Source organism: Lysobacterales bacterium, assembly GCA_014946745.1.
Lineage (GTDB): Bacteria > Pseudomonadota > Gammaproteobacteria > Xanthomonadales > Xanthomonadaceae > Aquimonas.
This window is the reverse complement of sequence record JADCRD010000002.1, coordinates 806,297-921,639: the sequence shown is the minus strand read 5'-3', so window position 1 is coordinate 921,639 and position 115,343 is coordinate 806,297. Positions and strand designations below refer to the sequence as shown.

The 115,343-nt window shown below is 69.4% G+C and carries 86 protein-coding genes (2 of these 86 running past the window's edge); 42 read left to right on the top strand and 44 right to left on the bottom strand.

The genetic code is table 11. The features are described from left to right. A protein-coding gene (locus H4O13_15965) for an RNA-binding transcriptional accessory protein (protein MBE5316889.1) crosses the window boundary here: on the bottom strand, positions 1–77 show its start. The gene continues 2,314 nt to the left of window position 1, outside the view; 77 of the gene's 2,391 nt are visible here — the first part of the coding sequence; the start codon lies at positions 75–77; its stop codon lies beyond the left edge, outside the window. A gap of 76 nt (positions 78–153) precedes the next feature. Continuing rightward, complete coding sequence (locus tag H4O13_15960) at positions 154–906, bottom strand: ParA family protein (GenBank protein ID MBE5316888.1); 753 nt, start codon at positions 904–906, stop codon at positions 154–156. 336 nt (positions 907–1,242) lie between these two features. Between H4O13_15960 and H4O13_15955 the strand changes: the two genes are divergently transcribed. The 3 genes from H4O13_15955 to uvrD all read left to right on the top strand — a co-directional run bounded on the left by H4O13_15955 (position 1,243) and on the right by uvrD (position 5,836). Beyond that, positions 1,243–2,043: an SDR family oxidoreductase gene (locus H4O13_15955; protein ID MBE5316887.1), complete on the top strand. Its 801-nt coding sequence runs from the start codon at positions 1,243–1,245 to the stop codon at positions 2,041–2,043. Next, entirely contained in the window at positions 2,040–3,089 is a 1,050-nt protein-coding gene (locus H4O13_15950; GenBank protein ID MBE5316886.1) for a saccharopine dehydrogenase NADP-binding domain-containing protein, read from the top strand. Before H4O13_15955 ends, H4O13_15950 begins: the two co-directional genes overlap by 4 nt. Before the next feature lie 569 nt (positions 3,090–3,658). Beyond that, the gene (uvrD, locus tag H4O13_15945) at positions 3,659–5,836 is read left to right on the top strand and encodes a DNA helicase II (protein ID MBE5316885.1); all 2,178 of its coding nucleotides are present in this window, start codon (positions 3,659–3,661) and stop codon (positions 5,834–5,836) included. Between the two features lie 55 nt (positions 5,837–5,891). On the opposite strand, the gene H4O13_15940 is transcribed toward uvrD, so the two are convergent. Together H4O13_15940 and H4O13_15935 are read right to left on the bottom strand one after the other, a co-directional pair. Further along, complete coding sequence (locus H4O13_15940; protein ID MBE5316884.1) at positions 5,892–6,443, bottom strand: hypothetical protein; 552 nt, start codon at positions 6,441–6,443, stop codon at positions 5,892–5,894. Between the two features lie 296 nt (positions 6,444–6,739). Next, positions 6,740–6,976 carry a ChpI protein gene (locus tag H4O13_15935; protein ID MBE5316883.1) on the bottom strand — a complete coding sequence of 79 codons (237 nt, stop codon included), beginning with the start codon at positions 6,974–6,976 and terminating at the stop codon, positions 6,740–6,742. A gap of 589 nt (positions 6,977–7,565) precedes the next feature. Here H4O13_15935 and H4O13_15930 point away from each other — a divergent pair. Then, a complete protein-coding gene (locus H4O13_15930) occupies positions 7,566–10,442 on the top strand; it encodes a DEAD/DEAH box helicase (protein ID MBE5316882.1) in 2,877 nt (958 codons plus the stop codon). 532 nt (positions 10,443–10,974) lie between these two features. On the opposite strand, the gene H4O13_15925 is transcribed toward H4O13_15930, so the two are convergent. Next, positions 10,975–12,180 carry a magnesium transporter gene (locus H4O13_15925; GenBank protein MBE5316881.1) on the bottom strand — a complete coding sequence of 402 codons (1,206 nt, stop codon included), beginning with the start codon at positions 12,178–12,180 and terminating at the stop codon, positions 10,975–10,977. A 52-nt stretch (positions 12,181–12,232) separates the two neighbouring features. Further along, complete coding sequence (locus H4O13_15920) at positions 12,233–15,253, bottom strand: diguanylate cyclase (GenBank protein MBE5316880.1); 3,021 nt, start codon at positions 15,251–15,253, stop codon at positions 12,233–12,235. Between the two features lie 10 nt (positions 15,254–15,263). Between H4O13_15920 and H4O13_15915 the strand changes: the two genes are divergently transcribed. Then, complete coding sequence (locus H4O13_15915) at positions 15,264–16,235, top strand: alpha/beta fold hydrolase (GenBank protein ID MBE5316879.1); 972 nt, start codon at positions 15,264–15,266, stop codon at positions 16,233–16,235. Positions 16,236–16,250: 15 nt separating this feature from the next. Here the strand turns inward: H4O13_15915 and H4O13_15910 are convergent, their stop codons facing one another. Beyond that, positions 16,251–18,386 carry a PAS domain S-box protein gene (locus H4O13_15910; protein ID MBE5316878.1) on the bottom strand — a complete coding sequence of 712 codons (2,136 nt, stop codon included), beginning with the start codon at positions 18,384–18,386 and terminating at the stop codon, positions 16,251–16,253. A 186-nt stretch (positions 18,387–18,572) separates the two neighbouring features. On the opposite strand from H4O13_15910, the gene H4O13_15905 reads away from it, so the two are divergent. The 7 genes from H4O13_15905 (at position 18,573) to H4O13_15875 (ending at position 25,340) form a co-directional block, all read left to right on the top strand. After that, positions 18,573–19,757: an oxygen-independent coproporphyrinogen III oxidase-like protein gene (locus tag H4O13_15905; protein MBE5316877.1), complete on the top strand. Its 1,185-nt coding sequence runs from the start codon at positions 18,573–18,575 to the stop codon at positions 19,755–19,757. Between the two features lie 169 nt (positions 19,758–19,926). Further along, positions 19,927–20,109, top strand: a complete 183-nt coding sequence (locus H4O13_15900; GenBank protein ID MBE5316876.1) for a CPXCG motif-containing cysteine-rich protein — start codon at positions 19,927–19,929, stop codon at positions 20,107–20,109. A gap of 92 nt (positions 20,110–20,201) precedes the next feature. Continuing rightward, positions 20,202–22,262, top strand: a complete 2,061-nt coding sequence (locus tag H4O13_15895; GenBank protein MBE5316875.1) for a hypothetical protein — start codon at positions 20,202–20,204, stop codon at positions 22,260–22,262. An 81-nt stretch (positions 22,263–22,343) separates the two neighbouring features. Continuing rightward, complete coding sequence (locus tag H4O13_15890) at positions 22,344–23,639, top strand: PD40 domain-containing protein (GenBank protein ID MBE5316874.1); 1,296 nt, start codon at positions 22,344–22,346, stop codon at positions 23,637–23,639. A 75-nt stretch (positions 23,640–23,714) separates the two neighbouring features. Then, positions 23,715–24,200 carry a hypothetical protein gene (locus H4O13_15885; GenBank protein ID MBE5316873.1) on the top strand — a complete coding sequence of 162 codons (486 nt, stop codon included), beginning with the start codon at positions 23,715–23,717 and terminating at the stop codon, positions 24,198–24,200. A gap of 87 nt (positions 24,201–24,287) precedes the next feature. Beyond that, a complete protein-coding gene (locus H4O13_15880; GenBank protein MBE5316872.1) occupies positions 24,288–25,145 on the top strand; it encodes an SPFH domain-containing protein in 858 nt (285 codons plus the stop codon). Between the two features lie 6 nt (positions 25,146–25,151). Continuing rightward, entirely contained in the window at positions 25,152–25,340 is a 189-nt protein-coding gene (locus H4O13_15875; protein ID MBE5316871.1) for an Arc family DNA binding domain-containing protein, read from the top strand. Positions 25,341–25,387: 47 nt separating this feature from the next. Here H4O13_15875 and ampE read toward each other — a convergent pair whose 3' ends face one another. After that, entirely contained in the window at positions 25,388–26,332 is a 945-nt protein-coding gene (gene ampE, locus H4O13_15870; GenBank protein ID MBE5316870.1) for a regulatory signaling modulator protein AmpE, read from the bottom strand. Positions 26,333–26,541: 209 nt separating this feature from the next. Between ampE and H4O13_15865 the strand changes: the two genes are divergently transcribed. After that, positions 26,542–27,102: a hypothetical protein gene (locus H4O13_15865; protein ID MBE5316869.1), complete on the top strand. Its 561-nt coding sequence runs from the start codon at positions 26,542–26,544 to the stop codon at positions 27,100–27,102. Between the two features lie 6 nt (positions 27,103–27,108). Here the strand turns inward: H4O13_15865 and H4O13_15860 are convergent, their stop codons facing one another. From H4O13_15860 to H4O13_15850, 3 genes are all read right to left on the bottom strand, one after another. Next, positions 27,109–28,488, bottom strand: coding sequence for a TRAP transporter large permease subunit (locus H4O13_15860; protein ID MBE5316868.1), 1,380 nt, complete (start codon positions 28,486–28,488; stop codon positions 27,109–27,111). Further along, entirely contained in the window at positions 28,485–28,985 is a 501-nt protein-coding gene (locus H4O13_15855; protein ID MBE5316867.1) for a TRAP transporter small permease subunit, read from the bottom strand. The genes H4O13_15860 and H4O13_15855 overlap by 4 nt, the downstream gene beginning before the upstream one ends. 777 nt (positions 28,986–29,762) lie before the next feature. Continuing rightward, positions 29,763–30,062 carry a DUF2782 domain-containing protein gene (locus tag H4O13_15850; protein MBE5316866.1) on the bottom strand — a complete coding sequence of 100 codons (300 nt, stop codon included), beginning with the start codon at positions 30,060–30,062 and terminating at the stop codon, positions 29,763–29,765. 136 nt (positions 30,063–30,198) lie between these two features. On the opposite strand from H4O13_15850, the gene polA reads away from it, so the two are divergent. Further along, entirely contained in the window at positions 30,199–32,934 is a 2,736-nt protein-coding gene (polA, locus tag H4O13_15845; GenBank protein MBE5316865.1) for a DNA polymerase I, read from the top strand. A gap of 1,076 nt (positions 32,935–34,010) precedes the next feature. Here the strand turns inward: polA and hemF are convergent. Beyond that, on the bottom strand, positions 34,011–34,943 hold the full coding sequence (gene hemF / locus H4O13_15840; GenBank protein ID MBE5316864.1) for an oxygen-dependent coproporphyrinogen oxidase: 933 nt from the start codon (positions 34,941–34,943) through the stop codon (positions 34,011–34,013). A gap of 65 nt (positions 34,944–35,008) precedes the next feature. On the opposite strand from hemF, the gene H4O13_15835 reads away from it, so the two are divergent. The 3 genes from H4O13_15835 (at position 35,009) to H4O13_15825 (ending at position 37,104) form a co-directional block, all read left to right on the top strand. Beyond that, positions 35,009–35,779, top strand: a complete 771-nt coding sequence (locus H4O13_15835) for a pseudouridylate synthase (GenBank protein ID MBE5316863.1) — start codon at positions 35,009–35,011, stop codon at positions 35,777–35,779. A gap of 297 nt (positions 35,780–36,076) precedes the next feature. After that, the gene (gene arfB, locus H4O13_15830) at positions 36,077–36,502 is read left to right on the top strand and encodes an aminoacyl-tRNA hydrolase (GenBank protein MBE5316862.1); all 426 of its coding nucleotides are present in this window, start codon (positions 36,077–36,079) and stop codon (positions 36,500–36,502) included. Further along, positions 36,502–37,104 (top strand): lysophospholipid acyltransferase family protein, encoded by a 603-nt coding sequence (locus H4O13_15825; protein MBE5316861.1) that lies wholly within the window; start codon positions 36,502–36,504, stop codon positions 37,102–37,104. Before arfB ends, H4O13_15825 begins: the two co-directional genes overlap by 1 nt. A 401-nt stretch (positions 37,105–37,505) precedes the next feature. Here the strand turns inward: H4O13_15825 and H4O13_15820 are convergent, their stop codons facing one another. The 6 genes from H4O13_15820 to speA all read right to left on the bottom strand — a co-directional run bounded on the left by H4O13_15820 (position 37,506) and on the right by speA (position 43,683). After that, positions 37,506–37,961, bottom strand: a complete 456-nt coding sequence (locus H4O13_15820; GenBank protein ID MBE5316860.1) for a hypothetical protein — start codon at positions 37,959–37,961, stop codon at positions 37,506–37,508. A gap of 461 nt (positions 37,962–38,422) precedes the next feature. Then, complete coding sequence (locus H4O13_15815) at positions 38,423–39,448, bottom strand: helix-turn-helix transcriptional regulator (protein MBE5316859.1); 1,026 nt, start codon at positions 39,446–39,448, stop codon at positions 38,423–38,425. Between the two features lie 133 nt (positions 39,449–39,581). Beyond that, positions 39,582–40,034: a hypothetical protein gene (locus H4O13_15810; protein ID MBE5316858.1), complete on the bottom strand. Its 453-nt coding sequence runs from the start codon at positions 40,032–40,034 to the stop codon at positions 39,582–39,584. After that, positions 40,034–40,699: a TIGR02594 family protein gene (locus H4O13_15805; GenBank protein MBE5316857.1), complete on the bottom strand. Its 666-nt coding sequence runs from the start codon at positions 40,697–40,699 to the stop codon at positions 40,034–40,036. Before H4O13_15805 ends, H4O13_15810 begins: the two co-directional genes overlap by 1 nt. A gap of 229 nt (positions 40,700–40,928) precedes the next feature. Further along, complete coding sequence (locus tag H4O13_15800) at positions 40,929–41,801, bottom strand: NAD(P)-dependent oxidoreductase (GenBank protein MBE5316856.1); 873 nt, start codon at positions 41,799–41,801, stop codon at positions 40,929–40,931. After that, positions 41,794–43,683, bottom strand: coding sequence for a biosynthetic arginine decarboxylase (gene speA, locus H4O13_15795; protein MBE5316855.1), 1,890 nt, complete (start codon positions 43,681–43,683; stop codon positions 41,794–41,796). The genes H4O13_15800 and speA overlap by 8 nt, the downstream gene beginning before the upstream one ends. Before the next feature lie 148 nt (positions 43,684–43,831). Between speA and H4O13_15790 the strand changes: the two genes are divergently transcribed. The 3 genes from H4O13_15790 (at position 43,832) to H4O13_15780 (ending at position 47,095) form a co-directional block, all read left to right on the top strand. After that, positions 43,832–45,697 (top strand): M48 family metallopeptidase, encoded by a 1,866-nt coding sequence (locus H4O13_15790; protein MBE5316854.1) that lies wholly within the window; start codon positions 43,832–43,834, stop codon positions 45,695–45,697. Between the two features lie 84 nt (positions 45,698–45,781). Beyond that, complete coding sequence (gene speE / locus H4O13_15785; protein MBE5316853.1) at positions 45,782–46,636, top strand: polyamine aminopropyltransferase; 855 nt, start codon at positions 45,782–45,784, stop codon at positions 46,634–46,636. A 30-nt stretch (positions 46,637–46,666) separates the two neighbouring features. After that, a complete protein-coding gene (locus H4O13_15780) occupies positions 46,667–47,095 on the top strand; it encodes a hypothetical protein (protein ID MBE5316852.1) in 429 nt (142 codons plus the stop codon). A 494-nt stretch (positions 47,096–47,589) separates the two neighbouring features. Here the strand turns inward: H4O13_15780 and H4O13_15775 are convergent, their stop codons facing one another. The 4 genes from H4O13_15775 to H4O13_15760 all read right to left on the bottom strand — a co-directional run bounded on the left by H4O13_15775 (position 47,590) and on the right by H4O13_15760 (position 54,609). Then, a complete protein-coding gene (locus H4O13_15775; protein ID MBE5316851.1) occupies positions 47,590–48,828 on the bottom strand; it encodes a lytic murein transglycosylase in 1,239 nt (412 codons plus the stop codon). Between the two features lie 457 nt (positions 48,829–49,285). Next, on the bottom strand, positions 49,286–50,059 hold the full coding sequence (locus H4O13_15770) for an SDR family NAD(P)-dependent oxidoreductase (GenBank protein ID MBE5316850.1): 774 nt from the start codon (positions 50,057–50,059) through the stop codon (positions 49,286–49,288). Between the two features lie 68 nt (positions 50,060–50,127). Further along, the gene (locus H4O13_15765; GenBank protein MBE5316849.1) at positions 50,128–53,091 is read right to left on the bottom strand and encodes an EAL domain-containing protein; all 2,964 of its coding nucleotides are present in this window, start codon (positions 53,089–53,091) and stop codon (positions 50,128–50,130) included. 111 nt (positions 53,092–53,202) lie between these two features. Continuing rightward, complete coding sequence (locus tag H4O13_15760) at positions 53,203–54,609, bottom strand: TIGR03013 family PEP-CTERM/XrtA system glycosyltransferase (GenBank protein MBE5316848.1); 1,407 nt, start codon at positions 54,607–54,609, stop codon at positions 53,203–53,205. Between the two features lie 80 nt (positions 54,610–54,689). Between H4O13_15760 and H4O13_15755 the strand changes: the two genes are divergently transcribed. The 6 genes from H4O13_15755 (at position 54,690) to H4O13_15730 (ending at position 71,450) form a co-directional block, all read left to right on the top strand. After that, positions 54,690–55,982, top strand: a complete 1,293-nt coding sequence (locus tag H4O13_15755) for a nucleotide sugar dehydrogenase (GenBank protein MBE5316847.1) — start codon at positions 54,690–54,692, stop codon at positions 55,980–55,982. A 319-nt stretch (positions 55,983–56,301) separates the two neighbouring features. Next, positions 56,302–57,309 (top strand): NAD-dependent epimerase, encoded by a 1,008-nt coding sequence (locus H4O13_15750; GenBank protein MBE5316846.1) that lies wholly within the window; start codon positions 56,302–56,304, stop codon positions 57,307–57,309. A 25-nt stretch (positions 57,310–57,334) separates the two neighbouring features. Then, positions 57,335–68,686, top strand: a complete 11,352-nt coding sequence (locus H4O13_15745) for an amino acid adenylation domain-containing protein (protein MBE5316845.1) — start codon at positions 57,335–57,337, stop codon at positions 68,684–68,686. A gap of 11 nt (positions 68,687–68,697) precedes the next feature. Beyond that, complete coding sequence (locus tag H4O13_15740) at positions 68,698–69,486, top strand: acyltransferase (GenBank protein ID MBE5316844.1); 789 nt, start codon at positions 68,698–68,700, stop codon at positions 69,484–69,486. Between the two features lie 135 nt (positions 69,487–69,621). Beyond that, positions 69,622–69,870: an acyl carrier protein gene (locus H4O13_15735; GenBank protein ID MBE5316843.1), complete on the top strand. Its 249-nt coding sequence runs from the start codon at positions 69,622–69,624 to the stop codon at positions 69,868–69,870. A 5-nt stretch (positions 69,871–69,875) separates the two neighbouring features. Beyond that, positions 69,876–71,450, top strand: coding sequence for an AMP-binding protein (locus tag H4O13_15730; protein MBE5316842.1), 1,575 nt, complete (start codon positions 69,876–69,878; stop codon positions 71,448–71,450). Positions 71,451–71,889: 439 nt separating this feature from the next. On the opposite strand, the gene H4O13_15725 is transcribed toward H4O13_15730, so the two are convergent. Then, on the bottom strand, positions 71,890–73,923 hold the full coding sequence (locus H4O13_15725) for a tetratricopeptide repeat protein (protein MBE5316841.1): 2,034 nt from the start codon (positions 73,921–73,923) through the stop codon (positions 71,890–71,892). A gap of 258 nt (positions 73,924–74,181) precedes the next feature. Between H4O13_15725 and H4O13_15720 the strand changes: the two genes are divergently transcribed. The 3 genes from H4O13_15720 (at position 74,182) to H4O13_15710 (ending at position 78,968) form a co-directional block, all read left to right on the top strand. Then, positions 74,182–74,754: a sigma-70 family RNA polymerase sigma factor gene (locus H4O13_15720; GenBank protein MBE5316840.1), complete on the top strand. Its 573-nt coding sequence runs from the start codon at positions 74,182–74,184 to the stop codon at positions 74,752–74,754. Positions 74,755–74,843: 89 nt separating this feature from the next. After that, a complete protein-coding gene (locus tag H4O13_15715; GenBank protein MBE5316839.1) occupies positions 74,844–77,606 on the top strand; it encodes a serine/threonine protein kinase in 2,763 nt (920 codons plus the stop codon). Between the two features lie 66 nt (positions 77,607–77,672). Further along, complete coding sequence (locus tag H4O13_15710) at positions 77,673–78,968, top strand: PD40 domain-containing protein (protein ID MBE5316838.1); 1,296 nt, start codon at positions 77,673–77,675, stop codon at positions 78,966–78,968. Positions 78,969–78,987: 19 nt separating this feature from the next. Here the strand turns inward: H4O13_15710 and H4O13_15705 are convergent, their stop codons facing one another. Together H4O13_15705 and H4O13_15700 are read right to left on the bottom strand one after the other, a co-directional pair. Further along, positions 78,988–80,235 carry a pyridoxal-dependent decarboxylase, exosortase A system-associated gene (locus tag H4O13_15705; protein ID MBE5316837.1) on the bottom strand — a complete coding sequence of 416 codons (1,248 nt, stop codon included), beginning with the start codon at positions 80,233–80,235 and terminating at the stop codon, positions 78,988–78,990. 443 nt (positions 80,236–80,678) lie between these two features. Next, positions 80,679–82,277, bottom strand: a complete 1,599-nt coding sequence (locus H4O13_15700; GenBank protein MBE5316836.1) for a DUF1565 domain-containing protein — start codon at positions 82,275–82,277, stop codon at positions 80,679–80,681. 328 nt (positions 82,278–82,605) lie between these two features. Here H4O13_15700 and H4O13_15695 point away from each other — a divergent pair, with 328 nt between their 5' ends. The 3 genes from H4O13_15695 (at position 82,606) to H4O13_15685 (ending at position 85,345) form a co-directional block, all read left to right on the top strand. Further along, positions 82,606–83,763 carry a glycosyltransferase gene (locus tag H4O13_15695; protein ID MBE5316835.1) on the top strand — a complete coding sequence of 386 codons (1,158 nt, stop codon included), beginning with the start codon at positions 82,606–82,608 and terminating at the stop codon, positions 83,761–83,763. After that, positions 83,760–84,992 (top strand): glycosyltransferase family 4 protein, encoded by a 1,233-nt coding sequence (locus H4O13_15690; GenBank protein ID MBE5316834.1) that lies wholly within the window; start codon positions 83,760–83,762, stop codon positions 84,990–84,992. The genes H4O13_15695 and H4O13_15690 overlap by 4 nt, the downstream gene beginning before the upstream one ends. Positions 84,993–85,135: 143 nt before the next feature. After that, positions 85,136–85,345, top strand: a complete 210-nt coding sequence (locus H4O13_15685) for a hypothetical protein (GenBank protein MBE5316833.1) — start codon at positions 85,136–85,138, stop codon at positions 85,343–85,345. 40 nt (positions 85,346–85,385) lie between these two features. Here the strand turns inward: H4O13_15685 and H4O13_15680 are convergent, their stop codons facing one another. Both H4O13_15680 and H4O13_15675 read right to left on the bottom strand, forming a co-directional pair. Beyond that, positions 85,386–85,562 carry a hypothetical protein gene (locus tag H4O13_15680; GenBank protein MBE5316832.1) on the bottom strand — a complete coding sequence of 59 codons (177 nt, stop codon included), beginning with the start codon at positions 85,560–85,562 and terminating at the stop codon, positions 85,386–85,388. Positions 85,563–85,624: 62 nt separating this feature from the next. Next, positions 85,625–86,032, bottom strand: a complete 408-nt coding sequence (locus H4O13_15675; GenBank protein ID MBE5316831.1) for a rhodanese-like domain-containing protein — start codon at positions 86,030–86,032, stop codon at positions 85,625–85,627. 69 nt (positions 86,033–86,101) lie between these two features. Between H4O13_15675 and ftrA the strand changes: the two genes are divergently transcribed. Beyond that, positions 86,102–87,109, top strand: coding sequence for a transcriptional regulator FtrA (ftrA, locus tag H4O13_15670; protein ID MBE5316830.1), 1,008 nt, complete (start codon positions 86,102–86,104; stop codon positions 87,107–87,109). Between the two features lie 27 nt (positions 87,110–87,136). On the opposite strand, the gene H4O13_15665 is transcribed toward ftrA, so the two are convergent. The 9 genes from H4O13_15665 to H4O13_15625 form a co-directional block, all read right to left on the bottom strand. Then, positions 87,137–87,463: a hypothetical protein gene (locus H4O13_15665; GenBank protein MBE5316829.1), complete on the bottom strand. Its 327-nt coding sequence runs from the start codon at positions 87,461–87,463 to the stop codon at positions 87,137–87,139. Positions 87,464–87,673: 210 nt separating this feature from the next. Beyond that, the gene (locus H4O13_15660; GenBank protein MBE5316828.1) at positions 87,674–88,231 is read right to left on the bottom strand and encodes a hypothetical protein; all 558 of its coding nucleotides are present in this window, start codon (positions 88,229–88,231) and stop codon (positions 87,674–87,676) included. A 137-nt stretch (positions 88,232–88,368) separates the two neighbouring features. After that, positions 88,369–88,854: a hypothetical protein gene (locus tag H4O13_15655; GenBank protein MBE5316827.1), complete on the bottom strand. Its 486-nt coding sequence runs from the start codon at positions 88,852–88,854 to the stop codon at positions 88,369–88,371. Positions 88,855–89,818: 964 nt separating this feature from the next. Beyond that, the gene (locus H4O13_15650; protein ID MBE5316826.1) at positions 89,819–91,477 is read right to left on the bottom strand and encodes a hypothetical protein; all 1,659 of its coding nucleotides are present in this window, start codon (positions 91,475–91,477) and stop codon (positions 89,819–89,821) included. 238 nt (positions 91,478–91,715) lie between these two features. Further along, a complete protein-coding gene (locus H4O13_15645) occupies positions 91,716–92,042 on the bottom strand; it encodes a hypothetical protein (protein ID MBE5316825.1) in 327 nt (108 codons plus the stop codon). Between the two features lie 201 nt (positions 92,043–92,243). After that, positions 92,244–92,534 carry a hypothetical protein gene (locus H4O13_15640; protein MBE5316824.1) on the bottom strand — a complete coding sequence of 97 codons (291 nt, stop codon included), beginning with the start codon at positions 92,532–92,534 and terminating at the stop codon, positions 92,244–92,246. Between the two features lie 58 nt (positions 92,535–92,592). After that, a complete protein-coding gene (locus H4O13_15635) occupies positions 92,593–92,967 on the bottom strand; it encodes a hypothetical protein (protein MBE5316823.1) in 375 nt (124 codons plus the stop codon). Between the two features lie 1,067 nt (positions 92,968–94,034). Beyond that, positions 94,035–94,808, bottom strand: coding sequence for a restriction endonuclease (locus H4O13_15630; GenBank protein ID MBE5316822.1), 774 nt, complete (start codon positions 94,806–94,808; stop codon positions 94,035–94,037). Positions 94,809–95,404: 596 nt separating this feature from the next. Continuing rightward, on the bottom strand, positions 95,405–95,734 hold the full coding sequence (locus H4O13_15625) for a hypothetical protein (GenBank protein ID MBE5316821.1): 330 nt from the start codon (positions 95,732–95,734) through the stop codon (positions 95,405–95,407). Positions 95,735–95,892: 158 nt separating this feature from the next. Between H4O13_15625 and H4O13_15620 the strand changes: the two genes are divergently transcribed. Further along, entirely contained in the window at positions 95,893–96,855 is a 963-nt protein-coding gene (locus tag H4O13_15620) for an IS5 family transposase (GenBank protein MBE5316820.1), read from the top strand. Positions 96,856–97,036: 181 nt separating this feature from the next. On the opposite strand, the gene H4O13_15615 is transcribed toward H4O13_15620, so the two are convergent. The 4 genes from H4O13_15615 to H4O13_15600 form a co-directional block, all read right to left on the bottom strand. Then, on the bottom strand, positions 97,037–97,378 hold the full coding sequence (locus tag H4O13_15615) for a hypothetical protein (protein MBE5316819.1): 342 nt from the start codon (positions 97,376–97,378) through the stop codon (positions 97,037–97,039). Between the two features lie 478 nt (positions 97,379–97,856). Continuing rightward, positions 97,857–98,315, bottom strand: a complete 459-nt coding sequence (locus H4O13_15610; protein ID MBE5316818.1) for a hypothetical protein — start codon at positions 98,313–98,315, stop codon at positions 97,857–97,859. A gap of 293 nt (positions 98,316–98,608) precedes the next feature. Further along, positions 98,609–99,598 carry a polysaccharide deacetylase family protein gene (locus tag H4O13_15605; GenBank protein ID MBE5316817.1) on the bottom strand — a complete coding sequence of 330 codons (990 nt, stop codon included), beginning with the start codon at positions 99,596–99,598 and terminating at the stop codon, positions 98,609–98,611. Between the two features lie 133 nt (positions 99,599–99,731). Then, on the bottom strand, positions 99,732–101,291 hold the full coding sequence (locus H4O13_15600) for an oligosaccharide flippase family protein (protein MBE5316816.1): 1,560 nt from the start codon (positions 101,289–101,291) through the stop codon (positions 99,732–99,734). A 104-nt stretch (positions 101,292–101,395) separates the two neighbouring features. Here H4O13_15600 and H4O13_15595 point away from each other — a divergent pair, with 104 nt between their 5' ends. After that, positions 101,396–102,526: a glycosyltransferase gene (locus tag H4O13_15595; protein MBE5316815.1), complete on the top strand. Its 1,131-nt coding sequence runs from the start codon at positions 101,396–101,398 to the stop codon at positions 102,524–102,526. Positions 102,527–102,573: 47 nt separating this feature from the next. On the opposite strand, the gene H4O13_15590 is transcribed toward H4O13_15595, so the two are convergent. After that, a complete protein-coding gene (locus H4O13_15590; GenBank protein ID MBE5316814.1) occupies positions 102,574–103,770 on the bottom strand; it encodes a glycosyltransferase family 2 protein in 1,197 nt (398 codons plus the stop codon). Positions 103,771–103,775: 5 nt separating this feature from the next. On the opposite strand from H4O13_15590, the gene H4O13_15585 reads away from it, so the two are divergent. Continuing rightward, complete coding sequence (locus H4O13_15585; protein MBE5316813.1) at positions 103,776–104,396, top strand: serine acetyltransferase; 621 nt, start codon at positions 103,776–103,778, stop codon at positions 104,394–104,396. A gap of 84 nt (positions 104,397–104,480) precedes the next feature. Here the strand turns inward: H4O13_15585 and H4O13_15580 are convergent, their stop codons facing one another. From H4O13_15580 to H4O13_15570, 3 genes are all read right to left on the bottom strand, one after another. Beyond that, positions 104,481–105,671: a hypothetical protein gene (locus H4O13_15580; protein MBE5316812.1), complete on the bottom strand. Its 1,191-nt coding sequence runs from the start codon at positions 105,669–105,671 to the stop codon at positions 104,481–104,483. 55 nt (positions 105,672–105,726) lie between these two features. Then, positions 105,727–107,067 carry an O-antigen ligase family protein gene (locus H4O13_15575; GenBank protein ID MBE5316811.1) on the bottom strand — a complete coding sequence of 447 codons (1,341 nt, stop codon included), beginning with the start codon at positions 107,065–107,067 and terminating at the stop codon, positions 105,727–105,729. Between the two features lie 615 nt (positions 107,068–107,682). Then, complete coding sequence (locus tag H4O13_15570; protein MBE5316810.1) at positions 107,683–109,890, bottom strand: hypothetical protein; 2,208 nt, start codon at positions 109,888–109,890, stop codon at positions 107,683–107,685. A gap of 408 nt (positions 109,891–110,298) precedes the next feature. Between H4O13_15570 and H4O13_15565 the strand changes: the two genes are divergently transcribed. From H4O13_15565 to H4O13_15540, 6 genes are all read left to right on the top strand, one after another. Further along, positions 110,299–111,015 carry a hypothetical protein gene (locus H4O13_15565; protein MBE5316809.1) on the top strand — a complete coding sequence of 239 codons (717 nt, stop codon included), beginning with the start codon at positions 110,299–110,301 and terminating at the stop codon, positions 111,013–111,015. Continuing rightward, positions 111,012–111,839, top strand: coding sequence for an alpha/beta hydrolase (locus tag H4O13_15560; protein ID MBE5316808.1), 828 nt, complete (start codon positions 111,012–111,014; stop codon positions 111,837–111,839). The genes H4O13_15565 and H4O13_15560 overlap by 4 nt, the downstream gene beginning before the upstream one ends. Then, complete coding sequence (galE, locus tag H4O13_15555; GenBank protein MBE5316807.1) at positions 111,836–112,828, top strand: UDP-glucose 4-epimerase GalE; 993 nt, start codon at positions 111,836–111,838, stop codon at positions 112,826–112,828. Before H4O13_15560 ends, galE begins: the two co-directional genes overlap by 4 nt. Beyond that, complete coding sequence (locus H4O13_15550; GenBank protein MBE5316806.1) at positions 112,812–113,195, top strand: hypothetical protein; 384 nt, start codon at positions 112,812–112,814, stop codon at positions 113,193–113,195. The genes galE and H4O13_15550 overlap by 17 nt, the downstream gene beginning before the upstream one ends. 71 nt (positions 113,196–113,266) lie before the next feature. Then, the gene (gene glmS / locus H4O13_15545; GenBank protein ID MBE5316805.1) at positions 113,267–115,102 is read left to right on the top strand and encodes a glutamine--fructose-6-phosphate transaminase (isomerizing); all 1,836 of its coding nucleotides are present in this window, start codon (positions 113,267–113,269) and stop codon (positions 115,100–115,102) included. A gap of 5 nt (positions 115,103–115,107) precedes the next feature. Then, positions 115,108–115,343, top strand: the beginning of a protein-coding gene (locus H4O13_15540) for a pyridoxine 5'-phosphate synthase (protein ID MBE5316804.1). 538 nt of this gene lie beyond the right edge of the window; only the first 236 of its 774 coding nucleotides appear in the window; its start codon is at positions 115,108–115,110; the stop codon falls past the right edge of the window.

Genomic DNA, 115,343 nt, shown 5'->3' with positions numbered 1-115,343 from the left:
TCTTCGGCGATCTGGGCGCTGATGCGCTGGGCGATCTGGGCGGGGTTGCGGCTGATCTCGGTAGCGCTGGAGCTCATGCGATGCGGCTGGCCTGTGGAACACGGGGGCCGGAGTATAGGCCGAGTGCTCCGCCCTGCCAGCGCGACCGCTTTACTAGACCTCGCGCAGCAGGCCCTGATCGACCAGCAGGCGCCCGGTCAGCGCACGCCACTGCTGGGCGGCCTTGGTCGAGGTCGGGCGCTTCCACACGGGCCGACGTTCGGCCAGGGCTTCGGCGACCGCGACGCTGCGGTTGAGCCAGGGCTGCACCACCGGAAAGCACTCGCTGATCTGCTCGCCGATGCGCCGATGCTGGCGCGCCTGTGGGTTGACCAGGTTCAACACGAACTGCGCGGGGCGCATCGCCGTGTTCAGGTTCTCGGCGATGCCGGCGATTTCGGCGAGCACGGCCGAGACCCCGTCGACCGAGTAGCTCTCCGGCACCAGCGGCACCACCACCTGGCGCGCGCAGGCCAGCGCGGCGGTCATGCGCAGGCCAATCGCGGGCGGGGTGTCGATCACGACCAGGTCATAGGTGCCGGCCAGCTTCTTGAGATGCCCGATCGCTTCGAAGGCCGCCGACAGGTTCAAGCGGTCGGTACTGTTCAGGCCCTTGCCGGCGGGCAGCAGGTCGATGTTGGGGTCGGGCGTTCGCATCGGCTGCGGCGCTTCGTCGCCGGTGAACAGCAGGTCGCTGCCGTCGTGGCCCCGCTTCTCGCTGCGCTCGATCAAGGTGGCGGTGAGGTTGGCCTGGCCATCCAGGTCGACCGCCAGCACGCGCAGCTGCTCGGCCGCGCGGAACACCAGATGCGCCGCCAGCGCGGTCTTGCCGACGCCACCCTTGTTATTGCCCACCGTCAGGATCATGGCGCCTCCGTGTCTATCCCGGTCCCTGCGTGCAGGTTCCGTTCCGAAGCCTCGCTTTCCCCGCGTGGAGCGAAGCGGGCCGCCCGCAATCGCCCGGTGGGCGCTTGCGGGCAGATGAGCCCGAGCGGAGCGACGTCCAGGCCGGGAGAGAGCGCGAACCCCGCGAGATGCGTGCCCTCCCCTGCCATGCCGTACCCACCAGAGTCAGAGGTTCTCCAAACACCGGCAGCCTACGCGCACACGGCAGGTTCTGCATCGCGGAAGCTATCGCTGGATTGCGGAACGCCCGCATCCAGCGCCTAGAATCGCCGATTCCCTGGGTGTGGATGCCGACGCATGAGCAAGACCGTCCTGATCACCGGCGCCGGCAGCGGCCTGGGCCGCGCGCTCGCCCTGCGCTATGCCGCCATGGGCTGCCGCGTTGGCATCGCCGATCTGAACCTCGAACGCGCCGAAGGCGTGCGCACCGAGATCGAGGCCGCTGGCGGCCGCGCGCTTGCGTTTCCTGTCGACATCACCAGCGACGAGGCCTGGGCTCTGCTGCGCGAACAGGTCAACTCGACCTGGCACGGGCTCGACGTGCTGATCAACAACGCAGGTGTGGCTTCGGGCGGCGCGACGCTGGAGGCCAGCATCGAGGACTGGCGCTGGATGCTCGAGGTCAACCTGCTGGGCGTGGTGCGCGGCTGCAAGGCCTTTGCGCCCGATATGCTGGCGCGCGGCTCGGGCCAGATCATCAATATCGCGAGCTTCGCCGGCCTGGCCGGCGCGCCGGGGCTGTCCTCCTACGGCGTGGCCAAGGGCGGCGTGGTCACCCTGAGCGAAGGCCTGCGCGGCGAATTCGAGCCGCGCGGCCTGAAGGTGTCTGTCGTCTGCCCGGCCTTCTTCAAGACCAATCTGCTGGAGAACTTCCGCGGCTCCGAGCGCATGCGCAAGACCGCGGCCAAGCTGATGGAGGACGCCCGCGAAAGCGCCGACGACATCGCGAAGGCCATCGTCGATGCGGCCGAGCGCGGCGTCTTCCTGATCATCCCCACCGCCACCGAGCGCCGACGCTGGTGGATGAAGCGCTGGTTCCCGGAGTTCTACTACAAGCAGGTGCAGAAGCTAATGCGCGCGCGCGGGGCCAAATCATGAGCCTGCGCTGGATGCTCTACGGCGCCAACGGCTACACCGGGCGATTGATGGCCGAAGCGGCAGTGGCGCGTGGCCTGCGCCCGCTGTTGGCCGGTCGCAATGCTGAGGCGCTCAAGACGCTGGCGGAATCGCTGGATCTTGAATGGAAGGCGATCGACCTTTCTGACGCGGTCGCGTTGAGAGAAGCCCTGCGCGACGTCGATGCGGTGATGCACTGCGCCGGCCCGTTCTCCGCCACCTGCGCGCCGATGCTGGAGGCCTGCCTCGCCAGCGGCACGCACTACCTCGACATCACCGGCGAGATCGATGTGTTCGCGCACTGCCAGTCGAACGATGCGCGCGCCAAGAAAGCCGGTGTGCTGGTGCTGCCCGGCGCGGGTTTCGACGTGGTGCCCACCGACTGCCTGGCCGCGCAGTTGAAGCGCGATCTGCCCGATGCCACCCATCTGGTGCTGGCCTTCGAAGCCGGCGGCGGGCCCAGCCCGGGCACGGCCAAGACCAGCGTCGAGGGCCTGGGCAAGGGCGGCCGCGTGCGCGAGAACGGCGAATTGAAGCGCGTGCCGCTGGCCTGGAAGGTGCGCTACTTCGAGCGCGAGGGCGTGCAGCGCTCGGCGATGACGATTCCCTGGGGCGATGTCTGCACCGCGTACTTCAGCACCGGCATTCCGAACATCGAGGTCTACATGGCGGTACCGCCGGCGACGATCCGCCGCGTCCGACGTCTGCGCCTGCTCGGCCCGTTGCTGGGCTGGAAGCCGGTGCAGGAGTTCCTGAAGCGCCAGGTCGAGCGCAAGGTGCGTGGGCCTTCAAACGACTCGCGCGAGCGCAGCGCCACCTGGGTCTGGGGCGAAGCCACCAACGCCCGCGGCCAGCGCGTCGCGCGCAGGCTGCGCACGCCGAACGGCTACACCCTGACCGTCGATGCCGCGCTGGGCATCATTGAGCGCTTGGCACAGGGCGATGTGCCCAGTGGCTTCCACACGGCCTCGCAGCTGATGGGGGCGAGCTACGTCACCACTCTGCCGGGGGTTGAGCGGACGGGGTGAGGCCCAGGCCATCGGGTCGTCTTTGGTGGGTCAAGACCCACCCTATAGGCCCGCACCGCATGCGCCGCGGCCCACCCGTCGCCGCACCGGCATAGGGTGGGTCTTGACCCACCATGGCCTCGACGCTCGCGCCGGCTATCCGTTTCCCAAGGACGCCCACCGCTGCATCGATGACGCCCGCAATGAGGGAACGCGTTCGGCGTCGTCGACGCGTTGGCATCACCGGGGCGAGATTCGAGCTCCGGTGGGTCAAGACCCACCCTATGGGCTTGCCGCGTGCGCCGCGGCCAACCCCTCGCCGCACCTGCATAGGGTGGGTCTTGACCCACCCTGGCCTCGACGCGCGCGCCGGTCATCTGTTTCCCAACCACGCACCCCCCTGCATCAATGACGCCCGCAATGAGGCGATGCGTTCGGCGTCGTCGACGCGCTGGCATCACCGGGGCGAGATTCGAACTCCGGTGGGTCAAGACCCACCCTATGGGCTTCATGATCGCGGCGAGGGCCGCGGTGAGCCGGGGCCCGTCCGATTCAATCGGCCACCACAGCCCGCGCCGCTACAATGCGGCATGGATGTTTCCCACCTGCTCGATGCGCTCAACACGGCCCAGCGCGAGGCCGTCACCACCGACTCCAAGCACACCCTGGTGCTGGCCGGCGCCGGCTCCGGCAAAACGCGGGTGCTGGTGCACCGCATCGGCTGGCTGACCGAGGTGCTCGGCGTGCCGCCCTACGGCGTGCTGGCGGTGACCTTCACCAACAAGGCCGCCGGCGAGATGCGACATCGCATCAGCCAGCTCGGCGGCCAGGGCGGGCGCGGCATGTGGATCGGCACCTTCCACGGCATCGCCCATCGGCTGCTGCGCCTGCACTGGCATGAAGCCGGCCTGCCCGAAACCTTCCAGGTGCTGGACTCGGACGACCAGATCCGGCTACTCAAGCGCGTGATCAACGACATGGGCCTCGACGAGAAGCGCTGGCCCGCGCGCCAGGCAGCGTGGTTCATCAACGCCGCGAAAGACGAAGGCAAGCGGCCCAAGCACGTGATCGGCGGCAATCCGGCCACCGACACCTTCATCCGCATCTACGAGGCCTACGAGACCACCGCCCGCCGCGCGGGTCTGGTCGACTTCGCCGAGCTGCTGCTGCGCGCGCACGAGCTGTGGCTGAACCACGCCGGCCTGCTGCACCACTACCAGCAGCGCTTCGGCCATCTGCTGGTCGACGAGTTCCAGGACACCAACACCATCCAGTACGCCTTCGTGCGCGTGCTGGCCGGCGCCACCGGCTCGACCTTCGTGGTCGGCGACGACGACCAGGCCATCTACGGCTGGCGCGGCGCCAAGGTCGAGAACGTGCAGCACTACCTGCGCGACTTTGATGGCGCGCACACGGTGCGGCTGGAGCAGAACTACCGCTCCACCGCGAACATCCTCAAAGCGGCCAACGCGGTGATCGGCCACAACCCGCAGCGGCTCGGCAAAACGCTGTGGACCGCCGACGGCGAAGGCGAGCCGATCGACCTGTATGCCGCCTACAACGAGATGGACGAAGCCCAGCATGTGGTGCAGCGCATCCAGCGCTGGATCAGCGAGGGCGGCAGCCCGTCCGACTGCGCGGTGCTGTACCGCTCGAACGCACAGTCGCGCGCGCTGGAAGAAGCCCTGATGCAGGCCGGCGTGGCCTATCGCGTCTACGGCGGCCTGCGCTTCTTCGAGCGCGCCGAAATCAAGGACACGCTGGCCTACCTGCGCCTGATCGCCAGCCGCGCCGATGACGCCGCCTTTGAGCGCGCGGTCAACACGCCGGCGCGCGGCATCGGCGGCAAGACGATCGAACAGGTGCGCGCCCGCGCCCAGGCCGAGAACCTCTCGCTGTGGGAGGCCGTGCTGGCCGAGCTGACGCAGGGTGCCCTGCCCGGCCGCGCCAAGAACGCACTGCGCGGCTTCATCGAGCTGATTGAACAGCTCGACCGCGACACGCGCACGCTCACGCTGGCCGAACAGATCGACCACGTGCTGGCGGTGTCGGGCCTGCGCACCCACTACGCCGAGGAATCGCGCGGCACCCTGGACGCGCGCACCGACAACCTCGACGAGCTGGTCACCGTCGCCAGCCGCTTCGCCCGCGTCGAAGTGGAAGAAGGTGCCGAGCCCCTGCCCGAGCTGGTCGGCTTTCTCGCCTATGCCGCGCTCGAAGCCGGCGAAGGCCAGGCCGAGGCCTGGCAGGACTGCGTGCAGCTGATGACCCTGCACTCGGCCAAGGGGCTGGAGTTCCCGCTGGTCTGCATCGTCGGGCTCGAAGAAGGCCTGTTCCCCGGCCAGAAGTCGATGGAGGAAGCCGGCCGCCTCGAAGAAGAACGCCGGCTGGCCTACGTCGGCCTGACCCGCGCCCGCCAGAAACTGGTGCTGTGCTACGCCGAAGCGCGGCGGATCCACGGCATGGACACCTTCGGCGCGCCCTCGCGCTTCCTGCGCGAGATCCCCGGCGACGTGCTGCACGAAGTGCGCCCGCGCGTGCAGGTCAGCCGCCCGGCCTTTTCATCGCCTGCCCCACGCGCCCGCTTCGCGGCCGAGCCCACGCCCGCCGGCCTCAAGCTCGGCGCCCTGGTCAGCCACGCCAAGTTCGGCGCGGGTGTAATCACCGACTTCGAAGGCGACGGCCCGCATGCGCGGGTGCAGGTCAACTTCGAGGAGGCGGGCAGCAAGTGGCTGGTGGTGTCTTATGCGAACTTGCAGGTGGGGTGAGGCGGACACGGTGCGCGCTGGCCTCGGGGCCACCTCGCTCTCCACGCCAGCCCGCCTATTCGCCGCGTGGAATATCGATTGACGAAGGCGCGATTGCACCCTCGGTGAAGACGTGCACCTGGGCGGGATCATCGGTGACGGCAAGTCGCGAGATCTTGGTGTTGCGCTCGTAAGTGATCCAACGCGGATCGGACCACCCTGGTGCAAAGGCCTTGACCGTCGCCGTAGAACTATCCACCCATGCCGCGTATCGACCATGAGGGGAAACGGCAAGCTCTCCACAGGGCCCGAGATCTCTGCCCCGGTAGAAGCAGTGACCGAAGTATCCAATGCTCTCGAACTCGGAGCGACTCGGTCGAATCACGGTAGCGGCGCAGAAACCATGCGCCTCGTCACCGCGATCCATCACGTCCTTGACGCCTCGCACGCACGTCGAACATGCGCTGAGACCAAAGACCGTGGTCAGGAGCATCGCGGTGGCAGTGGCACTCTTGCGTATCGGCGCACCTGGGGCTCCCGTACGTCGGTGCCGATTCGGTTGGGCGTTGACATCATCACCGTCGACCGCGACATGGAAGCCGGCGTGGGATCGCTCTGGTGTGTTCATTAGGGCTCCGTGACGGAGAGCGACAGACAAATCGGGGCGTTGAGTGAGATTGCTTGGGGACGTGCGTGCGCCGTGCCACCGATACACTCGACCGGTCACTCCAGACACGCAAAAGCCGCCCTTCGGGGGCTTTCGCACCCGGTCGCCACGTCGTTCTTGTCGAGGCGGTCAGGCCGGGTCAGTGTTTGAGTGCAGAAAAACACAGCCCGCGAGCGCCGGCAAACGGAAGCGGAAATTCAGGGGGCACGTTTTGCTTCGCGACTTCGCCACCTCGTCACCAACGCGCCTACGGATGCTCACCACGCACCATCACTGAGGCTGTTCGATTGAGCGCGAGCAAGCTCGTCTGACAGGGCGGACTTCTGCTCGGCAAACACGTCGTTCAACTTGGCGGTAATCGCTGCGCCGCCGCGCCGGGCGAGGTACTCCGCGATCGCCTCGGCATAGAGCCTGCTGCGCGACACACCCAGCGCCTTCGCGAGCTGCTCGGCCTTCAAGCACAGCGGATCTGGGAGCGAGACGACGATCTTCATGGAACGGGAGTATCGCCCAGCGGGACCGCGCCACCCCAACCTCCCCCACCTCCAGCCATTCGGATTTCCGATCCATCCTGCTACGCTCGCGGGTCGGGCTTGGCCCCTCTTCCGCGTGGCGCGGAGTCGGGGCCGGCCGCTTCGCGAGCGCGCATGACGCATGACCAAAGCCGAGTTCATCGCCCTGCTGCAGTCGCAGGACTGGCAGCGCTGGTTCGATCCGGCCGCCTTGCGCGGCGGGGCCGAGCTGGCCGGGGCGGTCGAGAACATCAACTTCTTCGACTACGGCCCCGGCGGCCTGATCGCAGGGCGCTTGCCGATTGGCCGCACCCTGGGCTCGACCGGCATCAGCCTGATGCAGACCGGCCGCGACAAGGGCCTGCAGGCGCGCTGGATCTGCGAGTGCCGCGAGACGCGCTGCCTGCACGCCGCCGCCCTGCTGCTGGCGCTGACCGACTCCTCGCCCGAGGCCGCGCTGCGGCCCTGGGACCGCTGGATGGCCAAGGTCGACGGCGTGGGCCCGCGGCCGCTGCCGAAGGTGGACCCGGAGCCCGAGCCCGAGCGCGCGCCGGCCCTGCTGCTGAAGGTGATGGACCTGCCGCAGCCGGTGCTGCTGGTGCAGCCCAGCTTGGTGCGCGCGGGCAAGCGCGGCGGCTTTGCCAACCCGGTGGCGATCGAACTCGGCCAGGTCGGTGGGCCCAGCCCCAAGCCGCCCGGTGGCTACTCGGCCGAACAGCTGGAGCGGCTGGCCGCGCTGGGCCTGGGCGCGGAGCCGCTGTACGGGCTGACCCGCGCCGAGCGCCACTTCCTGCCGGTGCGTTCTGCACATCAGGCGCGCGCGCTGCTGGCGCTGGCGGCCGAATGGCCGCTGCTGCTGGAGCGCGCCTCGGGCCAGCGGCTCACGCTGGGGCCGAAGCGCGGGCTGGAGCTCGACTGGCTGGATCTGGACGACGGCAGCCAGCGCCTGTACTGCCGCGTCATCGACGCGCCCGGCGCGCTGGTGCTGGAGGGCGAGGCGCTGCTCTACCTGGACCGCAACCGCGGCGAGTTCGGCGCGCTCGATGCCGACCCCAAGCTGCCGGGCCTGCTGTCCAGCGCGCCCGCGCTGCTGCCCGAACACGTCGATCACGTTGGCGAGCGCCTGAAGAAGCTGAGCCAGCTGCCCGGCCTGCCGCCGCCGCGCGCGCGCGGCAGCGTGCAGCTGCTGCAGGCGCCGCCGATTCCGGTGCTCGAGCTGCGCGAGCAGCGCGTGGTCGGCCGCAACGGCCACCGCCAGGTCGCCAGCGCGCGGCTGTCCTTCGCCTACCCGCCGCTGCTGCTGCCGCCGGTGGGCGCGCGGCAGGTTGAGCGGCATTACCACCAGGGTGAGGTCTACGAAGTGCATCGCTCGGCGGCGGCCGAACTGGCCGCGCTGGAGCGCTTGAACGAGCTGGGCCTGCGCGCCGCCGACGACGAGTTCGGCGCGGCGATGGCCGCCAGCCAGGACTTCAGCCCCGAAGATTTCGTGCTGCCGCGCGGCCGCGCCGGCCACGCCGACGCCGAGCACTGGCAGCCGCTGCTGCCGCGGCTGGAAGACGCCGGCTTCGAGGTGCGCTTCGCCCGCGACTACCCGGCGCGCGTGCTCGACGGCAGCGAGGGCTGGCTGGCCGAAGTCGATGAGGACGCCGGCGGCGCCTGGTTCAACCTGAGCCTGGGCATCGAGATCGGCGGCGAGCGCATCGATCTGATGCCGGTGCTGCGGCATGTGCTGGCTGACCCGGATTTTCCGCGCCGCCCCGGCCCGCGCGAGCCGGACAACGCGACCTACGTGGCGCCGCTGGATGCCAATCGCCGCATCCGCCTGCCGCTGAAGCGCCTGCGTGCGCTGCTCGAGCCCTTGCTCGAATGGCTGGAAGACAGCTCGAACCGCGAGGGCCCGATCCGCCTGGGCCGCGCGCAGAGCACCCTGGTCGAAGAGCTGACCGGCGCCAGCCTGGTCTGGCGCGGAGCCGCCCCGCTGTACCAGCAGCTGGAGCAGCTGCGCAGCCGCCGCGTGCAGGTCGACCCGCCGACCGATTTCGGCGCCGAGCTGCGCCCGTATCAGCGCGATGGTCTGGACTGGCTGGGCTTTCTGGCAGCCGCCAAGCTGGGCGGCATCCTCGCCGACGACATGGGCCTGGGCAAAACCGTTCAGGTGCTGGCGCATGTGCTGGTGGAGAAGCAGGCCGGGCGCCTGCCCGACCCGGTGCTGGTGGTGGCGCCGACTTCGCTGGTGCTGAACTGGCGCAACGAGGCGCGGCGCTTCTGCCCGCAGCTGAAGGTGCTGGTGCTGCACGGCAGCCAGCGCGAGGCCCTGTTCGAGTCGATGGCCGAGTTCGATCTGGTCATCACCACCTACCCGCTGCTGCCGCGCGATCGCGAAGTGCTGGTGGCCCAGCCCTTCTCGCTGCTGGTGCTGGACGAGGCGCAGACCATCAAGAACGTGCGCACCCAGGCCGCGCAGGTGGTTCGCGAGCTGAACGTCAGCCGCCGGCTGGCGATGACCGGCACGCCGCTGGAGAACCACTTGGGCGAGCTGTGGGCGCAGATGGATGCGGTCGAGCCCGGCGTGCTCGGCAGCGAGCGCCAGTTCAATCGCTTGTACCGCACGCCGATCGAGAAGCAGGCCGACATCGAGCGCCAGCAGCGGCTGAATCGGCGCATCGCGCCGCTGATGCTGCGCCGGCGCAAGCAGGACGTGCTGACCGACCTGCCGCCGAAGACGGAGATCCTGCGTGAGGTCGAGCTGGAAGGCCGGCAGCGCGAGCTGTACGAAACCCTGCGCCTGGTGCAGCACGAGCGCGTGCGCGAGGCGATCGCCGAACGCGGCCTCGCCCAGAGCGGCATCATCGTGCTCGATGCCCTGCTGAAGCTGCGCCAGGTCTGCTGCGATCCGCGCCTGGTCAAGCTGGCGCATGCGCGCAGCGTCGAGGACTCGGCCAAGCTCGACCTGCTGCTCGATCTGCTCGACAGCCTGCTGGCCGAAGGCCGCCGCGTGCTGGTGTTCAGCCAGTTCGCCGAGATGCTGGCGCTGATCGAGCAGGCGCTGAACGAACGCGGCATCCAGCCGCTGGTGCTGACCGGACAGACCCGCGACCGCACCAGCCTGGTCGAGCGCTTCCAGGCCGGCGAGGTGCCGGTGTTCCTGATCAGCCTGAAGGCCGGCGGCGTCGGCCTGAACCTGACCGCCGCCGACACCGTGATCCACTACGACCCCTGGTGGAACCCGGCGGTGGAATCGCAGGCCACCGACCGCGCCCACCGCATCGGCCAGGACAAGCCGGTGTTCGTGTACCGATTGATCTGCGCGGGCACGGTCGAGGAGAAGATCCAGAACCTTCAGCAGGCCAAGGCGCAGCTGGCGCAGGCCGTGCTGGACGGCGGCACCAGCACCAAGGTGGCCTTCGGCGAGGACGATCTGGCGGAGCTGTTTGCGCCCCTGCTCTGACGCACGCGCTTCGAGCGGAGCCCGGTTGGCAGGTGCCGCGCGCGCCGAAGGTCGGCGCGATGGCCTGAGGACGGTGGGTCAAGACCCACCCTATGCGGCTGGATCGCGGGCCTTTCGCGGCGTCGCGTTTGCGGCTGCCGCTCGCGGCGCAGGTCGGCGCGACAGGCCTGAGGTCGGTGGGTCAAGACCCACCCTATGCGGCTGGATCGCGGGGCTTTCGCGGCGTCGCGTTTGCGGCTGCCGCACGCGGCGCAGGTCGGCGCGACAGGCCTGAGGTCGGGGGGTCAAGACCCACCCTATGCGGTCGGTGGGTCAAGACCCACCTTATGCCGCACACGATCCCAGGCATGGATCGAAGCCCACCCAATGCCGCTCAAGGCCAATGGCGTGGATCGACACCGACCCCATGTCGCGCAAGGTCCATAGGGTGGGTCTTGACCCACCGGCCCTCACCGCCAACTTCGCTGCTCGGTCCGAATGGCCGAGCGGCGCCGCGCGGCGGTCTGCGCGTGGGACGCGCCCCGCGATTCCGCTACAGCAGAACCAGCGAGGCAAGCCCCAGGAACAGCCCCATGCTGAGCACGTCGGTGGCGGTGCTCAGCAGGATGGCGGACGCGGTCGCCGGATCGGCGCCGGCGCGCTTCAGCGCGAGCGGCACCAGCGCGCCAGCCACACCGGCGAGCGCGCAGCCGATGCTCATCGCCGTGAAGGTCACGAGGGCCAGCTGCAGCGGATCACCGCCCGGATTGCGTCCGGCCGCCCAGTACATCGCAGCGGCGGCCAAGGCGCCGGTGATCAGGCCGTTGACCAGACCGAGCAAGGCCTCTTTGCCGGCGAGCTTGAGCGGTCGGATCTGCCGGGTCTCGCCCAGCGTCATCGCGCGCAGGGTCACCGCCAGCGACTGCGCGCCGAGGTTGCCGCACTGCCCCGCCAGCACCGGCAGGAACAGCGCCAGCACCACCAGCTGCTCGATCGCATGCTCGAACGCACCGACAACGCCCGCTGCCAGGAACACGGTGAGCAGATTGATCAGCAGCCAGGGATGGCGGAAGCGGAAGCTGCGCCACAGCGGCGTGGCGAGTCGCTCCTCGCGCTCGACGCCGACCATCGCACCGGCCTGGGCCGAGATCTCGAAGGCCTGCTGCTCGAACAGCACCGCGCCGGGCACGAGACCAATCAGCCGAGCTTCGCCATCGCAGACCGGATACACCGGGTAGTGCCGGGTCACCACTTCGCGCATGGCCTCTTCCAGGGGCATTTCCGGCCGCAGGCTGAAAGGCTGGCGCAGCATGATGTCGGCCAGCGTCTGCTCAGGCCGCGCGAACACCAGCTCGCGGAAAGCCACCACACCCTGCAGGCGCTGCTGTGCATCAACCACAAAGACGTAGATCACCATGCGCCGCTGGACGATCTCGCGCAGGGCTTCGATGGCGGCATCGACGCGCAGCTCGGGCGCGAACACGGCGGGGGCGGATTCCAGCAGTCGACCGACGCAGCCCTCGGGATAGTCCAGCGCGCGCGCATCGGGCAGACCGGACACGCCGGCGGCGCGGATCGCCGCGCGCTGGCCTTCGCTGAGCTGCTCCAGCACCTCGGCGGCCTGTCCATGGGTGAGATGCACCAGCGCCTCCGCGGCTTCGGCGGCATCGACCCGGCTCAGTCGGCGGGCCGCGCTGGCGGCATCGAGCAGGCGCAGGCTGGCGGTATCGACCGCGGGGTTCGGTTCGGCGGGGCTCATGCAGACCTTGGGCGTGTGGGCGAGAAGCGCGCCGCAGTCTACACAGCGGCCTTCAGCCGATCCGCAGCACGCGTGGGCGGGTAAAGCGCAGGCTGCCTTGCTGAACCAGGGCGTCGAGGGCCTGGGTTTCGCCCGCTGCGGGCAGTGCCTGGCCGGGAGCGAGCTCCAGCTGCGCGCCTTCGACGCGGTTGCGGCCGTTGGCCTTGGCCCGGTACAGGGCGCGATCGGCCAGCTCCAGCGAGAGCTGCCAGTCGCCGCGGCTGCCGTGCAGAGGATGCTCGGCGACACCGATCGAGCAGGTGACGCGCAGAGCCTGGCCGCCCAGGGTGTGGAAGGCGGCCTGCGCCAGCGTCGCGCGCAGCTGCTCGGCTTCCGCCAGCGCCTGCGGCAGATCCAGCCCCGGCCAGATCACCAGGAACTCCTCGCCGCCCCAGCGCGCCAGCACGGCGGAGGGCCCGAGGCGCGCGCGCATCAAGGTGGCCGCCGTGATCAGCACCTGATCGCCGGCGGCGTGACCGTGGCGATCGTTCAGCGCCTTGAAGTGGTCGAGGTCGACCAGCATCAGGGCGTAGGCCGGCCACTCCGACAGCAGGCGCAGCGCGGCGCGGCGATTGGCGCAGCCGGTCAGCGCATCGGTGCGGCTTTCCTCCAGCAGCGCGGCATTGGCGCTGCGCAAGCGCTCGTTGGCGCGATCCAGCGCTTCGGTGCGCTCGCGCACGGCCTCGGCCAGCGCGCGTCGCTGCCGCTCGCTGCGGCCCAGGCTGTAGCGCCAGCCCAGCGTGAGCAGGCCGAGCAGGACCAGCACAGCGGCGAGATGCACGCTGCGCAGCTCGTGCCAGGCCGGCGCCACCGTGATGTCGAGCGGCGTCTGCGCGCGCTGCCACTCGCGGCCGGAGAACCGGCCCTCCAGCAGGAAACGGTAGTCGCCCGGCGGCAGCCCGGTGTAGACCGCACGCAGGCCGACCGCGTCCGTCCACCGGCTCTGGTAACCGTCGAGGCGATAGCGGAACTGGATCTCGTTGGCGTGGCGCAGGCTGACCCCGGCAAAGCGGATCGCCAGATCGCGCGGCGGCTGGTCGACGCGCACCTGCTGGGGGAAGTCGAGCGCGCCCGCGCTGGTTTCCACGGCTTCAATCGACAGCCCCGGCCAGTCGGCGGCCTGCTGCACGCGCTCGCTGTCGAGCCGGATCAGGCCGTTGGTGGTCGGGTAGAAGAGCTGGGTGCCGACCCGCGCGCTGCGCGCGTGGCCGCCGCCGTTGCAGCAGCCCATGCGCTGGTCGCCGCGGGCGCGGTTGACCGCGCGGATCACGACTTCAGCCTGCAGTCCGGCCTCACGATCGGCGTCGAACATGCGCGCCAGCGGCAGCCGGTAGGCGCCGTCGTTGGTGCTGATATAGACGTAGGTGCCCACCAGGTCGGAGGTCCAGGCGTTGGCCGAGGGCAGGCCGTCCGGCGGGCCGAAGCTGCGCAGCTCACCCAGGCGGTACAGCGCGATGCCCTTGTCGAGGGTGGTCAGCAGCAGCGCGCCATCCGGCAGCGGGCGCAGGCTGGAGATGAAGCTGCCGTTGAGCGATTCGGCCCAGGCCGGGCTGTCCCAGTGCTCGCCGCGCAGGCGGCGCAGGCCGCCTTCGGTGCCGACCAGCAGGCTGCCGTCCTCCTGTCGCAGCAGGCTGCGGATGCGCGCCTCGGGCGAGCCGGGTGCCGCGCCGAAGCGCGCAAGTGCGCCGTCCTTCCAGCGCCAGAGCCCTTCAAGGCTGCCGATCCAGAGCGCGCCCTCGTCGTCGGCAAAGCTGGTGATCTGCGCCGAGGCGAGCGGCTGGAACGCCGGAGCGACTTCGATGGCGCCCTCGCGCAGCCGCGCCAGCCCCGCACGCGTGCCCAGCCAGACGCTGCCCTGCGGATCGCGGTGCAGGCTGTAGACGGCGGGATCCGGCAGCGCGTCGCCCTGTTCGACCCTGGCGAACCCGGCGTCGGGACGCCAGTGCGCCAGGCCGCCATTGGTACCCACCCACAGCCCGCCCTCGCCATCGTCCAGCACGCTCCACAGCAGGTTGTCGTGCAGCCCTTGGCGGCGGCCGATCACGCGCAGGGCCGAGTCGCTGATGCGCAGCAGGCTCTCGCGCTGGCTGCCCAACCAGAGGTCGCCCTCGCGGTCCTCGAAGATCACGTGCAGCCAGGGCCGCGCCACGAACTCGGCTTCACCGATGGCTTCCAGCGCGCCGTCAGGGCGCAGGCGCTGCAGATGCTCGACGCTCGCGGCCCACAGATTGCCGTGGCGATCGACCCGCAGGGTCGGCACCGCCTGGCCGGCGAGGTCAGGGAACAGCCGCGACCACACGCCGTCGCCGAGATCGAAGCGCCACACGCCGTCGCGACTGCCGAGCACGATGGCGCCCTGCCACACCGCCAGCGCCAGCGGCCGGGTATCGGCCTGCGGCAGCGCGATACGGCGCGCCTCATGCCCGAGTTCAAGCAGGAACAGCGCGCTCTCGGCCGCCGCCCACAGGCGATCGACAGCATCGAGCGCCAGGGCATGCACGGACTCGCCGCCGAGGTATTCAGGCCGGCCGGGGCGACCCGGGCTGCGCAGGCCGTCGACGGTCGCAGCCAGCAGCTGGCCGTCCCAGAACTGCAGGGCGCGCACCGAGGTCGGCGCCGAGGCGATCGCGACCTCTTCGAAGCGGCCGTTCTGCTGGCGCAGCAGGCCGCGCGGCGTGCCGAACCAGACCGCGCCGTCGGGCCCGGCGAGACTGGCGGCAGGCATAGTGAGGTCAAGGCCGGTGTTGACCCGGTTGAAGGTGTGGAAGCGGCGGCCGTCGAAGCGGGCGATGCCGTTCTGCGTGCCGACCCAGAGGTAGCCCTGGCTGTCCTGGGCGAGGGTCAGCACGGTGATCTGCGGCAGGCCGTCTTCGGCGGTCCAGCGCTCCAGCAGGTAGTCGCCGAAGTCGGTGCTCGGGTCCAAGGCCCAGGCCGGCGCTGCCAGTGCGAGCCCGAGCAGCCAGCTGCAGGCGCGCAGCAGGGCGCCCGGGCGACGCCGGTGAGGCGGCGGACAGCGATGCAAGTGCGCGAGCATGCGCAGCCGGATGCAAGCGGCGTTCCGCGGGCGGGCTGGGGCCTGCGCGGCGAGCGGCTACCATAGGCGCCCTTCTCGGCCTGGGCGCGTGCGCTTGAACCTTCCCGACTACCCGTTCCAGCCGCGCCGTTTCGACCGCGGCGACGGCCTCGAAATGAGCTACCTCGACGAGGGCCAGGGCCCGGCTGTGGTGATGGTCCACGGCAATCCGACCTGGTCCTACTACTACCGCCACCTGGTGCTGGCCCTGCGCGGCAGCCACCGCTGCATCGTGCCCGACCACATCGGCATGGGCTACTCCGACAAGCCCGACGACAGCCGCTACCGCTACACGCTGGACAGCCGCATCGACGACCTCGATCGCCTGCTGGCCGCGATCGAGCCCGAGCGCCCGGTCACTCTGGTGCTGCACGACTGGGGCGGGCTGATCGGCCTCGGCTGGGCGCTGCGGCATCCGCAGCGGGTGCTGCGGCTGGTGCTGCTGAACACCGCCGGTTTCAGCATGCCGGCCGACAAGCGCCTGCCCGGCCTGCTCAAGCTGGGCCGCGATTCGTCGCTGGGCGCCCTGCTGATCCGCGGTTTCAATGCCTTCTCGGCCGGCGCCACGAAGCTGGCGGTGAAGAAGCCGATGCCGGCGGATGAGCGCCGCGCGTTCACCGCGCCCTACGACAGCTGGGCGAACCGCATCGCCACCCTGCGCTTTGTGCAGGACATTCCGCTCGGCGCGGGCGACCCGGCCTGGAACACCGTGGCCGAGATCGGCCGCCGCCTGCCCGAGTTCGCCGACCGCCCGGCCCTGCTGCTGTGGGGCATGCAGGATTTCGTCTTCGATCACACCTGCCTGCGCGAATTCCGCCGCGCGCTGCCGCAGGCGCAGGCCCGCGAGTACGCCGACGCCGGCCACTACGTGCTGGAGGACGCGCGCGCCGAGGTGCTGGCCGAGGTGCGGGCCTTCTTCAAGGCGCATCCGGTCGCGGGCTGAGCCAGCGGAGCCGGATCAGTCGCCGCAAACCTCGACCCGGCCACCGCCGGCGTCCTTGGCGCGGTACATGGCGCGGTCGGCGCGGCGCAGGATTTCGTCGGCGCTTGCGGTGCCATCGTCGAGCAGGACCACGCCGACGCTGACGTCCAGCCGCACCTCTGCGCCGCCCAGCCGGTAGCCATGCGCCACGGTTTCGACCAGGCGTTCGGCCAGCTGGGCCGCCGCGTCGGGCTGGTGCACATCGGCGAGCAGCACCACGAACTCGTCGCCGCCAAAGCGCGCGACCACGTTGCCGCTGGCGGCGTGCAGGCCGATGTCATCAGCACGCAGGGCCGCACGCATGCGCATCGCCGCTTTGCGCAGCAGCTCATCGCCGGCGTCGTGACCGTGGCTGTCGTTGATCTGCTTGAAGCGGTCGAAGTCGATGAAAAGCAGGGCCGCGCCGGGCACGCGACCCAGGCGGATATCGCGCAGCACCTGCTGCAGCCGCTGCAGCAGCAGGCCGCGATTGGGCAGCCCGGTCAGCTCATCGGTCAGCGCGGCGCGCTGCAGCTGCTGCTCGAACAGACGGCGCTCGGACAGGTCCTGCACCACCGACCAGATCTGCTCGCCGCCGTCGGGTTGGGTGATGCGGATGCCCGACAGCAGCACCGGCAGTCGACGTCCGCTCGAATGCAGGAACTCTTTCTCGTAGGGCCCATAGGCGCCGATCTGCATCAGGCTGCGCAGCTGCTCGGCTTCGGCCTCGGCGTAGTCGCGCGGGGTGATGTCCCAGTAGCTCGCCGTGAGCAGCTGCTCGCGGCTGTAGCCGAGCATGCGCAGCAGCGCGGCATTGGCATCGAGAAAGCGCCCGCCGACCAGATCGTTCAGCGCCACGCCCAGCGGCGAGCGCTCGAACAGGCCCTGCAGCAGCACCTGGGTGCGCGCGAGCTCGGCCTCGGTGCGCTTGCGCTGGCTGATCTCGGTGTGGGTGCCATAGACCCGTAGAGGCTGGCCGGCGGCATCGCGCAGGGCGACCCGGCCGCGCACCAGCACCCACACCCAGTGGCCCTCGCGATGGCGCAGGCGCAGCTCGCATTCGTAGTGCTTGCCGCGGCCGCTGAAATGGTCTTCGGCGGCCGACTGCACGCGCGCCAGATCGTCGGGGTGAATGCGCTGGACCATGCGCTCCATGCGCACCGGCTGCAGGCGCTCGATGGTCTCGCCGATGATCTCGGCCCAGCGCGCGTCGATCTGCAGTTCGCCGCTGTCGACCTGCCATTCCCAGACGCCTGCACGCGTGCTCTCAAGGCTGGCCAGCAGGCGCTCGCGTTCGGCGTGCATCTGCGCCTGTACCGCCTTTTGCGCGGTGAGGTTGATGAAGCTGTTGACCACCGAACGCTCGCCGCTGTCGTGGTCGGTCATCAGCTCGGTGTTGACCTCGATCCAGCGGCGCTCGCCGCTGGGCAGGCGGATGCCCATGACGGCCCCGCGCACGGCTTTGCCATCGCGGAGCACGCGCATGCCGGGATGCTCGCTGCCCGGGTAGGGGCTGCCGTCCTCGTGGATCGCCTCCCAGTCGCCGCTCTCGGAGCTGCTGGCGAGCAGCTGGGTGCGGCTGCGGCCGAGCAGGCGCTCGGCTTCGGCATTGCAGTCGACGATGCGGCCCGAGGCGTCCTGCACGACGATGCCGGCGATGGTGGAGTCGATCAGCCGACGCAGACGCCGGCGCTCGCGCACCTGCGCGCTGACGTCGTGCAGCACCAGGGCGAAACCGGCCGCCGGGGCGCCCTGCTCGCGCAGCGGCTGCAGGTCGGCCTCCAGCCACAGACGGCGGCCGTCCGGCGTGCGCACCGACAGCGTGGTGTGGGTGGCGGCGTGCTGCTGCAGGGCCATGCGCAAGAGGGCGGTGTCGTCGGGCTCGTCGGCGGGCGCACCGGGCGCCAGCAGCGACAGCAGGGGCTGGCCCAGCCAGGCGTCGCCCGCGCACAGGCCCAGGCCGTCGAAGGCCGGGTTCACCCACACGAGGCGGCCGTCGTGGGCCAGCAGCGCCAGGGCGGTGCGGGTGGAATGGGCGAACAGGCGCAGCACGCCGCGACCGAGCGTGCCGGCATCGAACTGCGGCGGCAGTTCCAAGATGCGCCCCGAGCGCAGCACGGTGTTCGCGTCCAAGCCCCCTGCCCCCTTTCGATGCCCTGTTGGCCGCGCTGCCTGCGGCGCAGGGCCGCGGCAGATCGAAAACCCAGCCATGGCTGCAAGATTCAGGCCGCGGGTTTGCGTCGATCCCGGCGGTGACCCGCGCAAGCACCCGCCGAAAGCGTGGCCGCGGGCGTCTGTCCGGCTCACGCAGCGGCTGGCATGCTGCGCGACCGCTCCCTGGTTCCGCCGCCCGTGCTCAGCCTGCCGCCACTCGCGCTCTATATCCACATCCCCTGGTGCGTGCGCAAATGCCCGTACTGCGATTTCAACTCGCACCGCGCGCCCGAGGCGCTGCCGGTGGCCGACTACGTGCGCGCGCTGCTGGCCGATCTCGACCAGGAGCTGCCGCAGGTCTGGGGCCGACCGGTGTCGAGCATTTTCTTTGGCGGCGGCACGCCCAGCCTGTTTCCGGGCGCGGCGATCGGCGAGATCGTCGAGGGCGTCGCCGCGCGCCTGCGGCTGATGCCGGGGCTCGAGGTCACGCTCGAAACCAACCCCGGCACCGCCGAGTTCGACCGCTTCGAGGCCTACCGCGCGGCCGGCGTGAACCGCATCAGCTTCGGCGTGCAGAGCTTCGACGATGCGCGCCTGGCGGCACTCGGCCGCATCCACGACGGCGGCCAGGCCAAGCGCGCTTTCGCGCTCGCCCGCGCCGCCGGCTTCGACAACATCAATCTCGACCTCATGTATGCCTTGCCCGGGCAAACGCTCGACGGCGCGCTGTCGGACCTTGAGCAGGCCCTCGAACTCGCGCCCGAGCACCTGAGCCACTACCACCTGACGCTGGAGCCGAACACGCTGTTCGCGGCCAAGCCGCCGCCGGGTCTGCCCGATGAGGACAGCGCCTGGGACATGCAGGCGGCCTGCCAGCAGCGCCTGGCCGAAGCCGGCTATGCGCAGTACGAGATCTCGGCCTATGCGCGGCCCGGCCGACGCAGCCAGCACAACCTTAACTACTGGCAGTTCGGCGACTACCTCGGCATCGGCGCCGGCGCCCACGGCAAGATCACCCTGCCCGCCGAAGACGCCATCCTGCGGCGCTGGAAACTGAAGCATCCGCAGGCCTATCTGGACGCCGCCGCCAGCCCCGCGCGGATCGGCGGTGATCAGCGGCTCGCCGCCGCCGATCTGCCCTTCGAGTTCATGCTGAACGCGCTGCGCCTGCTCGAAGGCAGCACCCTCTCGACCTTCGAGGCCCGCACCGGCCTGCCGCTCAGCGCGCTCGATGCCGCCTTCGCCCAGGCGCAGGCGCGCGGCTGGCTGGAGAGCGACGGCGAGCGTTTCCGCGCCTCGGCGCTGGGTCAGCAGTTCCAGAACGATTTGATCGGACTCTTCCTGGCTTGAGGTCAGGAAGCGCCGGGATTCGGGATTGGGGATTCGCAAGGGCCGGCGAGTCTGAAGTGCTACGCCGCCGGTGTACTCATCCGCGCACGACGCACAGGCTGTTCCAATCCCGAATCCCCAATCCCCAATCCCCAATCACCAATCCCGCGCGCCGCAGGCGCGCCCACCCATGCTCACCGAACGCCACATCCACTGCCCCTGGTGCGGCGAGGGCTTCGATGCCTTCGTCGATCTGTCCTACGGCGAGTCCGAGTACACCGAGGACTGCCCGGTCTGCTGCCGGCCGATCAGCCTGAGCCTGCGCCTGGATGACGAGGGCGAGCTGGAGGATCTCGGGGTCGATCGCGAATAGGGCCTGTCCTGCATTGACGCGGAACTCCGTATGGAGGGAGCACGGGTCAGCAACACGCTGACCCCGTTCCAGACCGTACCGGAGTGACTCGCATGTCCATCTCGCGTTTGCATGTTCTCGCGGCCTTTGGCCTCGCCCTCGGCAGCATCGATGCCGCCCGCGCCGGTTCACCGATCCTCAGTTGGCCCGGCGCCGGCGCCTGTGCCGGCACTCTGCAGGCCTGTATCGACAGCGCGCCTGTCGATGCCACCCTCGATCTGGTGCCCAGCGCTGCCATCGACGAAAACATCAGCATTGCCCGCAGCCTAACCCTGCGCGGACGCAGCGCCGCGCGCACTGAATTCGCGGTCGGCCGCGGCATCAGTGTCACCACCAGCGGCAGCCTCGCCTTGACCCTGCGCCTGCAGGATCTGGGTTTCAGCAGCGGACGCATCCGGATCGACCATGGCGCCACCGGTCCGGCCGACATCGTGCTGTCGGGGCTGCGGATGCGCGCACGCAACGGTGTGATGCAGGGTGCGATCGCCGTCAACCTGCTCGCCAACAGCACCGAGAAGTTTGTCCACTCGGTGCGCATCGAGAACAACGATCTCGAGCTGGTCGCGCCCAGCAGTTTCGATGCCGGCATCGAGCTGGCGCTGTTCGGCGCCAGTCGGCGTGCACTCTTCGAGCTGCGCCACAACCGCATCCGCGCTGCCGCGGCCGGCCAGGGCCCCGGCGTGTTCATCGACGTCGCCGGTGGCGCCAACGCCGATGTGATCGCGCACGCCAACGAGATCCAGGGCGCCTTCGGCCGCGCGCTGCGGATCAGCGAGGGCCGCTTCAGCGGCACGGCATCTACGCTGCGGGCGGATGTGGTCAGCAATGCCCTGATCGGCGGCGGCAACTTCACCGGCGGCGGCCTGGATGTGATCACCAACAACGGCAGCATCGAGCTGGAGGCGATCAACAACACGATCGTCTTCGGCAGCGGCCTGGTGATCAGCCGCTGGGGCGGCACTGGCGGCACACCGGTCGGGCAGGTGACGGGCGGCATCTTCAACAACCTGATCGCCAATACCCGCTTCGGCTTGCAGAACACGCCCAGCGCGGGCGGCAACGCCACCGCCGACTGGAACCTCAAGTGGCAGAACAACCCGCCCGGCCTGCACACCGCTGGCGCCAACGATCTCAGCGTCGATCCGCAGCTGCGCTCGATGCTGGCGCCGCGGCTTTCGGCCGGCTCGCCCGCACGCAATGCCGGCAACGGCTTCGCTCTGCTGCGCGTGCCCGCTGCGCTGCAAAGCCACGATGCCGACGGCCTGCGCCGGCTGGTCAACGCGATCGACATCGGCGCCTTCGAGTTCGGCCATCGCGCCCTGTTGCGGCAGAAGCCCACCACCGCAGCGAGCCCGCAGTTCCCGATCGTCGACGCCGAGCTCGACCTCGACAGCAGCCGACGAATTTTCCTCACCCGCAACTTCGGCGCGGGCCCGGTGACCAACAACGCGCCCGCGGGCGTGAGCTTCTTCGACCAGTGGTTCATCACCAACCTCGGCGGCCAGAACATGGCCCAGGGCGTGGCCTTCAATCTGTTCGCCCCGATCGGCACCAGCACCAACGGAGTGTTTCAGCACGTGGCCAGCGGCACCAACACGCTCGACAGCAGCAGCGTGATCGACTGGAGCCCGATCAATGAGCAGCCGGATCGCTTCGTGCTGGCGACGCAGGCCACGCCTTTCGGCACGCCCTTCCACCCCGGCCCCGTCGTGCTCTCGTATGTCGGCAACCGCTGGAACCTGATCACCGCCGATGGCAGCAATCTGATCACCGGCACGCGCTGGAACCTGTACTCCCAGCTGCCGAGCCCGCAGGCCTTCGTGCACGAGGTGCGCGCCGACAACCGCAACGGCAGCACCGGCAGCCTGATCAGCCATCCGCGCCTCGACGGCGTGGCCTGCGCGCAGATCCAGGTGATGCCGCGGGCCAACGGCAGCGCCGCCGGCTCGATCGTCGACGTCGAGTACCTGCCCACGCTCGGCCGCCACCAGCTGTTCTCGAACAACGGCGCACTGCCGCTGGGCGCGCGCTTCAACGTGCTGATCCTGCCCGAGCAGATCGAGGACTGCGCCGGGGGTGCGCTGTTCCGCGACGGTTTCGACGGCTTGGGTTGACAGCTTCGGCGCTGATACGCGGCGGCGCGGCTTCTCGTCATGCGGAGTCAGGGGGCCGCACCGCGGCCCGGAGCCAGCACCATGTGCATCCTTGTTTCCCGCTCGCATCGCCTGTGGCTCACGCTCGCCCTTGCGCTCGCCACACCCTTGGCCTGCGCCGGCAACCTCGGCCTGCTGCGCGTCACCGGCAGCAGCGGCAATCAGCCCAACGGCGTCGTGCAGCATCCCGCCGTGCACGACGGTGCCCTGTTGATCGCCTACTCGACGAGCGCGCGCAATCTCGGCCTCGACCATCAAACCGGCTCGTCGCAGATCTATGTCCAGGATGCCGTGTCCGATGCGCTGGAGCTGATCAGCGCCGCACCCAATGGCCTGGGCAGCAACGGCAATGCCTCGCATCCCGCCTTCAGCGGCAACGCCCGCTTCGTCGCCTTCAGCAGCTTCGCCAACAACATCCTCGGCACCGACCAGCCGCAGTTTCTGACGCTGTATCTGCGCGACCGTTCCAACCAGACGACGCGACGCGTATCGAATGGGCTGGCTGGCTTGATCAACGGCCAGGCCCGCTATCCGACGGTCTCTGACGACGGCCGCTACGTCGCCTACTACAGTCAGGCCAGCAACCAGGTGGCCGGCGACAGCAACGGCCAGAGCGACCTGCTGCTGACCGACATGAACACCGGCGCGACCGAACGGCTGTCGCTGAGCAACAGCGGTGCGCAGGTGGCCGAGGGCGCGCCGGAAAGCTGGATGCCGAGCCTGAGTGGCGACGCCCGCTACGCTGTGTTCAGTGCGCGCGGCAACCTGACCGCCGTCCCCGACAACAGCGCCTTCCAGATCCATCTGCGCGATCGCGTGGCCCAGACCACAACGCTGCTCAGCGTCAACGCCCAAGGCCAGGCCGGCAACAGCACCAGCAACGAACCGAGCCTGTCGCGCAACGGCCGCTACGTGGCCTTCCGCAGCTTCGCCACCAACCTGATCGCGGGCCCGCACAGCGGCCTGTTCCGGCTCGACCGCAGCAGCGGCCAGCTGCTGGCCATCCCGACGCCGCCGAACAGCTTCGCCTGCAGCCTGCCGACCGTGTCCAACCGCGGTGATGTCAGCTTCCTGTGCTCCGACAGCCCGGGCAGCGGCAGCCAAGCGTGGCTGTTCCGGGCACCCGCCAGCCTGTTCCTGCTCAGCGTCAGCACGACCGGCGGCGTCGGCAACGGCGTCACCGAGAGCTGGCACGCCATCGGCGAGAACGGCGCGCTGATGGCGTACTCGTCGACGGCCACCAACCTCGTGGCGGGCGACAGCAATGGACTGACCGACCTGTTCCTGGTCGCCGATATCGATCGGCTGACGCAGCTGTTTGCCGACGGTTTCGAGTAGGCGCGTCGGGATCGCGCGGCGCGCTGCGTATCGGTTGGAACACCGGGTCGCGTCGGCCCGCCTCGGGAGTCGCGCATGCGCCCACGTTCGTTGACCGCCCTGCTGCTCGGTCTGGCCTGTGCCGCCAGCTGCCTGGGCTTCGAGCCCGCTGAAGACATGCAAAGCGCCGAAGAGCGCTCCGCCGAGCGCCCACCCGGCGCCTGGCACGGGCAGTGGGTGCTGCGTCGCGAACATCCGGAACTGCGCACCCTCGGCGGCTCGCGCGCGCTCGACATCGAGGTCTGGCATGGCGACGGGGAGCAGCAGGCCAAGGTGCAGTGGTCGACCGGCCCGGCGATCTGCCCCGAGATCGATGACGAGCCCTGCGAATGGGTCGGCGCCCGCGGCAGCAGCGAAGGCGCGGTGATCGACGGTCGCCTGCACTTCGCGCTGCCGCTGTCGGCCGACAGCGAAGATCCGCTGTTCGTCCAGCTGCCCCTGCCCGGTGCCGGCCGCGGCGCGGCAGTGAACGCCCGTGGCGGCATCGGCTTTCCGCTGGAGGCCGAGCGTCGCGAGCCCTGAGGCGCAGGTGTGAGCGCCCCGCTGCAGCCCCGCTTGCGCAATCTGATATCACACTGATATCTTCCTCCCGCACCCAAGGAGGACGCCATGAAAGAGCTGTCGGTCAAGTCGATGTCGGGCATTCCCACCCTGCTGGCGATCGTCGCCGGCATGCTGGCGATCGTCGCCCTGGGGGTGGCAGGCGTGCGCACCGGGCCCCTGGGTGTGCTGATGGGCCTCAGCTTTCTCGGCCTGGGCTTCGCGCTGTTCGGCCTGTACATGGTCGAACCCAACCAGGCCGCGGTGCTGAGCCTGTTCGGTCGCTACGTCGGCACCGTCAAGGACACCGGGCTGCGCTGGAACAATCCCTTCCTCACCAAGCGCAAGGTCTCGCTGCGCGTACGCAACTTCGAGAGCGGCAAGCTCAAGGTCAATGAGCTCGAAGGCAGCCCGATCGAGATCGCCTCGGTCATCGTCTGGAAGGTGGTCGACTCGGCCGAGGCCGTGTTCAACGTCGATGACTACGAAAGCTTCGTGCACATCCAGTCGGAATCGGCGCTGCGCGCCATGGCCAGCAGCTATCCCTACGAGCCGCACAACGACGGCGATATCGCCCTGCGCAGTCATGCCACCGAGGTGTCCAGGCATCTGACCGAGGAGATCCAGGCGCGGCTGGAGCAGGCCGGCGTGGAAGTGATCGAAGCGCGCATCAGCCACCTCGCCTACTCGGCCGAGATCGCCCAGGCCATGCTGCAGCGCCAGCAGGCCAACGCGGTGATCGCCGCACGCACGCGCATCGTCGAAGGCGCGGTCGGCATGGTCGAGATGGCGCTGGATCGCCTGGCCGAACGCAAGGTGGTGGAGCTGGATGACGAGCGCCGCGCGGCGATGGTCAGCAATCTTCTGGTCGTGCTGTGCGGCGACCGCGGCCCGCAGCCGGTGCTGAACACCGGCAGCCTGTACTGACGGCCGATGAGCGAGAAGAAGGCCTATCCGCTGCGGATCCGCGCCGAGGTGATCGACGCGATGCAGCTGTGGGCGGATGACGAGCTGCGCTCGCTCAATGCGCAGATCGAATACGTGCTGCGCGATGCGCTGCGGCGCAGCGGTCGCTTGAAAGCGGCGCCGCCAGCGCCGCCCATCGAGAGCCCAGACGACTGAGCGACGGCTGATGCACGTGCGGCCAGGGACGGCCGCCAGCCGCTTGCTCAGCCGACGTAGCCGGCCAGCACGAACAGCGCGAGCACGCTGAGCCAGACCAGCAGCACGCGCCAGACCAGACCCATGGCATCGCGCAGCTCGCGCAGCGCGCCTGCGGGAATCTCGGCCGCGCTGCCCAGGCCGGCGTCCGCTCCGCCCAGTTCAAGATCGAGCGGCGGCGGCAGACCCTCGTCGAGCGCGTCTTCGATCAACTCCTCGCGCACGCTGGCACGGGCAGCAGCATCGAGAAAGCCCAGATCGAGGGCGAACCAGCCCTCGCCTCGACCCGCATGCCAGTCGCGCCAGGCGGCGAGCACGGCGTCGAAGTGCGCGGCCAGCGCCAGCGCGAGGCACATCAGCTGAGCCGGCGCCCAGTCCAGCAGCAGCGCGAACTGGCGCAGCGGCTCGTGCTGGGCCGCGGGTGCTGCGGCGCGTTCGCGCGCGGCGAGCTGGGCCAAGCGGTACATGAGCGCTCCGAAGGCGCCCAGCAGCAGAAACCAGAACAGCACGCCGAACCAGCGCGACAGGCCCTGGCGGAACACCGTATGGACGAGCGGTGTGCCGGAGGACGCACAGTCGACGCCGCCGTCGCTGAGCTCGACCAGCGCCTGCCGACGCGAGTCCGCGTCGGGCGCCGAGGCCACCGCCTCGACATCGAGATCAAGGTCGCGCGGGCCCCAGCACAGGAACAGCACGGCCAGCTGCAGCAAGAAGCCGGGCAAGCCATACAGCCAACCGGACAGCAGCCACTGCAGCACGGCCAGCACCAGCAGGGGCAGAGCCAGCGCGGGCAGCCAGCCCCAGCGACCGGCCAGGCTGGGCTGACGCCCCAGGCTTTCGAGCGCGTCGCGCAGCAGCGCGCTCGCCCGATCGTGCTGGCGCAGCCGCTGCGCGGCCGGCGCGAGATGGTCCAGCACCAGCGAAAGCACCACGGCAACCAGCGCAGCAGACATCGTTCGGATTCCTGTCGTGAAGTGGCAACGCGAGCGCAGCGCGCGCAGGTCGCGTAACGCGCGGAGCGTGGTGCAAAAGCGCACGCCTCGCAACCCTACGCCGGCGTAGCGGGCAGGCCTGTTGGCAGCCGCGCGCGGTGAGTGCTGGCGTGACTGCGGCGTGCGCTTTGCGTATGTCTGTCCACAGGCATGAGGCAGAGGACTCCGCCATGCAAGGAAAGGACGGAATCATCACCGCCGACAGCGCCACCGCGCTGTGGCAGGACCTGGTGCGCGAGGGCGAGCAGCGCTGCGGCGCGCAGCTCGATGAGAACAGCGAGAGCTGGCTGGTGTTCACCCTGATGCGGCATCTCGGCAGCACCGGCCTGGCCGAACCGGCGATGGCGCTGACCTACCTCGAAGCGCTGCACACCGCCGGCAGCGCCCAGCGCAGCCTGGCCCTGCAGGATGTCGGCGAGCGCTGCCTGTTGATCGCCGGGCTGTACCCCGAGCTGGCGCAGCGGCGTCGGGTCAGCCAGCGCTACTACATCGAGCTGGGCCAGGGCGCCTTTCGCCAGCTCGCCGACGAAGCGCGGCGCGCCGCCGCTGAGCTGTATGCCGGCATCGCCAAGCAGTTCGCCCGGCTGGTGCGGGTGCTGGTGGAGCTGCGCGCACTGTCCGGGGAGTGGCGCGGGCTCGCCCCGCTGGATCGACACGCCCTGAGCCTTGCGGCGGCAACGCCGCAAGACTTCAGCGCGCGCATCCTGATCGGCGAAAGCGGTCGCGCTTGAGTCGACTTAGCCGCGCGCCGCCAGTACGCCGGGCAGCCAGGTCGCAAGCTCGGGCCACAGCGCCAGCACGAGCAGCAGCAGCAGCTGCAGGGCGATGAAGGGCAGCACGCCGCGATACAGGTCGACGGTGGCGAGCCCCTCGCGCACCGCCCCGCGCAGATAGAACAGGGCGAAGCCGAAGGGCGGCGTCAGGAAGCTGGTCTGCAGGTTGACCGCCATCATCACGCCCAGCCAGATCGGATCGACGCCGAGCAGGAACAGCACAGGGGCGACGATCGGCACCACCACGAACACGATCTCGATGAAATCGATGATGAAGCCGAGCAGGAACATCAGCAGCATCACCGCGACGATCGCGCCCCACTTGCCGCCCGGCAGGCCGGTCAACAGGTCATGCACCAGGTCATCGCCGCCGAAGCCGCGGAACACCAGGGCGAACAGGGACGCGCCGACCAGGATGGCGAACACCATCGCGGTGATCATCACCGTCTCGCGCGAGACGTGGCGCAGGCAGTCGAGATCCAGCTGGCCGCGCAGCAGCGCCAGCAGGCTGGCGCCAACCGCGCCGACGCCGGCGGCCTCGGTCGGCGTGGCATAGCCGAACAGGATCGAGCCCAGCACGCAGACGATCAGCAGCACCGGCGGAATCACCGCCAGCAGCAGCTGCGCGGGACTGCGCTGCGGCAGGGCCGAAGGATCGAGTGCCGGCGCACGCTGCGGCTGCCGCCAGGCCACCCAGGCGGCATAGATCAGATACAGCACCACCAGCAGCAGGCCCGGCACCACCGCCCCGGCGAACAGGTCGCCGACCGAAACCGTCTGCGGAGCGAAGTTGCCGAGCTTGAGCTGAGCCTGCTGATAGGCCGAACCGAGCTGGTCGCCCAGCAGCACCAGCACCACCGAGGGCGGAATGATCTGCCCGAGCGTGCCCGAGGCGCAGACCGCGCCGGAGGCCAGCCGCGGGCAGTAGCCGTGGCGCAGCATGGTCGGCAGGGCGATCAGGCCGAGAGTGACCACGGTGGCACCGACGATGCCGGTCGACGCCGCCAGCAGGGCGCCGACCAGCAGCACCGCGAACACCAGCCCGCCGCGCGCGCGTCCAAACTGTGCGGCCACGGTTTCGAGCAGGTCTTCGGCCATCTTCGAGCGCTGCAGCATCACCCCCATGAACACGAACAGCGGCACCGCCAGCAGGGTTTCGTTGCCCATGATCCCGAAAATGCGGTTCGGGAAAGCTTCGAGAAACGCCGCATCGAACACGCCCAGCGCGATGCCGATGCCAGCGAACAGCAGGGCCACGCCGCCGAGGGTGAAGGCCACCGGAAAGCCAAGCATCAGGCCCAGGCACAGGGCCAACACCAGCAGCAGCACCAGCAGCGCGCTCATGCCGCAGCTCCGGGCTTCAGCGCCGCGCGCAGCTGCTGCACGCACAGCGCGAGCGACTGCACCGCCAGCAGCCAGGCGCTCAGCGGGATCAGCGATTTCAGCAGGAACAGGCCGGGCAGCCCGCCGGGCTCGCGCGAGGACTCACGCACCTGCCAGCTGGCGGCGACATAGTCGAGGCTGATCCACAGCAGGAACAGCGCGAGCGGCAGCAGCAGCAGGAGATGCCCCCCGACCTCGATCCAGGCCCGGGTGCGCGCCGAAAAGCGGGCGTAGAGGACATCGACGCGCACATGGCGGTCATGCCGCAGCGCCCAGGCCATGCCCAGCATGAAGACACAGGCATGCAGCCAGAGCATGGCCTCCTGCACCGCCACCGAACCCGCGCCAAAACCGTAGCGCGCGGCGACCAGGCCGAAGCAGAGCAGCACCACCAGCGGGGTCAGCCCGACAAGCGCAGCACCGAGCCCGCGCTGGACAGCGTCGAGCGCACGCGGCATCGCCACCAGCAGCACACCGATCAGGGCCAGCAGCCAGAGCGGCAGGGCGATGCCCAGCGGTCGCACGTGGGCGACCGCAAGACCGAGGGTGTGCAGGGTGTCGATCATGGGCGGATGGGGTCCGAGACTGAGAGGTGGGGGCGGGACATCGTCCGACCTCACCCGCGTCGGACGATTCCGCACATGAACAGGCGCATAGGGTGGGCCCTGGCCCACCAGAGCTCAATACCTGCCAAGGCATGCAGCACTACGGGCGGCGCGCAGCGGCCACCGTGGCAAGGCCGGCGACGGCACTCACTGCGGTGGTCCAGCGCAAAACGCCCAGCGCCCTGAAGGGCGCGGCGCGATGTCGAGCCGTGGTGGGCCAGGGCCCACGCTATACGCTGCGCGCGCCGCTCCGTGCTCAGGCTGGCTCTCGACCGACCGGCATACGCATGGGATGGGTCTTGACCCGCCGCAAGGCGCATAGGGTGGGTCTCGACCCACCGGGACGTGCAGGAGGTGGTCTCGACCCACCGGAATCGGCAGCGCGCGTTCTTCAAGCACCCGGCGTTTGCGGAGCAATCCCACAGGCTTCGCGAGCGCTCCACAGCCCGGCTCGGCACAAGGCCAATGGCCTACCCGTTGGAGGCCGACCGGCAAACGGCGCTAAGGGTCGAGCGCCGGCGGGTCAAGACCCACCCTATGCAGGCTTGGGGCCGTATTCCAGCCCCGCGCGGACCCGCCCGCGTGGGCACAGGGCGGGTCGCGACCCCAATCCAGGCGCCCAGCAGGGCCTCAGTCCCACTCGAACAGGGTCCAGTAGACCGGACGCACGTTGCCCTCGTAGTCGTGCGTATCCAGTTTGCCGTCGCCGTTGGTGTCGATGATCTGGTAGGGCTTGCCGCGCTGTGGGGTCACCTTGACCATCTGCAGGCGGCCGTTGGTGCGGTACTCCTCGATCACATCGCCAGTCTTCTCGTCGCGGCGGATGTTCACCGTCGGCGCGGACTCCTCGCTCGGCAGGTTGGGCAGCTTGGGCGGAATCGGCGCCTCTTCAGCGGGCGGCGCGGGCGCTTCGCTCTGGGCCAGGCTCATCGGCGCATACAGCGCGGACAACAGCAGAATCAGTACGCGTGGCAACGTGCGCATGGCGGCGGACCTCCGGGGGTGAGGTCCCGAGCATAGCCAGCTGCAGGCGCGGGGCATAGCGCGGGCGACTACACTGCCGCGCATGGACAAGCTCATCCTCATCGACGGTTCAAGTTATCTCTACCGCGCCTTCCACGCCCTGCCGCCGCTGTCGAACGCGGCCGGCGAGCCCACCGGCGCGCTGTTCGGCGTGGTCAACATGCTGCGCGCGACGCTGAAGGAAGGCCCGACCTACGCGGCCTTTGTGATGGACGCCTCCGGGCCAACCTTCCGCGACGCGCTCTACCCCGAGTACAAGGCGAACCGCGAAGCCATGCCCGACGATCTGCGCGCGCAGATCGAGCCGATGATGGCGATTGTCGAGGCGCTGGGCTTTCCGATCCTGCGCGTGCCCGGCGTCGAGGCCGATGACGTGATCGGCACCCTGGCGACACGCGCGGCCGCCGAAGGGATCGAGGTCGAAGTGTCGACCTCGGACAAGGACTTCGCCCAGCTGGTGCGACCGGGTATCACCCTGGTCAACACCATGAGCGGCTCGCGTCTCGACGAAGCCGGCGTCGTCGAGAAGTTCGGCGTGCGGCCCGACCAGATCATCGACTACCTCGCGCTGATGGGCGACACCGTGGACAACATCCCGGGCGTCGACAAATGCGGCCCGAAGACGGCGGCCAAGTGGCTGGGCGAGTTCGGCACGCTCGATGGCGTGATCGAAGCCGCGCCGACGATGGGCGGCAAGATCGGCGAGAACCTGCGCGCCGCCCTGCCGCGGCTGCCGCTCAACCGCCAGCTCACCACCATCCTCACCGCGGTCGAGCTCGATCGCGGCCCGACCGAGCTCAAGCTGCGCCCGCGCGATGTCGAGGCGCTGAAGCAGCTCTACGCACGCTACGGCTTCAATGCCGCACTGCGCGATCTGGAGACCGGCAACGGCGGCAGTCCTTCGACGCCGGCGAGCGCGGGCTCCAGCGTCGCCACCGCCGCGCCCGCCGCGGATCTGCCGGCACAGGCGCGCGGCAGCTATCGATTGATCCTCAGCGAGGACGATCTCGACGCGCTGATCCGCGAGCTCGAAATCGCTGAGCTGATCTGCTTCGACACCGAGACCACCAGCCTCGATGCGCTGCGCGCCGAGCTGGTCGGCCTGGCGTTTTCGACGCGCGCAGGCGAAGGCGCCTACATCCCGGTGGCGCATGTCTATCCGGGCGCGCCGGCCCAGCTCGATCGCGTCGCGGTGCTCGCCAAGCTCAAACCGGTGCTGGAAGACGCATCAAGACCGAAGCTCGCGCAGAACGCCAAGTACGACATCCACGTGCTGCGCCAGCACGGCGTGCAACTGCGCGGCCTGACGCACGACAGCATGCTCGAGAGCTTCGTGCTGAACTCCACCGCCAGTCGCCATGACATGGATTCGCTGGCGAAGAACTACCTGGGCTACACGCCGATCGCGTACAGCGAGGTCGCGGGCAAGGGTGCCAAGCAGATCTCGTTTGCCGAGGTCGATCTCGAAGTCGCGCGCGACTACTCGGCCGAAGATGCCGACATCACCCTGCGCCTGCATCAGACCCTGTGGCCAAAGCTCGAGGCCGAGCCGACGCTCGCCAAGGTGTATCGCGAGATCGAGCTGCCGCTGGTGCAGGTGCTGGCCGACATGGAGGCCGCCGGCGTGTTGATCGACGCCGACGAACTGCGCCGGCAGAGCCAGGACCTGGGCCGCCGCATGCTGGAGCTGCAGAAGCGCGGCTTCGAGCTGGCCGGGCGCAGCTTCAACTTCGACTCGCCCAAACAGCTCGGCGCCCTGCTGTTCGACGAGCTCGGCCTGCCGGCCCTGGTGAAGACGCCCGGCGGCGCGCCCAGCACCAACGAGGAAGCGCTGGAAGCCATCGCCGATCGCCACGAGCTGCCCAAGCTGATCCTGGACTACCGCAGTCTCGCCAAGCTGCGCGGCACCTACACCGACAAGCTGCCCGAGGCCATCCACCCCGACACCCGGCGGGTGCACACCAGCTTCCACCAGACCGGCGCGGCCACGGGTCGCCTGTCTTCGTCGGATCCGAACCTGCAAAACATCCCGATCCGCACCGAGGACGGCCGCCGCATCCGCCGCGCCTTCATCGCCCCGCCCGGCAGCAAGCTGGTGGCCTGCGACTACTCGCAAATCGAGCTGCGGATCATGGCGCATCTCTCAGAAGATTCCGGCCTGCTCTCGGCCTTTGCCGGCGGCCAGGACGTGCATCGCGCCACCGCCGCCGAGGTGTTCGGCGTGCCGCTGGCGGACGTCGGCGCCGACCAGCGTCGCGCGGCGAAGGCGATCAACTTCGGCCTGATGTACGGCATGAGCGCCTTCGGCTTGGCCAAGCAGCTCGGCATCGACCGCGGCGAGGCGCAGGACTACATCGCGCTCTACTTCGCCCGCTATCCCGGTGTGCAGGGCTACATGGAGCGGGTGCGCCAGCAAGCGCGCGAGTTCGGCTATGTCGAGACCGTGTTCGGCCGGCGTCTGTACTTGAACGACATCCACGCCCGCCAGCAGGGCCTGCGCGCCGGCGCCGAACGCGCCGCCGTCAACGCGCCGATGCAGGGCAGCGCCGCCGACATCATCAAGCGCGCCATGCTCGACCTGCACGCCTGGCTGGGCACGCAGGACGGCCGCGCACGCATGGTCCTGCAGGTGCACGACGAACTGGTCTTCGAGTGCCGCGAGGATTTCGTCGACACCCTCGTGGCCGAGGCCAAGCGGCGCATGCAGGCGGCAGCCGAGCTGCGGGTGCCGCTCACCGTCGAGGCCGGCGTCGGCGACAACTGGGACGAGGCGCACTGAGAGCAAGCATAGGCTTCGCGCCACGACCGCGGATGCTTTAGCGCAACCGCGACAGCGACAGCGGCGCGCCAAGCCTGCGGATGGACATCGGCCGCACACCCATGGTCGCGCGCTGCGCACCTTGCGAACGCCCAACGACGGCCGCGCTGCGGCTTGGGGGTCGCCGGCACGCATCACTTTCACGGAGGCGCAGCGCACGCGGGCTTCTTCCAGTCCGCGTCAGGCTCGGCCAGCGGCGGACGGCGACAGGCCCTAGCTGCTGTTCGTCTGAATCGATGCGTCGACTTTGGTCGTAGTGGCTCAAGCGACTAGCGCGCAGCTCGGTTCGTGTCGGACGAGGCTGGCAGGGATCAATGGAATCAATGACTTGCGCCGCGATCACTCGCCCAGTCCATGAGGATTGTCTGAAATATCCGGATTGGCGCACAGTTGTTGCGTGATGCTGGCCTGGTGCGCACGATACGCAGCGCACACTTGGCGATGAACGAAACATTAATTGTGTTCAATCGTCACAGGGGCAGTCACGGGACTTTCAGAATGGCCGCGTAAGATGCGCAGCACGTCCGGCGCAATGCCGGATCGATTCACTCCCTCCCCCTTGAGTGAATACACGGAAGGACCGGTCTCCCCCAGCCGCCTTCCGGCCCCAAGCCCCGAGAGCTCCCCCCGGCTCTCGGGGTTTTCTCTTTCTGGGCTTGGGAAACCTGCAGCGCGGGCCGCGGCTTCGCGCGACGCCTAAAGCCTGGCTGAACACTTTCCGATACGCGCTTGAACTCCACGCGCTCGGCGCAATCTCTGATCGCGGCGGTGCAACGCCGCCGACGAGGATTCACTCCCTCCCCCTCGAGTGAATCTGCGCGGTCCACGGCTCCCCCCAGCCAGGACCGCGACCCCCGACCCCGGAACCGCTCCCCCTCGGTTCCGGGGTTTTTATTTGGGGCGCCGGGATTCGGGATTGGGGATTCGGGATTGGCCGACGGTCTTCGACGCGCCGCGAGCGTTCGGCGCGCGGCTGCGATGACTGCCTCTGGCGAATCACAGAACCGAAAGGTCGTTGCTGGCGTCGCCTCGGTTGTTCAATCCCCAAGCCCCAATCCCGAATCCCCGCTCCCAAGCCACTCCCGCGGCCGCAAGTAGTCATTGAGCCGCGCCTCGGCGCTGCCGGGTTCGGGCGTGTAGCCGTACTCGAATCGCACGCGCGGCGGCAGGCTCATCAGGATGGATTCGGTGCGGCCGCCGCTCTGCAGGCCGAACAAGGTGCCGCGGTCCCAGACCAGGTTGAACTCGACGTAGCGGCCGCGGCGGTAGAGCTGGAACTCGCGCTCGCGCTCGCCGAAAGGCGTGTCGCGGCGGCGCTCGACGATCGGCAGATAGGCATCGAGGAAGCCGTTGCCCACCGCCTGCAGGTAGGCGAAGTCGCGGTCGAAGTCCTCGTGCAGGTCGTCGAAGAACAGCCCGCCGACGCCGCGGGTCTCGCCGCGATGCTTCAAGAAGAAGTACTCGTCGCACCAGCGCTTGTGCGAGGCATAGCGCGCTTCGCCGCCGAAGGGCTCGCACAGCGCGCGAGCGGCACGGTGCCAGTGCAGCACGTCCTCATCGATCGGATAGAAGGGCGTGAGATCGAAGCCGCCGCCGAACCACCAGCCGACGACCTCGCCGTCGCGCATCGCGCGGAAGTGGCGCACGTTGGCGTGGGTGGTCGGGAGGTACGGGTTGCGCGGATGGAACACCAGCGACACGCCGACCGCGCGCCAGGACGCACCCGCCAGCTCGGGCCGCGCGGCGCTGGCCGAGGGCGGCAGGCGCTCGCCGCTGACGTCGGAGAAGCCGATACCGGCCTGCTCGAACACCGCGCCCTCGCGCAGCACGCGGGTGCGGCCGCCGCCGCCTTCGGCGCGCTGCCATTCGTCTTCGGCAAAGCGCGCGGCGCCGTCGGCGCCTTCGATGGCGCTGCAGATGCGGTCCTGCAGGCCGCGCAGAAAGTCGGCCACGGTGTCGATGGGCTGCATGGCGGGAGTTCGTGCGTGCGAAAGGGTCGGGCATCATAGCCGGCCGTGTTCAGGCGACATCCGCGATGTCCGAGGCCCCGCTCGACCTGCTCTACCGTGACGAGGCCCTGGCCGTGGTCAACAAGCCCGCCGGCCTCTTGGCCCACCGCAGCCAGATCGCCGCGCACGAGGACCGCTTTCTGCTGGACCAGCTGCGTGAGCAGCTCGGCCAGCGCTGCTTCCTCGCCCATCGGCTGGACCGCGCCACTTCGGGCGCCCTGCTGCTGGCCTTCGACAAAGGCACGGCAGCCGCGCTCGGCGAGCAGTTCATGGGCCGCAGCGTCGAGAAGACCTACCTGGCCGTGGTGCGTGGATGGACAGAAGACTCCGGCCGCATCGAGCACGCGCTGGATGCCCCCGGCAAGCCCGAGCCCAAGCCGGCGATCAGCCACTACCGTCGGCTGGCCACGATCGAACTGCCCTACCCCATGAGCGGCTTCGACACCGCGCGCTACTGCCTCTTGGCGATGCAGCCCGAGACTGGCCGCTACCGCCAGCTGCGCCGGCATCTCAAGCACATCCATCACCATCTGATCGGCGACACCAGCCACGGCGACGGCCGCCACAACCGCCTGTTCCGCGCCGAGTTCCGCTGCCACCGCATGCTGCTGCACGCGTGGCGGATCGCCTTCGACCATCCGGCCGACGGTCGCAGGCTCGGCATTGAAGCGCCTGTGGACGGCGAGTTCGCCGCGCTGCTGGCGCGGTTCGGGTGGCAGGCGGCGCTTGGAGCGGGGATTGGGGATCGGGGCTTGCCGACAGTGGAACCCTCGACGGCTCGGAACGAGCTCCGCTAAGCATCGCCTCGTCGGACGTGCAAGCCGCGGGGCTCCCTAAGTGAAAGATGGACAGGCATCGCGCGGGTGAGCCGGCTCCGCGGCGCGAATTGTTGAGCCCCTCTCCCCTTGTGGGAGAGGGGTTGGGGAGAGGGGTAAGGGCACATCGCGAATCTCAACCCCTCTCCCCCGCCCCTCTCCCGCAAGGAGAGAGGGGAGAACGGCCTCGAGCTCGCCCAGCCGCTGAACAGGTTTCTGGATTCCAAATCGCCGCTGCAAGCCCCCGCTACAATCCCGCAGCTCCCGCGAACCCTGCCCATGCTCCGCATCACGCCTTCCATCGCCATTCCCGACGAAGAGCTCGAGGAGCGCTTCGTGCGTTCGTCCGGACCCGGCGGGCAGAACGTCAACAAGGTCGCAACCGCGGTCGAGCTGCGCTTTGATGCCGCGAACTCCGGCGCCCTGCCGGCGCCGCTGAAGGCGAGGCTGCTCGCGCGTCGCGACAGCCGCATCACCGAGGACGGCGTGGTGATCATCCAGGCCCAGCGCTACCGCAGCCAAGACCGCAACCGCGAGGACGCGCGCGAACGCCTGCTGGCCCTGATCCAGGCCGTGCTCAAGCCGCCAAAACCGCGCATCGCCACCAAGCCCAGCAAGGGGGCGCAGGAGCGTCGCCTGTCCAGCAAGCGCGAGCGCGCCGGCATCAAGCGCCAGCGCGCGGCGCGCGCGGTGGATCTCGACTGATGCTGCCGCTGCACACGCCCGTGCATCAGCCCCTGCCAGACCGCGCCCCACGCCGCGGTGGCCCCTTTACGCGCTGGTTCGGCCGCAGCCTGCTGCGTCTGGGCGGCTGGCACATGCGCGGCGCGTTTCCCGAGGTCGACAAGATGGTGATCATCGTCGCCCCGCACTCGTCAGGCTGGGACGCGATCTGGGGCCTCGGTATGAAGATCGCGCTGGGCCTCGACATCGCCTTCATGGCCAAGGCCGAGCTGTTTCGCGGGCCCGTCGGCTGGGTGCTGCGCCGGCTCGGCGGCTTTCCGGTCAACCGCAGCAGCAGCGCCGGCGTGGTCGAACAGGTGGCCGAGCGCTACCGCAGCCGCGAGACTCTGTGGGTGGCACTGGCGCCGGAGGGCACGCGACGCCGCGTCGAGGACTGGCGATCCGGCTTCTGGCGCATCGCCCGCGCTGCCGAAGTGCCGGTGCTGTGCATCTACTTCCACTACCCCGAGCGCGTGATCGGCATCGGCCCCTTGCTGCAGATGACGGACTCGCTCGATGCCGACATGGCGAGGATCCGCGACTACTACCGGCCCTGGATGGGGAAAAACCGCGGCACGGTGTAGGTCCGCCGCGGCGCTGGCTCGCCACCGCCGCGAGCGTGCACCACGCAAACGAAAACGCCCGGACCGCACAAGCAGCCCGGGCGCCCACAGCACCGATACACGCAAAGAAGCAAAGCCAACCCGAAAGACTGCCCGGAACGTCCGGGCCCCGCCGACCGCGCCCACAAGGGCTTTGGTCATTTACGCAGCGGGCCAGATCCGTGGCCGCGCTGGACGTTGCAAAGACTAGACATCGGCGGCCCCATGTTCAGCTGCGGGTTTGGTGCGGGTTTGTCGCGACTGTGTAGCGAGCTGAGCGGGTGCCGGGCTCACGCGCGAGAGCGCCACGCCACCGCAGCACACCAGGGCCCTGTGAGAGCACAGCGACCCTGGCTGCTGGGTCCGCGCAAGGCCGGGCACACTCACGCGCGCGGCGTCTGCCAGCCCTGCGGTAGCTCGGGCGGAAGAACCACTGACGCACTGGCCTCTTCGATCTCGAACTCGCGCTGGGTCCGCACCCAGTGATTCACCGTGTGCCCCAACCTCGCGATCATCACCATGTTGAAGAAGTGCATGCCGCCCAGCACCAGCAGGGTGATGCCCACCCGCGAGCCCACCGCGGGCACCAGCTCCACCGGCCCGGCGTTCCATCCCGCAAGGCGATAGCAAACGAATCCGAGATTGACGAGATAGAAGCCGATCACCAGCAGTCGGTTGGTGCTGCGGGCGAGCTCCTGGTCCTGACCGAAGCAGCGGATGAGGAACATCTCGCCGCTCGTTGACAGGGCTCGCGCGACCCAGATCGTCAGGCCGATCGAGGCGATCAGATACACCGCATAGGCGATGTGCGTTACGACGAAATCTCCAAGGCTGAGCATGGGCTGACCCTCGTGGTGGAAGAGAGCCGCAGGTTCTGCGCCCTTCCCACCCGCCGGCTTCCGGATCGATCACCCCGGAACACCTGGCGACCGGGATTCAATCAAATCAGTGACTTGCAAACTTCCAGAAAGATCATTCGCAAGCCACGGGTGGGACTAGCCCCGCCGATGCCGCCGGTTTCGGTGGGTCAAGGGCTCCCCTTTGGACACGGTGAAATTCGCGGTGGCGGCCACGCACGCTCGCATAGGGTGGGTCTTGACCCACCGGCTTCTTCACATCCCGCCCAGGCTCCCGCGCACCGCACAGGATGACGGGCGCACGGCGACAGCCGGGTCGGGAACGCGTCAACCGGGGCGAGGGTTGAGCTTCGGTGGGTCAAGACCCACCCTATGGACACCGCATGATTCGCAGTGGCGCGCAGCCAACACGACCGAATAGGGTGGGTCTTGACCCACCGGCTTCATCGCACAGGCCCCGCCCCCAGCGCCTGCTTGCGGTACTGCCCCGGCACCACGCCCAACTCGTCCTTGAAGGCGACATAGAAGGTCGACTGCGAGGCGAACCCCACCGCCAGGCCGACCGACAGCACCGAGGCGCGCGGCTCGTCAACCAGCATCTTCTGCGCATCGCGCACCCTCTGCTGGCGCACCAGCTTGGAGAAGCCGATGCCGAGATGCGCATTGACCAGCTCGGACAGCTGGTGGGTGGACAGCTCCATCAGCTCGGCGACACGGGCCAGGCTCAGGCCCTCGTCGCGGTGGATACGCTCGACCTCGAACAGTCGCGTCAGCTCGGCCAGCTTGGCCCGGACATCGACGCGTCCGAGGGTGCTCTGCGCGTAGCTCTGCGCCACCGCCTCCTGGGTCTTGCTGGCGAGATCCGGCACCACCAGCAGCAGCCAGAGCACGCCGAAGAAGCCCAGCGCGATCATCCACGCATAGATCTGCGCATAGGCCGACCAGCCCAGACCCCACGGCGCCGACAGCCCGCTGATCGCAATGGTCATGCCCATCAAGGCGAACACCAGCACCACCGGCAGCTCCAGCCGGAACCAGCGCCGCAGCGCGCGCAGTCGATACAGCAGCAGGGCCAGATGCAGAGCGAACGCCGTGCCCATGCCCAGGCCCAGCGGAATCGCCCAGACCAGCGGCACCCCAGCCCCTGCCAGCAGCACCAGCACGGGCAGAGCCCACTCCCAGCGACGCCAGTCCTCACCTCGCCGCAGCACGCCGAGCAGCAGCCAGTAGAAGCCCAGCGACTGCAGGAACAGCACCACCACATAGCTGCGCGTCAGCGGCATCGCGGCCGCCGACTCGACCATGCCGAGATGCGACCACTGCGTATGGGCGAGCCCGAGCAGCATCACCCAGCCCGCTGCGCGCGACTGCGGCGGCAGGTCGAGGCCTCGATATGCCGTCGCCAGCGCCAGCATCAGCAGCACCGCTGCGCCAAGAGAAAAGCCGACCAGCAGGGGGAGAGCGTCCATCAGTCTTCAACCGCTTCGCGAAGGCGCGGCGCAGAGTCTGCGCAGCTCGACCGAATGGCGCCAGTCCGCCTTGCGTCAGGGCTGGCGCTTCGCGGCCCGCCTGCGCGGCGTCAGACGAGGCGTGCCGATCAGCTCAATCGCCGGACCCGCCGCGCCGGAACAGACGCGTCGCGGTCGGCGCGCAGCCTTCCCCTTGCGTGCAGTCCAAACGCTCGACCTGCAGCCAGCGCGTGGGTTCAAGCTCGACCACCAGGCTCAACATGCAGTCGGTATCGCTGGCATGCCAGTACTCGCGACCCGCGAAAACTTCGCCGTCCGGCCCATCCTCGATTTCCGGGTCAGCGGAGGGCGGGGCGATGGCGCGAGCCTCGCCATGGCCGTCGCAGTCGATTCGGTCCCTGCCCATCGGTGCCAGCCAGCGGAAGACCAAGCGCTCCTCGCCGAGTTCGGAGAGCTCAATGCGCCCGGGACCGTCAACTTCAGCGAAGACGGCAATTGAGGTTGAAGTCTGCCGAGGCTCCGCCAGCGCACAGCCCCCAAGGCTCGCGCCAATGACCATGCCAACCCAGGCCAGCATTCGCCTCATCAGCGCGTGCTCGCGAAGCCGCCGCCCGCAGTCGCGGCGAGCTGAGGCAGCTGATACTCGGGGATGAAGTCCTTCGGATAGACGTAGGCGGCGATCGAACTCCGTCGATAGCTCCGAAGACAGACAGAGTTGGCCTGGTTTCCGCCCAGCAGCACCAAAGCGTCGGTCGCCGTCCGCCCGGCGACGAAGGCGACATGGCCCCGGCCGCGCCCATAGTCCATCACCGCAATGCTCCCGTAGCTTGGACTCACAAGGGTCTTGCCCCAGTTTCTCCAGGACAGGGCCCCTGCGCTCTTGGTGCCCTTGAGCCCTGCCGCTTCAATCACCCAGTTCACGAAGCTGGAACACCAAGGCACTTCATCCGTGGTGAAGCGCCCCGTGGTCGCGTGGTACTCGATAATCCGCGGCTCATGGGTCGAACCGGCGATCTCACGGACCCCAAGCTCGGCTTCCGCAATCCGCATCCACGGCTGACGCGTGCGCAGCCAGGAATCGAAATCGAACGACGAGTGCATCACGCAGCTGTCGCCCCAGCGGCCGGAGCTGCGACCGCCGGAGCCCCGGCTGTCGGGGCCAAGACAGCCGCCATGCGGAGCAGCGCCACGCTCCGGGCCCTGTCCCTCGGGCCAGAGGCCCGCGATCTCCCGCATCTGGTACTCGCGCATCGGTCGCGGTCCATCCTGCCGTGAGGGCAGAGCGTAGCCCGGCCGAAGCGTTCAGCGGAAGAACTGGGCGAAGACCCGCCTTTCAACAGCACCCGAGCGTAGGTTGGGCCAAGCGCAGCGAGGCGCAATGATTCGACATTCACGTCCGAGGCAAGCGTTGAGCTTGCGATGTTGGGCCGCGCTGCGCTTGGCCCAACCTACCAAAGCGATATCGGTCGGCGCGGGTGAATCAGCCCTGCCGCTTCAGCTCGATCAGCGCCGAGGTATCGGCGTCGCCCAGGCCGCGTTCGACCAGCTGGGCGTAGTCGGCCAGGGCCTGTTCGATGACCGCGGTGTTGACGCCAGCGTTCTGCGCCATGCCGAGCACGATGCGCAGATCCTTCAGCAGGTGGGCGCACTTGAAGCCGGGCACGTACTCGGAGCGCAGCATGCTGGCGCCGCGCTTGTCGAGGAACCAGTTGCCGGCGGCGCCGGCGCCCAGCGTGGGCAGCAGCTTGTCGGGGTCGAGGCCGAGCTTTTCGCCGAGCGCCAGACCTTCGCACACGGCCTCGTTGATGCCGGCCACGAGCACCTGGTTGACCGCCTTGGTGCATTGACCCGCGCCGGTCGCGCCCATGTGGGTGATGCGAAGGGCGTAGGCCTCGAGCGCGGGGCGCACGGCGTCAAGATCGTCGGCATGTCCGCCGACCATGATCGAGAGCTTGCCGTTGCGCGCGCCCTCGGCGCCGCCGCTGACCGGCGCATCGACGAAGCCGATGCCGCGCTCGGCGAGCAAGCGCGAGGCCTCGCGCGCGGTGTCGGCGCTGACGGTGGAGTGGTCGACCACGCGCGCGCCAGGCTTCAGCACTTCGCGCAGGGCCTGAACGTTCTGCAGCACGTCGGCGTCTTCGGACACGCAAAGCAGCACGACATCGCAGTCCGCAAATTCGGCCGCCGAAGACGCCCTGCGCACGCCGAGCTGGGCGGCCAGCGCATCCGCCTTCGCCTGCGTGCGATTGCCGACCGCAGTCAGCAGGCCGCGCGCATGCAGGTGCCCGGCCATGGGCGCGCCCATCGCACCCAGGCCGATGAAGCCGCAGCGCGGCGCTCCGTGCTCAGCCATTGGCTTCGTCCGCGAGGTAGGTGTAGCCGGTGAGGCCGGCTTCGAGCGCGGCCGACAGACGCAGCGCCTCTTCGGCCGGCAGATCGGCAGCGGCGACCATGGCGCCGTAGCGGCGGCGCAGGTCGGACAGGCTGTAGCCCACGTAGTCGAGCATCACATCCGCGGTGTCGCCACGGCGGCTGCGCTCCAGCGTGTAGCCATTGCCGGTCAGGCGCACGTTCACCGCGTCGGTGTCGCCGAACAAGTTGTGGATATCGCCCAGCGTGTCCTGGTAGGCGCCGACCATGAAGATGCCCAGCCGATAGCTTTCGCCTGCACGCGGCACGTGCAGGGGCAGGCTGCTGTCCAAGTCGCCGCTGTCGACATAGGTCTCGACCTGGCCGTCGGAGTCGCAGGTGAGATCGGCGATGATGCCGCGGCGGGTCGGCGCTTCGTTCAGGCGGTGAATCGGCGCGATCGGGAAGATCTGGTCGATCGCCCACACGTCGGGGATCGACTCGAACACCGAGAAATTGACGAAGTACTTGTCGACCAGACGCTCGTTGAGTTCGTCCAGCACCGCACGATGGCCCTTCTCGGCGTAATCCAGGCGGGCACGCACGCCCTGGGCGATGGCGTAGAACAGATCGTCGATGGCCGCGCGCTCGGCCAGCTCCAGCTGGCCCAGGGCGTACAGGGCCTGGCCTTCGGCCTGGTAGTGCTGGGCCTCGTGGTAGAGCTCGAGCGCGGGGCGCTCGTCCAGGGCGGCGTGGGTCTCGCGCAGGTGGCGGATCACCGCCGGCTCATCGCTGGCCGCGGCCGGCACCGCGCCTTCCGGCGCCTGCTCGACCTCGGAGACGTTGGCGACCAGAAGCGCATGGTGCGCGGTCAGCGCGCGGCCCGACTCGGTCATCACCTTGGGCGGCGTCAGGCCGTGCTCGACGCAGGCCTCGGCCAGCGGCTGCACGATGGTGCTGGCGTACTGCTCAAGCCCGTAGTTGATCGAGCAGCTGCCGCGCGAGCGGGTGCCTTCGTAGTCGACGCCGAGGCCGCCGCCGACGTCCATGTAGCGGATCGGCGCGCCGAGCTTGCTGACCTCGACGAAGTAGCGGGTGGCCTCGCGCATGCCGGCGGCGAAGTCGCGCACGTTGGAGATCTGGCTGCCCATGTGGAAGTGCAGCAGCTCCAGGCAGTCGAGCATGTCGGCGCCGCGCAGGCGCTCGACGAGGTCGAGCAGCTGGCGCGGCGACAGCCCGAACTTGGCCTTGTCGCCGCCGCTGTTCTGCCACTTGCCGGCGCCGAGGCTGGCAAGACGCATGCGCACGCCCAGGCCCGGGCGCACGCCCAGCGCCTTCGACTCCTCGATGATGTGCTCAAGCTCGCTGGCCTTCTCGACCACGATGTAGGTCTTGAGGCCGAGCCGCCGACCGATCAGGGCGAGGCGGATGTACTCGCGGTCCTTGTAGCCGTTGCAGACCACCACGCCGCCCGGGCGCGACAGGGCGAGTACGGCCATCAGCTCCGGCTTGGAGCCGGCCTCAAGGCCGAAGCCCTCGCCGCCGTGGGCGGCCAGCTCGCCGGCCACGCCGTAGTGCTGGTTGACCTTGATCGGATAGATCGCGGTGTAGCCGCCCGTGTAGTCCAGCTCGCGCATAGCGTGCGCGAACGCCGCCTGCAGGCGGCCCAGCCGATGGCCGAGCACGTCGGAGAAGCGCAGCAGCAGCGGCAGCTTCATGCCCGTCGCCAGGGCCTGATCGACCACCGCCGGCAGGGCGATCCGCGGGCCCTCGCCGCCGCGCGGCAGCACCGCGATGCCGCCATCGGCATCGATGTCGAAATAGCCCTCGCCCCAGTGCGGGACGGCGTAGGTGCGACGGGCGCGGTCGATCGACCACTCGCTCATGGGCGGCGGGCTCCAGCGGCAGGTAGAAAAGGCCGCACAGTTTAAACCCCGGGGGGCGACAGGGCGTGCAGAGGCTTGCAGCTCTGCCGATGTCACGGGCAGGCTGCCAGGCCATCTCCAAGTAGCGCGATCACGCTTACGGACACCGATGGATTCGACCCGCCACATTGCCCTCGTCGAGCAGCTGCAGGTGGAGCTGGAGCGGCACCCCCTTCGCTACCGCGTCAAGCTCGTGCTGCTCAGCCTTGCAGGGTTTGCCGCTGTGCTCAGCCCGCTGCTGCTGGCCACGCTGTGTCTCGGCGCAACGGTCGTGCGCGTCAGGGCGCAGGGCTTGGCCTCGCTCGCGGACGGCTGGGCGCTGATCGTTCTGGCGCTCGGTCTGCTGGCGCTGCGGGCGCTGTGGCTACGCATTCCGCCGCCCATCGGCCATCTGCTGCAGCGCGAGGAGGCGCCGCGGCTGCGCTCGATGGTGGAGGACCTGCGGGTGGCGGCAGGGGCGCCGCGTCTCGCCGGTATCGTCATCACCGATGAGCTGAACGCGGCGGTGGTCAGCCTGCCGCGGGTGCTGGGCCTGCCCTGGAGCCGACACTACCTGCTGCTGGGACTGCCGCTGATGCAGCAGCTGGAAGCGGACGCACTGCGCGCGGTGATCGCCCATGAACTCGGCCACTTCCACGGCGGCCGCGGCCGCTTGGCAGGCTGGATCTATCGGCTGCGCCAGACCTGGGGCGATGTGCACTTTGCCCTGAACACGCAGCGGATGATCTCCGCCCTGCCCGTCGTGATTTTCCTGGCCTGGTACGAGCCCTACTTCGAGGCCTACAGCTTCGTGCTGGCGCGCGAGGATGAGAAAGTGGCTGACGCCTGCGCGCTGCGCCTGGCAGGCCCGCAGGCGGCGGGCGAAGCGCTGCTGCTGATCGCGCTGGCCGCGTCGCGCTGGCAGCGCAGGTTCCTGCCCGCCCTGGAGCGGCTGAATCGGCGGCGGCCCGAGCCGATCGACGACTACTTCGAGGAAATGCGGCGCCAGCTCAGCCCGACCCCGGAGGATGCCGACGAACTCCCTCGGCTGCTGCGCGAGGCCGTCGGCCCGCGCGAGACCCACCCCTCGCTGCGGGAACGCTTGCGCGCTGCAGGCATCGAACCGCCGGCGCAGCTGCCCCCGAGCGTGCGTCGGCCTGCCAGCGGACTGCTCGACGCACTCGAAGGGCGGCTGATGCGGGAGTGGTCCAACGAGCGCAAGGCGCGGGCAGCCGAGGACTGGAGGGCCGGTTTCGAACAGGCGGAAGAGGAACGCCGGCGCCTGCAGGCGCTTGAGGCCAGGATCGCTGACGGCGAAGTGCTGAGCGAGGCCGAGTTCGGCGAGCGCGAGCGCCTGCGGTGGATAGAGAACGACGGTCGCGGCGAACTGGATCCTCTGCTTGCCGCGGCGGAACGCAGCCCTGAGGACGCGCTGCTGCGCCTGACCCTGGGGCGCGCCCTGCAGGAACGCGAGGATCCGCGCTGCCTGGATCATCTGCAGGCGGCCTTGCAGCTGGATCCCAACCTCGGCTTCGAAGCGTTGCCCCTGCTGGAGTCCTTCCATTTGCGTCGTGGCGATGCGGCCGCAGCGCGGGCCCTGCAGACCGAGTTCGAAGCCTTTGGTGCACAGCTCCAGCAGGACGCCAGGGCCCGGACCGGGCTCCAGGCCGGCGACGTGCTGCAGCCGCATGGCCTTGAGGACGACGCGCTGACCCGCCTGCTCGGGCAGCTGCGCGAAGACCGGCGGATCAAGCGCGTCTGGCTGGTGCGCAAGGAGCTGCCACAGCGGCTGGGGCCGCCACATTTCGTGCTGGTCGTCGACTGGCGCTGGTTCCGGCTGCTGCCGGAGAACGCGCTGCAGGCCCTGGCGCAGCGTCTGCAGCTTCCCGGCACGCTGAGCGTGTACGACTACGACCAGATGCCGGCGGGTCTGTCGCGGATCGTGGTGAAGACGGCCGGGCCGCCCGTCTACCGGCGCTCGGATACCGGTGGGTAGACCGGGCAGGTCCACGACGGACCTGGTCACGACCCTCCGGTACAATCGGCCGCCCCCAAACAAGAACATGCCCCGGACCCGCCCATGAGCAGCGACAGCACCTGGTACTACGAAAATTTCGAACCGCTGGGTTCCTCCATCGGGTTCCGGGTGACCAAGAAGCTCGACGAGGTGCAGTCGCCGTTCCAGAAGATCGAGATCTTCGAGACCACCGACTGGGGCAATCTGATGCTGATCGACGGCGCGGTGATGCTGACCACCCGCGACAACTTCCTGTACCACGAGATGATGTCGCACCCCGTGCTGTTCACCCACAGCAACCCGAAGCGCGTGGTGATCATCGGCGGCGGCGACTGCGGCACCCTGCGCGAAGTGCTGAAGCACAAGGAAGTCGAGTCGGCCGTGCAGTGCGATATCGACGAGCAGGTGACGCGCATGGCGGAGAAATACTTCCCCGAGCTGTGCGATTCGAATGCCGATGCGCGCGCCCACCTGATGTGGGACGACGGCATCAAGTACATGAAGGAAGCCGCGCCCGAGAGCGTGGACATCGTCATCGTCGACTCGACCGACCCGGTCGGCCCGGCGGAAGGCCTGTTCAACGAAGCCTTCTACGTGTCCTGTCTCAAGGCCCTGCGCCCGGGCGGCATGCTGGTGCAGCAGTCGGAGTCGCCGCTCGGCCACATCGGCCTGATCAAGGCCATGCGCCATCACCTGATGGCCGCCGGCTTCGCTGACGTGAAGACCCTGCCCTTCCCGCAGCCCTGCTACCCGACCGGCTGGTGGAGCTGCACGATGGCGCGCAAGGGCGGCGAGATCGCCGGTTTCCGCGAGCGCGGCGCGCAGAGCAAGACTTTCAAGACCCGCTACTACAACGTCGACATCCACCGCGCCGCCCTGGTGCTGCCGGAGTTCATGCGTGAGGCGCTGGGCGAGTAATCCGCAGGCGGACGCGTTGGCGGTGCTTTCATGAAGCGCCGTCTCGCCGGCTTTGTGCTGGCCGTGCTCGCCACCGCGGCGCTCTCCAGCCTCATCCAGACCCTGCGCGTGCACGCGGGGCTCGCCGCGATGGGCGTGGAGATTCCCTTGGGTTTGCGCCTGTCAGCGATTGGCCACGACCTCATCGGCTTCGCGCCGACCTATGCGGCGATCGTGGCGGGCGGGTTCTTGATTGCGTTCCTTGCGGCGGGCTTGATCCGCCGCTACGCGAAACGCCTGGGCCCCTGGCTGCACGCGCTGGCCGGCGGTGCGGCGATCCTGACCGCGCTGCTGACGATGGAAGCCCTGCTCGGCATGAGCGTGATCGCCGGCGCGCGCGGGGCAGTGGGCATCGCCCTGTTCACCCTCGCCGGCGTGCTCGGCGGCGCCCTGTTCGCAAGGATCGGCGCGCGGCGCTGAGGGCTGCGCGGCGGCTCGGGTCTTCAGAGCCCCATAGGGTGGGTCTTGACCCACCGATCTCCTGCACCGCCGACCTCATGCACACCGATCTCTTGCACCCGCCTGCCTCGTGCGGGCACCCACCTCGCGCCCCGCCGGCGGCATGCGCACGCCTGGGCCAAGCGCTCGATGCGCTCAGAAATCAGGCAAGCCCGCTCACCGCGAAGCCGGTGGGTCAAGACCCACCCTATGGACGCGACGGCGAAACGCTGAGGTGCGGCGTGCGAGAGCCCCATAGGGTGGGTCTTGACCCACCGGCCTCGTGCACGACCGGCCTGATGCGCACGCTTGGGCGAGGCGCTCGATGCGCTCGGACGTCGGGCAAGGGCACTCACTGGGGAAGCCGGTGGGTCAAGACCCACCCAATGAACGTGGCGGGGACGGTCGAGCGGCATTCGGTCACCGGCAGGGATGACCGGTGCGAACGCCGAGCCCACGGTGGGCCAGGGCCCACCCTATGGGCGCAGGGCCTGCAGCAGCTTCTGCCCGGCGCGACCGTCCGCCTCCCAGCCCAGTCGCTCCTGCTCCGCCCGGATCGCTGCGCGCGAGCGCGTACCGAGACGGCCGTCGACTTCGCCGATGTCGTGGCCGCGGGCAATCAGCCGGGTTTGCAGCTCGCGACGCTCGGCGCGTGAGAGGCCGGGGTCGTCGGTGGGCCACGCACGGGCAAACCCTTCGCCGCCGCGGATGCGGTCGGCCAGATGCGCGATCGCCAGCGCGTAGCTTTCGGCGGCGTTGTAGCTGTGCAGCGCCTCGAAGTTGCGGAAGACCAGAAAGGCCGGGCCCTCCACGCCGGCCGGCAGCAGAAGGCCTGCGCTGCGCTCGGCGGGCGTGCCTGCATCGACCAGCGCGCTGCCGTCGACGCGACGCAGGCCGCGCGTCTGCCAGGTCGCGAGTGGCGCCCTGGCCTTGCGGCCACCGCTCGGCGTGAAGCCCTCGGGCAGCTGCACCTCGATGCCCCAGGCCTGGCGGCTGCGCCAGCCGGCGCGCTTCAAGTAATTCGCGGTCGAGGCCAGGGCATCGTCGACGCTGTCGACCAGATCGCGGCGGCCGTTGCCGTCGAAATCGACGGCGAGACGCGCATAGGTCGAGGGCATGAACTGGGTCTGCCCGAAGGCGCCCGCCCAGGAGCCCAGCAGCGGACGCTCGGCGCTGGGCGCGAGATCGCCTTCATCGATCAGCTTGAGCAGATGGATCAGCTCGCTGCGGAAGAAGGGCTGGCGCCGCCCGGCGCAGGACAGCGCCAGCAGCGCGCTGCGCAGCTCACGGCTGCCGGTGGCCTGGCCGTAGTCGCTCTCCACACCCCACACCGCCAGCACGTAGGCGCGGTCGACGCCGTACTCGGCCTCGATGCGGTCCAGCAGGGCCGCGTGCTGCTGCAGCTGGCGGCGTCCCTCATCGACCCGTTCGTCGTCGACCAGGGCAGCCAGGTAGTCCCAGATCGGGGTGACGAACTCGGGCTGGGCGTCGAGCAGGGGCAGCACGCTGGCATCCGGCTGCACCTCGGCCATCAGCGCATCGAAGCGCGCCGCAGAGAGTCCTGAATCGGCAGCGCGGGTGCGAAGCTCGGGCAGGCAGGTGCGGGTGTCGATGGCCGGCGGGGCCGCGGGCTCTTCGGTCGCGTTGGCGAGGCCGGAGCTGAGGGCAAGCAGAAGGGCCGCGGCGCGCGCGCGGCGTGTGGCAGAGGTAGGCATGCGCGCAAGCCTGCCAAGCGGCGCATGAATCGCAAAGCAACTTTGGGAGCGGAGAGCGCCTCAGCCTCTGCGATCCGGTGCGAGAGCTGCTGAAGACGCCTGAATCCGTTGACTAGCGCGCTTGCAGGAACCTGTCTGCAGGCGACCGCAGCCTGCGCGCTGCCCCCACCCTGCGGGTCGCGAGCAAGCTCGCTCCTACCTACAGCAGGGATTCGGGATTCGGAGAGCGTCCCACGGCGACAACCATGGGCGATCCCTGCTTGTTGTAGGAGCCTGCTCGCAGGCGACCGCAGCCTGCGCGCTGCCCCCACCCTGCAGGTCGCGAGCAAGCTCGCTCCTACCTACAGCCGGGATTCGGGATTCGGGATTCGGGATTCGTAAAGCGTCCCACGGCGACTACCAAGGGCGATCCCTGCTCTGTGTGGGCGCCTGCTCGCAGGCGACCGCAGACTGCCTTCTACCAGGGAATCTCGCTGCCGTCGTAGGCCAGGAAGCGCCCACTGTCGGCGGCGCTGCGGGCTTCGATGACCTGCAGCAGCAGGGTGGCCGACTGTTCGGGTGTGAACAGCTTGCCGGCAGGAACGCGCGCCTTGAAGGGCGCCGACAGCGGCGTATCGACAGTGCCCGGATGCAGCTGCAGCACGGCCAGCTTCGGGTGGCTGCGCTTCAACTCCACCGCGAGCGTGCGCATCAGCTGGTTCTGTGCGGCCTTGGCCGCGCGGTAGCTGTACCAGCCGCCCAGGGCGTTGTCGGCGATCGAGCCCACCCGCGCCGACAGGCTGGCGATCACGCCGGGCAGCTTCGCGTCGAACAGCGGCAGCAGCGCCTGCGCCAGCAGGATCGGCGCGAAAGCATTGAGTGCGAAGCTGCGCTGAAGGGCGTCCGCGCTGAGCTGGGCCAGCGATTTCTCCGGCTGCAGGCCCTCGGCGTGCAGCAGGCCGGCGGCGTTGAAGACGAGATGCAGACTGCCCAGCTGCGCGCGAACGGTGTCGGCCAGCGTCTGCCGATCGGCCTGCTGCGTGAGATCGGCATCGACGCGGAGGATGCGGTCACCGTGCGCAGCCGCCAGCTCGGCCAGCGCGGTCGCGGCGCTGGCATGGCGCGCCACGGCGACCACGCGGGCGACGTCGGATCGCTGCAGCAGCGCGGTGACGGCAGCGAGGCCTATGCCGCTGCTGGCGCCCGTGACCAGCGCATGGGCGGGCGAATCGAGGCCGGCGATCAGAGCCATGGGAACACTCGCGCAGTGGGAAAGGCGCGGCAGTGTTCACGGCGCGGACTGAAGGCCGCGCGAGGGCGTCAGGCCGGGGCGTCGCGACGCGCCGCGAGCAGCTGTTCCAGCGGCTGCGGCCGGGCAAACAGATAGCCCTGGCCGCGCAGGCAGCCGAGCTGCTGCAGACGACGGCGCTGGGATTCGGTTTCGATGCCCTCGGCCACCACTTCGAGGTCCAGCGAGCTGGCCATGGCGAGGATGGCCGAGACGATGGCTTCGCCGCTGCCGCCGGCGTCCTGCTGCAGCGGGGTGACGAAGCTGCGGTCGATCTTGAGCATCTGCAGCGGAAACTGGTGCAGATAGCTCAGCGAGGAATAGCCGGTGCCGAAATCGTCCAGCGCGGTCTGCACGCCGCGCGCATGCAGCCGCTCCAGCGCGGCGCGCACGCGCTCGGGGTTGCGCAGCAGGGTGCCCTCGGTGAGTTCGATGTGGACGCGGGTGGGCGACAGGCGCTGGGCTTCGATCAGCGCGACCAGACGGTCGGCGAAGTCCTCGCTGGCGAAATGGCGGGGCGAGACGTTGAGGGTGACGAAGCCCGCATCGGCGCCCAGCGCGTAGAGCCCGCGGCAGGCGCGCTCGAACAGCTGCCAGTCGATCGCCTCGATCATGCCGCTGTCTTCGGCCACGTGCAGGAACTCGGCGGGCCCGAGCAGGCCCCGCAGCGGATGGCGCCAGCGCAGCAGGGCCTCGTAGCCCACGGCGCGCCCGCTGGCGAGGTCGACGATGGCCTGGAAGTGCGGCTCGAACTCGCAGCGCAGCAGGGCCTGGCGCAGGTCGAGCTCCAAGGCCAGCTGGGCCTTCGAGGCCAGCTCCAGGCCCTCCTCGAAGTACTGGAAGCGGTTGCGGCCGGCGGCCTTGGCCCGGTACATCGCGGTGTCGGCGGTGCGCAGCAGGTCTTCGCCGCTGGTGGTGTCGGCGCTTCCCAGTGCGATGCCGATGCTCACCGAGGGCTGCACGCTGCTTTCAGGCAGGGCGATCGGCGCGGCCATGGCCTCGATCACCCGCTGTGCGACCAGCGTCGGCGTCTCCGGATCCTGGAAGTCTTCGAGCAGGATCGCGAACTCGTCCCCGCTCAAGCGCGCCACCACGTCGTTCTCGCGCACGCAGGCGAGAAAGCGCCGCGACACTTCGATCAGCACGGCGTCGCCCGCTGAATGGCCAAGGCTGTCGTTGATGACCTTGAAGCGGTCGATGTCGAGGTACAGCAGGGCGAAGGTCTGACCCGGGTGGCGGCGAATGCGGCCCAGCACGCGCTGCAGGCGATCGCGCAGGTAGCCACGGTTGGGCAAACCGGTGAGCGCGTCGTGCAGCACCTGATGTTCGAGCTGGGCCTGGATGGCCTCGCGCGCCTGGATCTGCTCGCGCAGCTCGCGGGTGCGCTGCTCGACGCGCTGTTCGAGCAGCTGGTGCGAGGCGCGCAGGTCGGCGGCGGCGCGGCGACGCTCCAGGCTGGAGGCGATGTGGTACGACACGAAGGCCAGCAGGCTCTGGTCCTGGCCGCCATAGGTCACTTCGCTGCGATAGCTCTGCACCACCACGGCACCGATGACCCGATGCGCGCCGATCAGCGGCACGCCCAGCCAGGACAGCGCCACCGCACCTTTGACCTCGCACTCGCCCGCAGCCACCAGCGCCTCGATGCCACCGAGATCGGCGAGCAGCGGCGCACCCTTGCGGATCACGTACTCGGTGATGCTGTTGCCCATCGGCCGCGAGTCGGGCACGCCCGGCGTCTCGTCGACGAAGTAAGGGAAGTGCAGGGTGTTGCCGTCGTCCGAGACCAGGGCGATATAGAAGTTTTGCGCCGGGATCAGGCTGCCGACGATCGCATGCAGCGCCGCGCAGAACTGGTCGGTATCGATGTCCTTGCCGGCGATCTCGGCGATCCGGTACAGGGCGGCCTGCAGGCGCTCGCCGCGCTCGCGCTCGCGGACTTCGTTGATCAAGCCCAGATTGGCCTGGGCCAGCTCGTCGGTGCGCGCGGCGACCAGGGCTTCCAGTTCAGCGCGCGAGCGGCGGCGCTCCAGCGCGGTCAAGATGTGGCTGCCGACATAGCCCAGCAGAGCCTGGTCGGCGGCGCTGAAATGGATGGCCTCGGTGTAGGTCTGCACCGCCAGCATGCCGCGCACCCGCCCGTTGGCGGTCATTGGCACGCCCAGCCAGCTGTGTGGTTCGCTGCCGTAGCGGCGCAGGGGGCCCTGCACCTGGGTCTCGATCTCGTCGAGGCTGCCGCGCAGCGGGTGCCCGCTGGTCAGGACATGCCAGGTGAGGCGGTGGCGGTAGTGCTCCAGCGGCTTCGGCTGATACAGCTCGACCGCCAGCGATTCGTCGTTGGCGTCGGCGAAGTAGATGAACTCCACGGCCTGCTGGTCGGCATCGAACTGGGCGATGTAGAAGTTCTCGGCGTACATCAGGCTGGCGACGATGCCGTGCAGACCGCGCAGCATGGCGGCGCGATCCTGCTCTTCGGCGGCCATCTCGGTGATCGCGAACAGCGCCCGCTGCACGCGTTCGGTGTGTTCGAGCTGGCGCAGGCTGTCGTGCAGCAGGGCGATCTCGATCAGCTCCTGCAGGCGCGCCGACAGCAGCGGGCCCAGCACCTCAGGCGGCCAGCCGCTGAGGCTGGGCTGCGGCCCCGGGGCCGACAGCAGAACCACGGCGCCGCCGCCGGAATGCGCCGCGAGCAGGGTCGCCTGGCGTTGGCCGTTTGGCGCGAGCTGTACGCCGTCGGCGGCCATCAGGGCGGCCTCGGCCAGCGCCAGCTCCAGGCCCTCGGCGCCGGCGGGGGTGGCGCTGATCGCCTCGGGCCAGCGCAGGGCATGCAGCATGCGCGGCGGCGCTGCACCGGGTTCGAGCGGCAGCAGGGCGAGCAGACGGCGGGCGAACTCTTCCAGGCTGGGTGCCGACAGCAGCTGCACCAGGGCCGCCGCGGCATCGGCGGGCGGCGTGCTGGCAGCGGCGGGTCGCAGAGGCGCGGAAGAGAACGGCATGGCTGGGCCAAGATGTCCCTGGATCGGGTGGTCGTGCTGCCTTGCAAGATCAACGCCAGCGGCGGCTGTCGCGCTGCCGCTTCCGCGCTGCGGCGGCGCTGCGGCGACGGGTCAGCGGGCGCCCTTGCCGAACAGCACCACTTCGAAGGTCTGCAGCAGCACCAGCAGGTCGAACATCAGGCTGTGGTTCTTCACGTAGTACAGGTCGTATTTGAGCTTTTCGTCGGCGTCCTTGACGGAGGCGCCGTACGCATAGCGCAGCTGCGCCCAACCGGTGATGCCCGGCTTCACCGTGTGGCGCAGCGCGTAGTAGGGGATTTCGGCCGACAGCTGCTCGACGAAGGCCGGGCGCTCGGGCCGCGGGCCGACAAAGCTCATTTCGCCGCGCAGCACGTTGATGACCTGCGGCAGCTCGTCGATGCGCAGCTTGCGGATGATCCGGCCGACGCGGGTGATGCGGTCGTCGTCGGTCTGCGCCCAGCGGGCCACGCCGTCTTTCTCGGCGTCCTCGCGCATGCTGCGGAACTTCAGCACCTGGAACACCTGGCCGCCCTGCCCCACCCGCGCCTGGCGGTAGATGATCGTGCCGCGGAAGCCGCTCTCGATGCGGATCAGCAGGGCGGTCAGCAGCATCAGCGGCGAGGCCAGCAGCAGCAGCAGGCTGGATACGCCGACATCGAAGGCACGCTTGCTGGCCATGCGCAGGGCGCCGGCATCGAAGCCGCTGGAGAACACCAGCCAGGAGGGATTGAGCACGTTCATCTTGACCTTGCCGCTCTCGTGCTCGAAGAAGGTGCCGACCTCGGTGACGACGATTCCGCGCAGCCGGGCCTGGATCAGCGCATCCATCGGCAGGATGCCGCGGCGCTCGTCGACGGCGATCACGATCTCGTCGACATCGTGCTCGCGCAGCACGCCCAGCAGACCGGGTGCGGGGTCGAGCCGCAGCGCCTCCGGCACCGCGTCGGCGTCGCCTGGCATCGGCAGATAGCCGACGATCTGGAAGGTCCGCTGGTCGGAAAGCCGGCGCAGCCGGGTCGCGATCAGCGCCGCCTTGTCGCCCACACCGAGCACCAGCACCCGCCGGCGCAGGGCATCGGCGCCGACGGACTTCAGCGCGTAGTAGCGGGTCAGCATGATCGAGACCAGGCCAAGCAGCATGGCGATCAACATCACGCCGCGGCCGATCGGGCTGAGCGGCAGCAGGTACTGCAGCGCGATCAGGAACAGCCCGCCGGCGACGAAGGCGACCGCAGCGCGCACGATGTGTCCGCTCAGGCCCTCGCGGCTCTGCGAGATGTACATGCCGAGCGCGGTCATCGCCAGCACATGCACAGTGGCGAACAGCAGGGCGCGCGGCAGGATGTCGCCGAACACGCGGTCGAGCAGCTGGGTGTCACCCAGAAAGCGCAGAATGGCGGCCGCGTAGAAAACCAGTACGAGCACGCTGAACTCGACCAGGGCCAGAATCAGGACCCAGCGGCGTGCGGGATGGAAGGCATCGGTGATGGAACGCATGGTGGTGGGCTTGAGCGATGTGCTCAGTCAGTCGTGAAGACTGATAAACTGTGAGCCACATCACACTGGATGGCAAGACCATGACGTTTGCTCGATCGGCGGATGAAGCTTCCCTGCGGCTCGCGGTGATTGGCCTGGGCTATGTCGGCCTGCCCCTGGCGGTGGAGTTCGGCCGCCAGCTCGACACCCTTGGCTTCGATATCAATCCGGCCCGCGTCGACGAGCTGCGCGCCGGGCGCGACCACACGCTGGAAGTGTCTGGCGAAGAGCTCGCCGCGGCGCGGCGGCTGGGGTTCTCGACCGATCCGCAGGCGTTGCGCAGCTGCAACGTGTTCGTGGTGACGGTACCGACCCCGATCGACGAGGCCAAGCGGCCGGATTTCGGGCCGCTGATCGGCGCCAGCGAAACCGTCGGTCGTGCCCTGAAGGCAGGCGACGTGGTGGTCTTCGAATCCACCGTGTACCCGGGCGCCACCGAAGAAGTCTGCGTGCCGGTGATGGAGCGCCTGTCGGGCCTCACTTACAACGTCGATTTCTTCTGCGGCTACAGCCCCGAGCGCATCAACCCCGGCGACCGCGCGCACCGTCTGCCCGACATCATCAAGGTCACCTCGGGATCGACGCCGGAAGTGGCCGATTTCGTCGATGCCCTGTACGGGCGCATCATCCGCGCCGGCACCCACAAGGCCAGCAGCATCCGCGTGGCCGAAGCCGCCAAAGTGATCGAGAACACCCAGCGCGATCTCAACATCGCGCTGATCAACGAGCTGGCGCAGATCTTCCACCGGCTCGGCATCGACACCCACGAGGTGCTGGCCGCGGCGGGCACCAAGTGGAACTTCCTGCCGTTCCGGCCGGGCCTGGTGGGCGGCCACTGCATCGGCGTCGACCCCTACTACCTCACCCACAAGGCGCAGGAGATCGGCCACCACCCCGATGTGATCCTGGCCGGCCGGCGCATCAACGACGGCATGGGCGCCTATGTCGCCCAGCGCGTGGTGCGGCTGATGGCGCGTCGGCGCCTGCCCCTGGTCGATGCGCGCGTGCTGGTGCTGGGGCTGGCCTTCAAGGAGAACTGCCCCGACCTGCGCAACACCCGGGTGATCGACGTGATCGACGCGCTCGCCGACTACGGCCTGAAAGTCGATGTGCACGACCCCTGGGTCGATGGCGGCGAAGCCCGCCACGAATACGGCCTCGATCTGGTCGATACCCCGGCGCCGACGCTCTACGACGCCATCGTGCTGGCCGTGGGCCACCGCGAGTTCGCGGCGCTGGGCGCCAGCGGCATCCGCGCCTACGGCAAGCCGGGCTCGGTGCTGTTCGATGTGAAGAGCCTGCTGCCGCGGGATGCGGTGGATGAGAGGCTTTGAGGCTTTGAGGCCGGGATTCGGGATTGGGGATTGGGGATTGGCCCGACGGTTGGAAGGGCGGTGCGGACTTGAGACTGTGGCTTGGTCGACCGCAATCGCAGTCGGCCTGGCAAGCGCCCGACGGGCATCGCCATTCATCGGACGGAAAACGAAGCCCGTGCGCCGGCATTCGGCGGCCCCAAGCGCCCTTCGGACAAATCCCGAATCCCCAATCCCCAATCCCGGCTCTTACTGTGATCTGAAACACACTTTCACCCCAGCCGCTGCTATCCTGCGCCGCAAGGCGTGAACTGCATTCCACTTCTGCGAGCCCCGCTTCATGCGCGTACTGGTCACCGGCGCCGCCGGCTTCATCGGTTCCACCCTCAGCCACCGCCTGCTCGACCGCGGCGATGAGGTGCTGGGCTACGACAATCTCAACGACTACTACGACGTCCGCTTGAAGGAAGCCCGGCTGGCTCGGCTCACCCCGCGCGCGGGCTTCTCCTTCCTCAAGGCTTCGCTGGAGGATCGCGCGGCGATGGAGCAGGCCTTCGCGGGTTTTCGCCCGCAGCGGGTGGTGCACCTCGCCGCCCAGGCCGGCGTGCGCTATTCGCTGGAGAACCCGCGCGCCTACATCGACGCCAACATCGTCGGCTTCATCAACATGCTCGAGTGCTGCCGCCACGCTGGCGTCGAGCACCTGGTCTACGCCAGCTCCAGCTCGGTCTACGGCGCCAACCGCAAGCTGCCGTTCGCGGTCGAGGACAGCGTCGATCATCCGGTCAGCCTGTACGCGGCGACCAAGAAGTCGAACGAGCTGATGGCGCACACCTACAGCCATCTGTTCGCCCTGCCGACCACCGGCCTGCGCTTCTTCACCGTCTACGGGCCCTGGGGCCGGCCGGACATGGCCCTGTTCCTGTTCACCCGCAAGATCCTCGCCGGCGAGCCGATCGACGTCTTCAACTTCGGTCAGCACACCCGCGATTTCACCTACATCGACGACATCGTCGAGGGCGTGATCCGCACGCTCGACCGCGTGCCCGGGCCGGATCCGGCCTTCGACCCGCTGCTGCCCTCGCCGGCCAGCTCCAGCGCGCCCTACCGCGTCTACAACATCGGCAACCACCGGCCGGTGCAGCTGTCGCGCTACATCGAGCTGATCGAGCAGGCGCTGGACCGCACCGCCGAGAAGCGCCTGTTGCCGCTGCAGCCGGGCGATGTGCCCGATACCGAAGCGGACGTCGAGGCGCTGATGCGCGATACCGGCTACAGCCCGGAAACCCCGGTGGAACTCGGCATCCAGCGCTTCGTCGCCTGGTATCGCGACTTCTACCGGGTCTGATCACGCAGCGTTGGGGGAGCTGCCCATGGCCATCGCCTACATCGAGCCCACGCCGCTGCAGCAGTGGCTGCCCAAGGCCGCCCAGCGCTGGCCGGCTGCGCCGGCCCTGGTCTGCGAGGGCGCGCGCTTCGACTACGCGCAGCTGTGGCAGGCCGTGCAGGTCCGCGCGCAGGCGCTGCGCTTCGCCGGGCTTGCGCGCGGCGAGCGCGTGGCGCTGGCGGCCGAGCGCTGCGCCGACACCCTGATCGACCTGCTGGCCGCGATCGAGCTGGGGCTCTGCTACGTGCCGCTCGATCCCGCCTATCCCGATGCGCGGCTCGCGGCCATGCTGGAAGACGCCGCGCCGCGCGCCGTGCTCGGCCGCGACGCCGACCTCTCGGCGCTGGAGGCGCGGCTGGGCCCGCTGCCGAGACTCGCCGCGCCGCGACCACACACGCGACCCCACGCCGGCACCGATGAGCTTGCCTATGTGCTGTTCACCTCCGGCTCGACCGGCCGACCCAAGGGCGTGGCCATGGGCCCGCGGCCGCTGGCGCATCTGATCGACTGGCATGCCGCACATGCCCGCCTCGGCCAGCCGGCGATCACCGCGCTGTTCGCGCCGCTGTCCTTCGACGTGCACTTCCAGGAAATCCTCTCGACCCTCGCCACCGGCGGCTGTCTGGTGCTGCTGTCCGAGGCCGAGCGACGCGATCCGGAAGCCCTGCGCGCAGCGCTCGTGCGCGAGCGCGTGCAGCGCCTGTTCCTGCCCTATGTCGCGCTGCAGATGCTGGCCGAGGCCTGCGTCGACGCTGCGCCGCCGCCCCTGTGCGACATCGTCAGCGCCGGCGAGCAGCTGCAGGTCAGCGCCAGCATCCGCCGCCTGTTCGCGCGCCTGCCCGGCAGCGCCCTGCACAACCACTACGGGCCCACCGAATCGCACGTGGTCACCGCGTTCGAGCTGGACGGCGATCCCGCGGGCTGGCCAGCGATCCCGCCGATCGGCCGCGCCCTGCCGCATGTGCGGATCGCACTCGCGCCCATCGACGACGTGCAGGATCCGAACGAGGGCGAGCTGCTGCTCGGCGGCGAGACCCTGGCCGCGGGGTATCTGGGCCGTGCGGATCTGAGCGCCGAGCGCTTCATGGAAACTCCGAACGGCACGCAGTACCGCACCGGCGACCGCGTGCGGCTCGACGCCGAGGGCGTGCTGCACTATCTGGGCCGCGCCGATGCGCAGCTGAAGATCGACGGCTACCGCATCGAACCCGGCGAGATCGAACTGGCCCTGCTCGCTGAGGGCAGCCTGCGCGACGCCGCCGTCGGCGCCTGCGAGCTGCCCGGGCTGGGCAAGCAGCTGGTCGCCTGGGTGGTGGCGCGCGATTCCGGCTGCGAGAACGCGTTGATCGAAACCTTGCGCGCGCATCTGCGCGAGCGCCTGCCGGCCTACATGCAGCCGCTGCGCTATGTGCTGCTGCCGCGCCTGCCGACCACGCCCAGCGGCAAGATCGACCGCCGCGGCCTGCCGGCGCCGCAGATCGATACGGGCGTCGACCGCTCGCAGCCGCCGCGCGCGCGCCTGTTGGCGCTGTGGCGGGAGGCGCTGGGTCGCAGCGAACTCACCGAGCACGACTCGGTGTTCGCCGCCGGCGCGCGCTCGCTGAGCGTGCTGCGGGTGGTGGCGCAGGCGCGCGCCCAGGGCATCGCAGGCTTGAGCGTAGCCCTGGTCTACGACCGCCCCAGCGTGGCCGCGCAGATCGACGCGCTGGAGCAGGGCGCAGCGGCGACGGCCAAGACGCGACGCAGCGCAGCCGATGCGCAGGCGCCGATTGCGATCGTCGGCTGGGCCCTGCGTGCGCCGGGCAGCCGCGATATCGAAGCGTTCTGGCAGAACCTGCTGGACGGTGTCGAAGGCCTGCGCCGCTTCACGCGCGACGAGCTCGACGCCTCGCTGCCGCGCGCGCTGATCGAGCGCCCGAACTTCGTCGCCGCGCGCGGCGTGCTGGACGACGCCGACCGTTTCGATGCCGGCTTCTTCGGCCTGTCGAAGAGCGAGGCCACCCTGCTGGATCCGCAGCAGCGCCTGCTGCTCGAACTGGCGTGGACGGCGCTTGAGGACGCCGCGCTGGACCCGCAGGCGCTTACCGCTCGCGGCGAACGCGTCGGCGTCTACGCCGGCACCGGCAACAACAGCTACGCGCCCGCGCTGCGCGCCGCCGAACCCGAGCGTGTCGCCGCCAGCGGCGAGTTCGCCCTGATGCTGGCCAGCGAGAAGGACTACGCCGCCACCCGCATCGCCCATCGGCTCGACCTGCGCGGGCCGGCGCTCAGCGTGCACACGGCCTGCTCGACGGGCCTGGTCGCCGTGGCCGAAGCCGTGCAGGCCCTGCGCGCCGGCCGCTGCGAGGTGGCGATCGCCGGAGGCGCCACCGTGCTGGTGCCGCAGCAGGCCGGCTATCTGCACGTCGAAGGCGGCATGGAATCGGCCGACGGCCGCTGTCGTCCGTTTGACGCCGAAGCGTCGGGCACGGTGTTCAGCAGCGCCGGCGCGCTGGTGGTGCTGAAACCCCTGCAGCAGGCGCTCGACGACGGCGATACCGTGCACGCGCTGATCCGCGGCGTCGGCGTGAACAACGACGGCGCCGGCAAGGCCAGCTTCACCGCGCCCAGCGTGCAGGGCCAGGCCGAGTGCATTCGCCTGGCGCTGGACGACGCCGGTCTGCCAGCCAGCGCGATCGGCTATGTCGAGGCGCACGGCACCGGCACCGCGCTCGGCGATCCCATCGAAGTCGAAGCCCTGCGCCGCGCCTACGCCGAAGATGCGGTGCCGGCCGCGTCGGTCGTGCTGGGCTCACTGAAGTCCAACCTCGGCCACACCATCGCGGCCGCCGGCGTGCTCGGGCTGATCAAGGCCGCGCTGTGTCTTGCGCGCGAGCGCATGCCCGGCACCCTGCACTACCGAGCGCCGAACCCGCAGATCGATTTCGCCGCCACGCCCTTTCGCGTAAGCGCGGAAGGCCTGCCCTGGCCGCGCGGCGCCCAGCCGCGGGCGGCGGCAGTGAGCAGCTTCGGCGTCGGCGGCACCAATGCGCATGTGGTGCTGAGCGAAGCGCCTTCGCGCGCACCGCTGATCGAAGCCGAAGAAAGGCGCAGCCTGCGCCTGTTCCCGCTGTCCGCGCGCAGCGCCGAGGCGCTGGCCGCGCGCGCATTGGATCTGGCCGATGCGCTGCAGCGCGAGGCCCTGCCGCTCGACGCCGTGCTCGCCACCCTGGTGCGCGGCCGCAGCGCGCTGCCGCTGCGGCGTGCCGTGGCCGCGCGCGATCGCGCGGAACTCATCGCTGCCCTGCGCCGCGAGGCGAAGCCCGAGACGGCAGAGCCGGCGCCGCGTCTGGTGTTTCTGTTCCCCGGCCAGGGCTCGCAGCATCCGGGCATGGCGGCGGCGCTGCATGCCGAAGTGCCGGCCTTCGCGGAAGCGCTGGAGACCGCATTGGCGGCCGCCCAGCCGCTGCTGGATGTGGACCTGCGCGCCCTGCTGCTGGAGGCCGGCGACAGCCGCGCCAGCGCCCTGCTGGCCGAGACCCGCTACGCGCAGCCGGCGCTGTACTGCATGGAGGTCGCGCTGGCGCAGTGGCTGGCCAGCCTGGGCCTTCAGCCCGCCGCGCTGATCGGCCACAGCCTCGGCGAGTACGCCGCCGCCGTCGTGGCCGGGGTGCTGTCGATCGAGGACGGCGCGCGCGCGGTCTGCGCGCGCGCCGCAGCCATGTGGGCACAGCCGCGCGGCGGCATGCTGGCGGTGCGCGCGGGCGCCAACGCGCTGGCCGCACATCTGCACGAGGGTATCGAGATCGTCGGCTACAACGCGCCGCAGCTGTGCGTGCTGGCGGGCCCGGCAGCGGCCATCGATGCGCTCGAAGGCGAACTGGGCGAAGCCGGGCTGCAGGCGACGCGACTGATGGTCTCGCACGCCTTCCACAGCGCGGCCATGGAGGGCGCGCTGCCAGCGGTGCAGCAGGCGCTGTCGACGATCGCACTGTCGCCACCGCGGCTGCCGATCTACTCCTGCGTCAGCGCTGCGCCGCTGCGCGCCGACGAAGCCACCGACCCCGCCTACTGGGCGCGCCAGGTGCGCGCGCCGGTGCGCTTCTCGGAGGCCCTCGCACGCGAGCTGGCCCAGCCCGGCACGGTGCTGGTCGAGCTCGGCCCCGGCCAGGCCCTGAGCGCGCTCGCGCGCCAGCACCGCGATGCCCAGGGCCGCGCGCCGCGGGTGCAGCCGCTGCTGCCGCCGCCGAATGCATTGGCCGATGCGGCCCTGCATGCGGTCGAAGCCGTCGGCCGGCTGTGGTGCGCCGGTCTCCCTCTCGAATGGCCGCTGCCGCGCGATGCGCGACGCGTGAATCTTCCGACCTATCGCTTCGCCGACACCCGCTTCTGGTTCCGCGCGCACAGCGCCGTCGCCAGCATCGCTTCGCCCATTGATTCAGTCGCTGAACCGCTGGCCGCGCCGAGTCGCGCCACTGAGGACCCGCCCATGGCCGACCGCCGCCCCACCCTTGCCCTGGAATTGCGCCGCCTGCTCGCCGACGTGGCCGGGCTCGCAGCCGAGGATCTGTCGCCGGCCGAGAGCCTGGTCGAACAGGGCCTCGATTCGCTCAGCCTGACCCAGGCCACGCTGGAGCTGGAGCGCGTGTTCGGGATCAAGCTGCGCTTCCGCCGGCTGATGGAAGACCTCGACACGGTCGAGCGTCTGGTCGAGTTCCTGCACGCCGAGCTGCCGCCGGAGCGCTTTGCGCCGGCACCGGCAGCCGCGGTCGCTGACGACAGCGCGCGAGCGGTCGCAGGCGCGCAGGGCTTCGCGCCGACGCTTGCGCCCGTGGCCGGCGCGATGCCGCAGCCGATCGCGGGGCCCGCAGCGCCCGCCGATGCCGGCGTGCTCGGCCTGATCCAGCAGCAGATGGCGCTGATGCAGCAGCAGCTGGCCCTGCTCGGTGGGGTCGCCCTGCCTGCGCCTTCATCCGTCCCGACGCCGATCGCCGCAGCACAGCCGGGCGCAGCGCAGAGCGCAGCCGCAGCGAACGCGCTGCCGGTCGCCGCCCGGCCGGGCGTGTCCGCCACGGCCTCCACGCGCACCGGCACGGAGGGCGACGACAAGGCCGACCTCATCGCCAAGCCCTTCGGCGCCTCGGCGCGGATCACGGTCAAGCCGGTGCAGCAGATGAGCGCCGCGCAGCGCGCCTGGCTCGACGATTTCACCCAGCGCTATCTCGCCCGCAGCGGCCAATCGCGCGCCTTCAGCCAGCAGCACCGCGCGCGCATGGCCGACCCGCGCGTGGTCACCGGCTTCAACCCGCTGTGGAAGGATCTGGTCTATCCGATCGTGGCCGAGCGTTCCGACGGCGCGCGGGTCTGGGACATCGACGGCAACGCCTACATCGATCTCTTGAGCTGCTTCGGCGCCAACCTGCTCGGCTATCAGCCCAAGGCGCTGGTGGCGGCGATGCACGCGCAGCTCGATCGCGGGCTCGAAGTCGGCCCGCAGCACCCGCTGGCGGCGGAAGTCGCCGATCTGATCAGCGAGTTCACCGGCCACGCCCGCGTCGGCTTCTGCAACACCGGCTCGGAGGCGGTGATGGGCGCCATGCGCATCGCCCGCACGGTGACCGGGCGCAAGACCATCGCCATCTTCACCAACAGCTACCACGGCATCTTCGACGAGGTGATCGTGCGCGGCACCCGCCAGCTGCGCTCGCTGTCGGCCGCGCCGGGAATCCTCGCCAACGCGGTCGAGAACGTGCTGGTGCTGGACTACGCGTCGGACGAGGCGCTGGCGATCCTGCGCGAACGCGGCCACGAGCTGGCGGCGGTGATGATCGAGCCAATCCAGAACAAGTACCCGACTCTGCAGCCGCGCGCCTTCGTGCAGGCCCTGCGCGAGATCTGCGACGGCTGCGGCGCGGCGCTGATCTTCGATGAAGTCGTCACCGGCTTCCGTCTGGCGCCCGGCGGCGCCCAGCAGTTCTACGGCGTGCGCGCGGATATCTGCACCTACGGCAAGATCATCGGCGGCGGCCTGCCGTTCGCCGCGATCGCCGGCAGCGCGCAGTGGCTGGATGCGCTCGACGGCGGCCACTGGCAGTACGGCGACGACAGCTATCCCGAAGCCGGCGTCACCTACTTCGCCGGCACCTTCGTGCGTCACCCGCTGGCGCTGGCCGCAGCCAAGGCCACGCTGCTGGAACTGAAGCAGGGTGGCCAGGCCTTCTACGACGCGCTCAACGCCCGTACCCAGGGTCTGATCGATCGGCTCAACGCGGCCTTCGTCGCCCGCAGCGCACCGGTGAAGGCGGTCCACTGCGCCTCGCTGTGGCGGCTGCAGTGGGACGAGGACCAGAAGTACGTCAGCCTGTTCTACTACCTCGCGCGCTTCCACGGCCTGCACCTGTACGAGCAGTTCGGCCACTTCGTCACCGCCGCCATGGGCGCAGCCGAGCTGGAGCGCATTGTCGACGTGTTGGTCGGCGCGCTGGACGAGCTGATGGCGCTGGGCTTCATCAGCCGCCGCGACGGCGCCCCGCCGCCGGAGCGCGCGCAGAGCGCGCCGATCCCAGCGGAGTCCGCCGCGAGCGAACGGCTGGAGGCCCCGCTCAGCCCGGGCCAGGCCGAGCGCTGGCTGGCGGCGAGCTTCGATGAGAACGCCCTGCGCGCGCTGGATGAAACCTTCAGCCTGGAGCTGCGCGGCGCGATCGATCGCGGCGCCCTGGAAGCGGCGCTGCGCGCGGTGTGTGCGCGCCACCCGGCGTTCCGCCTGCGCATCGAAGCGGATGCGCCGCGTCAGGTCGTCGATGCGCAGGCACAGCCGCGCATCGAGATCATCGACCTCGACCAGGCCGGTGAGCCCGAGGCGGCGCTGCGTTCTGCCCTGGCCGCCGCTGCCCAGCAGCGCTTCGCGCTGGGGCGCGCGCCGATGATCGCGCTCAGCCTGTTCTGGCTGGGCCCGCAGCGCGCCGTGCTGCACGTGATCGCCAGCCATCTGGTGTTCGACGGCTGGGCCGCCAGCACCTTTCTCGCTGAGCTCGCGGCGGCCTACCGCGCGCACGCGCAGGGCATGCCGCTGGCGCTGGCTGCCGCCGAGTCGCCGCTGGCTTTCGCGCACAGCGAAAGCGCACGCATGGCCTCGCCCGAGGCCGCAGCCGACCGCGCCTACTGGCTGCAAGCGCTGCGCGAGCCGCCGGCCGCGCTCAGCCTGGGCGACCGCGAGCCCGCAGGGTCGCGCCAGTTCGCCGCCGACACCCGGCAGCTGCGCTTCGAGGGCCCGCTGGTGGCCGCCCTGCGCGCGCTGCTGAAGCGCGAGCGCTGCACCCTGTTTCCGCTGCTGCTCAGCGCCACCGCGACGGCGATCCAGCGGCTCAGCGGTCGCGCGGATTTCGTTCTCAGCCTGCCCTACGCCAGCCAGGCGCTGGCGCGCCACCCGGCCCTGCTCGCCGACGGCGTGCTTGACCTACCGCTGCGCCTGCGCCTGCCGGCGAGCGCGCCCGTGCACTCGGCGCTGGCGCCAGTGCGCGCTGCGCTGATGGATGCGCTGGAGCACCCGCACATGACCCAAGGGCTCGCCGCGCGCGCGCTGGGCCTGCCCAGCCGCGGCGAGCGCGCGCCGCTCAGCGGCGTGTTCTTCAACCTCAATCCGCGCGTCGATCTGTCCGGCTTCGCGCCGCTGTCGGCGCAGATGCGCGAGGGCCGCAAGCCCGGCCTGCTCGGCGAGCTGATGTTCAACTTCTACGACGAGGGCGATGCGCTCGCGCTGGATCTGCACTACAGCGTCGAGTTCTTCAGCCCCGAGCGCATCGCAGTCATCGCCGAGGCGCTGCGTGACTCCCTGCAGGAACTGGCGGGCCTGGCCGCGGCGTCGACGCCGCGCGTCGAGCTCGTGCGGAGCGGCCCATCCACGCGCATCGAAACCCTGACCGCCGCCTGCGCCGCGCGCGCGCCCGACGCCGTTGCGCTGCGCTTCGAAGGCCAGCAGTGGACGCATGCCGAGCTGGACGCGCGCGCCAACCGCATCGCCCAGGCCCTGATCGCACGCGGCCTGCGCCCGGGCGACTGGGTTGGCCTGTGCCTGCCGCGCGGTCCGGACCTGGTCGCCGCCCTGCTCGGCGTGCTCAAGGCCGGCGCGGCCTACGTGCCGCTCGACCCGGGCTTTCCTCTGGCGCGGCTGCGCGAGATGGCCGAGGACGCCGGCCTGCGTCTGCTGCTCAGCGATCGCGCAGGCGCCGAGCACCTGGCCCTGGGCGGCATCGACGGCCTGCGCCTCGATGCCGACGCGGACGAGATCGAGCGGGCGCCGGCGCAGGCGCCGCAGCTCGCCATCACCGAGGACGCCCCTGCCTATGTGATCTACACCTCGGGCAGCACGGGCACGCCCAAGGGCGTGGTCGTGCTGCACTCGGGGGTGGTCAATTTCCTGCGCAGCATGGCGCACACGCCGGGTCTGAAGGCCGGCGAGCGCCTGCTTGCAGTGACGACCCTGAGCTTCGACATCGCCGTGCTGGAGCTGCTGCTGCCGCTGGTGGTGGGCGCGCAGATCGTGCTGGCGCCGCGCAGCGATGCGGCCGACGGCGCCGCGCTGAAGGCCCTGATCGAACATCAGGGCGTGCAGCTGCTGCAGGCCACGCCCAGCACCTGGCATCTGCTGCTGAACGCCGGCTTCCGCGCGCCGCCGGGCTTTCGCGCCCTGTGCGGCGGCGAGGCCCTGAGCCCCGCGCTGGCGCAGCGGCTGCTGGCGGCCGGTGTCGCCGAGCTGTGGAACATGTACGGGCCGACCGAGACCACGGTGTGGTCGACCTGCGCGCGCATCGACGATCCGGCGCGGATCACCGTGGGGCGGCCGATCGACGCCACCGTGGTGCGCGTGCTCGATGAGGCCGGCCGCGAGTGCGGCGTCGATGCGCCCGGCGAGATCTGCATCGGCGGCGCCGGCGTCGCCCGCGGCTACCACGCGCGCCCGGAACTGACGGCCGAACGCTTCATCGCCGACCCCTGCAGCAGCGCCACTGGCGCGCGTCTGTACCGCACTGGCGACCTCGGCGCCTGGACGGCCGCGGGCGAGCTGCGCCACCTCGGTCGCATGGACCACCAGGTCAAGCTGCGCGGCTACCGCATCGAGCTGGGCGAGATCGAGGCCGCGCTCGAGTCGCAGCCCGAGATCGCGCGCGCCGCGGTCTGCGTCGAACACTTCGGGCCGGTCGACGACCGCCTGGTGGCGCATGTGCAGCCGCGCCCCGGCCAGCGCGCGCCGACCCTTGCGGAGCTGCGCCGCGCGCTGGCTGCGCGCCTGCCCGACTACATGCTGCCGCAGTCGCTGCGCGCGCTGGAGGCGCTGCCCCTGCTGCCCAACGGCAAGATCGATCGCAAGGCCCTGGCGAGCGCGCAGGCGGGCTCGGCCGCGACCGCGGCTGCGTCCGCGCCGACCCAGGCGAACGGCGCTGCCGCCGCCGACGCCGAGCGCATCGCCGTGATCGCCGGCCTGATGGGCGAGCTGCTGCAGACGCCCGCACTCGCACCCGATCAGAGCTTCTTCGAAGCCGGCGGACATTCGCTGCTGGCCGCCGAGCTGGCCGGGCGCCTGCAGACGCTCGGCCACCCGCGCCCGCCGCTGCGCCTGCTGTTCGAAGCCCCCAGCCCGCGTGCGCTGGCGGCCCGTCTGCACGTCGCGGAAGCCAGCAGCGCGTCGATCCCGGCGCGCGCCGATCGCGAGAGGGCGCCGCTGTCGGCCGTGCAGGCCGGCCTGTGGTACCTGGAGTGCAGCAGCAGCGACGGCCGGGTCAATCTGCTGCCGTCGGCGCACCGCCTGCGCGGGCCGCTTGAGCGTGCCGCCTTTGAAGCCGCGCTGCGCGATCTGGTCGCCCGTCAGCCGGCGCTGCGCAGCGTGCTGGTGGCAGGCGAAGCCGGATTGCAGCAGCGCGTGCTGAGCGAGGGCCCGTTCGAACTGGGCTTCGTCGACCTGTCCGCGCTGGCGCGGCCGCAGGCCGAAGCCGCAGCACTCCAGGGCGCTGAGATCCTGCAGTCCACGCCCATCGACATGCGCTCGGGGCCGCCGTTCCGGGCGGCGCTGTATCGGCTTGCCGCCGACGAGCACGTGTTCGTGTTCGTGGTGCATCACCTGGTGTGGGACGGCTGGAGCTTCGACCTGCTGTACGCCGAGCTGGCCGAGCTGTACAGCGCGCGGCTGCAGCAGCGCCTGCCGCGGCTGCCAACGCTGGCGATCGGCTACGGCGACTTCGCCGCCTGGCAGCAGGCGCAGCTGGCGGCGGGCGCTTATGCCCCCTCGATCGAGCACTTCAAGCGCAGCCTGCTGCCGCTGCCGCCGCCGCTGCGCCTGCATCCGGCGCAGGCGGCCGCGGATCGGCTGAGTGGCCGCGGCGATTCGCTGCTGAGCCTGCTGCCGGTCGATGAGGTGGAAGGCCTGCATGCGCTGGCCCGGCGTCACGGCACCACCCTGTTCGTGGTGCTGCTGGCCGCCTGGGCCGCCGAGCTGGCAGCCATCGGCGACGTCGACGCGCTGGTGCTGGGCCTGCCGGTGCGCGGCCGCGAGCGCCCCGAGCTGCTGCCGGTGATGGGCTGCTTCGTCAATGCGGTGCCGCTGCGGCTGCAGCTGCGGCCGCAGCCGCTCGGCGACTGGCTGGCCGAGGTTCATGCCGCGCTGGCGGCAGCGCTCGGCCATGCCGAGCTGCCGCTGGACGCGCTGCTGCCCGAGCTGCGGCGGGCAGGTGCGGATCCTCAGCGCGCGCTCTTCCAGACCCTGTTTTCGTTCCAGGACGCGCGCGACCGCATCACCCACTGGGGTCCGCTGGAACACGCCCGCTTCGATGTGCCGGTGCGCAACTCCGCGCATGCGCTGGGGCTGTGGTGCGTGGAAACGCCGCGCGGCCTTGAGCTGCTGTTCAACTACAGCACGGACGTGCTGGAGGCCCGCCAGATCGAAGCCTGGGCACAGGCCTACGCGCTGCGCCTGCGCGACTGGTGCGCACGACCGGCCGAGGCCGCGCTGCGACCCGCGCGTGCGGCAGCGGCGTCTGCGTCGGCGCTGGATTTCGACTCGGCGCTGGCGCTCGTGCGGCAGCTGTGTCGCGAGGTGCTGAAGCTGGAGTCGGCAGAGCCCGAGGACAACTTCTTCGATCTCGGCGGCCACTCGCTGCTGGCGTTGGACTTCATGGCCCGCCTAGAGGCGCGCACTGGACAGCGCCTGTCCCTGCTCAGGCTGGGTCAGTCCAGCCTGGGTGGGCTGGCGGCAGAGCTGGTGCAGGCCGAGGCCGCGCCGGAGCCAGCGCTGATCAGCGACGAGTCCGCGGCCGGCAGGGACAGCGCGCCGCCCCGCGGCTGGCTGCAGCGCCTGTTCGGTCGCTGAGGAGCCGCCCCATGAGTCTGTCCGCTCTGCGCCACTGGGCCGCGCGCGCCGATCATCCGCTGGCGCGCGCGCTGCGCCGCGGCAAGCGTCAGCTGCAGCACTTCACCCTGCCGGCGCCAAGGCTGGTGGTGATGCCGATGCTGTGGCTGTTCCTCGGCCTGCGCGCGATCGTCTTCTTCGTGCGCGGCAAGCTGCTGGCCGAGCCCCTGCTCAAGGCCTACTGCACGCGCTTCGGCCGCGGTGTCACCGCCGGCATCTACGTGCCCTGGGTCAGCGGTCGCGGTGAGCTGGTCGTCGGTGACTACGTGCAGTTCAACGGCAAGCTGAGCCTCAAGTTCGCGGCCAGCTTCGTGGCCCGGCCCAAGCTGCACATCGGCGACTACTGCGACATCGGCCACGCCGTGAGTTTCATCGTGGGCCGCGAGATCCGCTTGGGCCGGCACGTGCAGGTCGCCAGCGGGGTCAGCTTCCGCGATTCCTCGGGCCACGCCAGTGACCCGGCCGCGCGGCTGGCCGGCGCGCCACCCGATGACGAGGACGTGCGCGCGATCGTGGTGCACGACAACGTCTGGATCGGCGCCGACGCGATGATCCTGCCGGGCGTCGAGATCGGCGAGGGCAGCATCGTCACCGCGCGCAGCATCGTCAGCGCGAACGTCGCGCCCTACACCGTCGTCGCCGGCAGCCCGGCGCGGCGGGTGGGCGTGCTGCCGCGGCCTGGCGAGGCGCCTGCAGCCGCCGCTGGGACCGCGTCCGAATCGGCACCTGCACAGCCGTCCGTCAAGCCGGACGCCGCCTGAGTGCTAGCATTCCGCGCCCCGGCAGCACCTGCCGGATTCGATCGGCTCGGGCCGCAGGCGTGCAGGCCACGCCGCGCATCCGCGCCGACATCTCCAAACGCACGGGCCCGCGGCCCGCACATCCGGAACACCTGCATGAGCCCGATCGAAACCCAGGTCCGCGCCTTCCTGGCGGATGCCTTTCCCACCGCCGGTGACGCCCCGCTCGCTGTCGACACCAGTCTGTTCGAGGCCGGCATCATCGATTCGATGGGCGTGCTCACGCTCGTGACCTGGCTGGAGGAGACCTACGGCTTCACCGTCGATGACGATGAAGTGCTGCCGGAAAACATCGACGGCATCGGCGCACTGGTGCGCTACATCGGCCGCAAGAGCGGAGCCTGATCGTCATGAAGCGTTTCGAGGCCTTCCTGCGCGACGCCGCCGCGCGCCGTCCACAGCACACCGCACTGGTCTGCGGCGACGAGCGCCTCGACTATGCCGGCTTCGACGCGGCGGTCGAGCGCTGCGCTGCCGCGCTGGTGCACGCAGCCGGGCTCGCCAACGGCGAGCGCTGCGTGGTGTTCGCCGAGAACCGCATCGAAACCTGCGTGTCGATCTTCGCCACCCTGCGCGCCGGCGGCGTGTTCAGCGTGATCAACCCGACCACCAAGGCGCACAAGCTGGCCTTCGTGCTGGGCAACTGCGAAGCCAGCGTGCTGATCACCCAGCTGAGCCTGCTGCCGGCCGCGCTGGAAGCCGCCGCACAGACGCCCAGCCTGCGCCGCATCGTGGTGATGGACGCGACGGCCGCGTCGGAGCTCGGCGCGCTGGGCCTGGGCTGGAACGGCTTTCTCGACGCGACCGATACGCGGCTGCCGGCGGCGCCGCGCGGCATCGATATCGATCTCGCCATGCTGGTCTACACCTCGGGGTCCACCGGCAACCCCAAGGGCGTCATGATGACGCACAAGAACATCCTGCACGCCGCCACTTCGATCACCACCTACCTGGAGGCGAGCGAGGACGAGGTCGTGCTGAGCGTGCTGCCGCTGGCTTTCGACTACGGCCTCTACCAGCTGCTGATGGCGGTGCTGAAGGGCTACACCCTGGTGCTGGAGCGCAGCTTCGCGTTCCCGCAGAAGGTGCTGCCGCTGCTCGAACGCGAGCGCGTCACCGGCTTCCCGCTGGTGCCGACGATCGCCGCCATGCTGGTGCAGATGAAGAGCCTGAAGCCCGAGTGGGTGGCGCCGGTGCGCTTCCTGACCAATACGGCGGCGGCGCTGCCGCCAGCGCACATCCTGAAGCTGCAGACGCTGTTTCCGCAGGCGCGCGTGTTCTCGATGTACGGCATGACCGAGTCGAAGCGCTGCACCTGGCTGCCGCCGGCCGAGCTTGCGCGCCGCCCGGACAGCGTCGGCATCGCCATTCCGGGCACCGAGATCTGGGTCGCCGACGACCATGGCCAGCCGCTGCCGCCGAACACGGTCGGCGAGCTGGTGGTACGCGGCGGCCACGTCATGCAGGGGTATTGGCGCAACGAGAAAGCGACATCCAAGGCGCTGAAGCCCGGCCGCTACCCGTGGGAGAAGGTGCTGCACACCGGCGACCTGTTCCGCATGGATGAAGAAGGCTTCGTCTACTTCGTCGGCCGCAAGGACGACATCATCAAGTCGCGCGGCGAGAAGGTCGCGCCGAAGGAAGTCGAGGCCGCGCTGTACGCCTTGCCCGGCATCCGCGAAGCCGCCGTGGTCGGCGTGCCGGATGAAGTGCTGGGCCGTGCGATCCGCGCGGTGGTGGTGCTGGCCGAGGGCATCACACTCGATGCCCGCGCGATCATCGCCCACTGCCGCAGCCAGCTCGAGGACTTCATGGTTCCACGCGAGGTCGAGTTCCGCGACAGCCTTCCCAAGACCAACACCGGCAAGATCCAGCGCGCGCGCCTCCAGGCCGAGGCCGAGGGCCGCGAGTTCAACGAGGATTGAGGGCGCGGGCGGCGCTGCGAGCGCCGCAGCGTGGCGCCGCGGATTGACGGGGCGGGCTTGGTTGAACGATCGGATAGGTGGGGTGGAGCCGAAGGCGATGCCCAACATCGGGGTGACGGAGGCTTGTCGCGCGGGTCGAGCGCCGATGCCGGCCCTTCCACGACCGGGACCAGAGTCGAGGCAGGGTCGGCCGGTGTTTCCATGAGCGGGGCGAGGGTCGAGCTCCGGTGGGTCAAGACCCACCCTATGGGCGCGCCGAAGTGATCGGGTAGGTTGGGCGGAGCCGAAGGCGATGCCCAACATCGGGGTGACCGAGGCTTGTCGCGCGGGTCGGGCGCCGATGCCTGCCCTTCCACGACCGGGACCAGAGTCGAGGCAGGGTCGGCCGGTGTTTCCATGAGCGGGGCGAGGGTCGGGCTTCGGTGGGTTAAGACCCACCCTATGGGCTGGCCCAGAGCGTGTAGAAGTCGCGGAACATGCGCGGATGGTCGGCCTCCAGCGCGGCCCAGGCCGGCAGGTCGGCGGGCATCGGGCCGTGCTTGGGCAAGGCCGCGCGCTCGTCGGGCCCCAGTTCAAGGCCGCGCAGGCGCAGACCGGCCGCCTGCACTGCCGCGATGAAGTTCACCAGACCGAGGGGCGTGGCGTCCCACTCGCGCAGCAGACTGCTGCAGGGCCCCAGGCTGTGCAGCTCAGGCAGCGCATGCAGCGCTGCGGCAGGGTGCTCCGCCGGCAGAGCGAGCAGATGCGCGCGCGCCGCACGCACGTCGACACCTGCGGCGTCCAGGCCTGCGTCCCTGAGCGATTGGCGTGCCGCCTGCAGCGCCGTGCGCAAGCGTGCGCTGGCCACACGCAGACGCAGCAGGCCGCGCGGCGCCAGCCAGCGCCGCAGCTCAGACAGACGCGCCGGCAGCGTCCCCGGCATCAGCAGCAGACGGCCGCTGTCCATCACCGTGTAGCCACCGGCGCCGGCCGCATCCAGGCCGCCCTGCAGCACGCTCAGCTGCGGCAGCCGCAGCCGCTGCGCCTGTTCGCCCAAAGCGCTTGCGGCCTGCGGGTCGGCTTCGAGCACCCGCACGCTGGCACCCCGCAGCCGCACCGCGAGCTCGAAGGCCCACTCGCCGCCGCCGGCTGCTATGGCCAACACCCGCGGCTCGCCCAGCTTGGGCAGGCGCGGCAGGGTGAAAGGCGTGATGCGCTCGGCCAGGTAGTCGGCCAGGCTCAGGCTGCGCGGCGGCGTCGGCAGGTGGGTCCAACGCAGATTCGGCAGCGGGCCGGGGTCGGCGGCCGCCTGCGCCAGCAGGGCCTGCACGGGCGCTGGGCCACCGCGCGCTTTCAGCATCTCCACCGGGGCGAGCTCGGCCAGCGGCCGGTAGGCCAACAGCGCCGGCAGCCAGGCGACGGGCCAGGGCTGCGCCTGCGCGCAAGCAGCGCGCAGGCGTTCGCCGAGCGCATCCAGCTGGGCCTGCTCGGCGGGCGTCACCGGCCACACGTAGTGCTGGCGCAGCGCATGCGCGGCCAGGGCGCAGAGGAAGGACAGCTGGGCGTCGTCGAACGGCGCCTCCAGCGTGCTGCGGGCGGCGCGCTCCAGCAGCATGGCGCGCAACTGCACCAGCAGGTGCTGGACATCCAGGTCGGGGATCACCGGCTGCCGCAGCAAGGCGCGCAGCAGCGGCTTGCTGTAGATCGCCCCGCTCAGGCGCAGATCGGACCAGCTGTGCGGCGGCAGGAGCTGCGGCCGGGTTTCGCGCACGCGCTGCAGCCAGGGGCCGGTCTTGGGGTCGGCGCGCAGCACCTGGCTGGCCAAGGCCAGCAGCCGGCGCGGCGGCGACCATGGGGTGTCAAGCGCGCGCACCAGCAGGGCGGCGTCGACGCTGTCATCGAGCTGGCCGCCCGCCTCGGCGGCCCGCCGCAGCAGCAGACCGGCCCAGGCTTCGCCGGCCGCCAGCGGCCGCGGATCCTCGCGCAGCAGATCCCCCAGACTGCGCAGCGCGCCCGCGGTGTCGCCCGCGGTCGCCATCAGCAGGGCGTGGTGGGCGCGGTTGCCGGGATGATCGGGGCGCAGCTCAAGCGCGCGCGCGCTGGCCTCAAGCGCCGCGTCGAAGCGGCCGAGCTCGGCGAGCAGGGCGCTGCGGTGGAAATGCAGCTCGGGGTCGTCCGGCGAGCGCGCCAGCACCCGCTCAAGCTCCTGCAGGGCGGCGTGCGGGCCGCGCTGGCCGCGCCGCACTTCGGCCAGGATGGCGTGGGCCTCGGCGCAGTTCGGTTCGAGCGCGAGGGCGCGCTCGGCCAGCGCGCGCGCTTCAGCGTGGCGGCCCTTCAGAACCAGCACGGTGGCGAGATTGGACAGCACCGAAACGCGCTCCGGCACGCGCGCGAGCGCCTCCCGATACAGGGTCTCGGCCTCGTCGAGGCGACCGCGCTGATGGTGATCCAGGGCCTTGAAGAACAGTTCCCGGGCGTATTCGGTGGGGTCCATCGGCTAGTCGAAGAGCGGTGCGAAGCGGTCTAGGGTGCACGATTCGCGCGGGTAAGGCATCCCGACGGGTGCAGGCCCTCAGGTGCGGTGCCGGCCGCAGGCCGGCGGCGCGGGTGCTGGCGTCGCTGCGCGCGGCGAGCCGGACGCAGCGCGCGGGGCGCCGCGGCAGCCAACGCCGCCCGCGACTTTTGGCTACGCTGCAGCCCGCGCCGGGCCGGACGGGCCCGGCCACTGGATCCGCACGCGGAGCGCCGCCCGATGCACGAGGCCGAAGATCTGCAGCCACCGGCGATCACCCGCCTGCTGCGGCAGTGGCAGAACGGCGATGCCAGTGCCCGCGAACGGCTGGTGGAAGCCGTCTACACCCAGGTGCGGGCGATCGCCCAGCGCAGCGCGCGCGCCCTGCCCGGCGGCAGCCTGTCGGCCACCGAGCTGGCGCACGAGGCCCTGCTGCGCCTGCTCGACGCCGACGCCGGCTGGGAAGACCGCCGGCACTTCTTCAACGTGGTGGCCCAGGCCACCCGCCAAGTGCTGGTGGATGCGGCACGCCGGCGCCTGCGCGACAAGCGCGGCGGCGGCGCGGTGCCGCTCAGCCTGTCGGCCGCCGACGCCGTCGCCTGCGAGGAGGACGCCACCCTGCTGCGCCTGCATGAGGCGCTGGAGGCGCTGGGCAGACGGGACGCGCGGCGCTCGCAGGTGCTGGAGCTGACCTATTTCGCCGGCCTCGACCGCGAGCAGGTGGCGCGCGCGCTGGGCGTGTCGGTGCCGACGGTGGACCGCGACCTGCGCTTCGGTCGCGCCTGGCTGAAGCAGGCGATGGAGGCCGAGTGAGGCCGCCGCTGTCGACCGCGCCTGATCCGATCGGGCGCGCCGTGACGTACCCCCGATAACCGCGTCTGCGCCCGACAGGCCCGCCCACCATGACCGAGCCCACGCCCTCACTCGATGCGCTGGCGGCCCATTTCGAGGCCCTGGTCGCGCTGCCGCACGCGGCCCGCGCCGAGGCGCTGGCCGCGCTGGCGCTGACGCACGAAGAGCGGCTCGCCCTGGCCGGCCTGCTGCGCGCCGACGAAGACGCCGAGACGGTGATCCGCGGCGCGCTTGCGGCCTCCGCCCTGCGCCTGGAGAACGACAGTCCGGCCGCGGCCGCCGGCAGCCGCATCGGCGCCTGGGAGGTGCTGCGCGAGCTCGGCGCCGGCGGCATGGGCACGGTGTTCGAGGTGCAGCGCGTCGAGGGCGGCTACCGCCAGCGCGGCGCACTCAAGCTGCTGCGCGGCTTTCCGACCGAGGAAGGCCGCCGCCGCATCCGCCAGGAGCGGCAGGTGCTGGCGACGCTGGAGCACCCCTGGATCGCGCGGCTCATCGACGGCGGCGAAAGCAGCGACGGTCAGCCCTATTTCGTCATGGACTACGTCGACGGCGAGGACGTCTGCGCCTATGCCGCGCGCCACCGCCTGGACCGCGGCGCGCGGGTGGCGCTGCTGCAGCGCATCGCCGAAGCGGTTTCGCATGCGCATCAGCGGCTGGTGATCCATCGCGATTTGAAGCCCTCGAACGTGCTGGTGACTGCGGACGGCAGCCCGCGCGTGCTGGACTTCGGTGTGGCCAAGCTGGTCGATGTCGGCGGCGAGAGCCGCGACACCTCGACGCGGGTGTGGACACCGGGCTACGCCAGCCCCGAACAGTCGGCCGGCCGCGCGGTGACCACCGCCACCGACGTGTTCTCGCTGGGCATGCTGCTGCGCGAGCTGCTGGAAGCGCGCCGGCCCGACGGCGGCGCCAGCGCAGCGGAGCTGCAGCCGGTGGCGCTGGATGCCGACCTGCGCGCGATCGTCGCGCAGGCCACCGCAACCGACGCAGGCGAGCGCTATCCCAGCGTCGAGGCCCTGCGCGACGAGCTGCAGCGCTGGCGCGAGGGCCGGCCGGTGCGGGCGATGCGGCCGCGCCCGCTGTACCGGCTGTCGCGCTTCGCCCGTCGGCATCGCGGCAGCGTCAGCGTCGCCGTGCTGGTGCTGCTGGCCCTGCTGCTGTTCCTGTGGCGACTGGGCCTGGAGCGCGACCGCGCGCTGGCCGCCGAGGCCCGCGCCGAGCAGCAGCGCGCGCTGGCGGAGCAGTCGGCCGAGCAGGCCCAGGCCACCCTCAACTTTTTCAGCGGCCTGCTGCTGGAGCTGTCGCCCGACGGCGATGTCGATGCGCCGATCACCCTGCGCCGCATGCTGGAGCGCGGCGCCGATCGGGTCCGGCGCGAACTGCCGCAGGGCGCCTCCGAAGTCGCCCTGGTCAATGCCTACCTGGGTTCGCTGCACGCGATGCTGGGCGAGGCGACGCAGGCCGAGCCGCTGCTGCGCGACAGCCTGCAGGCGCTGTCGGCACAAGGCCTGGACCGCGGCCCGGCCTACGCGCGCGCCGCCTCGCTGTACTCGCAGCTGCTGGTCGACCTGGGCCGCCTGCCCGAGGCCACGCCCTGGCTGGAGCGCGCCGAGCGCGCCTACGCGGCCCTGCCCAGCGCCGACGCGAGGGCGATGGCGGCGGTGCAGCGCGTGCAGGCGTCCACCTATGCCGAACGCTTCGACGAGGCCGAGCGCGAAGCGCGGCTCGGCCTCACGGTCGCGCTGCGAGAACGCGCCAGCGCCGATGCGGTGGCCACCCTCGATCAGCAGCTGGCCGGCGCGCTGAACTCGCAGGCGCGCTCGGCCGAAGCCGCCGAGGCCGCCGCCGCCGGGCTGGCCCGCCTGCGCGAGGCCGGGCTCGGCAACTCCCTGTTCGCCTACCAGTTCGAGCTCGAGGCCGGCCGCGCGCGGCTGGGGCTGGGCGAAGCGCAGACCGCGCTGGATCACTTCGATCGTGCCCGCGCCCTGTACGTGCAGGCGCGCGGCGAAGGCGGCCTGCTGCGGATCATCGTTGACGAGTGGCGGATGAGCGCCCTGCAGGCGCTGGGTCGGCCGGCCGAGGTGCGCGCGCTGGCCGAGCGCGTGCAGGCCGACTGGCAGGGCCTGGGCCGCGCCCCCGACGCGCTGTCGCGCTGGATTCTGGCGCATGCGCGCCTGTCCGAAGGCGACCTGGTCGGCGCGCGCGCCGAAGTCGAAGCTCTGCTCGCCGATGCCAGCGGCTTCGCCGGGCTGCAGGCCGGCCAGGCCGATCGCGTGCGCTGGGGCGCGGCGCGCGTGCTGGCCTTGAGCGGCGCTGCGGCGCGCGCCAAGGCGGCGATCGCGGACGGGCTCAAGGCTGCGGCATCGACCGACGGCGAGAACCCTTCGGCCGAGCGCTGGCGCCTGCTGGCGGTCGAGGTGCAGCTGCTCGAAGGCGCGGCCCAGGCGGCCGCGCGCGCGCTCGACGCAATCGAAGCCGAGGCCGGCGGCGCGCAGGCGCTGCGCGAGCGCCAGGGCCTGCAGGCGGCGCGGCTGCAGGCGCAGGTGCGCACGCTCAGCGATGCGCTGGAGGCCGCGGGCCAAGCGCTGGACTGGGCCGAGCAGCAGACCCGAACCGCTTCCGCGCTGGAGCAGGCGCGGCTCGCGGTCGATCGCGCCGACTGGCTGCGCGCCCGCGGCGAGCGCGCTGCCGCGGCAGAACTGCTCAGTGCGAGCCTGCCCGAGCTGCGCGCCCTGCTGCGCGCCGAACAGCCGGATCGGGCCCGCGCCGAGGCGCTGGCGGCTGCGCTCGGGCGGGAGATTGCGCCGCGCTGAAGCGCGCGTGATGGGAACCCGCACACAAGGGCGTAGCAGACAGGGCACCCCTCTGGAGCCCAGCCCATGCGCCCTGCCCTCTCGATCCTGAGTCTTGTCTTCTGTTTCGCCCTGTCGGCCGGCGCCGCACACGCGCAGTCCTACAACTTCTTCCGCGTCGATGGCCCCGGCGGCGCGCAGCCCAACGGCGGTGTCTTCGAGCCCGCGCTGTCGGCCGACGGCCGCGTGCTGGTGTTCAGCGTCGGCAGCGGCAGCCTGCTGTCGGGTGGCGCCTCGGGCGCGCAGGTGATCGCGCTGGAGCTCAGCAGCGGGGCGCTGAGCGTGGTCAGCACCACGCCCGGCGGCCAGGCCTCCACGGCCTCGACGGTCAACGAGAAGGCGGTGGCCTCGGCCAACGGCCGCTTTGTCGCCTTCGACACCGGATCCTCGACCTACACCGGCGGCATCAGCGGCGTGCATGTGGTGCGCATCGATCGCGTCACCGGCACGGCCGCCCTGGTCAACCTCACCGCCAGCGGCACGCTGCAGGCCGGCAGCACCTCGCGGGTCGGCGGCATCTCCGGCGACGGCCGCTACGTGGTGTTCAGCTCCAACGCCAGCGGCCTGGTGGCGGGCGATTCGGGCTCATCGAGCTCCGCTGTCTACGTGCGCGACCTGAGCGCAGGCACGACCCAGCGTATCGACCTCACACCGGGCGGCGGCCCGGGCAACGGCGGCGCCGGCGGCGAGCGGCCGACGATCAGCGAGGACGGTCGCTGGGTGGCCTTCGCCAGCAGCGCCAGCAACCTGCTGGGCACGCCGACCAGCGGCTCGGTGCGCATCTACCTGCGCGACCGCATCAACGGCAGCACCAGCCAGGCCAGCCTGGGCCCGGGCGGCAGCGATCTGAACGGGGCGCGCAACCCGGTGATCTCGCCCGATGGCAGCCTCGTGGTCTTCGGTTCGGGCGCCGGCAGCCCCAGCGCCACCCAGCTGTGGGTGCGCCGTCTGAACCAGCCGGCCGCCGTCGCGGTACCCGCCGCTGCCGGCATGGGCATCTGCGACAGCGCGCAGATCAGCAACACCGGGCTGGTGATCGCGCAGTGCCGGCGCGGTGCAGGCCAGCCCGCGCAGGCCTATGCCTGGTCGCTGGCGCAGCCCGCACTGCCGCCCGAGCTGATCAGCGGCAGCGATGCCGGCAACACGGTGCCCGGCAACGGTGCCAGCGGTACGCGGGTGGCGGTCAGCCGCGACGCCGGCGTGTTCGCCTTCGACTCGGTGGCCAGCGACCTGGTCATCGGCGACACCAACAGCGCCAGCGATGTCTTCGTCTATGCGCTGCCGGCGGTGCTGGAGGGGCTGTTCGCGGATGGGTTCGAGTAGCGTCTTCCGCAGGCTCGACTCACACCAGCGCCTCCACCACTTCCGGATGCCCCAGGAACTCGCGCGGGCTCGCGGTCTTGCCGTAGGCACCGGACTGGAACACCACCACCAGATCGCCCTCCTGCGCCACGCCGAGATCGGCGCGGTCGGCGAGCAGGTCGAGCGGCGTGCACAGCGGGCCGACCACGCTGGCGGTCTCGCGCTCGCCGGGCCGCGCATTGACCATGGACGGATAGTTCTTGCGCAGCACCTGTCCGAAGTTGCCGCTGGCAGCGAGGTGATGGTGCATGCCGCCGTCGCAGACCAGAAAGACCTGCCCACGCGAGATCTTGCGGTCGATGACCCGCGCCACGTAGACGCCGGCTTCGCCCGCCAGATAGCGGCCGAGTTCGAGCACCAGATGGCCCTGCGGGAAATCGCGGGCGCAGCGCTCGGCGAGGCCCTGCAGGCAATCGGCCACCGGCGCGAGCTCAAGCGGGGTATCCGCGAGCGTGTACGGGATGCCGAAGCCGCCGCCGAGGTTCAGGCTACGCACCGGCGCCGGCAGTTGATCCGCCCAGCCAAGGATCAGCTCGTAGCTCTTGGTCTGCGCCTCGACAATCGCCTCGGCCTTGAGGTTCTGCGAACCGGCGTAGAGGTGGAAGCCCTCGAAGGCCAGCCCCAGCGCGCGGATCTCGGCCAGCAGGGCCGGCACCTGCTCGGCATCGACTCCGAACTGCTTGGCGCCGCCGCCCATGCGCATGCCCGAGGCCTTGAGCTCGAAGGGTGGGTTGATGCGGATCGCCACCCGCGCGGCCTCGCCGCTGGACTCGCTGGCTTGGGCGAGCGCGCGCAGCTCGCGGAAGCTCTCGATGTTGATGAGGATGCCCGCGGCCTGCGCCTGCTTGAGATCGGCATCGCTCTTGCCCGGCCCGGCGAAGCTGACGTGCTGGGGGTCCATGCCGGCATCGAGCGCCACCCGCAGCTCGCCGACCGAGGCCACGTCGAGGCCGTCGGTGATGCCCGCCATGTGCGCGACCAGGGCCGGCATCGGGTTGCACTTCACGGCGTAGTGCAGGTGCACGGCCGGCGGCAGCAGGCCGCGCAGCTGCGCGATCCGCTTGCTCAGCCGGCTGCGGTCGTAGACGTAGCAGGGCGTGCGACCGATGGCGGCGACCACTCGCGACAACGGCCGTCCGCCGATCAGCAGCTCGCCGCGGGCGTCCACCCGCCAGGGCAGGCCCTGGGCCCAGGGCAGTTCGAGTTCGGGGCAGGTCGGCGCGCTCATGAGGCTGGATTAGTGTGATGGGTTGCACATTGTGCCGAATCCGCCCGGCCTGCGCCGAGGCCGGGCCGCACCCGCCTGCGCAGCGCAGGCGTGCGGGCGGGCTCGCAGGCATCTTGACCGAGCCGGCATCTCAGCGCAGCGAGTTCGCGCGCTGCGCTGGCGGGCGCGCAGCGCTTGTGTGTGGCCGAGTCCACGCGCACTTGCGACGTGCCGGTGCCGGCCTTGGCCCCGGGGCCGACACACACCCTCGCATCGGGTTGATCGATTTCGGCCCCGGTTTGCGAGTAGTGCTTTGGGCGACGCGAGTTGTCTCGCACGCCCCGCACCGGAGCTCCGCCGGTCGCGACCTGCTATCACTCGTCCATCGAGTACTTTTCGTTCGGTGTGATCCCCGGCCCTGGCACCCAGGGCCGGGGCTTTTTCGCGTCTTTCGCGGCCCGCCGCTACTCGAAGCCGTCGCCAAACAGGGCGTTCAGATCGACCACGCTGCGGCTGGCTTCCACCGTATTGCCGTAGGCGCCAAGGTTGACCCGCCCGCCGTTGGGCGCAGGTTCGTTGGCATAGGGCGACGCCGGATCACCGGCATCGACGGCCGGGCTGGTGCGCGCATCGATCACCCAGCCGTCGGGGCTGAAGTGGCCGCCCGCCGACTGCACGTGGTAGTCGCCCGTCGCCGGCGACACGAAGCGCGGATCCAAAGCGCGGTTGCCTGTTCCCGCCTGGCCGGTGATCGAGTAGCTGACGGCGAAGCTGCCGCCGGTATAGCTCGCGAATTCGCGCGTGTTGCCCCACAGGATCGAATTCTTCAGCCTCAGCGTCGAGCCGGCCTCGACCAGAACGGCCGCGCCGCCGGGCGCAGGCGCCGGGCAGACATGCTGGGCGATGGTCAGGTGTTCGGCGGTGACGCGCGATGCGCCGCCGGGGCCGCCGTCGACGTACAGGGCCGCACCATTGCGGCTGTCGTCCGGGCAGCGGTTGGCCACCAGCAGGTCATTGCGCATGCTGCCCTCCGCGCCTTCGTCCCAGAACACGCCGGAGCCCGGGCCGGAGGCGAAGTTGTCGGTGATCAGATTGCGCTCCATGACCGCCCCGGCCGCGGCGATCAGCACGCCGCCGCCCCAGCCGTAGCCCACGGTCGCCCCGACCGCATTGCCGACGATCACATTGGCCTGGATCTCGGTGCTGGCCGTGGATACGTAGAGGCCGCCGCCGTGGTCGCTGTGGGCGATGTTGGTGGCGATGCGGTTGCGCAGCACGCGGGCCTGGCGGCCGCTGACGGTGATGCCTGCGCCCTTGCCGGCCAGATTGTTTTCGACCGCGTTGTCCTCGATGCGCAGCAGGCCGCTGCCGCTGTTGCGCGCATACACCCCGCCGCCGCGCGAATCGATGCTGGTGTGGCTGCGGGTGCGGTTGCCGTGGATGCGGTTGTGGCTGATGACCAGGCTGGCGCCGTCGCTGAGGCTGGCGTACACGCCGCCGCCGTTGCCGTTGCCGTCCTGCCAGGTGCTGCCGAGGCCAAGGCCGCCAGTGATCTCGAAGCCGTCGAGCACACAGCTGCCGCTGCCCTGCAGATGCAGCTGCACGGTCGGGTTGCGGGCTTGGCCATCGAGCACGCTGCGCTGGCTGTCGGCCCGGCGCTGGCTGAAATCCGCGCTGAAGCCGCCGAGCAGCTGCAGGCATTTGCTGCTCGGTGAAGCGAAGCTGCCAAGCGCCAGGTTCTCGCGATACGTGCCTGCGGCGACCTGCACCGTATCGCCGGCCTTGGCGCCCGCGATCGCCGCGGTGAGGGTCGCCACCGGCGCAGCCGCCGTGCCGGTGCCGCCGGCTGCGGCACCGGCGCGCACGCAGATTACCGCCGCCCCGCTGGCGCTGAACCCGGTGCAGGCCAGCCGCAGGCCGCTGTCGGCGCCCTGCGGGCCCTGGCCGACCACGCCCGACCCCGCCTCGGACGAGGCCAGCAGGCCGACCAGCAGCAGCGGCGACAGCAGCGCCTGGGCCCAGCGGCGGGCGCAATGCAGCTTGAACTCTGACTCTGGCTTCACACACGGCACCCGTTGCGGCTGGATCAGCGCCGGGCGGTGCCTCGGCGGCCGAAGAGTGCGAATGATCACCTCATTAATGTGATGACGCTAGCACATTGGCGCTAGAATCCGGCGCGGTCGGCGGCAAATCGTCCGGCCTGCGCTGTTCGTCGGCCTCGCGCAGAGGTCGAGCAGCGCGATCCATCCAGGTGTGACACGGGGCGCCTCGCGCCCGAGGGGAGCAGGGCGGCATGACAGGCAGCGCGATTCAGCGGCAGCGGCGGACAGCAGACGAGCCCGGCAGGGCTACGCGCGCGGCCGCAGCCCCCTGCGCCGCCGGAGCGACGGCATGAAGGTGCTGGTGATCACCAACCTGTTCCCCCTGCCCTGGGAGCCCGGCCGCGGCCTGTTCAACGCCGCCCAGCTGACCCGGCTGGCGCAGCGGCATCCGGTGCATGTGGTGGTGCCGGTGGCCTGGCGCAGCTGGTGGCGGCATCGGCGCGCAGCGCGCGGCAGCCACGACTACCAGGGCATCACGGTGACGCCGGTGCCCTACTTCTACACGCCGGGCCTGTGGCGGGCGAGCTACGCCTTCAGCCTGTGGCTGTCGCTGTGGCGCGCCCTGCCGCGCTTCCAGCGCTGGGGTGCCGATGTGCTGCTGGCCACCTGGCTGTACCCGGACGGCGTGGCCGCCGTGCGCCTGGCGCGGCGGCTCGGCCTGCCGGTGCTGCTGAAGGCGCACGGCAGCGACGTCAACGTGCAGTGCCAGGCGCCGGCGCGACGTCGCCAGGTGGTGCAGGCCGCGGCCGCCAGCGCGGCGGTGCTTACGGTCAGCCGCGACCTGGCCGAGCAGCTGCAGGCGCATGGCGTGGATGCACAGCGTCTGCACACGCTCTACAACGGCATCGACCTGCAGCGCTTCGCACCGGCCGACGGCGCCGAGGCGCGACGCGCGCTGGATCTTCCGGCCGCCGATCGGGTGCTGCTCTACGTCGGCAACCTCAAGCGCAGCAAGGGCGTGCTGGACCTGGTCGAAGCGCTGCGGCAGCTGCCCGCCGACGAGTGGCAGCACTGCATCGTGATCGGTGAAGGCGAAGACCGCGCCGCCATGGAAGCCCTGGCCCGCCAGTACGGCCTCAGCGAGCGCCTGCGCTGGCTCGGTCGGCAGCCGCACGCGCAGATCGGCCAGTGGCTGGCGGCCTGCGACCTGCTGCTGCTGCCCAGCCACGCCGAGGGCGTGCCCAACGTCGTGCTGGAGGCCATGGCCTCCGGCCGCCCGGTGGTGGTGAGCGACCTGCCGGGCATTCGCGAAGTCACGCCCGAGTTCGCCGGCCTGCGCGCCCCGCCGCAGCAGCCGGCCGCCTTCGCCGCCGCCATCGCCGCCGCCCTGGGCCGCGGTTGGGACAGTGCCCGCATCCGCCGCCACGCCGAAACCTTCTGCTGGCAAACCAATGTCGACCGCCTGGAAGCGCTGCTGCAGGGCGCTGTATCGGAACACCCGCCATGACTGACAAGGTGCTCTACCACCATCGCACCCGCGGCCGCAGCGTCGAGGGCGTGCACATCCGCAGCGTCACCGCAGCGCTGCGGCAGCTCGGCTACCAGGTCGACATCCTGTCGCTGCCGGGCGCCCATCCCGAAGCGCCGGAGGAGACCTCGCCCCGCAGCGCCGCGCCTCCGCCCAGCCGGCTTTCGCGCCTGCTTTCGGCGGTGGCCGCGCGAGCGCCCGAGTGGCTGTTCGAACTGTTCGAACTGCTCTACAACGGCGTCGCGTGGTGGCGGCTGCGCGCGCGGCTCAAGCGCGAGCCCGGCGTGTGGATCTACGAGCGCTACTCGCTGTTCCTGTTCGCGGGGGTGTGGCTGGCGCGCCGGCGCGGCGTGCCGATCGTGCTCGAAGTCAACGACTCGGCGGTGATGCCGCGGGTGCGGCCGCTGCTGATGCGCGGCCTGGCGCGGCGCATCGAAGCCTGGGTGTTCACCCGCTGCGACGGCCTGGTGTTTGTCTCCAGCGCCTTCCGCGACCAGGTGCTGGCCGCGCACGGCCGCCTCGCCACCTGCATCGTCAGCCCCAACGCCGCCGACATCACCCGCTTCGACCCCGGGAAGACCGACCGCCGCGCCATCCGCCAGAGCCTCGGCGTCGACGGGCGCCTGGTCTGCGGCTACCTCGGCGCCTTCGTGGAATGGCACGGCATTCACCGCTTCATCGACGCCGCCGCCCCGCAGCTTTCGGCGCGCCAGGATCTGCGCCTGCTGCTGGTGGGCGACGGCAAGACCCGCAAGCAGGTCGAGGCCTCGCTGCAGCAGCACGGCGTCAGCCCCCAGGCCGTGCTGACCGGCGCCGTGCCACACGAGCAGGTGCCTGGCCTGATCGCTGCCATGGACGTCTCGGTGCTGCCCGACTCCAACACCTACGGCTCACCGATGAAGCTGTTCGAGCTGATGGCCATGGGCGTGCCCGTGGTCGCGCCCGACTACGGCCCCATTGCCGAAGTGATCGAACACGGCGTCACCGGCTGGCTGTTCCCGCGCGGCGACATGCAGGCCTGCCTGCACACCCTGCTGGCGCTGGAACCGCAAGCCATCCGCGAAGTCGGCAACCGCGCCCGCCGCTACGTCATCGAGCAGCGGCAGTGGCGCAACAACGCACAGCAGCTGGTCGAACTCTTTCAGCAGATCGAAGCGGAAAAGAAGCGAACCGACCTCGGCGGACAGATGCGCCACAAGCGCGCCTAAGCCCAGGCAGCGCAGCGCCATCGGGCGGGTCTCGACCCACCCAACCCCGACACGCCCCCATCCCGTAGGGTGGGTCTTGACCCACCAAACCCGCGACGCGCCCCCATCCCATAGGGTGGGTCTTGACCCACCGGACCTCACCCATGCCCGAGCTCAGCACCCGGCTCCGCCAACGCCTCGGCCTCGCTCAACCCGCGGCGGTGAAGGTCGAACGCACCGAACCGCTCGCATTCGACGGCTACACCGAGCTGCGCATGGCGCGCGGGCATGCGCTGGATCAGCAGCGGTTTGAGGCGATCGTGCAGTGGATCGTCGGGCGCGTGCACATGGATCCGTCGCCGCAAGAGGGCTGAGGCTTGCTGCGTCTGTCTCGTCTCGTCGATTGGGGCTGCGTCAGGCGCTTGTCAGGACTTCGCCGCAGCAGAAGCCGACCGCGGCGCTGTCGTCTTCGGCCAGCCAGGCGCACCCGTCCGACGAACGCAGCAGAAGCGCCAGCCTCACGGCCAGATCCACCGGTGGCGCCGCGGCGCGCTCGAACGCGGCCTGCTCGATACACAGCGCGGCCAGCACCGCGGCGTCATCAACGCCCGCGACCCGCAGCCGGATGCTCGCCCTTCCGGCGGGCCAAAGAGTCAGCCATCGCCGCCTGCACCCTGCAGCGCAAAGCCCTCGTCCAGCCAACCGGTGATGCCGCCGGTCATCAGCTTCACTGGTCGCCCCAGCCGCGCCAGACGCAGGGCTCCGCGCGCCGCGCCGTTGCAGTGCGGCCCTGCGCAGTAGGTGACGAACAGGGTCTCCGGCGGATAGGCGGTGAGGTTGCGCTCGACGATCCTGCCATGCGGCAGATTGACCGCCCCCGGCACGTGCCCCTGTGCGAACAGCGCCGGCCCGCGCACATCGAGCAGCACGAAGCCGGGTGTCTCGCTGGCGAGGGCTTCGTGCACATCCCAGCAATCCGTCTCGAACTCGAACAGCGCCGCGAAATGGTCGGCCGCGGCGGCGGCGGATGCCGCCGGAACTTCGTTCACTGCGTTCTTCATGGCGCACGACTCGGTAGTGACGGGAGACCCCATTGTTGGCAAGCCCGCGCACGGCGCACACTGGCGGCTATGCCAGCCATCCCACAGAAACCGCCAAGGTCACCGCCGTCTGTCGACCCGCTGCGGGTGGTCGCAGTGGCCTATCCCGGCCTGTGCAGCTTTGAGTTTTCCTGCGCCGCCGAGGTCTTTGGCCTGCACCGTCCTGAAGTCGGCGAACGCTGGTACCGCTTCTCGGTGTGCGCAACCCGGGCGGGTCTGCTGCAGGCCGACTATGGCCTGAGCCTGCGCGCCCATGCGGGCCTGCGCGCCTTGGCACAGGCCGGAACCATCATCATTCCGGGCTGGTGCGGCGCGGATGTTCCTGTGCCGAGCGAACTCAGCCGCGCCCTGCAGCGTGCCCACGCACGCGGCGCGCGCATTCTGTCGATCTGTTCCGGCGCCTTCGTGCTGGCCGCCAGCGGCTTGCTGGACGGTCGCCGCGCCGCCACCCACTGGCGCTATGCCGACGCGCTGCAGGCGCGCTATCCGCAGATTCACGTGGACGCCAAGGTGCTCTATGTCGACGAGGGCCAGGTGCTGAGCTCGGCCGGAAGCGCCGCCGGCCTGGACCTGTGTCTGCATCTGGTGCGCCGCGATTTCGGCAGCGCCATCGCCAACCAGGTCGCACGACGGCTGGTGATCGCCCCGCACCGCGACGGCGGCCAGGCGCAGTTCGTCGACCGACCGGTAGCACCACGCCCGCGCAGCGTGGTGGCGCGACTGCAGGAGCGCATGAGCGCAAAGCTTGCGCACCGCTGGACCCTGCTGGAACTCGCCCGCGAGGCCGCACTGAGCGAACGCAGCCTGCTCCGCCGCTTCCACGAAGCTGCCGGCTGCACGCCTGGCCAGTGGCTGGCCGAAGCACGCCTGGCCGAGGCGCGTCGGCTGCTTGAGCACAGCCAGCTCAAGCTCACCGACCTCGCCGAACGCTCCGGCTTCGCCAGCGTGGAAACCCTGCGCCGTCAGTTCCAGCAGCGGCTGGGCATTTCTCCTGCAGCGTATCGGCGCCGGTTCTCGTGTGCGTCAAGGGAGCTCTGAGAGGGGCTTCAGAACCGAGCGGGAAGCTCAGGCCAGCTCGCCCAGCAGAACCGTCAGTGCAGCGAACACAGCGAGCCAGCGTAGGCCCATCGGCTTCCAGATCAGCCAAGCGCCGCCAAGCGCTGCGAAGCACATCAGCAGCACCAGGCCCCGCGCGTTGCCGAAGCTGGCCAACCAGGGCGTGCCCGCGCCGACGACGATCAGGCACGCCGCGATCACGTGCCGGTACAGAAAAGCAGACGCGCCTTCGACCGGCGCCGGCACATCCGCCCGACCCACGATCAGCAAGGTACCGACCAGAACACTCACCAGCACGAATGCGGCAAGAACGACCAGAAGCGCGAGCAGGCTCATAGGGGTTTAGGTGTTCCTGTGGGCGCCGCGACGATCCATGATCCGGTCAGTGCGGTTGGGTGCTGAGTCGCCGATCCACGGCGGACTCGGGTCCACGCAACTGCGGGGTAGGTGCTTCGCGCAACACGGGTGCAACGGTTCGCGAAGCCTGCTGCGCGACGTGGCGTCGGAAGCCACCGTGACGCCTGCGCGCGCTGGCATCGCGCGAGCTCATCGCGCTACAACTGCACGACCCAAGGCGTGGAGAACCGCGCCTGCGGGCTTGCTGTAGAGGCGAAAAGCGCCCGGATACACGCGCCGCTCCAGCTCTTCGTCGGTGAAGGCATCGAAGGTGTCGACGATCGCGATCGGTTCGCCTGCGCATTCGAGCGCGAGAACATCCTTCGTGCGTGTGTCCATGCTGACCTTGAGCTCAGCGCAAGGAAACACGCGCTTCGCAACGGGCGCGTAGAGGAACTGGCCGGACAGGAACAGCGTGCCGCCCGAGGCCAGTTCCAGCACGAAATGCAGCCCCTCGTCCTCGAGTTCGGCGATCTGCCACGCCCGAACCACGTTGAACTCATGCGCCTCCAGCGTGCTGGCACGCGCAGCGCGTTGGACCAGATCCGGGCGTGGCCAGAAGCGCAGCACCAGCCAGGGCGCCAACACAAAGGCCGAAAGGCTGCCGAACAGGATGATGAAAAAGGGCTCGTCGGCGCGCTTGACGAGATAAGTCGTGAGCACCAAGACGAGAAAGCCGGCGATGGCGGCAGAGAGAAGTCTGAGCATTCTTCAAGGGCACGCGTTCAGGGTCGGGCGACACTACGCCAGCACAGGTACGTCGCGTGCTGCCGGCCATGCGAAAACGTTCGGCATCGTTTCAACGCGGCGTGCTCGACGGGCACGCGGGACTGAACCCCAGCCGCTCACCGCACCCGCGTGAAGTAGTTCTCCCGCAGCACGGGCTGACCCTCCCGGGTGAAGTGCGCCACCGTTTCGACCATGGACTCGCCGTCGGGCTGCACCGCGTAGATCCGCGTCGATGCAGGCACGCCGCCTTTGCCCAGCTGCAGGATCAGAAGGTCCGACCGCGGCTGGGTGGTCGCCGCCACATCGGCCTCGAAGTTCACCTCGACCGGCGTCGGCGAACCATCGAGCGGCGTCACCCCGTCCGCCACCCGCAGCGTGCCTGCGGCATCCATCACCTCAACCCGCATCCGCAAGCGCTCATCGCCGGCGTCGGAGAAGGTGATCGTGACGCTCCTGGGTCGCGCGTCCGGCGCCATGGGCAGCCGTGAGGTGTCGACAGCCCACACGCCGATCACGGGCGAGGCGGGCTTCGCTTCGACGGCGGGCGCGCATTGGGACCAGGCAGCAGCGAGGAAGGTCAGTGCAATTGCGATAGTTTTCATTGAAGACTCCCGTGATCCCAACGGCTTCGCATCTCGCTCTCCGGCCTTCGAATCTCCGGACTGGAGTATTGACCTTAACCCCAGTCCTGCACACAGACGTTCGATGGCCGCTGCCTCGAAACAAGGCGATCGCGCCCCTCTCCCCTGGTGGGAGACAAGCAGGTCCACTTCGAGGTCATCGCAGGTCTTCGCTTCGAGGTGATCGCACGTCTTCAAGCCGGTGCTCAAACCGATGCACTGAAGCGAAGGAAGCGCCCCTCTCCCCTGGAGGGAGAGGGGTTGGGGAGAGGGGGGCAAACCTCGCGGCAAGCCTCATCCCCCTCTCCCCCGACCCCTCTCCCACGCGGGGAGAGGGGAGACAGGCGGCCCCACGTCGAGGTGATCGCAGGTCTTCAAACCGATGCTCGAACCGGCGCGCTGAAACGCAGGAAGCCGCCCCTCTCCCACGCGGGGAGAGGGGAGACAGGCGGCCCCACGTCGAGGTGATCGCAGGTCTTCAAACCGATGCTCGAACCGGCGCGCTGAAACGCAGGAAGCCGCCCCTCTCCCCTTGAGGGAGAGGGGTTGGGGAGAGGGGGGCAAACCTCGCGGCAAGCCTCATCCCCCTCTCCCCCGACCCCTCTCCCTCCAGGGGAGAGGGGAGACAAGCGGCCCCACTTCGAGGTGATCGCAGGTCTTCAAACCGATGCTCGAACCGATGCACTGAAGCGAAGGAAGCGCCCCTCTCCCCTTGAGGGAGAGGGGTTGGGGAGAGGAGGCAAATCTCGCGGCAAGCCTCATCCCCCCCAACCACCTTCGCTCCGCTCGGGCTCAGGCGGGCGTCGGCTGCCACCGGCAGCCGACAAGCGCCCACCCTTGCTTCCCTCCAGGGGAGAGGGGAGACAAGCGGCTCCACGTCGAGGTGATCGCGGGTCTTCGAGGTGGTCGCGGCTCTTCAAGCCGATGCTCGAAGCGATGCGCCCGCTCAGTGGAACTTGAGCTCGCCCACGAACTCCAGGCCGAACTCACTGACTTCGACGCTGTACAGCGCGCGATCGAGGCTCTGCCCATGGTGGCGGATGGGCGCCAGCATCGGCTCGGTGTCCGGCTGGCCCTCAAGGGCCTGCTCCATCACCGACTGATAGAAGGCGCCGCGGTAGGCGAATTCCAGCAGGGTGGGCGCGCTCGGCGCGGACGCCAGTCGGGCCGGCAGTGCGGCCACCGCGCGGTCGCCAATCGCGAGGCCCAGCGCCTGTGTGCCGGCGGCGATGTGCATCTTGGCTTCGCCGGGCAGGCCAGAAGGTAGGTCGATGGCACGCGGGGGTTCGCCCGGCTGGAGGTCGGCCGGAAAGCTTGGGTCCTGTGTGGCGATGTCGGCCAGCAGCGCCGCGAGGTCCGGCGTGTAGCCCTGCAGACTGGCCTGCAGTTCCAGCGGCTTGTCACCCTCCGGCCAGCGCAGATGGTCGATCTGCGCATGCACGCTCGGCAGGTGCTGGGCCAGCCCGGCGGCCACCGGGTTATTGAGCGCGCTGCTGAGTTCGGCCAGCTTGAGTGCCGAGAGCATGCTGCCGACGCACTCGCCGCTCAAGGCACCCCCCCAGGAGTTGATCAGGGTGATCAGCCGATCGCTGCGCAAGCTCAGCGCCAGGCGCGCGCCGGCGGCATCGGCATCCGCGGCGGCGATCAGCGGCGCCTGCAGGGTGTGCAGTTTCTTGACCAGGGCGGGCTTGGCTTCCAGCAGATAGCGCAGCCGATAGCCGCGCTCGTCGATCGCCGCATAGCCGGCCGCCATGCGTGGCCAGCTCTCGATCAAGTCCTGCGCCTGCGCTTCGCAGGCGGCGGAAATCTCGCTCGGCGGGATCCAGCCGAGCTCAGCCATCAGCGCCGCCTGCGGGCCCTGCGCCGCGCCGCTAATCAGGGCCCAGAGACGCGCCGAATCGAGGTACCCAGAGCCCTGCGGCAGCAGGCCAAGACGCGCGTTCAGCGCCTGCAGGCTGCCAGCGTCGAGCACCGATTCGGCCGGTGGATCAAGGCCCAACACGGCGCGCAGCACCGTGGCGGTCGCGCTGCGCGGCAGCAGGCTCAGCACCAGCTGGCCGTCGTGCAGCGCAAGCAGCAGGCCGTTCTCCGAGGTGTCCGGCCCCAACAGCCAGTAGGTCTGGCCGTCAGCATCGGCTGTCTGCACCTGCATCCCCGCGCTGCGGGTGAAGCGCAGGAAGGCTTCGCGAAAACGCTCGGCATCGGCAAGTTCGACCCGCGCCACCGGCAGCAGGCCCAGCCCGAACAGCGCTGCACGCGGCTGTCGCGACAGGCCCCAGCGCTCCATCAGTTCGCCCAGGCCGCGGGTTTCGACTTCCGCACTGATCGCCTTCAACAGGGCGCGCTGCTGCTTGCTGTCGGCGCCGGTGTCGGCCGCGGCCCCCAGCCACTCGCGCAGCATCGGTGCGTACATCCGGGGCAGCGCGTCATCGCGGGCGATCCAGGCATCAGAGATCGCTGCCGAAGGCGGATCGATGGCCCCGAACACGTAGGGCGTGTCGGCTGGGGCATAGGCCAGTGGCGGCCGAGCGGACGCAGCACTGCCAAGCGCGGCAGCAAGAACCAGGGCGATGGAACAGGAACGGCGGAACAGTCGGGCAGACATGGAAAGTGAACATTCGCAACGGAGGGGCGACAGGATAGCAGCGCCCACGGCGCGGCCTTCAGCCCTCGATGGCAAGCCGGCAGCGCGCTGCCCCTACGATGCGATGCGCAGCCGCATCCGTTTGTCGATCACCCAGGGCGGGCCGATCAGCAGTCGGGGGCGACGCGAAGAGGCTTCAGGGATAACAGAGTCGCGTCGGGCGGTCGCCTACCGGAGAACCCGCGCCGTTGCTGCGAAGCTAGGCCTGACCCTGGGCTCTCTGACCCTGGGCTCCGCTCTCACGTTCAGCCGCTTTGAGCGCAGCTAGCACTTGGAGCAGAAACTCGTCTACTTGACTCACGGCGATCAAGATCTCGCTACCAGATTCATCCCATGCTTTCGCCTTGACTGAGGCATCAATATTCTCATTAGCCAGCTGGGTAACGTACGCGAGCAAGGCGCGCTGCTCTGGTTCTTTTAAGCATTTGTAAACCATGCTCAAGCCCTCGAAGAATTGCGGATAATCCAGCAAGAAATCCTGATGGATGTGACTACCGAAGACCTTCCACGCCTGCGGCTGAATCATGCTCGTTTCACCTCGTTGGATAGGCAATACGGACAACGAAACCATTGGGCAAATTCGATTTCCTGCGAAGAACACACGAACGCAGCTTTGGGGTCAGGCCGAGCCTCGCAGCACCCTCGGCCAAATTGACCGCCTGCGGCAGCGCGATGCTGCTTCGATGGACCTGACCGAGCTCGTGCATGACCCCGCTAACTCGCACGACTAAAACTCTATGACTGCAACGGGGCCTGCAAATTCTTTGGTGAGTTGTTCGGCGAGGAACAGTGCGTCTTGAAGCGTCTCATTAGGGCCATGGGAAGCCGTGAGCATCGAATAGGGCTGAGATCCATCGCCCACGCACAGCTCATCAATAATGGACTCAATCTTCGCAGCCTCAACGCCGACCACCCCAAAGAAGATTACGCCATCTCGAATCCAGCCGACAACGAGATCGTCCAGCTCAGGTGCATAGCCTCGAACGGAATTAAGCACGATCTTGTTTGGCGAAGTCATGGTGTCTTCTTGCGCCTTGAGTTCAGCCGCTCCGTGGGATGCCGGCTTGGATAATGAATCAGGCCGCCAGTGTCACGGCCCTGGGGAGCAAAAAGTAGCCAATCAGCAATGCGAGAGGGAACTGCCCAGCGACAAACATGTTGAAAGTGGCAAGAACAGATACCCAGAACGACTTGGTCTCGGCGGGTCGGCGGGAGCGCCACAAGTAGACCGCGCAAACCGCAGATAGCACTCCTAACATGGCCATGTAAATCGGGAACGATGGCGCTGAATCCATTACGACTTTGGTGAAAGCCGGTGCGTAGGTGCCTGCCAGATTCTTATCGAGCGGCGAGAACGCCTCGACAGCAAACCAAAGCCAGCCCGCCCCGATCACGACCGCGATCAGACTCCCGATGAATGCAATTGTGGTCACTACTGCGCGAGAGTTCATTGGGACTTCACGGCGTTTGGAAAGGCCTCGGGCTCAACGGGTGTCAAGAAACATTCTGCGCTATCCCCGCGGTTCTCTCGAACGCATAGTGGGTTGCCAGCTTGGTGCAAGATGCATTGACTCCACTCCTGGCGGTGCTGAGGAGTACGCAGCCAAGCATAGAACGCTGAAGACCCCACCGGGGAGTCGAGAATCTCAGCGGGCACGCATACTCCCCACGCTAGAACCCCTGCATCTACGAGAATCGCGTAAGCAACATCTGCCACCGTTTCCGCATGGAGTCCTCTACCAATATGGACGTTGTCGGCCGGCGAGGAATCCGAAAGAGCAACGATCAAACAACGCCGGTACTCAGCCGCGTGACCGACAATGCGATTGTAGGCTGGGTCGCTACCGAGCATGCCGGGTTTGCTTGGAAGCGAGCGGACTTTGCGAATGTCCTCACACCCCCCGGCACCCGCGGCGAGTGCGTGAAGCCGCAACTCTTCTTGCGAAGCAGGAGGCTTAGGAGGCGATCCAAATGAATCGGATACACAGGCCACTGTGAGAACAAGGGCTACGGCATGCCAACACGGTCTGATCATCGCCCCTAACGCCTGAGCTAAGCGGCCAAATCAATCGCGAACCGATTGATTGGTCCGCTTGAGCGAATTGTTAGGCGTAGTTTTGCATGACTCAAGGGCAGGAGCCACCGGGGCTTCGACGCCAACGCTTGGCCAGCCGAAAAGCACGGTGACGAAGTTGCTGCGAATAGGCGCCGATGGCCGCGACGCGCTCAAGCTCCCTCGCAATCTCTTCATCTAGTGCCACATCAGCCTCAAGCCAATCCAACGCAGGTGCGATCCAGCCTTGCGTTGGCCAAGCGAGAGCCGCCAAAACAACGTCACGAGCCCTCACATCGGAAGGAAGCTCCGAGGCACTAGCCCTTAGTTGAGAGACGAGGTAGCTCGGATTCACATAGCGCCTAACGCCGCGTTAAGCGGCCGCGGGCCGATACAACATCAGGAGACACTACAGCCTCTCCCCGCGGTCCGCTTGAACGCATAGTTGGGCGGCCTAGTGAGGTGCTACTTGAGAAAGTCGTACGACGACACATCGAGCTGGTAGAACTTTAGTGCCTCGCTTCGGATGCCTATGCTGTACTCGACAAACAGATCGAGCAACTGTTCGTGCTCGATATAGTGAATGACTTCTTTTGCTGCCTCTTTCGCTTTCGTCTTCGCCACGTCGTTTAGGCGGCTCGTTGTAACGATGATTCCCTGTTGTGCCTGATAAGTGGATAGGTTATCGCGGAGAGTGCTGACGTCTTTCGGGCCAACGAGCTGCCTGAGGTTCTTGCACTTGCACTGTACAGCGATGCGATTGGTGAGAATGCCGTCTCGCTTCTCGCAAATGATGTCGACGCCTTGATCGTCCTTTCCGCCAATAACCTGTACGTCCTGGTAACCAAGGGCAACTAGAAGATCGGCCACCATAACTTCAAAGTTCGGCCCGTTGTTCGCAGAAATTAATCGTTCGTAGAGTTCTTGCGCCGCATCTGCTCGAGAGTCCCTAACCTGCTCAAGGGCTGACTTCGTCTTCTGCGTCGGCTTTCCTGCAACGAGGTCGATTAGGCTGAAAAGGCCGTTTCCTAGGAAGACGAAGCGCTGCGGTTGCCCCCTAGCTTCGCGCCTTTTCATCTCGACTCGAATCGAGACATGCATGTTGATGTCGGGGGTCTCCGACTCAGTTGCGACTAGTTTCTGCTTCAGGGCAGCAGCCGCGAGTTCCTTGTGCGTCATCGGCTTGCCGGCGTCGCGCAAGAGCTTCTCTGCAGCATCGGCGAAGGACATGGTTGCCACTTGAATCTCCAAGGCTGCGATACGTTTACTTGGCCACCCAACGCCTGAGCTAAGCGGCAGCATCAATCGCAAAGCGTTTGATCGGTCCGCTTGAGTGAATGGTTAGGTGCAAGAAGCCCAAAACAAAGCTAGTCATCGGAGCGAACCTCTCGGAGCTCTGTAACCACACTGCCGCCGCATTTGGCACAAGCACCCTCCACAAAAATGCGACCGCCCTCCTCAAACTCAACGGGAGTGCGAAGACCTAAATCGGCCTGACTACACCGAGAACACCACGTGTCCGAACAGATTGATCTCTGTTCAGCCGGATCTCTCTGTAGGAAATCGCGTGGAACTCTCATGCTGAACCTAACGTTGAGTTCAGAGCCGCCCTGATATCTGCGGTTTTTATGCGAATGTCAGGACGTCGTCTGCAACGGGTGGTTAGAGGGCGGCGGCTCAAACTTGAGCAGCGCCTCCGCAAACTCAGTGTTGGGCGTTGAATAGCCACCCTCGTGCGCTTGGAATATTCGGGCATTGGGAAAGAGAGTCTTTAATTGATGCAGAAACTCGAACAAGGCGAGGACGGTCTTCTCATTCCAACCATTACCCGCTCTCTAGTCGAAGGAAATTCCACCATTCTCGATGCTTACGGATAATTGGGGCAGTTCCACGCCACTGACACATAGGCCCGACAAGCAGTGCCTAAATGTTCCTGCCTTCCCGGCGGCAAACTCCCTGGCTGGATACTGAACATCCCGAATCGGAATATCCATCTCCTTTTCAATGCTCCACAACGTAGGAGAGTTGGCAATGGAGCACTGACCCATTACCCACTCATAAGCCACCACAGTTTGCTCAACAGTGAGATTCTCGACGTATATATCAGGAAGCATTCCGTCGTCTATTTGGAAAAGGTGCTTTACGTTTTGCCACGGCGGATTCATGTCATCCCTCTAACGCCGCGTCAAGCGGCCGCGGCGCGACCACGCATCGGGATGCATCGAATTCTCTCCCAGCGGTCCGCTTGAACCCATAGTTAGGGAAGCTTTGATTTACCGCCGTAGCCAGCTACCATTCCGCATCGCCACAGATTGTTCGTCCGATGAAGCAGACGACCTTTGACTCCCTTGCCTACACCGCGAAGAAGAAGCAGACGCGGCGTGAGCGATTCCTGTCCGAGATGGAGCAGGTGGTGCCGTGGCAGCCGCTGCTGGCGCTGATCGCCGAACACTACCCGAAGAGTGGCAAGGCGGGCCGGCCGCCGATGTCGCCGGAGGCCATGCTGCGAATTCACTTCCTGCAGCAGTGGTACGCGCTGAGCGATCCCGCGATGGAGGATGCGCTGTACGAGATCGAGTCGATGCGGCGCTTTGCCGGACTCCAACTCAACGTCGATCCGATCCCGGACGAGACCACCATCCTGAAGTTCCGGCGCTTTCTTGAGAAGCATGCGCTGGCGCCGAAGATCCTGCAGACGGTGAACGCGCATCTGGCCGCGCGCGGCATGCAGATGCGCGCCGGCACGCTCGTGGACGCCACGATCATCCACGCGCCGAGTTCGACCAAGAACAGCAGCGGCACGCGTGATCCGGAGATGCACCAGACGAAGAAGGGCAAGCAGTGGTTCTTCGGCATGAAGGCCCACATCGGCGTGGACTCCGAGTCCGGCCTGGTGCGGGTGGTGGTGGCAACGCCCGCCAACACTGCAGACGTCACCCAGATCGGAGCGCTGCTGACGGGCGAGGAGAAAACCGTGCATGCCGACGCCGGTTACACCGGCGCCGAGAAGTACGTGGAGGGCAAGGCCATGCTGCACGTCGCCGCCAAGCGCGGCACGCTCAAGCGCATGGTCGAGGGCGCGCTCAAGGATGCGACGCAGAAGCTTGAAAAGCTGAAGGCGCAGATGCGGGCGCGCGTCGAACACCCGTTCCGGGTGGTGAAGTGCCAGTTCGGATTCACGAAGGTGCGGTACCGTGGCCTGGCCAAGAACGCTACCCAGCTGCAGGTGCTGTTTGCGCTGGCGAACCTGAGTCTGGCGCGCCGCCGATTGGCGGCGGCAGGATGAGTCCGCCTGCGGCTCGGGGATTTCGCCCCGAGTCGCAAAAAATCGGGGGTTCGACGGGTGCAACCCGATCAGCTTCAAACGATCAAGGCAGCGACGCGGGATCCAAAACAGCTTCGAATCGATCGATAGCGGCGTGGCGGCTTAGTTCAGAGGTTCCTTAGCTTCATGCGCGTCAGACGGCTCATTTGCGCTCGAAACCAAGAACCTTGAAACAGCCACCTTCAACCACAGAAGTTGCGCCAGCCTTCGACAGCAGCTCGACTAGCTTTGCGCTGTGATCGACCCTTGATGGCGCAACCCGAATGCCGCGATGAACGGTTTGAACTGGGTTGATGAGAAGGCACTCGATGTCTTCAAGCTTCACAGGCCCACAATTTGCCTCTATGTAGCTCGGCGAAGGAATCAGCAAGAACCTACTCCACTCGGATGGCTCAACCTCACCACGCACGAGTAGACAGCTCTCTAAACCGAGCGAATGAACAATAGCAACCAGCGACTCCCAGCCCACTGAAGAAATGCTCATTAAGCTAACGCTGGAGCGAAGCGGCCACATCAATCGCGAAGCGATTGATTGGTCCGCTTGAGCGAATAGTTAGGTGCGTGATGTTTGGCCAAGAGCCCTCGTTATGCAACCGCCCACCTCTGCTTGAATCTGTGGCGCCTGCTCCACGTGACTGCTCAAGCGAGCAGCTAGGTGACGAGGCTCGTAGCCTGGCGATCCCTGAAATGCATGCCAAACGCGGTGCTGAATTTCGTTGAGCCACTTCAACCCCTCGAGTTTCTGGCTATCGGAGAGCGACGGATCGCTCCAGATGCTTCGTGCGGCAATAGTGAGCTCGTACCAAAGTCTCACGTAAAAACTCCGACGTGACTCAGCGGAGAGCGAATCCAACCTAGCGAGAAAGTCAGCCATCGCATCTAACGCCGCGTTAAGCGGCCGCTGGCCGAACGAATATCAGGAAACACCGCAGTCTCTCCCAGCGGTCCGCTTGAACGCATAGTTAGGCATTGGACCCGGGCGGAACCTGTGAATTGCTCTCTGCAGGCTGAAGTGTGCCCTTGTAACGCTCGAAATTGATGCGCCGGATTTCCTTGTCGGCGTCGGTTAGCCCATAGTCGCGGGCTCGAAATGCTTGGGTTCCGGCTTTGTCATCTGGCCGGAGGGAGACGAGGATGCTTACAACCTGCTCTTGAATGCCCTCAAGGGCATTTAGCTCGCTCTGCAGAAAATGGCCATACTCCCAACGAAGTGTCTCCACAGACTCGTGAGGGTTGTTCTGGTTGAAGAGCGCGCCGTAAGCAAAGTGGACGTAGTTCGCGCGGGATTTGATCTCATTGAACGTCCCAACGAGCGCGTTAGAAAGCGGCTCTCTCGCCGCTTTGCCGTCTCGCCACTGGATTACGTTGAACACCAGCGACACCACCGTTGCAACGACGAAGAAGATTTCGAGGTACGTCAACACCATGACCTATCCTCCAATGCCTAACTCAATGTAGACGTCAGATTGACGTCCAACCTGTCGTATAACTCGCGCATCGCGACACCCCTCAATCGTCGATGGGCCTTCCAAACCTCCGCTTGCACCGAGGCGCTTGGCTTGGCTTGGCTTGGCTGCTATCGCACGCTACCGCGAGCCATCGTCGCTCTCAACCAGCACTTTCAGGTATCCGGTACCTGTGTTCCGGCTCGACATGACGCCCCGCATGCCGAACCCTTGATTCATGCCATCTGGCCCGCAGGGCAGCCCCACCCTCACCCCCCACAAAACACCCTCGGCAACCCAAAAATCCCCTCGAACAAGGCCGGCGCCACATACGGCTCAATCGGTTCGCGGCGGATGTCGTAGTCATCCCCCGTGTCCATTCCGTGGAACCCGCCGTAGTACGAGAACGCGTAGCGCACGCCGGCTTCTTTCAGCACCTGGCGGGTGTCGGCATTGAAGCTGTCGCGGTTGCCGACCGGGTAGGCGAAGGCGCTTGGGCGCCGGCCGAGTTCGGTGTGCAGGCGTTCGGCGCAGCCGAAGATTTCCTCGCGCTGTTCGTCGATCGGCAGGCGCGACAGCACGGGGTGGTGCATGGTGTGGCCGCCGATGTGCATGCCGTGGGCCTGCATCTCGCGCAGCATGTCCCAGCTCATCCACTGTTCGACGGCGTCGGGCTGCTGGGCGTTGGGCAGCTCGCGCAGGCGCTGCAGCAGGGCGGCGGCGCGCTCGCCGGGCAGGCGCTTGTACAGGCGCAGCAGCTGACGCACGGCGTCGGGGCGCTGCTCGGGGCTCAGGCTGAGCGGCGGCAGCTCGAACTCGGGCAGGTGCAGGCTGCGGGCGCTGGTGCTGTCGATCAGGGCGTTGATGGCGTCCCACCAGGACAGGCGCGGGTTGTCGATGTAGCCGGTGGCGATGAAGAAGGTGGCGCGCGCGCCCTCGTGGCGCAGCACCTCGAAGGCGGCGTGGTAGTTGTCGCTGTAGCCGTCGTCGAAGGTCACCAGCACGAAGCGGCCGCGGCTGCGGCGCGCCTGTTCGATCTCGTCGGGGGTGATGAGCTCGGCGTGGCGTTTGAGAAACCGGATCTGCGCAGCGAACTGCTCCGCGCTGGCGCTGATGACGCCCGGGTCGCAGTAGCGGGGCAGTCGCGTGGCGATGCGGTGGTAGTTCAGGCACAGCAGTCCGCGCGGGCGGTAGGCGTGGCGTAGCACGGCCAGGGCGCCACTGCGCTTCAGCGTATTGGCCAGCAGCAGTCGCTTCATGCGGTGTCTCCCCTCAGAGGCCGCGATGGACGGGGTGCGCGCAGCGCCCCCGCAAGGGCAGGCGCGGGCGCGCTCCGCTGTGGTGCAGAGCCGCCGCGGCGGGCGCTGTCGCGCGATGCGCGCGGTGGGCGGCTCATGCTTCGCGCTCGCGCATGCGCTGGGCCCAGCGCTGCAGACGGGGGCCGATGTGGGTCTGCAGGCGCGGCAGGCGGGCCAGGGCTTCCTCCAGGGTGTCGGCGTCTTCGCTGCGCCAGGCCCGCAGCAGCAGGCCCAGGCCGATGAACAGCAGCGCGTAGAGCACGCCGGCAGCGAAGCGCAGCCAGGGGTCGGTGGTGAGCAGGGCCAGGCCGACTGCCGGCAGGGCCGCCAGCACGGCGGCGGCGGCCAGCCGCGACAGTTCGGGCCAGGGCAGGCGCAGGCCCAGCGCGAGGCGCGTGCCGACCACCAGCACGAGCATCAACAGCAGGCGCGAGGTGGCATGCGCGGCCAGCGCACCCATCAGGCCAAAGCGCGGTATCCACAGCAGGGCCAGGACCAGCGTGAGCAGGATGGTGCTGGCGGCGATGAGCGCGCGCAGGCGCTGGTGGTCGGTGGTCGACAGCAGGGCGCCGAAGGCGCCTTCGCTGAGCGTGAGGCCGCCCACCACGACCATCCAGCGGAAGACATCGGCGACCGGGGCGTAGGCGCTTCCATAGAGCAGCTGTACGGCAAGGTCGGCAGCCAGGGCGGCGCTGCCGGCCAGCAGCAGCCCGAAGAACAGGAAGATGCGCACCGCATTGCCAAGCACGCGGCTCACCTGCGCCAGGCCGTGGGCGCCGTAGGCGTGGGCCATCATCGGCATCAGCACGGTCGACAGCCCCGAGGACAGCAGGTCGACGCCGCCGCGGGTGAGTGCTGCAGCGATGGCGAAATAGCCCACCGCAGCCGAGCCGGTGAACAGGTTCAGCAGGTAGGTCTCAACCGATTTGTTGCCGAGCGCAGCCGCAATCACCAGGGCAACCGTCCACAACAGGTGCGGGCGCAGACGCGCCAGCAGTTCAGCCTGCGGCGCCTCGCGCGCGCCGCGCACCTCGGCGCGACGCGCGCCAACGAAGCCCAGCACGCCGAAGGCGAGGCTGGTCGCGGTGAACACCAGCAGGTAGGCCAGCAGCGACGCGCCGCGCCAGAACAGCAGGGCCACCGCCAGCGCGTTCAACAGGCCCAGGGCAACGGTGATGCCGGCTTCCAGCTCGAAGCGGCCGTGGCCTTTGGCCATCGAGGTGTAGAAGATGAAGACGCTCTTGCCGCTCATGCTGAGGATGGCCAGCGCGGTGAACAGCAGCAGCTGCTCCTGCTGCCAGCCGCTGCGCTCGATGAAGGGCAAGGTCGCGGCATAGCCCAGGGCCACCGCGGCGAGGCAGAGCAGCTGTCGGCGCCACAGCCAGCCCTGCACGCGCGCGGCCGCGTCGCGCTCGTCGCGGCCCAGCGATTCGGACACGAAACGGATGCCGGTGGTGGTCAGGCCGTTGTTGGCGATGATGCCGAGCACACCCGACAGCCACACCAGATAGGCGTAGTGGCCGAAGCTGTCGGGGCCGAGATCGCGCGCGATCAGTGCACTCACCAGCAGGCCCAGGGCGTACACGGCATAGGTCGAGCCGGTCATCATCAGGGCGCCGCGCAGGGCGGCCACGCGGCCGAAGGCGCTGCTCATGCCGCTGCCTCCGCGAGTGCCGTGGTCGCCGCTGCGACCTGCGCGCTGTGGAACAATCGCCGCCCGCAGGCGCTCGGCCTGCGCTGGCCTGCGAGAGTCTGCGAATGCCTGCCGATGCGTCCGTGCATCCGTGTCTGCTGCATGTGGTCGATAGCCTTGAGACGGGAGGGCTGGAGCGGTTCGTCTGCGATCTGGCGCTGAGCCAGCACGCCGCCGGGCAGCGCGTGGCGGTGTTCAGCTTGAACCGCACCGAGGGGTTCCGCGGCGAGCTCGAAGCTGGCGGGGTCGAGGTGATCCAGGGCGACAAGCGCGGCGGCTTCGACCGCGCGCTGATCCGTCGGCTGCGCGCGCTGGTGCGCGAGCGCGGCGTTGCGGTGGTGCACAGCCACAACTTCGTGCCCAACTACTACGCGGCGCTGGCTCTGCTCGGGCTGCGCTGCGCGCTGGTGAACACCTGCCACAACATGGGCACGCGGCTGGCGCAGCGGCGGCTGCGCATGTTTTTTCGGCTGAGCCTGCTGCGCACCGCGCGCGTGGCCACGGTGGGTGAGGCCGCGCGTGCGCATCTGGTGGGTGCGGGCCTGCTGCCGGCGGCGCGCACGCAGGCGCTGGACAACGGCATTCCGGTGCAGCGCTTCGCCCGCGGCGCCGTCGCCCGCGCCGAGGCGCGCGCGCTGCTCGGGCTGGCGCCTGACGCCCGCGTGCTGGGCTGCGTGGGCCGGCTGGTGGAGCTGAAGAACCACGCGCTGCTGCTGGGCGTGCTGCCCGCGCTGCGCGCGCGCGATGCGAATCTTGCGCTGGTGCTGATCGGCGATGGCCCGAAGCGCGGCGCACTGCAGCAGCAGGCGCAGGCGCTGGGCCTCGGCGATTGCGTGCACTTTGCGGGCGACCGCAGCGATGTCGCGCGTCTGCTGTGCGCCTTCGATGTGTTCGTACAGCCCTCGCGCACGGAAGGGCTGTCGATCGCCCTGCTCGAGGCCAGCGCCGCCGGCTGCGCAATCGTCGCCAGCCGCGTGGGCGGCAACCCCGAGATCGTCGCCGATGGTCAACGCGGGTGGCTGTTCGAGAGCGACGATGCGGCCGCGCTTGAGGCGCTGCTGAGCGAGCTGCTCGGCGACGCGGCACAGCGCCAGCGGCTGGGCGAGGCCGCGCGCGCCTGGGCCGAACGCGAGGTCGGCATCGAGCGTGCCCGCGCGCGCTACGCGGATCTGTACGCACAGGCGCAGCAGCGCTGAGCGCGCGCAGCGGTCGGGGCGTTCGAGGCTGTCGGCGCGCCTGCGGCTCATCGCGGCGTGCTCGCCCAGGTGGCGGCGAAGCGGCCGCGCGCGAAGCGCACCGAGGCCACCAGAAAAGCCCAGTTCAAGGCGAACAGAAACGCCGGAATCCGCAGCAGGGCGGGCAGCGCGCCGCCGCGCGCGCTGTGCCGCCAGCACGCCGCCGCCAGCCCATAGCCCGCGAGCTGCAGCAGGGTGAAGGCCAGCCACAGGGAGGAGCGCGTGGCGAGCGCCGCCGAAGCCAGCAGGGCCACGATCAGCAGGTGCGGCGCCAGCCAGCGCAGCACCTTGTGCGAGAGGTAGGTAAAGGCCGTGGCGAGGCCGGTGTGCAGCAGATACTCGGGGTGGCGGAACAGCGCCTGGAAGTTGCCGATGCCGATGCGCACGCGACGGCGGTACTCCTCGCCGATGCGCTGCGGCATCTCTTCCTCGGCCCAGGCGGCCGGCGCGTAGCGCAAACGGTAGCCGGCGGCGGCGACGTTCATCGCCACCAGGAAGTCATCGCAGATGGTGTCGGCCGCCAGCGGCGCCCACAGCCGGCGACGGATCGCGTAGATCGCGCCGTTCGCGCCCAGCAGGCCGCCGATGCGGTTCTCGAAGAACTTCAGCAGCTGTTCGATGCGCCAGTACAGGCCGTCCTGGTTGTCGCCGCCGGCACCGAGCAGGCGCAGCTCGCCGCTGACGCCGCCCACCTTGGGGTCGGCGAACGGTGCCACCAGATGCCGCAGGGCATCGGGCGCGAACAGGGTGTTGGCGTCGGAGAACACCAGCAGCTCGCCCTCGGCGCGCGCGGCGAGATCGTTCAGCACGTTGGCCTTGCCGCGGTTGTGCGCGAACACCAGACACTGCAGCGGCGCGTCGGCGTAGCGTGCGGCGGCGGCGAGCATCAGCTCACCGGTGCGATCTCGGCTGCCGTCGGAGCCGATCAGGATCTGCAGGCGCTCGCGCGGGTAGTCGAGCGCCAGCAGGTTGTCGATGCGCGCGGCAATGCAGGCCTCCTCGTTGAAGGCCGAGATCAGCACGCTCACCGTGGGCAGCTCGGGCACGGTTGCGGCGCGGCGCTCGCGCTTGCCGAGCACGCGCGCGAGATCGGAGCGCAGCTGCACCAGCGCGGCCAGCGCGATCAGCAGCAGCGGGTACAGCGCGTACGAGTACAGCACCGCCGCGAGGCAGACCAGGGCGATCAGAGCGAGTGCGCTGCTCATGCGCGATGCACGCGCTGACGGCGCGCCGCGGGCGGCGTCTTGAGGCGCTGCGCGGCTTCATCGACACTGCCGCCGCGGCAGCCGGCCGCCTGGACTGCGCGGAGAACGATGTGATCCTGCTCGATGACCTGCGCGCCAAGCGGGCGCTGTACTCGCAGCACGGTCAGCAGTGCTCGCTGCTGCGCGCCGCACTCAGCGACGGCACGCTCGCCGTGGTGCTGTATCGCCTGCAGGCCTGGCTGGCTGGCATGGGCCTGGGCGTGCTGGCCCTGCTGCCGCATCTCGTCAACAAGTGGTTGAACGGCTGCGTGATCGGCGTGCGCGCGCGCTTCGGCCCGGGTCTGGTGCTGATCCATCCGATCGGCGTGGTGATCAACTCGGCCGTGCAGGGCGGGCGCAACGTGTGGATCGAGAGCAGCGTGGTGATTGGCGAGAACCGCGGTGCGTTTCCGCGCCTGGGCGATGACGTGTTCATCGGCTCGGGGGCGAAGATCATCGGCGGCGTGCGCATCGGCCACGGTGCGCGGATCGGCGCCAATGCCGTGGTGCTGCACGACGTTGGCGATGGCGAAACCGCCGTGGGCATTCCGGCGCGCACACGGCCGAGCACGCGCGCCGACGGCTAGGCGGGAATCGGCGGCCACGGCCGGCACAGCGAGCGTTTCGGCGCGCGCGATAGAGCCTGCGAGACGACGCATCGGCACGCGGCCTCAAGCCGCCGCTGCGCTGCGCGCCGCATAGGCGGGGCGGGCGATGCGGTAGTCGCGGTACTGCCCGGGGTTGCCGGTTTCGCCGGCTTCCGCGGCCTTGGCGATGTTGTACATCTCGCGCGCCGAGACGTAGTGCAGCTGCCAGCGCTCGCCGTCGTTGTAGGCGCGCTCCAGGTGCGCGAAGGCCTCGTGCATCGGCGCGCCGAGCAAGGTGTCGAGATCGCAGTCCTGGGTGCCGTGGGTGTGGATCTTGACGAAGGTCCACTCGGGTCGGCCCTCGACGTGGATGCCGGCGCGCACCCAGTCGTCGATGCGCGCGGGTGCGGGCGGGCTGACGGCGCGGATGTCCGAGTTTTCGATGCGCGGCAGCAGGCCGAATTTGCGGCTGCGGAAATTCAGGCCCAGCACGCCCTGGATCAGCATCAGATCGCCCCAGGGCTGGCCGCCCACCCGCACGCGCTGGCCGCGCTCGTGCGATTTCGGTTGCTGCGGGTCGTCCTTCGCGTAGTAGATGCGATTGATGGTGGAAGGCTGGGTCGGGTCGGGCGCCGAGGGAAAGGTGAAGTCGGCGTAGCAACCCTCTTCGCGCAGGATGATCAGCTCGTTGTTGACGCCGCAGCCGCGCCCTTCCGGATGGCTGTTGTCGAGCGCCCAGTTGCCGTGGATGAAGGCCCACTGCGGCTGGCCGGTGCTGCGGTCGATCGGCAGTGCGTCGTGGCGCTCGACCAGCTGGCGGGTGAAGCGGCGCAGGGTCTGGCGCAGATTGGCCTCGGTGTCGCGGTCGTGGTGCAGGTGGACCTCGATCTCGCCGAGTCCCATGCGGCACAGCTCGACCAGCGCGTCGAGGTGCTCGGGCCGGTACTCCTCTTCGGGGTAGAAGAAGGTGTGCACGGGCGCGCGGCCATCGGCATCGCGGTGGCCTTCGCAGACCTTGGGATAGTCCTGCCGCCAGCGCGCTACCCGCGCACATTCGCGGGCGTAGTCGGCGCGACCCCACTGCGGTTCGTAGTGGTCGACGAAGCAGAACAGCAGATGGCGGGTGACGCCCTTCGGCGCCGGCGCGCGCCAGTCCTGACGCAGCCAGGCGCTGAGCCAGCCCAGCACATGCCTGCGATGCGCGAAGTAGAGCGCTGCGGCAAAGCCGGCGAGGCCGACGAGCAGCAGCAGGGCGAACAGCAGGGTCAGGCTCATGGAGAACTCGCTGCGGACGCGGTCCGCGGACGACGGTAGGGAAGAAAGAGCGTCTTCATCCGGTAAAGCGCTCCAGCACGATGAAGGCGTAGACCGCGACGATGCTGCCGAACGCGGTCCCGACGGAAGCCAACTGCCAGCGCGGCGCCGGCCAATACTGCGGCTCAGGCCCGGCCAGCGCAGCCTGGCGCGCTGCCCACGCCGCAGCGATGCACAGGCCCAGCAGCAGGTAGAGCAGCGGCTGGTAGGTGCGCGACAGGAACCAGGCGCAGGCCAGAAAACCGAGCAGGGCCATGCGCAGGGCCTCGGCCATGCGCGCCTGGGTCGAGCCGGGCTCGGCCAGCTGGGTGACTTGGCTGAGTTCACGCCAGGCGAGCACCAGCAGCGCCACCCAGGGCAGCAGGCCGAACAGTCCCAGCTCGGCAAAGCACAGGACAAAACTGTTGTGGGCAGTCAGCTCGTGGTAGTCGGTAAAGGCACCGTAGCCGACACCGAACAGCGGGTTCTCGCGGAACATTTGCAGGCCGTCGTACCAGGCTTCGATGCGCTGGCCGGCCGACTGCTCCTGGGTCGAGAAGTCGCGTCCACCCGCGAGGCCGAGGCCCATCGCCAGCACCAGACCCGCGAGGCCGACCAGGGCGGTGCGCACATTGCCCAGCCAGCCCCGCAGCCCCAGCAGGGCCAGCACGGCGACGCCCAGCAGAGCCCCGCGCGAGTGGGTGAGGTAGATCGCGTACAGCATCAGCGCCATCGGCAGGCCCACCACCAGCGCATTGCGCGTCCAGCGCCGCGGCCGCCAAGCCAGGGCCAGCAGGGGCAGGCACATCACCAGGGCCTGGCCGAAGTCGTTGGGGTCATTCAGGATGCCCAGGCCGTGCACGCGCCACAGGCTTTGCCCGCTGGTGTCCTCGGCCGGCACGCCGGCATAGCCGGCGTCGAGCAGATCCGCATCGTCACCGGTGCCCTGGCGAAGCACGAAGTCCTCGGCGCGATGTCCAGTCTCGAACGCGTTGACCGCGAACACGCTCAGCACCAGCATGCACAGAGTCACGGTGGCCAGCGTCCACTGCAGGCGGCGCAGGCTGGTGAGGTTCATCGCCGCCAGCAGCAGCAGCAGGGCCGAGGCGCTGAATTCAGAAACCGCCGCCATCGCGCCGCCGGCCCAGCCGTTGGCGACGCGCGACAGCATCAGGGCGAGGATGAACACCAGCAGCAGCCCGGCATGGGGCGCGCGCAGGGCAATTCGACGCTGCACCAGGGTCGCCATCAGGGCCGCACCGAAGGCCAGCAGCCAGAGCACCAGCATGGGCCGCGCCTCCGCCAGACCCGGCGCGAACAGCTCGACTGGCCGCAGGAAGGTGAAGACCACATAGAGCAGGAACAGCGCGAAGGCCATGCGGGGTCTGCCTGGGCCTCAGTGGGTCGGGCGCGAGCGCGGCACCAGCGAACGCGAGCGCGCGCCGTAGGCAATCAGTGCGGTGGGCAGAGCCACGCGAGAACCCGAGGGAATGTGCATTGCTTCGCATTTTGCGGCCAATAAACTGCGATGGCAATCACGTTTATCGCCGGTATCGACAGCACCTCACCCGGTGCTCCCTCCGGGAAGCGGGCGCTCAGACCGGGAAGCCGGGGCCAGGCGATCAAGCGCCCCACGCTTCGCCTGTGCGTGCAGGCGTGAAGCGCGGCGGTCTTGACGGCGTGCGATCGGGGCGGCGCAGGCGGCACGGGTTCCGGCCGTCCAGCTGCACGGCCTCGTGGATACAACGGAGGCGCCCGCCCAGGCCAGCGGCGCCGGGCTTCGCCTGCGCTCAGGCCTGGCGCCAGCCCGAGGAGGTCCATCCACCTGCGCGGCAGGAGCCATTGAGGCGAACGCCAAAGGCGCGAGGACGGTCTCGACGATTGGCCGGCCTGTCGGGGTGCGACAGGCCGAGAGTCGGCGGAACAGACGGGCCGCGCAGGCGCGTTTGCAGCCCGGCTGCCCGCTGCCGCGCGGGCTTCCAGGCCTGCGCGGTCAGGACCCCTCCATCCCGTCCGCGAAGATCACCAGGGTCTGCGTGGCGTTCGCGGCCTGCCAGCGCGTCAGCAGATCGACAAACGCGTCGGCGACCTGGGTGCTGGCCGGCTGACCCGACTGGCTGGCAGTGTTCACGCCATGGCAGCCATCGCAGGAACGGACTTCACCGGGCTGCACAGTGAGCCAGTAGCGCTCGCGCACCACCGGGTCGCCATTGGGCGCGGTGCTCTGCCAGACCAAGGCGCGGCCGGCCGGCACGAAGGCTGCGACCGAGCCATCGGCGGCGATCCGCACGCTGCCCGCCGGTGCGCCCGGCGCGGGCGGGTTCAAGGCGACCGCGGCGCTGTCGTGCATCGGTACCGCGAGCACGCGGCGTCCCTCCCGCGGGCTGCTGCCGCCCATGGTCAGGCCGCGGATCTGGTCGGCCTGCAGAAACTGCATGTGGCTGATCGAGTAGACCGTGCCGGTCGGGGTCGGCGGGTTCTGGTAGTTGCTGCCGTCCACGCGCAGGTTGAAGGGCTGCTGGCGATCGGCGCGGTCGCGCGTGGTGACGTCGCGCATCACCACCACGCCAAGATTGCGCTGCCGCAGGTACGCGCGGAACGCCTGCAGGTTCACGCCCGCCTGGGTGAACGCGGCCTGCTCGGGCGACTCGACGGTTTCGACTGTCTGCGGCGGTATCGGGCGGGCCCGAACCTCGACTGCGCCGAGCTCCCACATCGGGCCTTCGTAGGTCACGCGCACGTCCGGATCCCAGTATTCGATGCGGCGGACGATGCCTGCGCTGCCCAGCAGCGGCGTGGCCGAGGCCACCAGGCTGCCGTTGCTGGCCGCAGTCAGGCGGGTCAGACGGTAGCGGTGGCTGGGATTCGGATTGGCGCGGGTGCCCAGCTCACGCGCCAGCCCGGTGGCAGTGGTGTGCGAGGCGATCAGGCTGCCGTCCGACAGCGGCAGCGGGTTGCGGTAGTGGCCGCTGTGATTCGCGCTGGTGGTGGTGCCGCCGGTGTCGGGGTGGGTCACCGACTGCAGCTGGAGCTGATCGGGGTTGGCGCCCATGACCGCGCTGAAGCGGACGATCTGGCCGCCGCTCAGGGTGCCGAATTCAGGCGCGTTCAGGGCGTAGAAGCGCCCCGCCTGGGTGGGGTCTTCGGCCAGGTGGAGCAGGTTCAGCAGCCGATAGCTGTTGCCGCCATTCGGCGTGAAGTCGCGCAGGTTGCCGTCGTTGCTCAAGCTGCGGTTGAAGAAGCTGTGCAGCTCATGGCGACCGACATGATTCAGGGTGAGGGCGGCGGTGCCGTCCTGATTCAGCTGCCACGGAAAGAAGTGGTTGAAGCGCAGGCCCTGAACCTGGGACCCGGCGGCCGCCACACGCGGTTCGGGGAAGTGCTCGGTGCGATCGCTGGTGCGCACCGAGTTGGCCGCCTCCGAGCTGTAGTTGAAGGCACCGTAGGGGTTGGCCCCTTCGTTCTGCTGGTCGCGCTGCAGGTGATCCCAGCGCGAGAACACGATCCGGCCCGCGGTATCGACCAAGGGGTCGAAGGAGCCCGAGGGCGAGTGCTCCAACAGCTTCAGCTGTCCGGCGGGTGTCAGCTTCCATAGGCCGCTGACGGTCGGCGTCGACTCGTACTCGTCGAGCTGTGGATACAGATGCCGCTCACCGCTGCGCGGGCGGTCGGAAGCGAAGATGATCGCGCCGTCCGAGCCATAGGTCGGTTGGATGTTGTTGAAGTTCTGCGGCTGCTGCGCCACGCGCGTGATCACCGCGGTCTGGCCTTGGCCCAGACCGGTGATTTCGTAGAGCTGCCAGTAGAAGGTGTCAGCGCCGTACTGCTGGGTCGGCGCACCGATCACCATGCTGAAAATCGCTTTCGTGCCCGACCAGTGCACCGCCGGGTCGCGGACTGCGATCGCAGTAGTGCCCTGGAACGCCGCCGCCGTACCGAAGCCGGCTTCGCGGGTGAGGTTTCGCAGGCTGCCGTCGGGGTAGCGGATGTACAGATCTCCGCCGCGGCCCGCCAGACCCACGTTGCCGCGATGGTTGGCGAAGACCGAACCGATCGCGGCGAAGTCCGAGGAGATCGGCATCTGGGTCACGAACAGGATCGGGTTGGGCGTGGTCTGCACGCTGGACTGCGCGAGCGCCCTGGGCGGTAGCGCCATGGCGGCCGCGAGGACGAGGGCGAGGCTGCTGAGGAATGCGGCGATACGGGTCATGGGCGTGGCACCAATGTTTACAACCGCAGGCTACGCGCCGGTTTCCGACCGTTTCGCGGGGTGGTTGGCAACTTCGCGAAACAATTCGGTGACTCACGGCACAGCTTGGAAAACCCGTTCGGCCACGCGCACTTGCGATCACACATTGAGTGAGAACTTGAACACGCTGGGGGGTTTCGGCGGGATGCCTGCAGGGCGACACCCGTGGCGCCGCCCGAGGCCGGGCGTCGCTGGCGGCCACCGGCGCCTTTTTGTGCGCTGGAGCACATTTTTCGCGTGCAGCTGCTAGTGTTTGCCGCCCTTGTCAGCCCGGCTTCAGACCGAGTAACGGCCCGTGCCAAGTCCGCATCCGATTCCAGCGTTCGATCTCATGGGCCGTCGCCCGAACCGGCCTGCCGCATGAGCCGCGTGGCCTTCGCGCCGGTGCGCATCCACGGCGGCCACGGCTGGCTGGCCGGTCTGCATGCGCGGCCAGCGGCGGGGCGGCCAACGCTGCTGCTGGTGCCGCCGTTTCCGCACGAGTGGCAGCGCAGCTATCGCCTGTTCGCGCTGCTGAGTCAGGCGCTGGCGGAGCAGGGCATCGGCAGCCTGCGCTTCGACCCCACCGGCTGCGGCGACTCCAGCGGCGCGGATTCCGACTTCTGTCTGGAGCAGTTGAGCGCCGACACCCGGCTGGCGCTGGCCTGGCTGCGGGCCTCCGGCGAGCGACCCGTGCTGCTGGGCGTGCGCGCCGGCGCGCTGGTGGCATCGACGCTGGCGCCGGAGCAGGGCGTTGCGTGGATCGCCTGGCAGGCAGTGGCTTCGGGGGCCGAGTATCTGGCGACGCTTGAGTCGCGTGAGCGGCAGGAGCTGCACAACCCGAACCGCTACGGCCGGAGCTCCGCCTACAGCGAGCGAGTGGTCGACTGCCTGCTCGGTCAGCGCGTGCATTCCCAGCTGCGCCCGCAGCTGCGGGCGGCGCGGCTCATGCAGTCGCCGTGGTTCGTGCTGGATTCCGAGCTGTCGCCGGCGCTGTCGGGCTGGGTCGATGAGATCAATCTGGCGACGCCGTTCCCGGTCGTGCAGGTGCGCGACGTCGCTACAGCGCTGTCGGCGCGACTCGCGGAGGCTGCATGAACGAGTGCGTGCTTGAACTGGAGAGCGGGCGCTTTGGCGTGCTGCACGAAGGCGCGGGGCGCACGCCCCTGGTGTTCGTGCTGTTGAACGCGGGCTCGGTGCACCGGCAGGGGCCGTTCCGGCTCTACGTCAACCTGGCGCGCCGGCTGGCGCGCCTTGGCTTTTCCAGCTTCCGTTTCGACCAGCCGGGCATTGGCGACGCCGTGCTCGCGGCTGAGCGTCCGCAGCAGGCGCTGCTGGGCGATGTTCTCGATCGTCTGCAGGCTCGCACGGGCTGCGAGCGATTCGTGGTGGGCGGCATCTGCAGCGCGGCCGATGCCGCTTGGCAGCTGGCCCTGCGCGACCCGCGCGTGCAGGGCCTGCTGCTGCTGGATCCCGTCGCCTACGGGCCGCGCTGGTTCCAGTGGGCACGCGTTCTGCAGCCGCGCACGCCGGGCGCGCTGTGGCGTGCGCTCAAGCGTCGTCTGGCTGCGCGAGGCGCGGCCGCAGGCACGACGGCGCCGGCGGTGGAAGCGGACTATCGTGAATGGCCGCGACCTGAGGAAGCGCCCTCGCAGCTCGCTGCGCTCTGCCGACGCGACGTCGCAGTGATGGCGCTCTACACCGGCGGGGTCGCGCACTACTTCCTGCATCGCCGACAATTCGGGGCCACGTTTGGCAACGCCGCGCAGGATCCGCGGGTCCGCTTCGATTTCTGGCCGGATGTGGACCATCTGTTCTACCGGCCGCAGGATCGCGAGCGTCTGATCGAGCACGTCTGCGCTTGGGCGCAGTCGCGCTTCGGATCTCAGCCCTCCTCCCGTTTGCAGCAAGGATCTCCATGAGACAGAGCCCCATCCTGGTCACCGGCGGCGCCGGCTACATCGGCAGCCACGTGGTGCTGCAGCTGGTCGAAGCCGGCGAGACGGTCGTCGTGCTCGACAACCTTAGCACCGGCTTCCGCGAGGCCGTGCTTGGCGCCGAACTGGTGGTGGGCGAGGTCGGTGATCGCGCGGCTGTCGAGGCCTTGCTGCGCGCGCACGGCATCCGCACGGTGATGCACTTCGCTGCACGCACGATCGTGCCGGAGTCGGTCGAAGATCCGTTGCGCTACTACGGCAACAACACCTGCGCCACGCGGAATCTGCTGCAGGCCTGCGCCAGCGCGGGGGTCGAGCACTTCGTGTTCTCGTCGACGGCGGCGGTCTACGGCATCCCCAGCGGCGGCCGCGCTCGGGAAGATGCGCCCACCGCGCCGATCAACCCCTACGGCACCAGCAAGCTCATGAGCGAGTGGATGCTGCGCGATTTGTCCGCGGCCAGCGCTCTGCGGCACGTGGCGTTGCGCTACTTCAACGTGGCCGGCTGCGACCCGCAGGGCCGGATTGGCCAGTCCACCGAGCGCGCGACGCTGCTGGTCAAGGTCGCGGCAGAGGCCGCCGTGGGCGCTCGCCCCGCGGTGCAGGTGTTCGGCACCGACTACCCGACTGCAGACGGCACCGGCGTGCGCGACTACATCCACGTGGTCGATCTGGCGTCGGCGCATCTCGCCGCGCTGCACTACCTGCGCGAGGGCGGGGCTTCGGTCACGCTGAACGCCGGCTACGGGCATGGCTACAGCGTGCGCGAGGTGCTGGCGGCGATGTCACGCGCGGCAGGCCAGACCGTGCCGCACGTGGATCAACCGCGGCGCGCTGGCGACCCGCCCGAGCTGGTGGCCGACTGTCGGCGCATCGGCGAGGTGCTGGCTTGGGCGCCGGCACTCGACGACCTCGACGCCATCTGCAGCAGCGCCCTCGCGTGGGAACGACGGCTGCATGCGCAGCGCGTCTGAAGCGGCTGTCGGCCCGCGGGTGGCCATGTTCCTTGCGCTCAGCCTGCTGGGGCTGATAGGCCTGCTGCTGCCGCTGCCTGACAGCGCCACCTGGCTGCGCTGGCTGCTCAACATCGCCCATCTCCCGCTGTTCGCGGCCTGGGCAAGCCTGCTGCTCGGCGTGTGGCTGGCGGTACGCGGTCACCGCCACGCGCTGCTGGCGGCGGCCTGCTTGGGCATCTGCGCCGCCTTGGGCAGCGAGGGCCTGCAGGCGCTGCAGCCCAGCCGCTTCGTCGATGCGCGCGATGCGTTCAGCAATGTGGCGGGCGTCGGGCTGGGTCTGGCGTTTGGCCGATGGCGCTGGCGCGAGCAGTTCGCCGCGCCGTGAGCAGGGCTCAGAATGGCGGCCCTTGTGCAGTTTCTTGATCGGGCGCATGCGCCCAAAGCGGAGTTCAATCCATGTGTGGAATCGTTGGAGCCGTAGCCGAGCGCGATGTCGGCGCCATTCTGATTGCCGGCCTGCACGCGCTGGAGTACCGCGGCTATGACTCGGCGGGTATCGCCGTGCTGGAAGATGGCCGCCTGCAGCGCCGCCGCGCCAAAGGCAAGGTGCGCGATCTTGAACTGCTGCTGGCAGAGCAGCCGGTGGTCGCGAAAATCGGCATCGCCCACACGCGCTGGGCCACCCACGGTGTGCCGAGTACGCACAACGCGCATCCGCACGTGTCGGCCGATCGCGTGTCGGTGGTCCACAACGGCATCATCGAGAACCATGCCGAGCTGCGCGCCGAGCTACAGGCGGCCGGCTTTGCATTCACCTCTGAAACCGATACCGAGGTGATCGCCCACCTCGTGGAGTCGCTGCTCCGCGAGGGCCAGGACTTGCGCGCGGCGGTGGTGGCGGCGACCCAGCGGCTGCACGGAGCGTATGCGATTGCGGTGCTGTCGGCGGACGATCCAGGCCGGCTGATCGGCGCTCGCCGCGGCAGTCCGCTGGTGGTGGGCATCGGTATCGGCGAGCACTTCCTGGGGTCCGACGTGCAGGCGCTGCTGCGCGTCACCAATCGGTTCATCTACCTGCAGGAAGGCGACATCGTTGAGATCGCGCGCGCGAACTACGCGGTGTTCGACGCTCTGGGCACGCCTGTCGAACGCGAGGTGCGCGTCACCGATCTCTCCGCCGACGCGGTCGAGCGCGGCGAGTACCGCCACTACATGCTGAAGGAAATCCACGAGCAGCCCGAGGCCGTCGCGCGCACGCTTGAGGGCCGCATCAGCGGGGACCGGATTCTGCCGAACGTGTTCGGCGTGGATGCCGAACAGCTGCTGGCGAAGGTGAAGCAGCTGCACATCGTGGCCTGTGGCACCAGCTACCACGCGGGCATGGTGGCGAAGTACTGGATCGAAGCCTTGGCCGGCCTGCCCTGCGCGGTCGAGGTGGCCAGCGAGTACCGCTACCGCACGACCGTGGTGCCTGAGGGCACGCTGTTCGTGGCGATCTCGCAGTCGGGCGAAACCGCGGACACGTTGGCGGCGCTGCGCGCGGGCAAGGACACCTCGCGCTACCTGGGCGCACTGGCGGTGTGCAACGTTCCCGAGTCCTCTCTGGTGCGGGAGTCCGATCTCGTGTTGATGACGCGCGCGGGCCCGGAGATCGGCGTCGCATCGACCAAGGCCTTCACCACCCAGCTCGCAGCGCTCGCGCTGCTCAGCCTCGAACTGGGGCGTCTGAACGGGATGGCAGCGCCCAAGTACGCGCGTCTCGTCACCGAGCTGTCCACCCTGCCCCGCCTGGTCGCAGAAGCGCTGAAGCGCGAGCCGCAGGTGCACGCGCTGGCGGAGCGCTTTGTCGACAAGCAGCACGCGCTGTTCCTGGGTCGCGGCGCGAGCTATCCCATCGCGATCGAGGGCGCGCTGAAGCTCAAGGAGATCTCCTACATCCATGCCGAGGCATACCCCGCGGGCGAGCTGAAGCACGGCCCGCTGGCGCTGGTGGATGAGCACATGCCGGTGATCGCTGTCGCGCCGAACAATCAGCTGCTCGAGAAGCTGAAGTCGAATCTGGAAGAGGTGCGTGCGCGCGGCGGCGAGCTGTTCGTGATCGCCGACGAGGCCGTGGATGTGCCGCTGCCGGCCGATCGTGGCGCCCTGCTGAAGCTGGAGTCGGGCGGCAATCTGATCGGCCCCGCGGTGTTCAACATCGTTCTGCAGCTGCTGGCCTATCACGTGGCGGTGCTGAAGGGCACCGATGTGGATCAGCCGCGCAATCTCGCCAAGTCGGTGACGGTCGAATGAGCGCTCTGGCGACGGTGCTCAGCGTCAACCTCAACAAGGTCGCGGTGCTGCGCAATTCGCGCGGCGGCAGCGAGCCCTCGATGCTGCGGGCCGCGCGGACCGTTGTGGAGGCCGGCGGCCGGGGTATCACCCTGCATCCTCGGCCCGATTGTCGGCACGTTCGGCCGCAGGACGCGGTGGAGATCGCCGAGTGGCGGCCAGCGGGCGTCGAGCTGAACCTGGAAGGCAACCCCTTCGCCGG

What these genes read in the sequence shown, in the direction of transcription:
- ampE (MBE5316870.1), bottom strand. Translation starts at nt 26,332, where the DNA reads ATGTCTGCTGCGCTGGTTGCCGTGGTGCTTTCGCTGGTGCTGGACCAT.
- H4O13_15730 (MBE5316842.1), top strand. Translation starts at nt 69,876, where the DNA reads ATGAAGCGTTTCGAGGCCTTCCTGCGCGACGCCGCCGCGCGCCGTCCA.
- uvrD (MBE5316885.1), top strand. Translation starts at nt 3,659, where the DNA reads ATGGATGTTTCCCACCTGCTCGATGCGCTCAACACGGCCCAGCGCGAG.
- H4O13_15855 (MBE5316867.1), bottom strand. Translation starts at nt 28,985, where the DNA reads ATGCCGCGTGCGCTCGACGCTGTCCAGCGCGGGCTCGGTGCTGCGCTT.
- glmS (MBE5316805.1), top strand. Translation starts at nt 113,267, where the DNA reads ATGTGTGGAATCGTTGGAGCCGTAGCCGAGCGCGATGTCGGCGCCATT.
- H4O13_15635 (MBE5316823.1), bottom strand. Translation starts at nt 92,967, where the DNA reads ATGAACTCTCGCGCAGTAGTGACCACAATTGCATTCATCGGGAGTCTG.
- H4O13_15860 (MBE5316868.1), bottom strand. Translation starts at nt 28,488, where the DNA reads ATGAGCGCGCTGCTGGTGCTGCTGCTGGTGTTGGCCCTGTGCCTGGGC.
- H4O13_15590 (MBE5316814.1), bottom strand. Translation starts at nt 103,770, where the DNA reads ATGAGCAGCGCACTCGCTCTGATCGCCCTGGTCTGCCTCGCGGCGGTG.
- H4O13_15925 (MBE5316881.1), bottom strand. Translation starts at nt 12,180, where the DNA reads ATGAGCCCCGCCGAACCGAACCCCGCGGTCGATACCGCCAGCCTGCGC.
- H4O13_15760 (MBE5316848.1), bottom strand. Translation starts at nt 54,609, where the DNA reads ATGCGTTCCATCACCGATGCCTTCCATCCCGCACGCCGCTGGGTCCTG.
- speE (MBE5316853.1), top strand. Translation starts at nt 45,782, where the DNA reads ATGAGCAGCGACAGCACCTGGTACTACGAAAATTTCGAACCGCTGGGT.
- galE (MBE5316807.1), top strand. Translation starts at nt 111,836, where the DNA reads ATGAGACAGAGCCCCATCCTGGTCACCGGCGGCGCCGGCTACATCGGC.
- H4O13_15805 (MBE5316857.1), bottom strand. Translation starts at nt 40,699, where the DNA reads ATGCGCGAGTACCAGATGCGGGAGATCGCGGGCCTCTGGCCCGAGGGA.
- H4O13_15820 (MBE5316860.1), bottom strand. Translation starts at nt 37,961, where the DNA reads ATGCTCAGCCTTGGAGATTTCGTCGTAACGCACATCGCCTATGCGGTG.
- speA (MBE5316855.1), bottom strand. Translation starts at nt 43,683, where the DNA reads ATGAGCGAGTGGTCGATCGACCGCGCCCGTCGCACCTACGCCGTCCCG.
- H4O13_15645 (MBE5316825.1), bottom strand. Translation starts at nt 92,042, where the DNA reads ATGATTCAGCCGCAGGCGTGGAAGGTCTTCGGTAGTCACATCCATCAG.
- H4O13_15900 (MBE5316876.1), top strand. Translation starts at nt 19,927, where the DNA reads ATGCTCACCGAACGCCACATCCACTGCCCCTGGTGCGGCGAGGGCTTC.
- H4O13_15765 (MBE5316849.1), bottom strand. Translation starts at nt 53,091, where the DNA reads ATGCCGTTCTCTTCCGCGCCTCTGCGACCCGCCGCTGCCAGCACGCCG.
- H4O13_15955 (MBE5316887.1), top strand. Translation starts at nt 1,243, where the DNA reads ATGAGCAAGACCGTCCTGATCACCGGCGCCGGCAGCGGCCTGGGCCGC.
- arfB (MBE5316862.1), top strand. Translation starts at nt 36,077, where the DNA reads ATGCTCCGCATCACGCCTTCCATCGCCATTCCCGACGAAGAGCTCGAG.
- H4O13_15915 (MBE5316879.1), top strand. Translation starts at nt 15,264, where the DNA reads ATGCAAGCGGCGTTCCGCGGGCGGGCTGGGGCCTGCGCGGCGAGCGGC.
- H4O13_15810 (MBE5316858.1), bottom strand. Translation starts at nt 40,034, where the DNA reads ATGAGGCGAATGCTGGCCTGGGTTGGCATGGTCATTGGCGCGAGCCTT.
- H4O13_15675 (MBE5316831.1), bottom strand. Translation starts at nt 86,032, where the DNA reads ATGAAGAACGCAGTGAACGAAGTTCCGGCGGCATCCGCCGCCGCCGCG.
- H4O13_15815 (MBE5316859.1), bottom strand. Translation starts at nt 39,448, where the DNA reads ATGGACGCTCTCCCCCTGCTGGTCGGCTTTTCTCTTGGCGCAGCGGTG.
- H4O13_15780 (MBE5316852.1), top strand. Translation starts at nt 46,667, where the DNA reads ATGAAGCGCCGTCTCGCCGGCTTTGTGCTGGCCGTGCTCGCCACCGCG.
- H4O13_15865 (MBE5316869.1), top strand. Translation starts at nt 26,542, where the DNA reads ATGCAAGGAAAGGACGGAATCATCACCGCCGACAGCGCCACCGCGCTG.
- H4O13_15620 (MBE5316820.1), top strand. Translation starts at nt 95,893, where the DNA reads ATGAAGCAGACGACCTTTGACTCCCTTGCCTACACCGCGAAGAAGAAG.
- H4O13_15560 (MBE5316808.1), top strand. Translation starts at nt 111,012, where the DNA reads ATGAACGAGTGCGTGCTTGAACTGGAGAGCGGGCGCTTTGGCGTGCTG.
- H4O13_15725 (MBE5316841.1), bottom strand. Translation starts at nt 73,923, where the DNA reads ATGGACCCCACCGAATACGCCCGGGAACTGTTCTTCAAGGCCCTGGAT.
- H4O13_15720 (MBE5316840.1), top strand. Translation starts at nt 74,182, where the DNA reads ATGCACGAGGCCGAAGATCTGCAGCCACCGGCGATCACCCGCCTGCTG.
- H4O13_15920 (MBE5316880.1), bottom strand. Translation starts at nt 15,253, where the DNA reads ATGCTCGCGCACTTGCATCGCTGTCCGCCGCCTCACCGGCGTCGCCCG.
- H4O13_15740 (MBE5316844.1), top strand. Translation starts at nt 68,698, where the DNA reads ATGAGTCTGTCCGCTCTGCGCCACTGGGCCGCGCGCGCCGATCATCCG.
- H4O13_15640 (MBE5316824.1), bottom strand. Translation starts at nt 92,534, where the DNA reads ATGACTTCGCCAAACAAGATCGTGCTTAATTCCGTTCGAGGCTATGCA.
- H4O13_15875 (MBE5316871.1), top strand. Translation starts at nt 25,152, where the DNA reads ATGAGCGAGAAGAAGGCCTATCCGCTGCGGATCCGCGCCGAGGTGATC.
- H4O13_15595 (MBE5316815.1), top strand. Translation starts at nt 101,396, where the DNA reads ATGCCTGCCGATGCGTCCGTGCATCCGTGTCTGCTGCATGTGGTCGAT.
- H4O13_15790 (MBE5316854.1), top strand. Translation starts at nt 43,832, where the DNA reads ATGGATTCGACCCGCCACATTGCCCTCGTCGAGCAGCTGCAGGTGGAG.
- H4O13_15825 (MBE5316861.1), top strand. Translation starts at nt 36,502, where the DNA reads ATGCTGCCGCTGCACACGCCCGTGCATCAGCCCCTGCCAGACCGCGCC.
- H4O13_15655 (MBE5316827.1), bottom strand. Translation starts at nt 88,854, where the DNA reads ATGAAAACTATCGCAATTGCACTGACCTTCCTCGCTGCTGCCTGGTCC.
- H4O13_15575 (MBE5316811.1), bottom strand. Translation starts at nt 107,067, where the DNA reads ATGGCCTTCGCGCTGTTCCTGCTCTATGTGGTCTTCACCTTCCTGCGG.
- H4O13_15565 (MBE5316809.1), top strand. Translation starts at nt 110,299, where the DNA reads ATGAGCCGCGTGGCCTTCGCGCCGGTGCGCATCCACGGCGGCCACGGC.
- H4O13_15950 (MBE5316886.1), top strand. Translation starts at nt 2,040, where the DNA reads ATGAGCCTGCGCTGGATGCTCTACGGCGCCAACGGCTACACCGGGCGA.
- H4O13_15895 (MBE5316875.1), top strand. Translation starts at nt 20,202, where the DNA reads ATGTCCATCTCGCGTTTGCATGTTCTCGCGGCCTTTGGCCTCGCCCTC.
- H4O13_15755 (MBE5316847.1), top strand. Translation starts at nt 54,690, where the DNA reads ATGACGTTTGCTCGATCGGCGGATGAAGCTTCCCTGCGGCTCGCGGTG.
- H4O13_15930 (MBE5316882.1), top strand. Translation starts at nt 7,566, where the DNA reads ATGGACCTGCCGCAGCCGGTGCTGCTGGTGCAGCCCAGCTTGGTGCGC.
- H4O13_15745 (MBE5316845.1), top strand. Translation starts at nt 57,335, where the DNA reads ATGGCCATCGCCTACATCGAGCCCACGCCGCTGCAGCAGTGGCTGCCC.
- H4O13_15715 (MBE5316839.1), top strand. Translation starts at nt 74,844, where the DNA reads ATGACCGAGCCCACGCCCTCACTCGATGCGCTGGCGGCCCATTTCGAG.
- polA (MBE5316865.1), top strand. Translation starts at nt 30,199, where the DNA reads ATGGACAAGCTCATCCTCATCGACGGTTCAAGTTATCTCTACCGCGCC.
- H4O13_15905 (MBE5316877.1), top strand. Translation starts at nt 18,573, where the DNA reads ATGCTGCGCGACCGCTCCCTGGTTCCGCCGCCCGTGCTCAGCCTGCCG.
- H4O13_15735 (MBE5316843.1), top strand. Translation starts at nt 69,622, where the DNA reads ATGAGCCCGATCGAAACCCAGGTCCGCGCCTTCCTGGCGGATGCCTTT.
- H4O13_15750 (MBE5316846.1), top strand. Translation starts at nt 56,302, where the DNA reads ATGCGCGTACTGGTCACCGGCGCCGCCGGCTTCATCGGTTCCACCCTC.
- H4O13_15660 (MBE5316828.1), bottom strand. Translation starts at nt 88,231, where the DNA reads ATGCTCAGACTTCTCTCTGCCGCCATCGCCGGCTTTCTCGTCTTGGTG.
- H4O13_15885 (MBE5316873.1), top strand. Translation starts at nt 23,715, where the DNA reads ATGCGCCCACGTTCGTTGACCGCCCTGCTGCTCGGTCTGGCCTGTGCC.
- ftrA (MBE5316830.1), top strand. Translation starts at nt 86,102, where the DNA reads ATGCCAGCCATCCCACAGAAACCGCCAAGGTCACCGCCGTCTGTCGAC.
- H4O13_15695 (MBE5316835.1), top strand. Translation starts at nt 82,606, where the DNA reads ATGAAGGTGCTGGTGATCACCAACCTGTTCCCCCTGCCCTGGGAGCCC.
- H4O13_15960 (MBE5316888.1), bottom strand. Translation starts at nt 906, where the DNA reads ATGATCCTGACGGTGGGCAATAACAAGGGTGGCGTCGGCAAGACCGCG.
- H4O13_15775 (MBE5316851.1), bottom strand. Translation starts at nt 48,828, where the DNA reads ATGCCTACCTCTGCCACACGCCGCGCGCGCGCCGCGGCCCTTCTGCTT.
- H4O13_15835 (MBE5316863.1), top strand. Translation starts at nt 35,009, where the DNA reads ATGTCCGAGGCCCCGCTCGACCTGCTCTACCGTGACGAGGCCCTGGCC.
- H4O13_15690 (MBE5316834.1), top strand. Translation starts at nt 83,760, where the DNA reads ATGACTGACAAGGTGCTCTACCACCATCGCACCCGCGGCCGCAGCGTC.
- H4O13_15580 (MBE5316812.1), bottom strand. Translation starts at nt 105,671, where the DNA reads ATGAGCCTGACCCTGCTGTTCGCCCTGCTGCTGCTCGTCGGCCTCGCC.
- H4O13_15605 (MBE5316817.1), bottom strand. Translation starts at nt 99,598, where the DNA reads ATGAAGCGACTGCTGCTGGCCAATACGCTGAAGCGCAGTGGCGCCCTG.
- H4O13_15600 (MBE5316816.1), bottom strand. Translation starts at nt 101,291, where the DNA reads ATGAGCAGCGCCTTCGGCCGCGTGGCCGCCCTGCGCGGCGCCCTGATG.
- H4O13_15585 (MBE5316813.1), top strand. Translation starts at nt 103,776, where the DNA reads ATGCACGCGCTGACGGCGCGCCGCGGGCGGCGTCTTGAGGCGCTGCGC.
- H4O13_15940 (MBE5316884.1), bottom strand. Translation starts at nt 6,443, where the DNA reads ATGAACACACCAGAGCGATCCCACGCCGGCTTCCATGTCGCGGTCGAC.
- H4O13_15705 (MBE5316837.1), bottom strand. Translation starts at nt 80,235, where the DNA reads ATGAGCGCGCCGACCTGCCCCGAACTCGAACTGCCCTGGGCCCAGGGC.
- H4O13_15615 (MBE5316819.1), bottom strand. Translation starts at nt 97,378, where the DNA reads ATGAGCATTTCTTCAGTGGGCTGGGAGTCGCTGGTTGCTATTGTTCAT.
- H4O13_15650 (MBE5316826.1), bottom strand. Translation starts at nt 91,477, where the DNA reads ATGTCTGCCCGACTGTTCCGCCGTTCCTGTTCCATCGCCCTGGTTCTT.
- H4O13_15880 (MBE5316872.1), top strand. Translation starts at nt 24,288, where the DNA reads ATGAAAGAGCTGTCGGTCAAGTCGATGTCGGGCATTCCCACCCTGCTG.
- H4O13_15625 (MBE5316821.1), bottom strand. Translation starts at nt 95,734, where the DNA reads ATGAATCCGCCGTGGCAAAACGTAAAGCACCTTTTCCAAATAGACGAC.
- H4O13_15890 (MBE5316874.1), top strand. Translation starts at nt 22,344, where the DNA reads ATGTGCATCCTTGTTTCCCGCTCGCATCGCCTGTGGCTCACGCTCGCC.
- hemF (MBE5316864.1), bottom strand. Translation starts at nt 34,943, where the DNA reads ATGCAGCCCATCGACACCGTGGCCGACTTTCTGCGCGGCCTGCAGGAC.
- H4O13_15935 (MBE5316883.1), bottom strand. Translation starts at nt 6,976, where the DNA reads ATGAAGATCGTCGTCTCGCTCCCAGATCCGCTGTGCTTGAAGGCCGAG.
- H4O13_15770 (MBE5316850.1), bottom strand. Translation starts at nt 50,059, where the DNA reads ATGGCTCTGATCGCCGGCCTCGATTCGCCCGCCCATGCGCTGGTCACG.
- H4O13_15710 (MBE5316838.1), top strand. Translation starts at nt 77,673, where the DNA reads ATGCGCCCTGCCCTCTCGATCCTGAGTCTTGTCTTCTGTTTCGCCCTG.
- H4O13_15665 (MBE5316829.1), bottom strand. Translation starts at nt 87,463, where the DNA reads ATGAGCCTGCTCGCGCTTCTGGTCGTTCTTGCCGCATTCGTGCTGGTG.
- H4O13_15685 (MBE5316833.1), top strand. Translation starts at nt 85,136, where the DNA reads ATGCCCGAGCTCAGCACCCGGCTCCGCCAACGCCTCGGCCTCGCTCAA.
- H4O13_15550 (MBE5316806.1), top strand. Translation starts at nt 112,812, where the DNA reads ATGCGCAGCGCGTCTGAAGCGGCTGTCGGCCCGCGGGTGGCCATGTTC.
- H4O13_15850 (MBE5316866.1), bottom strand. Translation starts at nt 30,062, where the DNA reads ATGAGCCTGGCCCAGAGCGAAGCGCCCGCGCCGCCCGCTGAAGAGGCG.
- H4O13_15800 (MBE5316856.1), bottom strand. Translation starts at nt 41,801, where the DNA reads ATGGCTGAGCACGGAGCGCCGCGCTGCGGCTTCATCGGCCTGGGTGCG.